Raw genomic sequence first — 114,747 nt, 5'->3', positions numbered from 1 at the left:
GCCGACCCGGCGACCCGCAGCCAGGTCATCGACACGATCCAGCTCTTCAAGGCGAAGGTCGTCGACGTGACGACCGACGCGATCGTCATCGAGGCGACCGGGACCTCCGACAAGCTCAGAGCCCTGCTCGACGTCCTCGAGCCGTTCGGCATCAAGGAGCTCGTCCAGTCCGGCATGGTCGCCGTCGGGCGCGGCTCGCGCTCGATCACCGACCGCAGCCTGCGCAGCGCCTGATCCGAGCTCGACCCGAGCTCGACCCGAGCTCGACCCGGCCGGGCTCCACCCACCGCACCACCAGACCCACCGCACACCGCAACCGAAGGAGAAGGCCACCATGGCCGAGATGTTCTACGACGACGACGCCGACCTGTCGATCATCCAGGGCAAGAAGGTCGCCGTCATCGGCTACGGCAGCCAGGGCCACGCCCACGCCCTCAACCTTCGCGACTCCGGCGTCGACGTGCGCGTCGGCCTCGCCGAGGGCAGCAAGAGCAAGGCCAAGGCCGAGGCCGAGGGGCTGACGGTCACGTCGGTCGCCGACGCGGTGAAGGAGGCCGACCTCGTCGTCATCCTCACGCCTGACCAGGTGCAGCGGACGGTCTACGCCAACGACATCCAGCCCAACCTCAAGGACGGCGCCGCGCTCCTCTTCGGCCACGGCTTCAACATCCGCTTCGGCTACATCAAGCCCGAGGCCGACGCCGACGTGCTCATGGTCGCCCCCAAGGGGCCCGGCCACATCGTCCGCCGCGAGTTCGCCGACGGCCGTGGGGTGCCCGTGCTCCTCGCCGTCGAGCAGGACGCGTCGGGCACGGCCTGGGACCTCGCCAAGGCCTACGGCAAGGCGATCGGTGGCCTGCGTGCCGGCGGTATCAAGACGACGTTCACCGAGGAGACCGAGACCGACCTCTTCGGCGAGCAGGCCGTCCTCTGCGGCGGTGCGAGCCAGCTCGTCATGTACGGCTTCGAGACCCTCGTCGAGGCGGGCTACCAGCCCGAGGTCGCCTACTTCGAGTGCCTCCACGAGCTCAAGCTCATCGTCGACCTCATGATCGAGGGCGGCATCGCGAAGCAGCGCTGGTCGGTGTCCGACACCGCCGAGTACGGCGACTACGTCTCGGGTCCGCGCGTCATCGACCCGCACGTCAAGGAGAACATGAAGGCTGTTCTCGGGGACATCCAGAACGGCACCTTCGCCAAGCGCTTCATCGACGACCAGGACGCCGGCGCCCCGGAGTTCAAGCAGCTGCGCGAGAAGGGTGCCCAGCACCCGATCGAGGGCACGGGCCGCGAGCTGCGCAAGCTCATGGCGTGGGTCAAGCAGACCGACTCCGACTACGTCGAGGGCAGTGCGGCTCGCTGACGCACCTGCACCGCTCGGCGGCCGGCGTCCCGTTCGTGGGGACGCCGGCCGTTCGCGTACCGCGACGTGTCACCGACCGCTGAGTCGCTGCGGCTGGGGCGCGAGCCAGTCGGCGAACGTGTGGCCGCCGGTCTGCGCGTCACCGGGGAAGGGGACGTTGCGTCGCTCGGCGAAGGCCTTGAGGACCCCGCCGACGGCCGGCAGGCGCACGACCTTCGGGGCCCGCCCGCCTCGGTGCGCGCGCAGCAGGCCGGCGAGCTCGCCGACCGTCAGCACGTCGGGACCCGCGACGTCCGTCGCCCTCGCGTATGCCGTGGGGCGCTCTCCCAGCGCGAGGTCGGCCAGGCGCCCGGCGACGAAGTCGGTGTCGACGGGTTGGAAGGCCATGTCGCCGATGGTCACGGTGATCGGGCCGATGCTCAGCTTCCGGGCGAAGAACGCTGCGAGGGAATGGAACTGGGTGGCGCGCATCACCGAGGCCGGCCCGCCTGCAGCCTCGATGCCCTGCTCGGCGCGCAGCTTGCGGCGGTAGTAGGCCAGGGGGTGCTCGTCGATGCCGACGATCGAGATGTGCACGAGGTGCACGTCGTGCGCGGCTGCCGCATCGGCCAGCCGGCGCGTCCCGTAGACCGTGACGGTGTCGCCCAGAGATGTGTCGTCGGCGCAGTGGACGACGGCGTCGGCGCCCGCCAGGACGGCCTCGAGACCCTCGCCGGTCGCCAGGTCCACGCCGGTCCTCCGGCTGGCCGGGACGGCCTGGTGTCCGCGGGACACGACCTCGCGGACGACCCGCGACCCGAGGTCCCCGGCGCCACCTGTCACGACGATGCGCATGACCCCACCCTGACGTGCCCGCACCTGCCGGCGCAATGCCTCGCATGTGGTCCACGGCGTCGACGCGTCCGGCATACGGAATCGGTGTTCCAGCAACTGAACCCCCGGGGCACCCCTCGGACCCGTGTTCACATCTTGGTTACGGCCCGTGATTCTGCGCGGACGACGGCCTAGACTCGCCGACGGCACACCGCGGTGCCGCCGACGGCCCGCGCCCCCTGTCGTGCGTCAGGGCCCCGCCCGTCCGGAAGGGTTCCTCTGTGACCAAGCCCGTTGTCCTCATCGCCGAAGAGCTGTCACCCGCCACGATCGAGGCACTGGGACCGGACTTCGAGGTGCGCTCGGTCGACGGGGCCGACCGTGAGGCGCTCCTGCCGGCGCTCGCCGACGTCGAGGCGATCCTCATCCGCTCGGCCACGAGGATGGACGCCGAGGCCATCGCTGCCGCCAAGCGGCTCAAGGTCATCGCCCGCGCCGGTGTCGGCCTCGACAACGTCGACGTCCAGTCGGCGACGCAGGCCGGGGTCATGGTCGTCAACGCGCCGACGTCCAACATCACCTCCGCCGCCGAGCTCGCCGTGGCCCTGCTGCTGGCGACGGCCCGCAACATCGCGCCGGCCAACCAGGCCCTCAAGGCCGGGGCGTGGAAGCGCAGCCAGTTCTCCGGCGTGGAGCTGCTCGACAAGACCGTCGGGGTCGTCGGCCTCGGCCGCATCGGCGCCCTCGTCGCCGAGCGCCTCAAGGGCTTCGGCATGAAGATCCTCGCCTACGACCCCTACGCGTCGCCGGCCAAGGCCGGACAGCTCGGGGCCCAGCTCGTGGGCCTCGACGAGCTGCTCGCCCAGTCCGACTTCATCACCATCCACCTGCCCAAGACACCCGAGACGCTCGGCCTCATCGGGGAGGAGGCCCTGGCCAAGGTCAAGCCCTCGGTCCGCATCGTCAACGCCGCCCGTGGCGGCATCGTCGACGAGGCCGCCCTGGCGCGCGCCATCGCCGAGGGCCGGGTCGCCGGCGCCGGCATCGACGTGTTCGCCACCGAGCCGACCACCGAGTCACCGCTCTTCGAGCACGACTCCGTCGTCGTGACACCACACCTCGGTGCCTCGACCGAGGAGGCTCAGGAGAAGGCCGGCATCGCCGTCGCCCGGTCGGTGCGTCTCGCGCTCGGTGGAGAGCTCGTCCCGGACGCCGTCAACGTCAGCAGTGGCTTCATCGCCGAGGAGGTCCGCCCGGGCATCCCGCTCGTCGAGAAGCTCGGTCGCATCTTCACCGCGGTGTCCGGCAGCGTGCCGGCCCAGCTCGACGTGGACGTCCGCGGCGAGATCACCGCCCACGACGTCAGCGTGTGGAAGCTCGTCGCGCTCAAGGGACTGTTCACCGACGTCGTGGAGGACGCCGTCACCTACGTCAACGCCCCCGTCCTCGCCGAGCAACGTGGCTGCGTCGTGCGGCTCGTCACCGATCCCGACTCCGGTGACTTCCGCAACGTCACGACCCTGCGCGGCACCCTCGCCGACGGGTCGGTCGTCTCCGTCTCGGGCACGCTGACCGGCCCGAAGATGGTCGAGAAGCTCGTCGGTGTCAACGGCTACGACCTCGAGGTCCCGCTCTCGGACCACATGCTCGTCTTCGAGTACTCCGACCGTCCGGGCGTCATCGGCGCGGTCGGCCGGATCCTCGGTGACGCAGGCATCAACATCGGCGGCATGCAGGTCTCACGCCAGGACGACCGGGCCATCGGCGTGCTCAACGTCGACAGCGCCGTGCCCGCTGCCATGGCCGCCGAGCTGTCCGAGGTCATCGAGGCCAAGACCTTCTCGGTCATCGGCCTGCAGGACTGAGTCGACGCGGGCCACGTCCGCCGGTCAGCTCCGTCGGCCGGCGTCCGTCTCGACGCGGTGCGGCCTCTCGCCGTCGCGCCCGTCCTCGCCGGCCTCGTGCTCGCCGGCCTCGTCCTCGTCGTCCTTCTCGTCGGCCGGCTCGAGGTCGGCGAGCTCGGGGACGAGCTCGTGCCGCTTGCTGAACGTGTCGACGATGGCGAGGGCGACCGCCGCGATGGGGATCCCGATGAGGGCACCGATCGGGCCGAAGAGCGCGGCGCCGGCGATGACCGACCCCAGGGCGACGGCCGGGTGCACGTCCATGGTGCGGCGGCTGATCCGCGGCGTGAAGACGTAGTTCTCGAGCTGCTGGTACACGGTCGCGAACACCGCGATCCACAGGGCGTTGATCGGCTTGTCGAGGAGGGCGAAGAGGGCCGGCAGGGCGACGCCGATGTACGTGCCGATCGTCGGGATGAACTGGCCGACGATGCCGGCGAAGATGCCGAGGGGCAGCCAGAACGGCACGTCGATGAACCAGAAGAAGGCGACGTGGAAGACGGCCGAGAGCGAGGCCAGGACGAGCTTGGACACGACGTAGCCGCCGGTCTTCTCGACCGAGATCGTCCACACCGTGATGAAGACGCGCTGGTAGCGCTGGGGGAGCCACGAGCCGATCGTCTGGCGCAGCCGCGGACTGTCGGCCGAGAAGTAGTAGGCGAAGACGAGGATCGTCAGGGCGTCGAAGAGAAAGGTGACGACGGAGCCGAAGACCCCGATGATCCCGCCGCCGTACTTGCCCGCGAGCTCACCGAGCTTGTCGGGCGTCAGGCTCAGGGCGGTCTGGATCTGCTCGATGTCGAACTGGGTGCCGAACGTGGAGTTGACCCAGTCGATCGCCGACGTGATCGCGCCGGGAAGCTGCGACCCGAGCTGCGAGAGCTGCGACACGAAGACCTGTCCGAAGAGCTCGGCGAGCCCGGCGAAGAGCAGGAGCATCCCGAGCATCGTCATCCCCGTGGCGAGGCCCCGCTTCATGCCGCGCTGGCTCAGCCACAGCACGACCGGTTCCATGGCGATCGACAGCAGCCAGGCGAGCAGCAGCAGGAAGAGGAAGCTGCCCATGGCGTGGAAGGCCCAGGTCGCCACGGAGAGCAGGACGACGGCGACGAACACCGTGACGATGATGCGCCGGGCGTTGCCGGGCGTGATGGCGATCCACCGCGCCTCGTCGTCGAACGGCACCCCCGGGACCGCGTGGCTGGTGTGCCGGACGCGAGGAGCAGTGGCCCGGTGGTCCGGGTGGTCGGCGTGGTGGCGAGCGGTGCCGGTGGAGGGGTCGGCAGGCGCGTCGGGGTGGTCGGCGCTCACGCGGCGAGCCTACGACTCCGAGCGGGGGGAGCGGGGGATGCGCGGCCCGTGCCGCGGCCCCGCCCCCGGACGAATGGCGGACACCGCGTCTCATCCAGTGGAAACCCCCTTTACCCGTGGGTAGCCGGGCGTACCGTGAAACGCATGACGCGGCAGGTCGTACTTATTCCCAGCCGCGGCGAGTCCAGGTAGTCAGCACCTCGCCGCGGAGATCCCGCGCACCCCTCTGCTGACCGGTTCGCCCACCCGGGCTGGAGCCACCTGAGACCACCACACCGCACGCAACTCGAAAGACGTGATCACCATGAGCGAAGACGCCAAGGCTGCCCGTCAGGCCCTGCAGGAGTCGATGGACCTGCGCGACCAGGGTCACACCGAAGACTGAGCCGGACCCGACGACGTCCGCGGTCGAGCCGCGACATCGTGACGACGGCCCCTGCCCTCACGGGCGGGGGCCGTCGTCGGTTCAATAATTGAGACGCAGATTCCACATCACAAGACGGGTTCTAGGCTGACGACATGGCACAGACGCAGGTCAAGGACGCCTACTCCATCGCCGTGATCGGCGGTGACGGCATCGGTCCCGAGGTGGTCGCGGAGGGCCTCAAGGTCCTCGACGCGGTCACCGGCGAGAGCGGTCCGAAGTTCGCGACGACCGAGTACGACCTCGGCGCCCGTCGCTGGCACGCCACCGGCGAGACGCTGCCCGACTCCGTCCTCGAGGAGCTGCGCGGGCACGACGCGATCCTCCTCGGCGCCATCGGTGACCCGAGCGTCCCGAGCGGCTTCCTGGAGCGGGGCGTGCTGCTGCCGCTGCGCTTCGCCCTCGACCACTACGTCAACCTGCGCCCCGCCAAGCTCTTTCCCGGGGTCGCGAGCCCGCTCGACGTCGCGCGCGTCGCCCCCGACGGCATCGACTTCGTCGTCGTCCGCGAGGGCACGGAGGGTCCCTACACCGGCAACGGCGGCGCCCTGCGCGTCGGGACCCCGGCCGAGATCGCGACCGAGGTCAGCGTCAACACCCGTTTCGGGGTCGAGCGCGTCGTCCGCGACGCCTTCTCACGCGCCCAGGCGCGCCCGCGTCGCCACCTCACCCTCGTGCACAAGCACAACGTCCTCACGTATGCCGGCCACCTCTGGCGCCGCACCGTCGAGGAGGTCGGAGCCGAGTTCCTCGACGTCGAGACCGCCTACCAGCACGTCGACGCCGCGACGATCTTCATGGCGACCGACCCCGGTCGCTTCGACGTCATCGTCACCGACAACCTCTTCGGCGACATCCTCACCGACATCGCCGCGGCGATCGCCGGCGGCATCGGGCTCGCCGCGTCGGGCAACATCAACCCGGCGCGCACGACCCCGAGCATGTTCGAGCCCGTCCACGGCTCGGCCCCCGACATCGCCGGTCAGTCCAAGGCCGACCCGACCGCCGCCATCCTCTCGGTCGGCATGCTCCTCGCGCACCTCGGCCTCGACGCCGAGGCGGGTCGGGTGGACGCGGCCGTCGCCGCCGACCTGGCTGAGCGTGGCGACGCCGTACGCAGCACGACGGCCGTCGGCGACGCCGTCGTCGCGCGCCTCTGACAGCGACGCCACACGGCATACGCCCGACGGGCGTCTCGCGGGGGGACGGAGCCGTACGCGTGGTGCGCCGCGGGGTCCGGACCGGGCCCGCGGGCGGTGCCCGACGTCGTCGTCTCACGATGTGGGCGATAGCCTGACAACCGGATCACCGTTGATTTTGCTCCTGGAGGTTTGTCATGTCCCAGCTGTCCTTCGCGGTCACACGCCGCGACGACGTCACGTCGCCCGAGCGCATCGCCGAGGTCCTCGAGAACCCCGGCTTCGGCAAGACCTTCACCGACCACATGGTCGTCGCGACGTGGACCGCCGACGGTGGCTGGGGCGACGCCCAGGTCAAGCCCTACGGGCCCTTCCAGCTCGACCCGGCGGCGGCGGTGCTGCACTACGCCCAGGAGATCTTCGAGGGCATGAAGGCCTACCGTCACGCCGACGGGTCGATCTGGACGTTCCGCCCCGAGGCCAACGCCGCCCGCTTCGCCCGCTCGGCCCGCCGCCTCGCGCTGCCGGAGCTGCCCGAGGCCGACTTCATCGAGTCGCTGCGCCAGCTCGTCGGCGTGGACCAGGCGTGGGTCCCCGCCGGGGACGCCGGCGAGAAGAGCCTCTACCTGCGGCCCTTCATGTTCGCCTCCGAGGCCTTCCTCGGCGTGCGGCCGGCCCAGCAGGTCACCTACTCCGTCATCGCCTCCCCGGCCGGCGCCTACTTCTCCGGCGGCCTCAAGCCCGTCACGCTGTGGATCTCCACCGACTACGCCCGCGCGGGCGAGGGCGGCACCGGCGCGGCCAAGTGCGGCGGCAACTACGCCAGCTCGCTCGCCGGACAGCTCGAGGGCATCGAGCACGGCTGTGACCAGGCCGTCTTCCTCGACTCCTCGACGCACACGTACATCGAGGAGCTGGGGGGCATGAACCTCTTCCTCGTGACCAAGGACGGCCGCATCGTCACCCCGGAGCTGACCGGCTCGATCCTCGAGGGCGTGACTCGGAGCTCGATCCTCGAGATCGCCAAGGAGCTCGACCTCGAGCCCGAGGAGCGGCGCATCCCGATCGAGGAGTGGAAGGAGGGCGCGGCCAGCGGCGACATCGTCGAGATCTTCGCGTGCGGCACCGCCGCCGTCGTCACCCCCGTCGGCGAGCTGCGTTGGGCCGGCGGCTCCGTCGACCACCGTCGTGAGGGCCACGAGGACCGCTACGCCGAGGCCATCCGCGCCAAGCTCCTCGACATCCAGTACGGCCGCGCCGAGGACTCGCACGGCTGGCTGACCCGGCTCGTCTGAGGCCGCGAGTGGCGCCTGCTGGCGACGCGCCGTTGCGTCGGCCGCGCCTCGTCGCCACCGACCTCGACGGGACGCTGCTGCGCTCCGACGGGGTGATCTCCCCGCGGACGCCCGCCGCTCTGCGCGCGGCCGAGTCCGCCGGCATCGGTGTCGTCTTCGTGACGGCGCGTCCACCGCGGTGGCTCGACGCGCTCGCCGACGCCGTCGGTGGCGACGGCACGGTCATCAGCGCCAACGGCGCCTTCGACTACGACGTGCGCACGCGGACGGTCGTCGCGTCCTGTCCCCTCGACCGTGGCCTGCTGCTCGAGATCGTCGCGGACCTGCGGGCCGCGGTGCCGGGCATCGGCTTCAGCGCCGAGCTGAGCAGCGGTGTGCACACCGAGCCGAACTACCCCGAGCTGCACCCCCGCTGGGTGCCGGACGACCTCGTGCCGGCCCCCATCGAGGATCTCCCTCCGGACGCAGTCGTTGGCAAGCTCCTCGCCCGCACCGAGCACCTGCCCGCGGACGAGGTCATCCCGCGCGTGGCCGAGGTGCTCGGCGACCGCGCCCTCGTGCAGCACTCGGGCGCCGGGGGTCTCGCGGAGATCTCGGCCCCGGGCGTGACGAAGGCGGCAGGCCTCGTGCGGTGGTGCGCCCGCGCCGGCATCGGCCCCGCCGACGTGTGGGCCTTCGGCGACATGCCCAACGACATCCCGATGCTCGAGTGGGCCGGAGTCGGGTGGGCCGTCGCCAACGCCCACCCGGACGCACGCGCCGCCGCGTCCCGCACGTGCGCGTCCAACGACGAGGACGGCGTCGCGCGCACCCTGGAGTGGGCGCTCGGACTCTGACTCCCGCGGCACGCCGCCCGCAAGCCTGGCGCGGTGTGTCCGAATGGTCTGTTGTGGCTCCATTGGCCCGATCACCCGGCCGAAACGCATCGGAAACCTGCCTGTCCCAGCACCGAAGAGGTCGCTCCGAGGTCTGTTCGGCTGCGGTGCGCGGCGCTAGCATCGGTCCAACTTCATACCGAAGATGGGAGTGCAGGGCATGGCTCAGGCAACTGGTCTCTCCGACGACGAACGCCGCCTGGCGGAACTCGGCTACAAGCAGGAGCTCGACCGCTCGTGGTCGGGTTTCTCGAACTTCGCGATCTCCTTCTCCATCATCTCGATCCTCGCCGGCTGCTTCACGACGTTCGGCCAGGGCTTCAACAACGGCGGCCCGATCGCGATCTCGTGGGGCTGGCCGATCGTGGCCGCCTTCATCCTCGTCATCGGTCTGACGATGTCCGAGCTCGTCTCGGCCTATCCGACCTCCGGTGGGATCTATTGGTGGGCCAACAAGATGGGCGGCGCGCGTGCCGGCTTCTTCACCGGCTGGCTCAACCTCATCGGCCTCGTCGCCGTCACCGCGTCCGTCGCGTACGGCTGCGCGACCTTCATCGACCTGGCCCTCAGCACGTGGTCCAAGGACTACGCCGACGGCTACTCGCTGACGCGCGTCTTCTGGATCTTCCTCGTCGTGCTCATCGCGGCCGCGGTGCTCAACATCTTCAGTGGCCACCTCATGGCCGTCATGAACAACGTCTCCGTGTGGTGGCACGTCGTCGGGGCCGCCGTCATCATCCTCATCCTCATCGTCGTGCCCGACAACCACCAGAGCTTCTCCTACGTCTTCACCGAGAGGTTCAACAACTCCGGCTACGCCGACGGCTCGACGAGCTCGCCCACCTACTGGCTCCTCATCGTCCCGTTCGGACTGCTCCTGACGCAGTACACGATCACCGGCTTCGACGCCTCCGCGCACCTGTCGGAGGAGACCTCGGCCGCGTCCAAGGCTGCGGCACAAGGGATCTGGCGCTCGATCTTCTACTCCGCCATCGGCGGCTGGATCCTCCTGCTCTGCTTCCTCTTCGCGATCCCCAACGGCGCCGACGGCAAGCCGGACAACGCCGGCGTCGGCGGCGGGGGCGTGGCCTACATCTTCACGCACGCCATGGACTCGAAGTGGGCGGCCGCGATCCTCACGATCTCGGCGGTCGGGCAGTTCTTCTGCACGACCTCGTGCATGACGAGCGCCTCGCGCATGACGTTCGCCTTCAGCCGAGACGGCGCCGTGCCCGGCTCGCGCCTCTGGTCGACACTGACCGGGGCGAAGGTCCCGGCCAACGCCGTCATGCTCGTCGGCGTCGTCAGCGCGATCATCACGCTGCCCGCGCTCGTCGAGGTCAACATCGGCACCGAGGAGGCGCCGCTCATCGTGCCGACCGCCTTCTACGCGGTCGTCTCGGTCGCCGTCATCGGCCTCTACCTGGCCTTCCTCATCCCGATCTGGCTCCGCTGGAAGATGGGCGACGCGTTCGTGCCCGGGTCGTGGACCAACGGGCCGAAGTACAAGTGGATGAACCTCGTGGCCGTCATCGAGATCGCGATCATCTCGATCTACTTCATCCTGCCGTTCGTGCCCGGCGGTGTGCCCTTCACCGACGGCTTCGAGTGGAAGTTCGTCAACTACGCACCGATCCTCACACTGGGGTCGCTGCTCGTGCTCGCCATCTGGTGGCGGGTCTCGGCACGGCACTGGTTCAAGGGTCCGAAGACCAACATCGACCCCGAGGTCGTCGACGCGTTCAGCGAGTGACCACGGAGCCGCGGGCCCGGCCGGACCCCGCTCCCGGTCCGGCCGACCAGCTCGCCACCGCCCTCGCTCGGCTGTCCCGCGCCGGACAGCCGAGCGAGGTGACGGAGCTCCCGGGCGGCCTGACGAACCACAACTACCGCGTGCGGACCGGCGACCTCGACGTCGTCGTGCGGGTGTCGTCGCCGACGAGCGCCCTGCTCGCCGTCGACCACGAGCACGAGTGGCTCAACTCGATCGCCGCGGCCGAGGCCGGGGTGGGTGCCCCGGTCGTCGACTACGTGCCCGGGGCAGGCATCCTCGTCGTCGAGTTCCTCCCGGGGCGCACGTATGCCGCCACGGACGTGGGTGCCAACCTGCCCCGCATCGCGGCGTCCCTGCGCCGGCTGCACGCCGGTCCGCCCTTCGCCTCGCGGTTCGACATGTTCGACATCCAGAGGTCGTATGCAGGCATCGTCCGGGACCGCGGCCTGCGGGTGCCCGAGGGCTACTGGCGGTTCGAGGCCGCGGCGGCCCGCGTCGAGCAGGCGCTGCGGGTCCACCCCGACCCGCTCGTGCCGTGCCACAACGACCTGCTCGCCGCGAACTTCCTCGACGACGGCGGGGACGTGCGGATCATCGACTACGAGTACTCCGGCACCAACGAAGCGTCGTTCGAGCTCGGCAACCTGGTCAACGAGTCGCGTCTGGGTCACGACCACCTCGTCGAGCTGGTCGACGCGTACCACGGCAGGGTCAGCGACCGAGTGCTCGCGCGGGCCGAGCTCTGGGGACTGGCCGGGCAGTACGCCTGGACCCTCTGGGGTGCGATCCAGCACGGCGTCTCCGACCTCGACGCCGACTTCTGGGGCTTCGCGACGGAGCGCTTCGAGCCGGCCGCGTCCCTGCTGACGAGTCGGCGTCTGGACTCGCTCGTCGGTGCGGCCGTCGGTGACGACCCCGAAGGACCCCGATGACCGAGCTTCCTTCTCGCGCCGAGATCGTCGTCATCGGTGGCGGTGTCATCGGCGCCAGCGTCGCCTACCACCTGGCCCATCTCGGCCGCACCGACGTGCTCCTCGTCGAGCAGGGCAGCCTCTCCTGCGGGACGACGTGGCACGCTGCCGGGCTCGTCGGCCAGCTGCGGGCGAGCGAGGCCGGGACCCGGCTCGTGCAGTACTCGACCGACCTCTACTCGCGCCTCGAGGCCGAGACGGGCCTCGGCACCGGGTACCGGGTCTGCGGCGGCCTGACCGTGGCCCGCACCCCCGAGCGCATGGTCGCGCTGCGGCGCACGGCGGCCAGCGCGGCGGCATACGACCTCGACTGCGAGCTGCTGACGCCCGATCAGGCGCGCGAGCGCTACCCGCTCATCCGGGTCGACGACGTCGTCGGCGCCATCTGGCTCCCCGGTGACGGCAAGGCCAACCCGACCGACCTCACCCAGGCCCTCGCCAAAGGGGCCCGGCAGCTCGGCGTGCGCATCACCGAGCGGGTCCGGGTCACGGACGTGCTGACGCGTGACGGACGGGCCGCGGGCGTGCGCACCGACCACGGAGACGTCGAGGCCGACGTCGTCGTCAACTGTGCCGGTCAGTGGGCGAGGGCGGTCGGTGCGATGGCCGGGGTCAACGTCCCGCTCCACTCGGCGGAGCACTTCTACGTCGTGACCGAGCCGATCGAGGGCGTGCACCGCGACCTGCCCGTGCTGCGCGACCCCGACGGCTGGACCTACGTCAAGGAGGAGGTCGGGGGTCTCCTCGTCGGCGGTTTCGAGCCCGAGGCCAAGCCGTGGGTCTCGCCCGACCGGATCCCGTACCCCTTCGAGTTCGCGCTCCTCGACGAGGACTGGGAGCACTTCGAGGTGCTCATGGAGAGCGCGATCCACCGCCTGCCGGTGCTGGCCGAGACGGGGATCCGCAAGTTCTACAACGGCCCCGAGAGCTTCACCCCCGACAACCAGTTCATCGTCGGCGAGGCGCCCGAGCTGCCGGGATTCTTCGTCGGGGCGGGCTTCAACTCGGTGGGGATCGCGAGCGCAGGGGGTGCCGGACGCGCCCTGGCCGAGTGGGTCGTCGAGGGCGGTCCGACGCTCGACCTCGTCAGCGCCGACATCCGTCGCTTCTCGCCGCTCGCCGGCAACCACGCCTGGCTGCACGAGCGCGTCGTCGAGGTGCTGGGCCTGCACTACGCCGTGCCGTGGCCCAACCGCGAGCCCGAGACGGGCCGCGCGCAGCGGCTCTCGCCGGTGCACGACCGGCTCGTCACCCAGGGGGCGGTGTTCGGCACCCGCAACCACTGGGAGCGTGCCAACGTCTTTGCGCCGCAAGGGCGGTCGCCGCGGCTCGACTACTCGTGGGATCGGCCGACCTGGGTGGACTGGTGTGTCGCGGAGCAGCGGGCCACGCGCGAGGCGGTTGCCGTCTTCGACCAGACGTCCTTCTCGAAGTACCTCATCGTCGGCGCGGACGCCGAGCGGGCGCTGCAGTGGATCTGCACGGCCGACGTCGCCGTCCCCGTGGGGCGCACCGTCTACACGGGCGTCCTCAACGGTGGGGGCACCTACGAGTCCGACGTCACCGTGACCCGGACCGCCGACCGCGAGTTCCTCGTCGTCAGCAGCGCGGCCACCACGGTGCGCGACCTCGACTGGCTGAGGCGGCACGTCCCCGTCGGCGCCGATGCGAGCGTCGTCGACGTCACGAGCGCGTATGCCGTCCTGGGCGTCATGGGACCCCGCTCGGCCGACCTGCTGTCGGGCCTGTCGGACGACTCGTTCGACGACGCGTCCTTCCCGTTCGGCACGAGCCGCGAGGTGCGTCTCGGGTCGGCTGTCGTGCGGGCGACCCGGATCACGTACGTCGGTGAGCTCGGGTGGGAGCTCTACGTGCCGACCGAGCTCGCCGTCAGGGTCTACGACGACCTCTTCCGTGCGGGCGCCCACCTCGGCGTGCTGCCGGCCGGCTACTACGCGATCGAGGCGATGCGGCTCGAGAAGGGCTACCGCGCGTTCGGGCGCGAGCTGACGACCGAGACCGGTCCCGTGGCGGCCGGGCTGGCCTTCGCCTGCAAGCTCGGCACGGACGTCGACTTCCTCGGACGGAAGGCGGTCGAGGCCGCGAAGGTCGTGACCCCGCCGCGACGGCTCGTGTCCTTCGTCGTGGGGGACCCGGAGGCATACCCGTGGGGCGGTGAGCTCGTCCTGAGGGACGGTCGACCCGTCGGCCAGGTGACGAGCGCGGCGTGGGGGGCGACCGTGGCGGCCGGCGTCGGGCTGGCGCTCGTCGGGGAGCGGGGGACGGGCGGGGCCGCGGCGGAGTGGGTACGCACGGGGGAGTGGGAGATCGACATCGCGGGCCACCGAAGTCCCCTGACGGTGGGGCTCCGGGCCCCGCTCGACCCGGAGGGCCTGCGACTCCGGCAGGCTGGGTCCGACAAGCCCTAATGGTGCTTTCTCAGACCATTGACGAGGTGGAGGTGACGGTATTGGATCGACACGTGAGTGCAGCCGAACGACAGCCGTCCCTGCCTGACGTCGTGCTGCGACCCGCCACCGGCAACGTCTTCGAGGGCACCGTCGAGCAGCTCGCGACGGCCATCCGGCTCGGCGTCTTCAGCCGGGGCGAGCAGCTCCCGCCGGAGCGCGAGCTCGCCGAACGGCTCGGCGTCAGCCGCAACACGCTGCGCGAGGCGATCGCGGCACTGAGGGACTCCAGCCTGGTGACGACCCGACGAGGTCGTGGCGGGGGCACGTGGGTCACCGAGTCCGCCGAGCTGCCCTCGAGCACCTCCGGCGCCTTCGTCCGCAGCGGCGCTGCCATGCGCGACGCGCTGACCTTCCGCCGCGTCGTCGAGCCCGGGGCCGCCTGGCTCGCGGCGACCCAGTCGCTCGCCGGCGACCAACGGGCGTGGCTCGCCGACAGCCTCGCCGAGGTCGACGACGCCCCCGACCCCTCCGCGCACCGCGTCGCCGACTCGCGCCTGCACCTGGCCGTCGCGACCCTTTCCGGGTCGCCGATGCTCATCGACGCCGTGACGCGGTCGCAGGCGGCCCTGCACGACATGCTCATGGCGATCCCCGTGCTCCGACGCAACATCGAGCACTCGAACGCCCAGCACCACCAGATCGTCGGGGCCATCCTCGGCGGGAACGCGGAACGCGCCCGGGCGGTCATGGAGGAGCACTGCGATGCCACCTCCGCGCTGCTCCGTGGCCTCATCGGCTGAGACGACAGGAAGGCACGACATGGCGCCCACACCCACGCTCACGCTCGACCGGCTCCGCGAGGAGATCGAGTCCGGCGACATCGACACCGTCGTCGTCGCCTTCACCGACATGCAGGGGCGGCTGCAGGGCAAGCGTCTGCACGGCCACTACTTCCTCGACCACGTGCTCGAGGACGGCACCGAGGGCTGCAACTACCTCCTCGCCGTCGACGTCGACATGAACACCGTCGACGGCTATGCCATCTCCTCGTGGGAGCGCGGCTACGGCGACATGTTCTTCGACCTCGACCTCGACACCCTGCGGCGCACGCCCGGCAGCCGTCACTCGGCCACCGTGCAGTGCGACCTGACCTGGCTCGACGGCAGCGGCGCCGTGGCGCAGTCGCCCCGGTCGGTGCTCAAGGCGCAGGTCGACCGGGCCGCCGGGCTCGGCATGGCCGCGCACTGCGGCACCGAGCTCGAGTTCATCGTCTTCCAGGAGTCCTACGAGCAGGCCTGGGACGCGAACTACACGGGCCTGACCCCGGCGAACCGCTACAACGTCGACTACTCGATCCTCGGGGGCGACCGCGTCGAGCCGCTGCTGCGCGAGATTCGCAACGAGATGTATGCCGCCGGTGCCGTCGTCGAGAGCGCCAAGGGCGAGTGCAACTACGGCCAGCACGAGATCGGCTTCCTCTTCGACGAGGCGGTGCGCACCTGCGACAACCACGTCGTCTACCGCAACGCGGCCAAGGAGATCGCGGCCCACCACGGCCAGTCCCTGACCTTCATGGCCAAGTTCGACCAGCGCGAGGGCAGCTCGTGCCACATCCACCTCTCGCTGCGCGGCCTCGACGGAGAGACCGTCTTCGTCGACGAGGAGCGCGAGCACGGGCACAGCGCGATGTTCGAGCACTTCCTCGCCGGCATCCTCGCGACGCAGCGTGAGCTGACCTACTTCTACGCGCCGAACATCAACTCGTACAAGCGATTCGCATCGGCGAGCTTCGCCCCGACGACGGTGGCGTGGGGCCGCGACAACCGCACGTGCGCGCTGCGCGTCGTCGGCCACGGAGCCGGCCTGCGCGTCGAGAACCGCATCGGTGGCGGTGACCTCAACCCCTACCTCGCCGTCGCGGCCATGCTCGCCGGGGGCCTCCACGGCATCGAGCACGAGCTCGAGCTCGAGCCGGCGCTCGAGGGGAACGCCTACACGTCGGACAAGCCACGCGTGCCCTCGACGCTCCAGGAGGCCCGTGACCTGCTCGCGGGGTCGGCCATCGCCCGGAAGGCCTTCGGGGACGAGGTCGTCGACCACTACGTCAACGCCGCCGACGTCGAGATCACGGCCTTCAACGCTGCCGTCACCGACTGGGAGCGCAGGAGAGGATTCGAGCGACTGTGACCACCACGCACGACGTCATCAACCCGGCCACCGAGGAGGTGGTCCGCACCGTCGAGCTCGCCTCGCTGGAGCAGACCGACGCCGCGATCGCCCGGGCCTCGGCCGCGAGCCCCGCGTGGCGCGCCGTGAGCCCCGCCGACCGGTCGCTGCTCCTGCGCCGCTTCTCCGACCTCGTCGGCGAGCACCAGGAGGAGCTCGCCCAGCTGGAGGTCGAGAACGCCGGCCACACGATCGGCAACGCACGCTGGGAGGCGGGCAACGTCCGCGACGTCCTCGCGTACTACTCCGGGGCGCCCGAGCGGCACTTCGGCCGGCAGATCCCCGTCGCAGGCGGGATCGACGTCACGTTCCGCGAGCCGCTCGGGGTCGTCGGCATCATCGTCCCGTGGAACTTCCCCATGCCGATCGCCGGCTGGGGATTCGCGCCGGCGCTCGCCGCCGGGAACACGGTCGTGCTCAAGCCTGCCGAGCTGACCCCGCTGACCGCGGTCCGCCTCGGTGAGCTGGCGCTCGAGGCCGGGATCCCCGAGGGGGTCTTCACCGTCGTCCCCGGCAAGGGCACGGTCGTCGGGGAGCGTTTCGTCACGCATCCCGACGTGCGCAAGGTCTGCTTCACCGGCTCCACGGCCGTCGGCCAGCGGATCATGCGCGGGGCCGCCGACCAGGTCAAGCGCGTCACCCTCGAGCTCGGCGGCAAGAGCGCCAACATCGTCTTCGCCGACTCCGACCTCGAGCTCGCCGCGGCGCGGGCCCCGTACGGGGTCTTCGACAACGCCGGCCAGGACTGCTGCGCGCGCAGCCGCATCCTCGTCGAGCGCAGCGCCTTCGACACCTTCATGGAGCACTTCGAGACGGCGGTGCGCGGCGTCGTCGTCACCGACCCTCGCGACGAGGCCGCCGAGATGGGGCCGCTCATCAGCTCCGGGCAGCGCGACACGGTGCGCTCCTACGTCGAGGACGCCACCGAGGACGTCGACGTCGCCTTCCGCGGGGATGCCCCCGAGGGAAGCGGCTACTGGTATCCCGCGACGGTCGTCCTGCCGCGCTCGACGACGGACCGGGTCTGGCAGGAGGAGGTCTTCGGCCCCGTCGTCGCGGTCATGCCGTTCGACGACGAGGCCGACGCGGTCGCCAAGGCCAACGACACGGCATACGGCCTGTCGGGGTCCATCTGGACCCGCGACATCGGTCGCGGCCTGCGGGTCGCGCGTGCTGTCGAGGCCGGCAACCTCTCCGTCAACTCGCACAGCAGCGTCCGCTACTCGACGCCGTTCGGCGGCTTCAAGCAGAGCGGGATCGGCCGCGAGCTCGGCCCCGACGCGCTCGACGCGTTCTCCGAGGTCAAGAACGTCTTCATCTCGACCGACTGACGGTCGACGCACACCAACACGTAGATCCACTGGGCTGGAAGGGAATCACATGGCAGGCAGGCTCGACGGCAAGGTCGCGGTCATCACGGGCGGGTGCTCGGGCATCGGTCTCGCGACCGTGCGGCGGTTCGCCGAGGAGGGCGCGAAGGTCGTCATCGGCGACCTCGACGAGGCGAACGGCACCCGCATCGCCGAGGAGGTCGGCGGCACGTTCGTGCGGGTCGACGTCGTGAGCAAGGAGGACGTCGACGCGCTCTTCCGCACGGCCAAGGAGACGTACGGCTCGGTCGACATCGCGTTCAACAACGCCGGCATCAGCCCGCCCGAGGACGACTCGATCCTCGACACCGACCTCGACGCCTGGCGCAGGGTGCAGGAGGTCAACCTCACGTCGGTCTACCTGTGCTGCAAGGCCGCCCTGCCCTACATGCTCGAGCAGGGCAAGGGCTCGATCATCAACACGGCCTCGTTCGTCGCCGTCATGGGCGCGGCGACGTCGCAGATCTCCTACAGCGCGAGCAAGGGCGGCGTGCTCTCGATGTCCCGCGAGCTCGGCGTGCAGTTCGCCCGGGAGGGGGTCCGCGTCAACGCCCTGTGCCCCGGTCCGGTCAACACCCCGCTCCTCCAGGAGCTCTTCGCCAAGGACGAGGAGCGCGCCGCGCGGCGCCTCGTCCACGTGCCGATGGGCCGGTTCGGCGAGCCGGAGGAGATGGCCAACGCCGTGCTCTTCCTCGCCTCCGACGAGTCCAGCTTCATCACGGCGTCGACCTTCCTCGTCGACGGCGGCATCTCGGGCGCGTACGTCACGCCGCTCTGAGGGCGAGTGGGACGCTGGAGGAGGAGGTCGTCATGGGTCGTCCGGTCATCGGGATCACCGCCTACGTCGAGCGTGCGTCGTGGGGTCGCTGGGTCGACGTGCCCGGGGCCCTCGTGCCGCACCGCTACGTCCGACAGGTCGAGGAGGCGGGCGGGATCGCGATCGTCATCCCGCCGCGCCCGGACTTCGACGACGGGACGGCGCTCGAGATCGTCGAGCGCCTCGACGGCGTCATCCTCGCCGGTGGGGTCGACGTGGCGCCCGAGCTCTACGCGGACGAACGGCACGCCTCCGTCCAGGCCTCGCGTCCCGACCGGGACTCCACGGAGCTCGCCATCGCCCGGGCGACGGCGGGAACCGACCTGCCGGTCCTCGGCATCTGCCGGGGGATGCAGGTCATGGCGGTCGCGGCCGGGGGGCTCCTCGAGCAGCACGTGCCCGACCGCGTCGGCCACGACGAGCACTCACCGGCGCCGGCGACGTACGGCAACCACGCGGTGCGCACCGTCGTGGGGACCCGGCTGGCCGAGATCCTCGGCGAGGAGGCCGACGTGCCGAGCTACCACCACCAGTCCGTCCTGACCCACCCGGGCTACGAGGCCTCGGCGTGGGCTGACGACGGCACGCTGGAGGCGATGGAGGACCCGGACGCCTTCTTCCGGCTCGCCGTCCAGTGGCACCCGGAGGTGGGCACGGACCCGCGCCTCTTCCGGGCCCTCGTGGAGGCCGCCGGCACGAGCCGATGACGTTGCCCGTCCCGCCGGGTCGAGGCGTGTCGGACGCCGGGCGGGTGGCGGGATCACCGTGGCCCGCGCAGTGGGACGACGGTCCCACGATCCGGACGTGCTGTTTCGCGGATGTTTCGCGAGCCCTACCGTGAGCGTGTGATGAAGCGACCCGTGCCTACCGGCACCCTCATTATCGAATAGCGCGACGAGCACCCCTCGTCGCGCAGACCTCCCAACCCTGGGGGGTCTTTTTGTTTCCCGAACCACCCCGAGGGAGACACCGCGAAGGCCACCACCCCGGCCGCCGCGACCACGAGAAGAGACCGGAACGCCTCCCACACCCGCGTCGCCCGCCCCTGAACCGGCGGTCGGCCGAACCCCCGAGATCGAGGACAATGAAGGCCATGGAAGCGCTGCACGTCTACGACACCACCCTGCGCGACGGCGCCCAGCAGGAGGGGCTCAACCTCTCGGTGTCGGACAAGCTCGCCATCGCCGGGCTGCTCGACGATCTCGGGGTCGACTTCATCGAGGGCGGCTGGCCCGGGGCCAACCCGAAGGACACCGAGTTCTTCGAGCGGGCCCGCACCGAGCTCGACCTGCGTCACGCGACCCTCGCCGCCTTCGGGGCCACCCGTCGCGCCGGCGGGGTCGCGGCGGAGGACCCCCTCGTGCGTGCCCTCGTCGACTCCGAGGCGTCGGTCGTGTGCCTCGTCGCGAAGTCCCACACCGGCCACGTCGAACGGGCCCTGCGCACGACGCTCGAGGAGAACCTCGAGATGGTCCGCGACACGGTCGGGCACCTCGTCGCCCAGGGTCGCCGCGTCTTCCTCGACTGCGAGCACTTCTTCGACGGCTGGCACCTCGACCGCGACTACGCCCTCTCGGTCGTGCGCACCGCGCACGACGCCGGCGCCGAGGTCGTCGTGCTGTGCGACACCAACGGGGGCATGCTCCCGCACCAGGTCGAGGAGGTCGTCGCTGACGTCATCGCCTCGACGGGTGCTCGCGTCGGCGCCCACTGCCACAACGACACCGGCTGCGCGGCCGCCAACTCCGTCGCGGCGGTCCGGGCCGGGGCGACCCACGTCCAGGGCACCGTCAACGGCTACGGCGAGCGCACCGGCAACGCCGACCTGCTCACGGTCGCCGCCAACCTCCAGTTCAAGCTGGGGCTCGACGCCATGGAGCCCGACTCGTTCCGCCGGGCCATGCACATCGCGCACGCCATCAGCGAGGTGACCAACGTCCCCGCCTACAGCCGCCAGCCCTACGTCGGCGCCAGCGCCTTCGCGCACAAGGCGGGTCTGCACGCGAGCGCGCTCAAGGTCGACCCCGACCTCTACCAGCACATGGACCCGTCGCTCGTCGGCAACGGCATGCGCACCCTCGTCTCCGACATGGCCGGGCGCGCGAGCATCGAGCTCAAGGCCCGTGAGGCCGGGCTCGACCTGTCCGACCGACCCGACGTCGTCGCCGCCGTGCTCGCCGAGGTCAAGGACCTCGAGCTGCGGGGCTGGACGTTCGACGCCGCAGACGCGACGGTCGAGCTGATGCTCCGCGAGGCGCTCGAGCCGGGGTGCACCGACTACTTCGAGGTCGAGTCCTGGCGGGTCATCACCGACTCCTCGGGCGAGGGTGACGCGACGTCCGAGGCGACCGTCAAGCTGCGTGCCGACGGCGCCCGCCTCATCGCGACGGGCGAGGGCAACGGTCCGGTCAACGCGCTCGACCACGCGCTGCGCGAGGCCCTGGCCCGCGCCTACCCCGAGATCGAGAAGATCGAGCTCATCGACTTCAAGGTGCGCATCCTCGACGCCTCGCACGGCACCGACGCCGTGACGCGCGTGCTCATCGAGACGTCCGACGGTGAGACGTCGTGGGACACCATCGGTGTCGCCGGCTCGATCCTCGCCGCGTCGTGGCGTGCTCTCACCGACGGCATCGTGCACGGTCTGCTGCGTCAGGGTGTCCCGAGGCGCTGAGCCAGTCCCGGCAGCCAGTCGGGAGCGTCGGCGGTGAAGATCGCCGCGTCGAGGCGCGGGGCACCGAGCGGCACGGCGCCGACCAGGCCCTCGGGAAGCGCGCCGAGGTAGTCGCGGTTCGTCGTCTCGATGACGTCGGGATGGTCCGGCCACGCGCCGATGACGATGCCGAGCGGCCGGACTCCTCGGTGGGACAGTGCTTCTCGCGTCAACATGGTGTGGTTGAGAGTGCCGAGCGCACTGCGGGCGACGACGAGCACCCCGCTGTCCGGCAGGACGGTCGCGAGGTCGGCCAGCGTCTCACCGGCGTCGGTGAGCTCGACGAGCAGACCGCCCGCGCCCTCGACGACGACGAGGTCGTGATCGCGGACCAGGTCCGCGACGCGGGCCACGTGGTCGGCCAGGGTGGGCAGGACCGCGCCCTCGAGGGCGGCTGCCGGCCTCGGCGCCATGGGCGCCCGAAGGCGCACGCCCTCGACGGTCGCCACGCCCGTCAGTCGCTCCACCTCGGCCATGTCTCCCGGCTCGCCGGGTGCCACCCCGGTCTGCGTGGGCTTGTATGCCGTGACGCTGCGTCCTGCGGCCCGTGCCGTGGCGACGACGGCCGCCGAGACGACGGTCTTGCCCACGTCGGTGTCGGTGCCCGTGACGAGGACGACGCGGGGCAGGTGCACCTCAGTCATCGTCGCCGTGCGGGGGGATGGACCCGAGGGGCGAGGACGGTGCCGGTGGCTGCACACCCTCGACGGCCGCGACCGACGGGAGGCCACGGACGGGGGAGGGAGCGTCCCCTGCCCGTGGCCCCTCGACGGTATCGGGGTCGTGGGCCCCGCCGTGAATCGCGGCTGCCCGGGACACGAGCCGGGCGGCCTCGTAGAGGTCGTCGCCCGACAGGTCCGCCCGAGCCGTGACGCGGAGCCGGGACACCCCGTCGGGCACGCTGGGCGGCCGGAAGCAGCCGACGAGGACACCCTGCGCGCGCAGCTCGAGGGCCGCGGCCACGGCGCTCGCGGGCGACGGCATCGGCAGCGACTGGACGGCTCCGGCCGCCTGGTCGATGCCGCAGATCGCCGCGATGGTGCCGGCGTTGGCGCGGACCGCGGCCGCCAGGCTCGGGTCGTCCGCGACGAGGCCCGCGGCGGCGCAGGCTGCGGCGGCCGACGCGGGCGCGAGCCCGGTGTCGAAGATGAAGCTGCGCGCGGTGTTGACGAGGTGGTGGCGCACCGCGGTCGGGCCCAGCACGGCACCCCCTTGGGATCCCAGCGCCTTCGACAGGGTCAGCGTCACGACGACGTCGCGGGCCTCGACGAGGCCGAGCTCGTGGACGAGGCCGCGGCCGTGACCGGCCACCCCGATGCCGTGTGCCTCGTCGACGACGAGCAGGGCGCCGTGACGGTGGCAGACGTCCGCCAGGGCGCGCAGGGGCGCGGCGTCGCCGAGGACGGAGTAGATCGACTCGACGGCGACGAGGACTCGCCGGTCGGGCCGCGCTGCGAGCTCACGGTCGAGGGCAGCGGCGTCGTTGTGGGCGAACGTGGCGTAGGGCACCCGCGACATGCGGGCCGCGTCGTGGAGGGAGGCGTGCGCGTGGGCGTCGAGGAGAATCTCGGCCCCACGCCCACTGAGCGCCGTCAGCACCCCGAGGTTGGCGGCATACCCCGTCGAGAAGGCGAGTGCGCTCGGCTGGCCCGTGAGCCGGCACAGGGCGGCCTCGAGGTCACGGTGGACGGGAAGGGTCCCGGTGACGAGCCGGCTGGCCGTCGCCGAGGCCCCGTAGCGCTCGAGGGCCTCGCGGGCTGCCGCCACGACGCGGTCGTCGCGCGACAGGCCGAGGTAGTCGTTGGAGGCGAGGTCGAGCGGGTCACGCGACCCGCGCCGCGGACCGCCCAGTCGCAGGACGGGGTCGAAGCGCTCGGTGCCGCGTTCGGCGCGGAGGTCGGAGCGCTCCGCCAGCCACGCGTCCCAGCTGCTCATGCGTGGACCTCCGCCACCGCGCCGACGACCCCTTCGGCGATGACGCGGACCTCGTCGTCCGTGCAGACGTAGGGCGGCATCGTGTAGACGAGGTCGCGGAAGGGGCGCACCCAGACACCACGGCGCAGCGCGGCGCGGGTGACGCGGGTGACGTCGACGGGAGACGTCAGCTGCACGACGCCGACGGCTCCGAGGGTCCGCACGTCGGCGACGTGGGGGAGCGCGGCCGCGGCAGACAGGTGCTCGGCGAGAAGGCGCCCGACGCGCGGCACGTGGTCCTTCCAGGTGGTCTCGACGAGCTCGACGGAGGCATTGGCCACGGCGCAGGCGAGCGGGTTGGCCATGAAGGTCGGGCCGTGCAGGAGGGCGCGGAACTCCGACCGGGTGATCGCATCGCCGACCTCGCGGGTCATGAGCACTGCTGCGAGAGAAAGGTATCCACCCGTCAGAGCCTTGCCGACGCAGATCACGTCGGGGGCGACGTCGGCCCACTCCGAGGCGAAGAGGCGACCGGTGCGACCGAAACCGGTCGCGATCTCGTCGACGACGAGGAGCAGGCCGTGCTCGTCGGCGACCTCGCGCAGCACCCGCAGGCAGTCGGGGTGGTACACGTGCATGCCGCCGGCGCCCTGGAGGACCGGTTCGACGACGACCGCGGCCAGCTCGTCGGTGTGTGTCTGCGCGAGGGGCCGCACCTCGGCCGCCCAGGCGTCGAGCGCGAGCCGGTCCGTCTCCCAGTGGTCCTCACCGGTGGGGGTCGTGACGAGCCGCGCGGCCGGAGGGCGTGGGGCGAAGACCTGGCGCGCCAGGGCGCCCGGGAAGGCCGAGTGCATGCCGTCGACGGGGTCGCACACGCTCATCGCCGCGAAGGTGTCACCGTGGTAGCCGCCGCGCACGGTGAGGAAGCGCTGGCGGTTCGGACGCCCGAGCGCGGCCTGGTACTGCAGGGCCAGCTTGAGCGCGACCTCGACCGAGACCGAGCCGGAGTCGGCGAAGAAGACGTGCGCCATCGGACCGGGAGCCATCTCCGTGAGTCGCTCGGCGAGCCGGACCGCGGGCTCGTGCGTCAGCCCGCCGAACATGACGTGGCTGAAGCGGTCGACCTGCTCGTGGGCGGCGGCGTCGAGGACCGGGTTGCGGTAGCCGTGGACGGCGCACCACCAGGAGGCCATCGCGTCGACCGCCTCGAACCGTTCCCCGTCGGGTGCCGTGAGGGTCAGACGGACGCCCGAGGCGCCCTCGACCGCATACGGCTCGGGTCCGTCGAGCGGAGCGTAGGGGTGCCAGACGAGCCCGCCGTCACGGACGGCGAGGGGCGATCCCGGGGCGTCAGGCATTGGCGGGAACGTCCGTGCCGGCCCCCCGACGCCGCTTTGCCGGGTCGTGCGTGGCTCCGGGGACGCGGCCCGGGGCGGAGGTGTCCTCGTCGGCGCCGAGGACGACGAAGCCGTGGTCGCGGATCAGCTCGAGGTCGGCCTCCGCGGCCTGGCCCTCGGACGTCAGGTAGTCGCCGAGGAAGATCGAGTTGGCGACGTGGAGGGCCAGCCCCTGGAGTGAGCGGAGATGCATCTCGCGACCTCCGGCGATGCGGATCTCTTTGTCCGGGTTCACGATCCGTGCCATCGCGAGGATGCGCAGGCAGCGTCCTGGCGTGAGCTCCCACGTGCCCTCGAGCGGCGTGCCGTCGAACGGCATGAGGAAGTTGACGGGGATCGAGTCGGACCCGAGGTCGCGGAGGGCGAAGAGGGCCTCGACGAGCTGCTCGTCGGTCTCGCCGAGTCCGGCGATGAGGCCCGAGCACGGTGACAGGCCGGCATCCTTGGCCTTGGTCACGGTGTCGACGCGGTCCGCGTACGTGTGGCTCGTGACGATGTCGTCGTGGTGGGACTCGGCCGTGTTGATGTTGTGGTTGTACGCGTCGACGCCGGCCTCACGCAGCCGCTCGGCCTGCCCGTCCTTGAGCAGTCCGAGGCAGGCGCAGACCTCGACGTCAGGGTGCTCCTGCTTGAGCGCGCCGACCATCCCGGCCACGCGTTCGACATCGCGGTCGGTGGGGCCGCGTCCGCTCGAGACCATGCAGATCCGGGTCGCGCCGCCGCGCAGTCCGGCTGCCGCCTGCTCGATCGCCTCGTCGGGCTTGAGCCAGGTGTACTTGAGGATGTCCGCCCGCGAGCCGAGCCGCTGCGAGCAGTAGTGGCAGTCCTCGGGGCAGAGGCCCGACTTGAGGTTGACGAGGTAGTTGACCTTGACGGTGTTGCCGAAGTGCCTGCGGCGCAGGCGTGCCGCGGCCGCCACCACGGCCAGCAGCTCCTCGTCCGTGGCGCGCAGGACGTCGAGGGCGTCGTCGGTGCTCGCGGGGGTGCCGGCGAGGACGGCATCGGCGAGATCGTCGAATCGGCGGGTCATGCGGGCTCCTTGCGCACGGCGTTGAACGGTGTTCAACTTGAACGGTGTTCAGTATGCCGAGTCGCTAGGCTCGGCTGTCAACGCGGGTCCGCCGGACCCGCATGCCGAGGGCAGGGGAGCGCGTGGCACTCAGTCGGGAGCAGGTCGTCGCGACCGCCGTCGACCTGCTGCGCCGCTACGGGCTCGGCGACCTCTCGATGCGTCGCCTGGCCCGCGAGCTCGGCGTCGCGCCCGGGGCCCTCTACTGGCACGTGGCGAACAAGCAGGAGCTGCTCGTCGAGGTGGCCGACGTGCTCCTCGCCGAGATCCCACCCCCGGCGGACGGCCGCCCGCCGGCCGAGGCGCTCGTCGGTCTGGCCGTCGCCGTGCGCGACGCGCTCGTGCACGTGCCGGACGCTGCCGACGTCGTCGGGCTCGCGTATGCCGTCGAGCCGAGTGCCGCGCGGGCGCTCCGCGACCTCGCGCGCCTCGTCCACGACGCCGGGGCACCGGCGTCCGAGCGGGACGAGGTCGCGGCACTCGTCGTGCATCACATCTTGGGATCCGTTGCGGGGCAGCAGGATCGGGCTCTCGCTGCGTCTGTCGATCCCGACCTGCCGACGCCCGACGCGACGACCGAGGCCAAGGCCTTCGAGGTCGGGCTCTCCGTCATCGTCCGCGGGCTCGGGGGCCCTCGACAGGCGTTCCGGACGACGTAAGTGCTGGGCGGTCCAGGCCCCGCCCAGCACCACCCCCTGAAGGGTGGAGATCGTCGACGCGCGTGCCTGGACCTTCGCCGACACCCTTCAGAGCACGTGCTGCCACGCCTGATACGCCGTGCCTGACTTTTTCTCCATGGCCCTCCACGGCACTCCGCCTTGGCATGCTGGTGCGATGCCGCTACGAACGACGAAGCACTGGTTCGGCGTCGTGCTCGACGCCCCCGACGCGTCTGCCCTGGCGCACTTCTACGAGCGTCTGCTCGGCTGGACGCTCTACAAGGACACCCCGGGCTGGGCGACGCTCGCGCCCTCGGAGACCCACGGCTACAACCTCTCGTTCCAGACCGAGCCGAACTACGTGCGACCGGTCTGGCCCAGCGAGCCGGGGCAGCCACTCATGATGCTCCACCTCGACCTCGAGGTGGACGACCTGGATGCTGCGGTCGCGTATGCCGTCGAGGTCGGCGCGGAGCTCGCCGAGTTCCAGCCCCAGCAGGACGTCCGGGTCCTGCTAGATCCCGCCGGCCATCCCTTCTGTCTCTATGTCGACGACTCCGACTGAGGCGAATTTCGCTCTCCGCGAACCGAATTGGGTGTGGGTAGGTCTGGCGATGTGCGTACGGTTCACGTATAATCGAACACATGTTCGATGACGCGGAGGCGGTGACGACCGAGGGCCTCGAGGCTCTCGTGTCGGCGCTGTCGAGGGTCGGGCATGAGGTCGGGTCGACGCCGGACCAGGTGCGGGTCGACCAGGTCGCGGTGCTCGAGCGGGTCAAGGCCGCCGTGGCGGCCGCTCAGGTGCGGCTCACGGCGGCCTTCGTCGACTCCCAGGAGCAGGTCGCGCAGGCCTGGCTGGAACGGGCGCGGGAGTGCTCCGACGCCGGCGACTTCGACGGATGGCGCGCCGCGCGGGAGCAGGCCCGGGCCGCGTCGTTCGACGACGGTGTCACGGGCGACGAGGCACGGACGGCGCGATCGGGGCGGCGGCGAGCGTCCGGGATGACCGGGGTCGCGGCACAGGTCGCGCTCGCCCGGCGCGAGTCCCCGGTCCGGGGCGCGCAGCACGTGCGGTTGGCGCTCGCGCTGACCAACGAGATGCCGCACACCCTGGCCGCGCTCGAGGTCGGCGAGCTCAGCGAGTGGCGCGCCCAGATCCTCGTCACCGAGACCGCGACGCTGACGACCGAGCAGCGATCCCTCGTGGACGCCGAGGTCGTCGGTCCCGTGGCTGACTCGGGCGAGACGACCTGTCGAGTCGGGGGCGTGGGCGACCGGGAGCTGGCCCGTCGGGTCCGGGCGGTCGCGTGCCGCCTCGACGCGGCGTCCGTCATGGCCCGAGCGGCGAAGGCCGAGGCGGAGCGGCGGGTGACGATCCGTCCCGCCCCCGACACCATGGCCTACGTCACGGCGCTGCTCCCCGTCGCGCAGGCCGTCGCCGCCCATGCGGCTCTCACCGCGGCCGCCGACACCGCACGAGCCGCAGGCGACGAGCGCGGCAAGGGCCAGGTCATGGCCGACATCTTCGTCACCCGGGTCACAGGGCAGACCACCGCGGACGCGGTGCCCGTCGAGGTGCAGCTCGTCATGACCGACCGGGCGCTCCTTGCCGGTGACGCCACGCCGGCGCAGGTGCCCGGCTACGGCACCGTCCCCGCGGCGTGGGCGCGCGACCTGCTGGGCTCGCCACTCGCCGACGAGCTCACCCAGGACCCGATCCGGGCGCGGGTGTGGCTCCGACGGCGGCTCTTCAGCCATCCGGCCACCGGCACTCTCGTGGCCATGGACTCCAACCGCCGGACCTTCGAGGCCGGACTGCGCCGCTACGTGCTCACCCGCGACGCCGGCTCGTGCCGCACCCCCTGGTGCGACGCTCCCGCCCGACACCTCGACCACGTCCACGACCACGCCGACGGCGGACCCACCACCGACACCAACGGCCAGAGCCTCTGCGTGCGGTGCAACCACACCAAGCAGCTCCCCGGCTTCACCGCCGAGACCCTTCGAGCTCGACAACCCGGCGCGGCTCACGCAGTGCGCACCACCACCCCGACCGGACACACGTACACCTCGCACGCCCCACCTCTGCTGCCCGGGCTCACCGCGCCGGACGCGGACCCCCAGCTCGGGACCCGCGAGCGACTGGCCGGTGACGTGCTCCGCCAGGTCGAGCGCTTCATCGCCCTCACCGACGCGGCCTGACCGGCTCCCGCTCACCGCTGCCGTCCGCTCACCAGCCCCGACCGCTCGTGGCAACGTCCGCTGAACGCGGCTCGTGTGCGACCACGCTCGGGGGACAAGGAGGTAGCGTGCACGCATGTCGCCCGACGGCCCTGCCGGCGTGAGGTCCGAGGGCTACGCCACCCACCTGGGCGCGGTGCCTTGGGCTCGACGGGGGACCCCGCTGACCCTGCTGGTGGTCGTGAGCCTTGTCGTCATGGCTGCCGCTCTGCTGACCGACGGCATGGGGGGACCGGTCCTGCTGCACCAGGTCCGCGAGCACGTCGTCGTCGTGGGCGTCGTCGTCGCCGGAGCCTCGTTCGCGACGATCCGCTCCGGCGTGCGCGCCGAGACGGTCCTGCTCGGGGCGTTGGGTGCGTCCCTCCTCACGATCGCGGGGGTGGTGAACCCGGTCAGCGTGGTGGGAGACGCGGCACGTCCCGCGTCGGATGGCCGTGCCCTCGTCGTGCACGCCGCTGACGGCCTCGACGGCGAGGACTGCGTCGTCGTCCAGTCCGGCTCCGCGCCGTGGTCGTCCCAGAAGCGGGTGCTCTGTCGGTCCGGCGACGTTCCGGAGTCAGCGATCGTGCAGGCGCGGTGGGACTCCTACGATCACCTACGGGTCACCTTCGGCGACAGGTCGTTCGTCGACCGCATCGTCCGCTGACCCTCACCGAATCGCGAGCGAGGCCTCCGGACCCGTCCTCTCCGTCCAGCGCCGGCCAATGCCTGGGTCCGCATGCGGTGCTCAGCGACCGTCAGGCGTGCGGCGCGGCCTCGACGACCGTCACGCCGTCGACGGCGTCGATGGCGTCGACGAGGCGGGCGCGCAGCGCCTGACCGCGCACCGAGAAGCCGCGCTGCGCGGCGGCATACTCCGCCTTGCCCTCGGCGGTCTCGATGCGCACCGGCTCGTAGCCGAGCTCGCGCAGGTCGTACGGTGCCGCGCGCATGTCGAGGGTGCGGATGTCGCGGGCCAGCTCGAAGCAGTCCATGACGAGGTCGCTCGACACGGCCGGCACGAGCTTGTGCGCCCACTTGTAGAGGTCCATCCCGGCGTGGAGGCACCCCTGCTGCTCGAGGGCCGTCTGGCTGTCCCGGGTCGGCGTCAACGCATTGAGGGGAGCGGCCTCCGGGGTGAAGAAGCGGTACGCGTCGAAGTGCGAGCAGGCGATCTGGTGGCTCTCGACCACGGCATCGGTCCCCGGGCCGCCGAGCCGCAGCGGCCACCCGGAGTGCCGCACGTCGGTCGGATCGAGCCGGTAGACCATGGCCCACTCGTGCAGCCCGAAGCAGCCGAACCGCGCCGGCCGTCCAGCCGTGCGCACGAGCAGCTCGCGGACGAAGCGCAGCGTGTCGCTCCGGGCGGACGTGAAGGCGTCGACGTCGACGCGGACGACGTCGTCGTCTACCTCGTAGAAGCGCCAGTCGACGTGCGGCGCGCGCGCTGCCCCCACGAGGGACGTGCCGGCCCCGGGGTGCCAGCGGCGCAGCTGCGCGGGCTTGAAGGAGTAGTAGGTGAAGAGGAAGTCCTCGACCGGGTGCTTGCGGTGGTCGCGTCGGCGAGCCAGGTGCGCCGAGGTGGCGGCGTCGACCCGCGCTTCGTGCGCCGCCGTCCGCTCGCGCCACTCCGGCTCGCTCATCACCTGCACCCCAGCAGGGTAGGCGAGTCGCGGCCTCGAACCCCACCGCGCACCGGCGGCGCGAGGGCAGGATGGCCTCATGGCACCGGACGCCGAGCGACCCACCCACCTGCTGCACCGCCTGACCTCCTACTCGACGGAGCGCGAGTGGACCGAGGTCCCCGACGACGACCGGCTCGTGCAGGACCTCGTGCCCAACGACCTGACGCGGCGTCCGCAGTCCTACAAGCGCTACGACGACGACCTGCGACGAGTCCTCCTGCCGCCCGACCTCCCCGCGTCGTCGGCTGCGGCCACGGCCGTGCTCGCCGGCACGGCGACCGTCGCGCCGAGTCGGCTCGACCTACCCGGTCTGGCCCGCCTGCTCTTCCTGTCGTCCGGCGTCACCCGGCGCACGACGCGCCCCGACGGCGGGGTCATGCTCTTCCGCGCCGCCGGCTCGGCCGGGGCCCGCTTCCCGCTCGAGCTCTACGTCGCCGTGCCGCGCGGGGCGGACGTCGAGGGGCTCGAGCCGGGCCTGTACTGGTACGACCCCGAGGCCCACGCCCTCGTCGTCCTCGGCCCCGCGCCGTCGGGCGACGCCGTGACCGTCGTCGTGACGGGGGTGCCGTGGCGCACCGGCTGGCGCTACCGCGAGCGCGGCTTCCGCCACATCTACTGGGATGCCGGCACGATGCTGGCCCAGACCCTCGCCCTCGCCGACGCGGCGGGCCTGACGGCACGGCTCTTCACGACCTTCCCCGATGCCGAGGTGTCCGCCCTCGTCGGCGCCGACCGCGTGCACGAGTTCCCGGTCGCCCTCGTGGCCCTCGGTCCGGGCGACCCGGCCGTGCACCTGACGGGCGACCCGATGTCGGGCCACCACGACGCCGACGGTCTCGAGTTCCCGCTCGTCACCGCTGCCCAACGTGCTGGAGAGCAGCGCACCCTGGGCGCCGAGCTCGAGCGCGGGGCGCCGGTCGCGCTCACCGCCGAGGGAGGACCCAGCACCGATGCCGTCGTCGTGAGCAAGGGGTCGATCCGTCGGCTCCACCCCGACCGGTCGCTCCCGCGCCACGTGCTCGTCGACGCGATGAGCGCTTCGCTGCGCGGCATCGACGTCCCGCACTGGGTCGGCGTCAGCGGCGTCGACGACGTGCCCACCGGCATCCACCGGTGGCCCGACATCTCGTCGCCCGTGCGCCGTCTCGACGAACAGTCCGTCCGCGACGAGCTCTTCGTGGCCGCCCTCGAGCAGGGACTCGCCCGCGACGCCGCCTTCGTCGCCATGAGCGGCACGCCCCTGGACGACCTCGACGACCACGCCTACCGCGAGGCCCAGCTGCTCGCCGGGCTCGCCGAGGGTCGCCTCCACCTCATGGCGTACGCGTTGGGCGCGGCCGCGTCGGGCATGACCTTCCGCGACTCCGACCTCGCGCACCTCCTCGGGACGGACGTGGCCGGGCTGCTGTGGACGTGCGTCGGCGTCCCGGAGTACCGCACCCGGCCCAGCGGGCAACCCGGGTCGCCGGCGGACGTCACCATCGTCTGGCCGCGCTGACCGCCCTCCGCGGGGAAGTCTCACCCGTCGTAGGGTGGGCGCGTGCGCATCGCGAGGTTCACGACCGGGGACGACCCGGCATACGGCATCGTCCAGGGCGACCCCGGCAGCGAGGTGATCACGCCGCTGGCCGGCGACCCGCTCTACATCGGCCTCCAGCCGAGCGGACAGCCGCCGGTCATGCTCGACGACGTGCGCCTCCTCGCCCCCGTCATCCCGCGCTCCAAGATCGTGGCGATCGGCAAGAACTACGCAGACCACGCCAAGGAGATGGGCGGCGAGGCCCCGGCCGAGCCGATGATGTTCTTCAAGCCCAACACCGCCGTCGTCGGTCCGTTCGACCCGGTCGTGCTCCCGGCCGGCAGCAGCGAGATCTCCTACGAGGGCGAGCTCGCGGTCGTCATCAAGACGATCACGAAGGGCGTCAAGGCCAAGGACGCGGCCGAGTGCATCTACGGCTACACCATCGCCAACGACGTCACGGCCCGGGACTGGCAGCGCAGCGACGGCCAGTGGGCCCGCGCCAAGGGCTTCGACACGAGCTGCCCGCTCGGCCCGTGGGTCGAGACCGAGCTCGACACCGCCGACCTCTCGATCGTCACGACGCTCGACGGCGACGTGAAGCAGGACGGCACGACCGCCGACATGATCCACGGCATCGCGACGATCATCGAGTACGCCTCGGCGGCGTTCACGCTGCTGCCCGGTGACGTCATCCTGACCGGCACCCCGGCCGGCGTCGGGCTCGTCGAGGCGGGTCAGCAGGTCACGGTCGAGATCGCCGGCATCGGGTCGCTGACCAACACCTTCGTGCGTCGCTGACCCTTTCGGGCTCCCACTAGGCTGGGTCGCACCATGAGCGACAACACGACCAGCACAGGTATGCCGTCTTCCCCCGCCAGCGACGCCGGCGAGCACGTCGAGATCCGCACCGAGGAGCACGTCCGCGTCTCGACCTCGGACGGCTCCGGCCCGGTGCGCACCCGTGTCGCCCCGAGCCCGACCGGCGACCCGCACGTGGGCACGGCCTACATGTCGCTCTTCAACCTCGCCTTCACCCGGCAGCAGGGCGGCCAGTTCGTCCTCCGCGTCGAGGACACCGACCGGGCGCGCTTCCGCGAGGACTCCGAGGCCCAGCTCTACGACACCCTCGCGTGGCTCGGGCTGCACTGGGACGAGGGGCCGGACATCGGTGGGCCCTTCGCGCCGTACCGCCAGTCCGAGCGTCTGGACACGTACCGCCCCTACGTCGAGCGCCTCCTCGAGGACGGCCACGCGTACCACTGCTGGTGCTCCAAGGAGCGCCTCGACCAGATGCGCGAGATCCAGCAGAAGACGAAGCAGCCGACCGGCTACGACCGTCTCTGCGTCGGCAAGACCCGTGAGGAGCGCGCCGCGCTGCCCGGCTTCAGCGAGACGCCGGTCGTGCGCATGCTCGTCCCCGACGACGTGCCGCTCGTCTTCGACGACGTCATCCGCGGCAAGGTCTCGGCGCCCCGCCCCGACGACCAGGTGATCCTCAAGGCCGACGGGTTCCCGACCTACCACCTCGCGGTCGTCGTCGACGACCACCTCATGGGCATCACCCACGTCGTGCGCGGCGAGGAGTGGATCAGCTCCACGCCGAAGCACGTCCTGCTCTACCGCTGGCTCGGGCTCGAGCCGCCGGCGTTCGCGCACATGCCGCTGCTGCGCAACACCGACAAGTCCAAGATCTCCAAGCGGAAGAACCCCGCCGCGCGTCTCACGTGGTTCCGCGAGCAGGGCTACCTACCCGAGGCTCTCGTGAACTTCCTTGCGCTGCTGGCCTACCCGCCGCAGCAGGACGCCGAGGGAGCAGACGTCGAGGTCTTCACCTTCGAGGAGTTCAGCCGCACCTTCGACTGGGCCAAGGTCAACCCGATCGGCCCGATCTTCGACCTCAAGAAGCTCGACTGGCTCAACGGCGTCTACATCCGCTCGCTCGAGGTGGGCGAGTTCGCGAGCCGGCTGCTGCCCTATCTCGTCGCCGACGGCGTGCTCGGCGAGACGCAGTCGCTCGGTGAGCTGGCGCGCCTCAAGTCCGTGGCGGAGCTCATCCAGACCCGCATGGCCCTGCTCACCGAGGCGCCGGCGCTCGTGCGTCCGTTCTTCGTCGCCGACGACCAGCTCGTCATCGACGACGACGCGCGTGCCCAGCTCAAGGACGACGCGCCGGCCGTGCTCGACGCGGCGCTCAAGGTGCTCGGCGACATCGACGACCACGGCACCGGTGTCCTCGGCACGGGCAGCCCCTGGCATGCCGCGGGCATCGAGGAGGCGCTGCGCGCCGCGATCGTCGACGGGCTCGGCATCAAGCCGCGCCTCGCCTTCGGCCCGCTGCGCACGGCCGTCTCGGGCGCGCGGATCTCGCCGCCGCTGTTCGAGTCGATGGAGATCCTCGGCAAGACCTCGACCCTGAGCCGCCTCCGGTCGCTGCGCGACTCGCTCTGAGGACACCGGCGTGGAGGGCGTGGGGGGCTGGTCCTGGCCGCTGCACGGCATCCGCCTGCGAACGGCCGACCTCGACCTGACGGTCATGACCGAGGCGGACCTGCCGACGGTGTGGGCCCTGCTGCCCGACGACCTCGAGCTCAACCCGCACGCGACGACGTATGCCGGCCTCGACGTCCCGGCGAACCGTCGGGCCGTCGTCGCGCAGGGCTACTGGCGCGCTCTCGGGATGTGGTCGCCCGACGACTGGGCGTTGCCCTTCGTCGTCCGTTCGGCCGGTGTCGTCGTGGGCGCCCAGTGGCTCGAGGGACCCGACTGGCGCTCCGACCGCACTGTCGACTCCTCGTCCTGGCTCGTCGCCCGGGCGCGGGGGAGGGGGCTCGGCAGGCAGATGCGCGCCGCGGTGCTCGCCCTCGCCTTCGGCCCGCTGGGGGCCGAGGCGGCGATCAGTTCGGCAGTGGTCGACAACGCGGCGTCCCTCGGCGTCTCGCGCTCCCTCGGCTACCGCGACACCCACCGTTCGGTGCTCGAGCACTCGGGGCAGACGCTGCAGCACGTGCGTCTCGACCGGGCGACGTGGGATGCCTCGGGCTGGTCGCGGCACGTCGTCGTCGAGGGTGTCGACGCGGCCCTGCCCCTCTTCGGCCTCGATCCGTGACAGGAGTCCACTCGTGAACCCGCCCACCCTCGCCGCCGTCCTCGACGGCGTGCACGCCGTGCTGCTCGACGTCGACGACACCATCGTGGACACGCAGGAGGCGATGGTCGCCGCCGGGACCGAGGCGGCGGCGGCGATCTGGCCGCACCGCTCGGGCGTGGACCACCGCGCCATGGCGCAGCGCTACTACGACGACCCGGAGCGCTGGTTCCCGCGCTACGCCTCCGGCGACGTCCCGTTCGACACGATGCGGTCGGGTCGTCTCGCCGAGGTGGCCGTGGCCTTCGGCCTCGAGGTCCCCGACGGCGCGCACCAGTCCTTCGAGGACGCGTACGCCCCCGCCTTCCGCAGCGCGCAGCGCCTCTTCCCGGACGTGCCGGGCCTGCTGTCCACCGCCGAGCAGGAGGGGCTTCCCGTCGCGCTGCTGACGAACTCGGCGCACGCGCCGACCCGCGTCAAGCTCGAGGCCCTGGACCTCGCCGAGCGCTTCGAGGTCGTCGTCACGACCGACACGCTCGGCTTCGGCAAGCCCGACCTGCGCGTCTACCTCGAGGCGTGCCGGCTCGTCGGTGCCCAGCCCCACCGGGTGGTCTGCATCGGAGACAGCATCGAGTGGGACGTGCTCGGGGCCCAGGCTGCCGGCCTGCGTGCCGTCTGGCTCGATCGACGGGGTCTCGGGACGAGCGAGCCGGTGGCCAGCGTGCGCGGTCTGGACGAGGTATCGGCTGCGCTCGACCGCCGATTTGGGCCACCGCTCACGGACCGGTAGTATTCCCATTCGGTTCACCCCGTACCGGCCGCGAGGCAGGCTCGGAGTGAAACCCCTTGGGGTATGGTGTAATTGGCAACACTACGGTTTCTGGTTCCGTCATTCTAGGTTCGAGTCCTGGTACCCCAGCTCTGGTTCACGGCAACGTGAGCCGATTCGGAGAAATCCAGCCTTCACGGTAAGGTTTCTTCTCGTGCCGAGTCCGCTCGGCACCGCTCACGGCCCCGTTGTGTAGCGGCCTAGCACGCCGCCCTCTCAAGGCGGTAGCGCGGGTTCGAATCCCGTCGGGGCTACGTGATGCTCGCGAGAGCACAGGAAGACCCCGGTCCACACGGACCGGGGTCTTCGTGCGTGTCAGGGCGCCCACGGTCGACGCACCCTATGCTGACGCTCGTCATAGGCACGCCGAGCAAGGAGCCGCCGCATGACTGCAACGACCGCCGTCGCCCCTCCGGAGGTCACCGCCCGTCGCCGCTCCTGGCGCCCCGCACTCGGCGCTCCCCGCCGAGTCTTCGACATGACGTTCTCCGGTGTGGGCCTGACCGTGGCGGCGTGGTTCTTCGCGCTGTCGCTGCTGCCCTCGCTGCTGCCTCGTGGCGCGGTGGTGCAGGGCATCGCCTCGGGTGTCACGGTGATGATCGGCTACGGCATCGGTGCGGGAGCCCAGGCGCTCTGGCGCTACCTCGGGATCCCGAGCGTGCCCGGCCGGGCGCGGCGCGTGCTCGTGGCGATCTTCGTGGGCCTCGGTCTCTGGGCGGCGGTCTTCACCGGGTGGCGCCAGGTCGGCTGGCAGAACGAGATCCGCACGCTCTACGGGATGGAGCCGGCGTCGCCGACCCAGTGGCCCGTCGTCATCGTGGTCACGGTGCTGCTGGCCGTCCTCATCCTCGTCGTCGCGCGGAGCCTGCGCCTGCTCTTCCGCACCGTGTTCGGCTGGCTCGGTCGCCGGCTGCCCCGCCGGGTCGCGGTCGTCGTCGGCTCGGCGGTCCTGCTCGCCCTGATCTGGTCGCTGCTGACCGGCGTCCTCGTCAACGGTTTCTTCGCCGTGGCCAACAACACCTTCGCGCCACGGGACACCCTCATCGCCGAGGACATGAACCGTCCGCAGGTCCCCGAGCGGTCCGGCAGCCCGCAGTCGCTGTCCAGCTGGGACCTGCTCGGCCGCCAGGGCCGCTACTTCGTCGGCGGGGGACCGACCGTCGCCGAGCTCGACGCCGTGAACGGCGGCGGCGCCAAGGAGCCGATCCGGGTCTATGCCGGTCTCCGCTCCGCCGACACGGTCCAGGGGCGGGCCGACGTCGTCCTGGCCGAGCTGAGACGCACCGGCGCGTTCGACCGGAAGGTCCTCGTCGTCGCCACGACGACCGGGACCGGCTTCCTCGACCAGAACGGCACCGACCCGCTCGAGTTCCTCTGGAACGGTGACACCGCCATCGCCGGCGTGCAGTACTCCTACCTGCCGTCGTGGATCTCGCTGCTGGCCGACCAGGACGCCGTCCGGGAGACCTCCCGGGTCGTCTTCGACACCATCCACCAGTACTGGTCGACGCTGCCCGAGGCGTCCCGGCCCAAGCTCTACCTCTACGGCCTGTCGCTCGGCTCGTTCGGGGTCGAGAGCATCCTGTCCTCGATCAACGTCATCAACGAGCCGATCGACGGCGCCCTCATGTCGGGACCGCCGTTCGTCAACGACCTGCACGCCCGGCTCACCGCGCAGCGTCAACCCGACAGCCCGGCATACCTGCCGGTCTACGAGCAGGGCCGCACGGTGCGCTTCACCGCGGAGGAGAACGGTCTCGACCGCGGGGGCGCGACCTGGGGCCCGACCCGGCTGGTCTACCTCCAGCACGCGAGCGACCCGATCGTCTTCTTCTCACCGAGCATGGCCTTCAGCCAGCCGGAGTGGCTCACGGACGGCGACCGGGGCCCGGACGTGTCGGCGCGGATGGGCTGGTTCCCGCTCGTGACGATGTGGCAGGTGCTGCTCGACCTGCCCGGCGCGGGCAGCATCCCGATGGGCTACGGCCACCTCTACTCCGCGACGTCCAACCTCGAGTCCTGGGTCGCCGTGACGAACCCACCCGGCTGGACCCCCGACAAGACCGCCACGCTGGCCTCCGTCCTCGAGAAGCGGCCCTACAAGGACACCTGAGCCTCGTCCCGGCGCGACTGGAGCCCCGCGCGGGCCAGGTCACGCAGGGAGGCGCCGGGGAGGTACGCCGACGTGAGAGCGAGTCCGATGCGCGGCAGGGCGGCCTCGTCGGCGAAGACGAGGTAGACCGGCTCGTGCCGGGGCCGGAACTTCTGCTTGAAGCTGTCGAGCGACCGGAAACCGTACAGGGGCTCCATCGCCTCACCGAGCTGGTCGAGCAGCCGCTCGAGCGCGGCCCGCTCGGCCGTCCCGTCGCCCGAGTGCGCCAGCGGAGCGCCCGAGAGCGAGACGAACGAGGCGCCCTGCTCGCGGAAGGACAGGCAGGCACTCGCGATGAGGAACTCGGTGACCGGCCGGAAGCCGTCCGGCAGCCGGCGCATGACGTCGAGCGTCCAGCCGCGGACCTCGCCGCCGGGGGAGTGGACGGGCAGCCAGGAGGTCACGCCGTGGACCGTCATGTCGGCATCGACGGCCAGCCCGACCCGCGTGTCAGGGTCGAGGGCCTCGTCGACGCCCCCGAGCGTGAAGCCCATCTCGGGCAGGCCCTTGTCCGAGACCCAGAGCTCGGAGATGGCGCGCACCTGGGTCAGCAGCCCGCGCGGCATCTCGGCGAGCTTCCCCTCGCGGTAGCTGATCCCGTCCTTCGTCGCGCGGTTGAGGGCCGTGCGGACGCTCTGCCAGGACTTGCCCTTGAACTCGAGGTCGGGCAGGTCGATGATCGCCTCCTCGGCCACGAGCACGTCGCGCCTGCCGTGGGCACGTCCCCAGTCCGCCACCTCCTGCGTCACGGAGAAGAAGCACACCATGAGGCCGTGCGTCTCCTGCTCGTCGACGAAGCCCTGCAGCACGTCAGCACGCGTCGCGGCGTCTGCGGCGACGGGATCGCCGAGGGCGATGGCCGTGCCCCGGTGGACCTGGAAGGCGACGTAGCCGACGGGCGCACCCGACGGGTCGCGGTGGACGTACCAGTGGTTGTCGGGCCAGGTGCCCATCCACGACATCGTCGACCCCCCGTGCTCCTTGAGCAGGGCGACCGCGGTGTCCCTGTCGCTCGCGCCGGTCGCGAGCTGTGCGCGCCGCTTGCGGCGTGACCGTGCCTGGAAGGCCGACCGACCGAGCACGAGGACGGTGAGCTGGAGCAGCGTGATGACCACCGTGACGACGAGCTCGGGGATGGACGTGGCGACCTGTCCGTCGCCGTTGAGCTGGTCCGGGGCCACGACCTCGACGACGATGAGCAGGGACTGGGCCAGCAGGGAGAGGGTCGCGAGGCCGCCGGCGAGGAACCACACCCGACGCGAGCCGCGCCGCAGGCCGTCGGCGAGCAGGAGCGAGATGGCCGCGCTGATGAGGACGCTGAAGGCGTCCGTGTCGTCGGAGGTCGCTCCGAGCGGCCCGTCCGACGGTGTGAAGTAGAGCAACGTCTGGACCAGTGCGCTGACGAGGTAGAAGGCCGATGAGACGACCCGCCACTCGTGCCGGCTGAAGCGGGGCATCGACAGCGACGGCCGGCGGCCGAGGAGAACCGGCCCGAGCGCGAGCCCGACCGAGATGCCGATGGCGTGCTCGAGGTCCCAGAGGCGTCCGACGTAGAGGAGCGCGACGACGGCGTAGAGCGACAGGCCGGCTCGCAGGCGCCCGCGCCACGGCGGGGTCAGGGTCGCGCTCGCCGCGGCGACCGCTCCGAGGGCACCGGCGCTGAACCCGGCGTCCAGCTCTGCCGCGAGTCGGGCAGCCCACTCCCAGCCGGTGCCGCCCACGACGAGCAGGAAGAGCGAGGCCAGCAGGACGCCCGCCAGATGCGTCGACGTCGCGGCGACGACGACCCGACGCGTGCCCAGACGCCACTCCGACCAGCCGACCATGATCAGGGCCCCGCCGGCCACGGGGAGGTATTGCCCCGGGGTGAGGGCGAAGAAGGCTCCGGTGACCGGGGTCCACCAGCGGCCGTCCTGGAGAGCCGGGAGACCGTATGCGACGTGGTCGACGAGGTCCCGGTCCTCGAGCGCGTTCCACAGCGTGCCTGTCGCCACCGCCAGGACGAGCATGGTGCCGACGACCGCGATCGTGAAGGGCAGGCGGCGGGCCAGGGCGGCCGCCCGGGTCGTCAGACCGGGGTCCCGTGCGGCGTCGGGGTCGTCCGAAGCTGTCGTCACGCGCGCGGCCCCTTCCCGGGTCTCCGGTCCGCGGTGGACCTGTTGCGATGCTAGTGCGCGGTGCTCGCGGAGGGGCCGGTCGTCGTCGGTGGACCGCCGAGCCTTCGGGCACTGACCGACTCCTGCCCCACACGTCTCAGGGCGAGCAGCACCGGGTCGGTCAGGACGGTGCCCACGATCGCGTAGCGCAGGGCCTCCTCGGGCGGGGCGGTGGCGAGCGCGGGGGCGACGTCGGTCTCGGCGACCGACAGCATGGCCCGGTGCCACGTGTCGAGTGTCGCGTCGTCGACGCTCCACCCTCCCGCGGCAACGGCCGTGAGTGCCTGGGCGAGCTGGAGACCGGCCGGGGAGTGCTCGCACCCCGGCGGTCCGAGGGCGCGCACCCGCTCGAGCGACTCGGGCGTGACGTCCCCCGGGACCCCCGGGGTGACGTGCGGACGCAGGGCCTCGTGCGCTGCCCCGAGGAGCTCGTGCCGGCTGGCGGGCGGCTCGTCGAGGGCGTGGACGACCTCACGCACCCGCTCGATCGAGAGCCGGCCCACGTCGACGAGGGTGCGCACGAGGCGGACCCGCTCGACGTGGGTCTCGTCGTAGGAGGCGCGGGTGGCGCCCTGCGCCACGCCGGCGTGGAGCAGTCCTTCCCGCAGGTAGTACTTGAGCGTGGGGATGCTGACGCCGGTGGTGTCGGCGAGCTCGGAGATGCGCATGAGGTCCTCCCTTGACTTTGGATAGTATGACTACCCAAACTTGGATAGCACCACTATCCGAGAGGCGTGTCATGAGCGGTTTCGTCCACACCAGCCACACCCACGACGGCGAGCTGGCCGTCTTCCTCATCGGCATGCGGGTCAACCACCCGTGGCGCCCCGACCTCTGGGGTCCGGTGTTCGCCGCGATGCCGGGCATGATCAGCGAGCTGTATGCCGCCAAGGCCGCCGCCGCACGCGGGGAGGGGCCGGACCTCGGCTTCCTCGAGGCCCGCACGCTCATCGGCGCAGGAGGGCCCACGCTCGTTCAGTACTGGCGGGACGTCGAGTCGGTGTACGCGTACGCCAACGACCCCGAGCGACGCCACCGGCCGGCCTGGACGGCCTTCTACCGTCGGAGCCGAAGGGCGACCGGCGCCGTCGGCATCTGGCACGAGACGTATGCCGTCCCGGCCGGTGCGCACGAGAGCCTCTACGTCGGGATGCCGCCGACGGGGCTCGGCAAGGCCTTCGGTCTGACCGAGGACCGCAGCCGTCGACGGCACGCCCGGATCGGCCGGAGCGAGGTCGCCGTCCCCGACGTGGCCCCGGAGGGCGCCGTCAGCTGAGCTCGCGCAGGCCGGGCAGGACGTCGGCCGAGAAGTGCTCGAGGAAGCGGCCCTGGTCGTGGCCGGGCGCGTGGAAGACGACGTGGTTGAATCCCCAGTCGACGTACTGGCGCACGGCGTCGACGGCCTCGGCGGGGTCGCTCGTGACGATCCAGCGCTTGGCGATCTCCTCATCGGACAGCTCGTCGGCCAGGCGTTCCATCTCCACCGGGTCGTCGACACCGTGCTTCTGCTCGGCACTGAGCGACAGGGGCGCCCAGAAGCGCACGTTGTGCAGCGCCTGGTCGGGGTCACGGTCGTAGGAGAGCTTGATCTCGATCATCCGGTCGATGTCGTCACGCGTGCGCCCGGACTTGGCCAGGCCCTCGTCGACGGCAGGCAGCAGCTTGTCCTCGTAGAGCTCGCGGCCCTTGCCGGACGTGCAGATGAAACCCTCACCCGACCGGCCGGCATACCTTGCGACGAGCGGACCGCCGGCCGCGACGTAGACGGGGATGGGCTGCTCCGGGCGGTCGTAGACCGTCGCCGCGTGCGTGCGGTAGTAGTCGCCCTCGAAGTCGACGCGCTCCTCGGTCCACAGCCTGCGCATGAGCGTCACGGCCTCGCGCAGGCGCGCGAAGCGCTCCTTGAACTCCGGCCACGGCGAGCCCGCGGCACCGACGGCCACCTCGTTGAGGGCTTCCCCGGTACCGATGCCGAGGACGATGCGTCCGGGGTTGAGGGCTCCGAGCGTCCCGAAGGCCTGCGCCACGACGGCCGGGTTGTAGCGGAACGTCGGGGTCATGACCGACGTCCCGAGCTGGATCCGCTCGGTGCGCTCGCCCGCAGCCGCGAGCCAGCTCATCGCGAAGGGCGCGTGACCCTGCTGGTGCCGCCAGGGCTGGAAGTGGTCGGAGATGAAGGCCGAGTCGAGCCCGACCTGCTCGGCCTGCGTGGCCAACGTGACGAGGTCGCGCGGACCGAACTGCTCCGCGGACGCCTTCCAACCAACCTTGAGCACACCGACTCCTTCGGGCCGTGGGGGAGTGACCGTGGCCAGCCTACGTCGGGGCGCTCGGGGTCCGTCACCAGTGGACGACGACCTTGTCGCCGATCCGCACCTCGCCGTAGAGCTGGACGAGCAGCGGCTTGTTGCGGACGTTGACGCAGCCGTGCGAGGCCCCGGCGTAGCCGAGGCGGGCGAAGTTCGAGGAGTAGTGCACGGCCTGGCCGCCGGAGAAGAACATCGAGTACGGCATGGGCGTGTGGTAGAGGTTCGAGATGACGTCGACCTTCTTCTTGTAGACGGAGAAGACGCCCTCGCGGGTGGGTAGCTCGTCGCTGCCGAACCGGACGTCGAAGCCGTACTGCGGCACGCCGTCGACGACCCAGGTGAGGCGCTTCGTCGACTTGCTGACGCACATGACCCGACCGGTCATGCAGCGCTCGTCGACGTCCCACGAGACGGTCGCGGGGGTGGGCTCGACGGGCTTCGGTCTGACGTTGGCGAGCTCGTCGGCCGTCGGGCGGTGCGTCATCGAGACGAGGCGGTCCCAGGTGCGCTCGTCGAGCATGCCGGTCGCGTCGAAGCCGCGCTTGGCCTGGAAGCCGCGGACGGCGGCCGTCGTCCGGGAGCCGTAGCGGTCGCTGACATCGCCGTCGAACCAGCTCAGTTGTCGCAGCCGGGCCTGCAGGGAGCGCACCTTCGGGCCGGTGTCGCCGGCGCGGAGCATGATGACCGGTGCCGGCTCGGGCTCGGCCGTCTCGGACGGAGTGGGCTTCGAGGGCTGCGTCGGTCGCGTGGGCGTCTGCTGCGCGGGCGTCGGCGGAGTGGTGGTCGGCGGCGTGACCGCTGACGGGGTGGACGGCGGCGTCTCGCTCGCGGTGCCGGTGGGGCTCTCGGTCGTGGCTGCCGGTGTGCCGGACGGTCCGGACGCTGCGGTTCGGCCGACGTGCGTGGCGGCCGCCCCGACTCCCTGGTCCGGGCTGCAGGCCGTCGTGGCCGCGACGAGGGCGACGAGGCCGCCGAGCGCGAGGGCGCGGCGCAGACCGCCGGTGGCCCGGAGCGGTGTGGTGGCTGTCTGCATCGTGACCCCTTGTCTGAACGCGACGGTGCCGTGCGTCGGTGCACTTGCACTGAGGGTGACGCGACGACGCCCGGAATGGTTGTCCGGGTCGGGGTGTCGATCCGGATCGTGACCGATCCGTTGTGCAGGGCGAGCCGTCCCCGACGCCCTTGTCGGGAGGCGGCTGCAGCCGTAGGTGGGTCAGGCGTTGTGCTGCTGCTGTTGCTGCTGCTGCATGGCGTGGTGGCGCCGCAGCACCTCGGTCAGCTTGTTGGCTCCGGCGACGACCGTCGCCGCGTGGAGCCGACCGGGCTGGCGGGAGAGCCGCTCGATGGGTCCCGAGATGGAGACCGCGGCGACGACGCGACCCGACGGGCCGCGGACCGGCGCCGACACCGACGCGACGCCGGCCTCGCGCTCGGCGACGCTCTGGGCCCACCCGCGACGCCGGACGCCGGACAGTGCGGTGGCCGTGAAGGCCGCGCCCTGCAGGCCGCGGTGCAGCCGGTCGGGCTCCTCCCACGCGAGCAGGACCTGGGCGGCGGAGCCGGCGAGCATCGAGAGCGTCGCGCCGACCGGGATCGAGTCGCGCAGACCGACGGGCCGCTCGGCCGCGGCGACGCAGATGCGCTGGTCGCCCTGACGGCGGAAGAGCTGCGCGCTCTCGTTCGTGTGGTCGCGCAGGGCGCCGAGCACCGGGCCGGCCGCGGCCAGCAGACGGTCCTCGCCCGCGGCCGAGGCGAGCTCGCCGAGGCGCGGACCGAGCACGAAGCGTCCCTGCATGTCCCGCGACACGAGACGGTGGTGCTCGAGCGCGACGGCCAGACGGTGGGCCGTCGGACGGGCGAGCCCGGTGGCTCCGACGAGCTGGGCGAGGGTGGCCGGACCGGCCTCGAGGGCGCCCAGCACCGTGGCCGCCTTGTCGAGAACACCGACCCCTGAAGAGTTGTCCATGCACTGATACTGACGTCTCAGGCACTGAGACGTCAATCCACCGCGCCCACAAAAGGTTCAGGCTTGCCGAAGAGCGATGTCGCGACCAGGTCCTCGATGGCGCACGCGCTCGAGCACCGGAACGCCGCCGCGGAGGGAAGTCAGAGGGAAGTCATGGCAGGGACACTGGCCGAGAAGGTCTGGGACGCACACGTCGTCCGTCGCGCCGAAGGGGAGCCCGATCTCCTCTACATCGACCTCCACCTCCTCCATGAGGTGACCAGCCCCCAGGCCTTCGACGGGCTGCGGCTCGCCGGCCGGGCCGTGCGCCGCCCGGACCTGACGCTCGCGACCGAGGACCACAACGTCCCCACGACGCCCGGACCGATCACCGACCCGGTGTCGAAGATCCAGGTCGAGACCCTCCGCCGCAACTGCGAGGAGTTCGGTGTCCGCCTCTATCCGATGGGTGACGCCGACCAGGGCATCGTCCACGTCGTCGGCCCGCAGCTCGGCCTGACCCAGCCGGGCATGACCGTCGTCTGCGGCGACAGCCACACCTCGACGCACGGCGCCTTCGGAGCGCTCGCCTTCGGCATCGGCACCTCCGAGGTCGAGCACGTGCTCGCCACGCAGACGCTGCCCCTCAAGCCCTTCCGCACCCTTGCCGTGAACGTGCGCGGCGAGCTGCCCGACGGCGTCACCGCCAAGGACATCGTCCTGGCCGTCATCGCCAAGATCGGCACCGGCGGTGGCCAGGGCTACGTCATCGAGTACCGCGGCGAGGCCATCGAGGCCCTGTCGATGGAGGCCCGGATGACGGTCTGCAACATGTCCATCGAGGCCGGCGCGCGCGCCGGCATGATCGCGCCCGACCAGACGACCTTCGACTACCTCCGGAATCGCCCGCACGCCCCGACCGGCGCTGACTGGGACGCGGCGGTCGCCGAGTGGACCTCGCTGCGCACGGACGACGACGCCGTCTTCGACGCCGAGGTCGACCTCGACGCCGCCGAGCTGACTCCCTTCGTCACGTGGGGCACCAACCCCGGCCAGGGTCTGCCGCTCTCGGCGTCGGTGCCCGACCCGGAGGAGTTCGCCGACGAGAGCGACCGCCTCGCCGCCGCCAACGCGCTCGCCTACATGGGCCTCGAGCCCGGCACGCCGCTGCGTGACATCAAGGTCGACACGGTCTTCGTCGGGTCGTGCACCAACGGCCGCATCGAGGACCTCAGGGCGGCCGCCGCCGTCGTCCAGGGCCACCGGGTCGCCGACGGCGTCCGCATGCTCGTCGTCCCCGGGTCGGCCAAGGTCCGACTCCAGGCCGAGTCCGAGGGGCTCGACAAGGTCTTCACCGAGGCCGGCGCGGAGTGGCGCCTGCCCGGCTGCTCGATGTGCCTCGGCATGAACCCCGACACCCTCGCCCCCGGCGAGCGCAGCGCGTCGACGTCCAACCGCAACTTCGAGGGCCGGCAGGGCAAGGGTGGCCGCACCCACCTCGTCAGCCCCCTCGTGGCGGCAGCGACCGCCGTCCGGGGCACGCTGTCGAGCCCCTCCGACCTCGACAGTGCCAGCCGTCCGCACGGTCAGCTGGCGTCCGCGACGACCGGGGAGGCCTGAGCCATGGACGCGTTCACGACCCACACGGGCATCGGTGTGCCGCTGCGCCGCAGCAACGTCGACACCGACCAGATCATCCCTGCCGAGTACCTCAAGCGCGTGACGCGCACCGGCTTCGAGGACGGCCTCTTCGCCGCCTGGCGCAAGGACGAGTCGTTCGTCCTCAACAACCCGGTGTATGCCGAGGGCTCGGTCCTCGTGGCCGGCCCCGACTTCGGCACCGGCTCGAGTCGCGAGCACGCCGTGTGGGCCCTGATGAACTGGGGCTTCCGGGTCGTCATCAGCTCGCGCTTCGCCGACATCTTCCGCGGGAACAGCGGCAAGCAGGGCCTGCTCACCGCGATCGTCTCGCAGGACGACGTCGAGCTGATCTGGAAGTACCTCGAGAACAACCCCGGCACCGAGATCTCGGTCGACCTCGTGGCTCGCACCGTCCACGCCGGGGAGATCGTCGCGCCCTTCGAGATCGACGACTACACGCGCTGGCGCCTGCTCGAGGGCCTCGACGACATCGGACTGACCCTGCGACACGAGGATCTCGTCGCCGATTTCGAGTCGCACCGGCCGAGCCACAAGCCGGTGACGACCCCCGCCTGACGCCACGCCCCTCAGGCGCCCGGTTGGCACCTGAGACCGAACGGATCCCCTTGTCAGACAAGGGGATCCGTTTTCCTTTCCCGGCGCGTCGGATGCGCCGGAGATGTCCTCGAGCCGTCCCCGAATCCGCTCAGAACCCGTCAAACTCCTTGCGACACAACGAAAAACCCACCGACCGGTGATGGACGTGCCTGCCGCGGCGGCCTAACGTCAGGAGGTAGCCGGACCGGTTCCGGACGCACATCGTCGGGTCGCCTGACGCCGACAGTCCTTCTGGAGGGGAAGACGTGAACAAGGCAGAACTGATCGACGCGCTCGAGGTCAAGCTCGGCAGCAAGAAGGTCGCATCCGACGCGCTGGAGGCGTTCCTCGACGTCGTCATCCGCGAGGTCGCCAAGGGTGGCAAGGTCGGCATCACCGGCTTCGGCACCTTCGAGCGGGCCGACCGGGCCGCACGCACCGGCCGCAACCCCAAGACGGGGGCGACCGTGAGGATCAAGAAGACCCGCGTCCCCAAGTTCCGTTCGGGCACGAACTTCAAGGAGGTCGTGTCGGGCGCCAAGAAGCTCTCCAAGACCGAGTCGGCCGCCTCACGCGCCTCCGCCGGCACCTCGGTGGCCGCGGCACCGGCCACGCGGGCGACGGCGAAGAAGACCGCCACGAAGGCCGCCCCGGCCAAGGCTGCGGCCAAGAAGACGACGACGAAGGCCGCTGCCACGAAGGCTGCTCCGGCCAAGCGCGCCACGGCGACCAAGGCCGCCCCGGCCAGGGCTGCCGCGAAGAAGACGACGACGAAGGCCGCTGCCACGAAGGCTGCCCCGGCCAAGCGCGCCACGGCGACCAAGGCCGCCCCGGCCAGGGCTGCCGCGAAGAAGACGACGACGAAGGCGGCCGCCACGAGGACCACGGCCGCCAAGAAGACGACGACGGCCCGCAAGACGACCGCGAAGAAGACCGCCTCGAGGTGAGGCCACGCGTCGGCGCCCGGCAGCGCCGCCGCCGGACGTGACGTGGGCCCGACCGGCGACGGTCGGGCCCACGCGTGCGTCAGCGGATGGGTTGGCCCGGCCCGACGCCCACGATGTGCAGCGCGATGACGAGGTCGTCGACGACCTCGACCGTGAGGCGCTGGCCGAGGCGCAACAGACGCAGGCCGCTCGCCTCGAACGCGGGTGCCTCGAAGCGCAGCTCGACGCCGTCGTCGCGTAGCACGCTCCCGGTGTGGGTCTCGGGGTCGAAGCGGTGGACGGTGGCCTGCATGCTCCTGATCCAACCAGACGCGCGGTGCTCGAGGACGGTGCGTGTCGCCGGGCCGAGCCCGAGCCGGCGTGCCCGAGCGAGGCTGCGGGCGTCGTCGACGTCGGTGCGCAAACGGGGGAGCGGCAGCTCCAGGCGCACCGCCCCGTCGGCCTCGTGGCGCGCGGCGCTGTCGGTGCCGAACCGCGGTGTGAAGCCGCGGCCGCAGCGCAGCACGGTCCCCGTGCCGTCCGCGTCGGGCACGAACGACTCCTCGACGGACGACGCGGCGTCGAGGGCGGACCGCAGTGAGGCGGCGTCGAGCGAGGGCACGTCACCGAGCAGGGCGGCCACGCGGGCACCGGGCCCGGCGTGCCGCACACCTGCGGAGACGGCGTCGTTGAGACCGGCGCCGGGGTCGGCCACGACGTGGACCCCACGCGTACTCCACCGGGCCGCCAGGCCCACGTCGCTCGTCACGAGCACGAGGTGGTCCGGCCCGACTGCCGCGGCGGCTGCCTCGAGCGTGTCGGTCGCGATCGCGGCACTGAGCTCGGCGCGGTCCGAGCCGACGGCGCGGGCGAGGCGCGACTTGCCGTGGCTCGTGTCCTTGACGGGGACGACGACGTGCCAGCCGGCGGACGGCTCTGCCGGGGGATGCGCGTGCGAGGAGGTCGTCATGCTGGCGATATCGTCCCACTCGCCGCCCTGCTGCTCGACACCGCGCCGTGAGGTGGACAAGATGAAGCCCAGCCACGTCGACCGGCGTGCGCACGACGAGGAGGACGTGACACCGTGACTGCCGGCGCACCCCAGAGTCGGCTGCCGTGGGCCTACCGGCTCGTGGCCCTCCTGCTCCGGCCGCTGCTGATGTGGGTCACCAAGCGCGACTGGCGCGGGCTCGAGAACATCCCGGCCGAGGGCGGGTTCGTCGTCTCGACGAACCACATCTCCTACGCCGACCCACTGGTCTTCGCGCACTTCATGTTCGACAGCGGACGCGAGGCCTACTTCCTCGGCAAGGACAGTCTCTTCGCGATCCCGGTCGTCGGTTGGCTGCTCAAGAAGTGCGGACAGATCCCCGTCTACCGCAACTCCGCCGCGGCGACCGACTCCTACCGGGCCGCGGTCGAGGGCGTGCGCGCCGGCAAGGCGCTCGGCATCTTCCCCGAGGGCACCATCACGCGCGACCCCGACCTCTGGCCGATGCGCGGCAAGACCGGCGCGGCCAGGGTCGCCCTCGAGACGCGCTGCCCGCTGATCCCCGTGGCGCAGTGGGGTGCTCAGGAGATCCTGTCCCCCTACGGCCACAGGCCCTCGCTCTTCCCGCGCAAGACGATGATGATGTACGCCGGTCCGCCCGTCGACCTGTCCGACCTCTACGACCGCCCGATCGACACCAAGGTGCTGCGCGAGGCGACCGACCGGCTCATGGACCGCATCACCGAGCTGCTCGAGGTGCTCCGGGACGAGAAGCGTCCGACCGAGCGCTTCGACCCGCGCCAGCACGGCGTCCCCGAGATCGGTGACCCCCTCAAGCACCACGAGATCGGGCGCCCCAAGCGTCGCGGCGGCCGGGACGGGAGCCCGTCGTGACGACTCGCGTCGCCGTCATGGGCAGTGGCAACTGGGGCACGGCCTTCGGGATGATCCTGGCCGACGCCGGGTGCGACGTGACGATGTGGGCGCGTCGACCGGAGGTCGCCGACGCCATCAACGCCGGCCGTAACGAGGCGTACCTGCCCGAGCTCGAGCTGCCGTCGGCCGTCCGGGCCACCGTCGACCCGGCCGAGGCCCTCCACCGGGCCGACGTCGTCGTGCTCGCCGTGCCGTCGCAGACGCTGCGCGACAACCTGACCCGCTGGGGTGCCTCGATCCCCGCCGACGCCCCGGTCGTGTCGCTCATGAAGGGCGTCGAGCTCGGCACGACGATGCGGATGAGCGAGGTCATCGCCGAGGCCGCCGACATCGCGACCGACCGCATCGTCGTCGTGTCGGGCCCCAACCTCGCCCCCGAGATCGCCCGTCGCCAGCCGGCCGCGGGCGTCGTCGCGTGCCGTGACATGGCGACCGCCGAGCGCGTCGCCAGCGCCTGCGCAACCCCGTGGTTCCGCCCGTACACCGACACCGACGTCATCGGGGCCGAGGTGTGCGGGGCCACGAAGAACGTCGTCGCGCTCGCGTCCGGCATGGCCGAGGGGATGGGCTTCGGCGACAACACCAAGGCCACGATCATCACCCGTGGTCTCGCCGAGACGACACGCCTGGGCCTGGCTCTCGGCGCGCACCCCCAGACGTTCATGGGCCTCGCGGGGGTCGGCGACCTCATCGCGACGTGCATGTCGCCGCTCTCGCGCAACCACAGCTTCGGCGTGCGGCTCGGGCGCGGCCGCACCGTCGAGGAGGCGACCGCCGAGCTGCGCACGACCACCGAGGGCGTCAAGTCGTGCGAGTCGATCCTCACGCTGGCCGGCCAGCACGACGTCGACATGCCGATCTGCGAGCAGGTCGTCGCCGTGATCCGTGACGGTCACTCGGCGAGCGAGGTCGGCCCGCGCCTCATGTCACGTGACCTCAAGGCCGAGAAGCACTGAGGGAGTATGCCGTCCGCCTGGTCCGGTGTGCCGTGAAGGGCGCGTCCGCCGGCTACTGACCCGCCGAGCCGCCGAGGGGACCGGGCGTCAGGCGTGGCCGAGCGTCAGGCGTGGTCGAGCGTCAGACGTGGTCGAGTGCCTGTGCGAGGTCGGCCCAGAGGTCGTCGACGTGCTCGATGCCGACCGACAGCCGGACGAGGTTGACCGGCACCTGCTCCGACTCCGACGGGTGCCGCCGACGGCGTTCGAGCTGTGACTCGACGCCGCCGAGGCTGGTCGCGTGCAGCCAGAGACGCGTCGAGGCGCAGACCCGCTCGGCGGCGTCGGCGTCACCGGCCACGTCGATCGAGACCATGGCGCCGGTGCCCGGGTAGCGCACGCGCTCCACAGCCGGATGGCCCTCGAGGCGACGGGCCAGCTCGGCCGCGCTGGCGCCGGCCCGCTCGAACCGCACGGACAGCGTCCGCAGTCCGCGCAGCGCGAGGAAGACCTCCATCGGCCCGGCGATCGCCCCGTGCAGGGTGCGGTGGCGACGCAGCCGCTCGCCGATCTCGCGCCCGCGCTCGGTGTCGGCGACGACGGTCGCGCCGAGCACGACGTCGCTGTGACCCGAGAGGTACTTCGTCACGGAGTGCACGACGACGTCGGCGCCGAGCGAGAGGGGTCGGCACAGCAGCGGTGTCGAGAGGGTGTTGTCGACGACGCTCGTCACGCCGAGCTCGCGTGACCGGGCGAGGACGACGTCGAGCTCGGTGACGTCCATGAGCGGGTTCGTCGGCGACTCGAGCCAGAGCAGGTCGGCCGACTCGAGGGCGGCGAGGAAGCCGGCCGTGTCGGTGGCGTGCACGCGGAGGACCGTGCCGCCGCCCTTCTCGTGAGCGACGAGCAGGTCGCCCGTGCCGTTGTACGTCGTGTCGGGGGCGACGACCGTGCCGCCCGCCGGGACCAGCGCGAGGGCCGCCGAGATGGCTCCCATGCCCGACGCGTGCACGAGCGCGTGACCACCCTCGAGGCCGCCGAGCGCCTCCTCGAACGCGTTCCACGTCGGGTTGCCCGACCGGGCGTAGTTGACGGGCCCGTCCGCGGCATACGTCGAGGTCAGCTCGACGGCGACGTTCGCGGGCGAGCCGGGGGAGCGCTCGGGGCGTCCCGCCGCCACGAGGAAGGTCTCGACGTGCAGGTGCTGTGAATCCGCTTCGGTGCCCACGCCCTCAGCGTACGAGCGGCCCCTGCGGTCTTCGATAGAGTCTCGTCTGATGACCACGGACCAGCCCCAGCCCGACCTGCCGAGCCGCCCCCGCGTCGCCATCGTCTTCGGAGGGCGCTCCTCGGAGCACGCAGTCTCCTGCGCCACCGCTGCCGGGGTGCTGCGCGCCATCGACCGCAGCAAGTACGACATCATCCCGATCGGCATCTCCCGCGACGGTCAGTGGGTCCTCGCCGCCGACGAGCCGAGCCGCTTCGAGCTGACGGCCGGGCGCACGCCCGAGGTCGAGTCGAGCGCCGCCCACGTCGTCCTGCCGCTCTCCACGCGCGAGAGCTCACTCACCTCGCTCGAGGCCGGCCGGCCGCCCCAGGAGCTCGGCCAGGTCGACGTCGTCTTCCCCCTGCTGCACGGGCCGTTCGGCGAGGACGGCACGCTCCAGGGCTTCCTCGAGCTCTCCGACGTCCGCTACGTCGGCTCCGGCGTGTTCGCCTCCGCAGCGGGCATGGACAAGCACTACATGAAGGTCGTCTTCGCCGGCCACGGGCTGCCCGTCGGGCCGTATGCCGTCATCACCGACCGCGCGTGGCGCACCGACCCGGCCGCCGCCATGGATGCCTGTGCCGGTCTGGCCTACCCGCTCTTCGTCAAGCCCGCCCGGGCCGGCTCGTCGATGGGGATCACCCGGGTCGACGACCCCGCCGAGCTCCAGGCCGCGATCGAGGTGGCGCGCGAGCACGACCCCAAGGTCCTCGTCGAGGCGGGGATCGCCGGCCGTGAGATCGAGTGCGCCGTGCTCGAGGGCCACGGCACGTCCGGGCCGCGCACGTCCGAGGTGGGCGAGGTCGCCGTCCACGACAACCACGGCTTCTACGACTTCGAGGCGAAGTACCTCGCCGAGGCCGACGTCGACCTCTCCTGTCCCGCCGACGTGCCCGAGGAGATCTCCAAGGAGGTCCGGCGGCTCGCCGCCGAGGCGTTCGAGGCGCTCGGCTGCGAGGGGCTCGCGCGCGTCGACTGCTTCTACACCGACGACGGCCGAGTGCTCATCAACGAGATCAACACGATGCCAGGGTTCACGCCGCACTCGATGTACCCGCGGATGTGGGCGGCGTCGGGCGTCGACTACCCCGACCTCATCGACGAGCTCATCTCCCTCGCCCTCGAGCGGCGCACCGGCCTGCGCTGAAGCGAGCCGACCCCGCCAGTGCGGGCACGGCCGGTCACGCCCGGGCCGGCCACACGGCATACGCCCTCAGGAGCAGTGCCGGCCGTTGGCCGGCAGGGACGTCGCGACGTCGGTGAAGGCCGGCAGCAGCAGCGGCACCGCGCCGTAGGCGCCGGGGGCCAGCACCTCGATGGCCGGGTCGCGGCCGTAGGTCGTCGCGACCGACCCGTCGCTCAGGGGCCGGACGACCCAGTCGACGCCGTCGACGGTCACGCAGTCGTCGGTGGTCGGGCCGAGGGGGTCGAGGCCGCAGCGGGCGATGATCGCCGGGTCGCCCCAGGCCGCCACCGACCCGTCGTCGGGCTGCGTCGTGACGCGCGCGTGGCCGCTGACGTCGGCGGGCCACCGTGCCGACGCGCAGACCGGGGCCGACGCCTGGGGCGCGAGCGCCACCTCGGGGGCGCGGCTGCACGCGGACAGCACGACGGCGGCGCCGATGAGCGCCGCCGTCGTGAGGTACGGTCGTCCGGTCAGGGGGCTGGCCTCAGACGTGGACGACCGTGCAGGTCAGGGTCCGGGTGATGCCGGGGACGTCCTGGAGCTTGGCGATGACGAGACGACCGAGGTCGTCGACGTTGGAGGCCTCGACGCGCGCGATGACGTCGTAGGGACCCGTGACGTCCTCGGCGAGAGTCACGCCCGAGATGCCCGCGATCGCCTCCGCCACGCTCGCGGCCTTGCCGACTTCGGTCTGGATCAGGATGTAGGCCTGGACCACGTGTCACCTCACTGTGTGTCGATCGTTGGACGGTCGTGCACGCGCGGTGCGCTGGCCCGACCGCTCGGAACGGCAGGTCCCAGTGTGACTGCGACCGTGCCCTGACGCTACCTTGCCATGGGGCCTCACGTCCCATGGAAACCGGGGGCCTGAGACGGCCGTCCACCGAAAGGGTGTGTGAACCGTGCCGAACGGGCAGCGGCTCCAGCGTGGGCCGATGATGACGGGCGGGACGCCCCTGCGCGACCTCGACGAGGACGAGCTGCTCGGGCGGATCCTCCCGGGCTTCCCGGGCACCGACGAGCTGCTCGTGGCCCCGGGTGACGACGCCGCGGTCCTGCGCACGTCCGAGCGCACGATCGCCACGACGGACACCGTCGTCCTCGGCCGCGACTGGCTCGACGCGTGGTCCTCCGGCGCGGACATCGGGCACAAGGTCGTGGCCCAGAACCTCGCCGACGTCGCTGCCATGGGCGGCCGGCCCACGGGGATCCTCGTCACGCTCGTCGCCGACCCCGAGCTGTCGCTGGAGTGGGTGCTCGACCACGTGGGTGGCCTGGCGCAGGCGTGTGCCGCCGCGGGCGTGGCCGTGCTCGGTGGAGACCTCTCGTCCGCGCCGCCGGGGGTCGTCATGGTCTCCGTCACGGCGCTCGGTCGCCTCGACGGCGAGCCGGTCCTCCGGTCCGGGGCGAGGCCCGGGGACGTCCTCGCCGTCCACGGGTCGCTCGGCCTCGCCGACGCGGGCCTGCGCCTGCTCCGGGCCGACGCCGCCGAGCGGCACCCGGTCGCGGTCGCCCGTCAGCGACGTCCAGAGCCCCCGCTCGCGGCGGGACCCGAGGCGGCGGCCGCCGGGGCCACGGCGATGCTCGACCTCAGCGACGGCCTGCTGCGCGACGGCGGGCGGATCGCCCGGGCCAGCCGCGTCGTCATCGACCTCGACCGGCGGGCGCTCGCCGCGGACGTCGACGCGCTGACCGAGGCCCTCGGGGCCGACGCCGCGCTCGACTGCGTGCTGGCCGGCGGAGAGGAGCACTCGCTGCTCGCGACCTTCCCCGCGGGGCAGCTGCCGAGCGGGTGGCGCCGCATCGGGTCGGTGCGAGCCCCCGGTGACGGTGAGGGCGCGGGCATCCTCGTCGATGGCCGCGTCGTCACCCACACGGGCTGGGACCACTTCCGCGGCGCCTGACCGGCGCGGTCGCGGGACCGCTGCGGGCGGGCGCGCGCTTGAGGTCGGGCGCGAGATGGCGCGGGCGGTGCGTCAGGACGACAGCAGGTGCGCGATCACGCGCGCGACGAGGGATGCCACCCGCGGGTACGACAAAGGCCGGCCCCCCGGGGGACCGGCCTTCAGCGTTTGGTGAGGGACGTTCAGCGAACGACCTTGCCCGCCTTGAGGCAGGAGGTGCAGACGTTGAGTCGCTTCGGCGTCACACCGTCCACCAGCGTCCGAACGCGCTGGATGTTGGGGTTCCAGCGGCGCTTGGTGCGGCGGTGCGAGTGCGAGATGTTGTGACCGAAGCTCGGTCCCTTGCCGCAGACGTCGCAGTTGGCAGCCACGGGTATCTCCTGAAATTCGATGTTGACGAAGTGCTGAGCTCCACCACCGGATCGGGGCAGACGCACGAGGGCGCGCGTCACCCCGCAGTCACGGGGGGAACCGGTAAAGCGTAGCCGACGAGATGCTCGGACGACAAAACGGCGAGAGCACGTCGCCGACCCCACCTCACGCGAACGTCCGGGCCGTCTCGACGAGCTGGGCGGCATACGCAGGTCCGTGCGACGCCGCGTGCACGGCGAGCGGGTGCAGCTGGTGCAGTCCCACGAGCTCGCGCCACCCGGGGCGGAGTCCGGCGGCCTCCTCGTAGGCGGCGACGACGCGGCCCAGGCCCGGGCACCCGAAGAGGGCCAGCATCGCGACGTCGGTGAGGCCGTGCCCGCCGTGCGCGGCCGGGTCGATGAGGACGGCGCCGTCGGAGGTGAACACGACGTTGCCTGACCACAGGTCGCCGTGGATGCGAGCCACGAGACGGTCGTCGTCGAAGTCGCCGGACGAGAGCCGGTCGCAGACGCGGTCGACGGTGCGGGCGCCGGCGGCGTCGAGGTGACCGCGCTCGAGCGCCCGACGCACGAAGGGCCGCACCCGCTGCTCGGCGTAGAACGGGCCCCACGTCGGCGTCGGGTCGTTGCTCTGCGTCTGGCGCCCGATCCAGGCGTCACCGGACCAGCCCGCGGGGGGAGACCCGAAGGCCGGCGCGCCCGCAGCGTGCGTCACGGCGAGACCTCGCCCGAGGGCCTCGGCCGCGTCCTCCGTGGGACGAGCGGGATGCAGCCGGGCGAGGTCGATGTGACCGGGACCGACGCCGCGGACCTCGACGACACGGGCGCCGCCGTGCGCCTGGGGCTCCCCGAGCCAGCGCAGGCCGGCCGCCTCGACCGTGAAGAAGCCCTCAGGGGCTGCGGGCCACGACTTCCGGTGGGAGGGGGCGTCGCTCGGCACCGCACCCACGCTAGTCGCTCGGTGTCGTCGACGGTCCGACCGTCGTGAGCGCCCACGACGCCGGTGCGGCACGGGACTGGTGCATGCGACCGTCCGGACGAGGCGCTAGCCTGCCGAGCATCGGCGAGGCGATCCCCACGGCCGATGGACACGCACGACGAGCAGGAGGTCCGATGCCCGGCGCAGCGCCGCCGCCCGACGGGCCGCTCAGCCTGCTCGACCTCGTCGCGGTCCGCCGTTGGGCCGTGCTGACGCGGTCGCTCTTCGCGGCCCGCCGCGCCGAGATCGACGCCCTCAACGTCTTCCCCGTCCCCGACGGCGACACGGGCACGAACCTCTACCTCACCTTCGACGGCGCGGTCGAGCGCACCCTCGCCACCGCGGACGTCACGACGCCCGACGCCCTGCTCGCCGTCTTCGCCCGCCACCTGCTGTGGACCGCCCGCGGCAACTCGGGCGTCATCCTCAGCCAGCTGGCCCGCGGACTCGCCGAGGGCTGCGCGGGGGCGGCGGAGATCGACGGCCGGGTGCTCGCCGAAGGCCTGCAGCACGCGGAGAAGCGCGCCCGTCAGGCCGTGACGGACCCCAAGGAGGGGACGATCCTCACGGTGGCCCGCGCCATGGCCGAGGCCGCCGCCCGGGCCGCCGGGTCCGCCACCCCGGGGTCGTATGCCGTCACCCACGTCGCCGACGACCCCCACCCAGGTGCCCCTGCGGCAGGCGATGGGCCCGTCGGCGTCCACGCCGTCGCCCTGGCGGCTCTCGACGCCTCCAGAGAGGCCCTCGAGCACACGCCCGAGCAGCTCGAGGTGCTGGCGCGCGCCGGCGTCGTCGACGCCGGGGGAGCCGGGCTCGTCGTGCTCCTCGAGTGTCTCGAGCGGGTGTGCGCCGGCCAACGCGCCCGCTCCGGGGGCGAGGCCTCCGACCGCCGGTCCCGGCGCCGGCCCGACCCCCGGAGCGCGGCGCTCAGCGCGGCTCGACCGGTCGACGGCGACGAGGCCCCCGGCATCCCGGAGTTCGAGGTGATGTACCTCCTGCGCGACTCCGACGACATCGCGGTGGACGCCCTGCGTGCCCGCCTCGTCGAGCTCGGCGACTCGGTGCTCGTCGTCGGTGGCGACGGCGAGTGGAACGTCCACGCCCACGTCGACGACGCCGGCGCGGCCGTCGAGGCGGGCATCGAGGCCGGGCGCCCGCACCGGGTGCGCATCACCCGCCTCGCCGACGAGCTCGGTCACGGTTCCCGCGTTCACCGGGGCGACGGTGCCGGCACGTCGGCCGTCCGTGGGGCCGCCATCGTCGCGTGCGCCGCCGGGGTCGGCCTCGAGGGGCTCTTCGAGGACGCCGGTGCGGTCGTGGTCCGCTCCGGTCCCGGTCGGCGCGCCTCGACCGGTGGGCTCATCGACGCCATCCGCCAGCAGCACGCGCGCGGCGCCTCGGGCGTCGTCGTCCTGCCCAACGACGGCGACACCCTCCTGGCCGCGGCCGCCGCCGTGCGTGCGGTGGCCGACGACGGCATCGAGGCCCACCTCGTCCACGTCCGCACGGCCGTGCAGGGCATCGCCGCCCTCGCCGTCTTCGAGCCGACGGCGCCGGCGTCCGCCAACGTGCTCGCCATGCAGGCGGCGGCGTCGGCGACCCGGCACGGCGCGGTCACCGTGGCCAACCGGGCGGCGCTCACGAGCGGCGGTCCGTGCGAGGCGGGTGACGTGCTCGGCGTCGTCGACGGTGACGTCGTCATCGTCGGCTCCGACCAGCTCGACGTCTCCCGCCAGGTCGTGCAGCGGCTGCTCGCGAGCGGCGGGGAGCTCCTGACGGTCGTGGCAGGTGTCGACGCGCCCGACGGGCTGCTCGAGGCCGTGACCGCCGAGGCCCGCGTCGCCCACCACGGCATCGAGGTCTCCCTCCTCGACGGCGGGCAGGCGGTCTACCCCGTCCTGCTGGGGGTGGAGTGAGGTGCCGGTGCTCACCGAGGACTCGCCGCTGACCAAGCTCGTCAAGAAGAACGAGGCCGAGCAGCTGGCCCGCACCAAGGGGCTGCTCAGCGTCGCCGACCTCTTCGAGTTCGTGCCCCGTCGCTACGTCCGCCCCGGGCAGCTGACCGACCTCTCCTCGCTCCGCGTCGGCGAGGACGTCCTCGTCGTCGCAGAGGTCAAGAAGGCCACGTCACGGCCCATGCGCAACCGGCGCGGCAAGATGCTCACCGTCGTCATCGGCGACGATCGCGGCAACGAGCTCGACGTCACCTTCTTCAGCGCCTACGGCCACGAGGGCAAGCTCACCGTGGGCGTGCGCGGCTTCTTCGTCGGTCAGATCGGCGCCTACGGCCAGCGCCTGCAGCTGACCCATCCGGAGTACGAGCTCTTCGACGACGACGCCGAGGGGGAGGCCGCCGTCGAGTGGTACCGGACGCACCGTGTCCCGGTCTACTCGACGACGGGCAAGCTCAACTCGCTGCGCCTGCGCAAGCTCGTGCACACCGCGCTCGACAGCGTCGACCGCATCCGCGAGCCCGTCCCCGACGACGTACGCGCCGCGCGCGGACTCGTCGACCGTGCCGTCGCGCTCGAGCTCGTCCACCGGCCCGCCGTCGACGACCAGCCGTCCCGCGGGCTCGACCGGCTCAAGTACGACGAGGCGTTCGTCCTCCAGACGATCCTCGCCCAGCGCCGCAAGGCCGCCGAGTCCGAGCTCGCGACCCCCCGGCCCCCGCGTCCCGGCGGTCTGCTCGCCGCCTTCGACGACCGGCTGCCCTTCGAGCTCACGGCCGGCCAGCGCGAGATCGGCGAGGTGCTCACGACCGAGCTCGCGTCCGACCGCCCGATGCACCGGCTCCTCCAGGGCGAGGTCGGCTCGGGCAAGACGGTGGTCGCACTGCGGGCCATGCTCGCCGCGATCGACGCGGGTGGCCAGGCGGCCCTGCTCGCCCCCACCGAGGTCCTGGCGGCCCAGCACCACCGCTCGATCACGGCCATGCTCGGCGACCTCGCGCAGGGCGGAATGCTCGGCGGCTCCGAGTTCGGGACCACCGTGGCGCTGCTCACCGGGAGCCAGAACACCGCGACCCGCCGCCGCTCCCTGCTCGACGCGGCCTCCGGCGAGGCCGGCATCGTCGTCGGCACCCACGCGCTCATCCAGAAGCACGTCCAGTTCGCCGACCTCGCCCTCGTCGTCGTCGACGAGCAGCACCGCTTCGGTGTCGAGCAGCGGGATGCCCTGCGAGAGAAGGGCATCCGGCCACCTCACGTGCTCGTCATGACCGCGACCCCGATCCCGCGCACCGTCGCGATGACGGTCTTCGGTGACATGGAGACCTCGACACTGCGTGAGCTGCCGCGCGGTCGCTCGCCCATCACGACGCACGTCGTCGACGCCGACCGGCCCGGCTGGGTCGACCGCACGTGGCAGCGCGTCGCCGAGGAGGTCGCCAAGGGCCACCAGGCCTACGTCGTCTGCCCGCGCATCGGTGACGTCGACGACGAGGCCGCTCTCGCGACGGGCAGCAGCGCCGCCTCCCGCGACACGTCCGACGAGGACGCCGGCTGGGAGGCCCACTGGGAGGGCGACGAGGGTGAGGCCGAGGGCGACGCACCCGAGCGGGAGCTGACGGGCGTCTACGCGATGCTCAGCACGCTGCGCGCCAACCCGGCCCTCGACGGCACCCGCATCGGGGTGCTCCACGGCCGGCTCGACCCCGACGCCAAGGACGCCACGATGCGTGCCTTCGGTGCGGGCGAGATCGACGTCCTCGTCGCCACGACGGTCATCGAGGTCGGCGTCGACGTGCCGAACGCCTCCGTCATGGTCGTCGTCGACGCCGACCGGTTCGGCATCTCGCAGCTGCACCAGCTGCGCGGACGCGTCGGCCGCGGTGCGGTGCCCGGACTCTGCCTGCTCATGACCCAGGGCGCGGGGGAGCGGGCCGCCGAGCGCCTCGACCAGGTCGCCGCGACGACCGACGGCTTCGAGCTCGCCCGCGCCGACCTGCTCCTGCGGCGCGAGGGCGACGTGCTCGGGGCGCGCCAGAGCGGCCGCGGCAACTCGGTGCGTCACCTGCGCCTCGGGAGACTCGAGGACGAACAGATCATCGCCGACGCCCGCGAGGACGCCTTCGCGCTCGTCGACGCCGACCCCGGGCTGCGCGAGCACCCGGCGCTCGCCGCCGCCGTCGCGATGCGGCTCGACGAGGAGCAGGCCGTATGGCTCGAGCGGGGCTGACATGACACGGATCATCAGCGGCACGGCGGGCGGTCGTCGCCTCCAGACCCCGCCCGGGACCTCGACCCGGCCCACGTCCGACCGGGTCCGCGAGGCGCTCTTCAGCCGACTCGAGCACCGCGGGCTGCTCGAGGGTGCGCGCGTCCTCGACCTCTACGCCGGGTCCGGTGCGCTCGGTCTCGAGGCCGCGAGCCGCGGTGCCGCGCAGGTCCTGCTCGTCGAGTCGCACAAGGCTGCCGCGAAGGTCATCCGCGCCAACGTCGCCGTCATCGGGCACCCGGCCGTCCGCGTCCTCGCCGACACCGTCGAGCGCGCCCTCGCCGCAGGCCCGCCCGCCGGCGTGCGGATGGACCTCGTGCTCATCGACCCGCCCTACGACGTGTCCGAGGATGCGCTGTCGGCCGTGCTCGCCGCGCTCGTCGGTCACCAGTGGCTCGCGCGGGACGCGTTCGTCGTCGTCGAGCGCTCGAGCCGCTCACCGCAACCGACGTGGCCCGAGGGGCTCGAGCTCTCCGGCGAGAAGCGCTACGGCGAGACCGCGATGTGGTTCGCCGAGCCGCCCCCGAGCGACGTCGTCGCGTGATCGCGTGGCGCGAGGTTCACGCGCCGTCCGGGACCCGGACGGTAGGTTGGGCCGCGTGACGAGCGAAGCGCGCCGCTGTGTCTGCCCCGGCTCCTACGACCCGATCACCAACGGTCACGTCGACGTGGTGACCCGGGCCAGCAGGTTGTTCGACGAGGTCGTCGTCGCGATCCTGCACAACCCGAGCAAGCACGGCACGTTCGACGTCGAGGAGCGCACCGCCCTCATCGAGCAGTCCGTCGGCCACCTGCCCAACGTCCGCATCGGCGCCTGGGCCGGCACCCTCGTCGTCGACGTGTGTCGCGAGGTCGGAGCGGCGACGATGGTCAAGGGACTGCGGGGCGGCACCGACTTCGCCTACGAGCTGCCGATGGCGCACATGAACCACCACCTCACCGGCGTCGAGACGCTCTTCATCGCTGCCGACCCCACGCTCCAGCACGTCTCGAGCTCGCTCATCAAGGAGGTCGTGCGCTACGGCGGCGACGTGAGCGGCCTCGTGCCGGACCCGGTCCTGGCGGCCCTGACCGAGCGGCTGGGGGAGCGTTCGGGCTGATTTGGGCGCACGGCGCGCCTCTAGTAGCCTTGGAGGTCGGTCCACGTCCGTCTTGGCGCGGGCCGAATCCTCAACTGTGCGCAGGAGTCATGAACCGTCCCGATCCCCGTTCTCCTCTGGTGCTCGACACCAGAGAGCTTGTTCGGCGACCGGGCACGATGCACGAGATCTCGCGCACGGTGACGTTGCCCGACGACCTCGGAACCGACGTCATCTCGATCCAGACCGGCCAGCCGGTCCAGGTCGAGGTGCGCCTCGAGTCCGTCGTCGAAGGTGTCCTCGTCACGGGTTCGGCCAGTGGCACGGCGACCGGCGCCTGCGTGCGGTGCCTGGATCCCCTCGAGCTCGATGTCGAGGGGACCTTCCAGGAGCTGTTCGCCTACGCCGACCGGGCGGCGCACCACCACGAGGTGGGTGCCGACTCGGACGAGGACGAGGTGCACGAGCTGGTCGGTGATCTCATCGACCTCGAGCCCGTGCTCCGGGACGCTGTCGTGCCGACGCTGCCGTTCCAACCGGTGTGTCGGCCTGACTGCCCGGGGTTGTGTTCCGAGTGTGGGATGCACCTCGCGGAGGACCCCGACCATCATCATGAAGTGATCGACCCGAGGTGGTCGTCCCTCAGCGGACTGCTGGGGAACGACCCGCAAGAGAAGAGGAACTGACGTGGCTGTCCCGAAGCGGAAGATGTCGCGCTCCAACACCCGTTCGCGTCGCGCGAACTGGAAGGCAACGCCGACGACGCTCACCACGTGCCCCCAATGCGGTGCGGCGACCCAGCCGCACATCGCGTGCCCCTCGTGCGGCACGTACAAGGGCCGTCACTACGCCGCTGCCGAGCGCACCGAGCACCAGGCCTGATCACCTCGTGAGCAGCCCCGTGAGCAGCCTTGGTGCTGGGGGTGTTCCGGCGGTGCCGCAGCGGCCCGTCGATGCTCTGATCGCCCACCTCCGCGAGGTGGTCGGCCGGGACATCGACGAGCCGCTGCTCCTGCGTGCCCTGACGCACCGGTCGTACGCCTACGAGAACGGCGGCCTGCCCAACAACGAGCGCCTCGAGTTCCTCGGCGACTCCGTGCTGGGCCTCGTCGTCACCGAGTCGCTCTATCGTGAGCACCCCGACCTCGCGGAGGGGCAGCTCGCCAAGCTGCGCGCCGCGGTCGTCAACATGCGGGCGCTCGCCGACGTCGCCCGGGTCTTCGACCTCGGGCAGTACGTCATGCTCGGCAAGGGCGAGGAGGCCACCGGGGGCCGCGACAAGGCCTCGATCCTGGCCGACACGCTCGAGGCCCTCATCGGCACCGTGTTCCTGTCGACCGACATCGACTTCGCCGCTCGCTTCGTGCACCACCACTTCGATCCGCTGATCGAGGAGGCGGCCACGCTCGGCGCGGGTCTCGACTGGAAGACGAGCCTGCAGGAGATGGCGGCCGGCTCGGCCCTCGGGTCGCCCGAGTACCGCGTCAGCGAGCAGGGACCCGACCACGAGAAGGAGTTCCACGCCCGCGTCGTCGTGGGCGAGGAGATCCTCGGCGAGGGTCGCGGCCGCTCGAAGAAGGAAGCCGAGCAGAAGGCCGCCAAGGAGGCCTGGCACACGCTCGACGGTCGTCGCAGCGCCGCCGTGTCGTCGGCGGCCACGGGCCAGACGCAGTCCTGAGCCGCGCGTGCCGGAGCTGCCCGAGGTCGAGGTCGTCCGTCGCGGTCTGGCCGACCACGTCGTGGGTCGCCATGTCACGCGCGCCCGGATCACGGGCGTCCGCGTCGCGCGTCGTCACGACGCCGGGCCGGAGGACCTCGCCGCGCGACTGCACGACGTGACCGTCACCGCCGCCTCGCGTCGGGGCAAGTACCTCTGGCTCGCCCTCGACGGCGAGGACGCGCTCATCGTGCACCTCGGCATGAGCGGCCAGATGCTCGTCGAGCCCGCTGACGCCCCGCTCGAGAAGCACTGTCATGCCCGCTTCGACTTCGCCGACGGCGGCCCGCAGCTGCGCTTCGTCGACCAGCGCACGTTCGGCGGGCTCGCGCTGTCGCCGCTGCGGCCCGATGGCATCCCCGATTCCGTGGCCCACATCGCGCCTGACCCCTTCGAGCCGGTCTACGACCAGGCGGCCGTCGTGCGGCGGATGAAGCAGCGCGACAGTGCGGTCAAGCGGGCCCTGCTCGACCAGTCGCTCGTGTCCGGCATCGGCAACATCTACGCCGACGAGGCGCTGTGGCGAGCCAAGGTGCACGGCGAGCGGCTGTGCTCGTCGCTGACCAAGCCGACGCTCTCCGCGATCCTCGACCGAGCGCGCGAGGTCATGGCGGAGGCGCTGGGTCAGGGCGGCACGAGCTTCGACTCTCTCTACGTCAACGTCAACGGGGCGAGCGGCTACTTCGACCGGTCGCTCCACGCATACGGCCGCGCGGGCACGCCCTGCGACCGCTGCGGCACGATCATGCGGCGCGAGCAGTTCATGAACCGCTCGTCCTTCTCGTGCCCCGTCTGTCAGCCTCGCCCGAGACGCCGAAGCCCGTCCTGACCGTCGGGGACGGTGGACGGGCCGGGCGTTCTCGTCGGTCCGTCGGTGGACCTCGCCGTTCGGTCAGCTCCCGGTGGGGCGACGCTTCGGCGCGGGACGCACCGGGTCGTCGTCGACGGGCTCGACGTGCTCTGGCACGACGATCGGCTTGATCCGCGCCCAGACGAAGAAGAACGCGCTCATGAGGAGCAGGACGATGCCGGCCCACAGGTTGGCGTTGACGCCGCCGGTCTTCTGCAGCGCCTGGTCCCCGAAGATCCCCATGACGAGGAGGATCAGGCCGTAGAGGCCCAGCAGGGCGCCGATGAAGTTGCGGATGTCGAAGGCCCCCGCGGTGTGCTTCTCGCCCCGCGTGCCGTCGGGGTCAGGGGCGTCGAGCCGGTGTTGGTCACTCATGTCGAGGCTCCTGTCAGAACAAGAAGTTGAGGACGATGACGAGGCCGAGGGAGATGCCGGCCAGCGGAAGGGTGCGACGGAACCACGGCATGTTGCGCTCCTCGGGGTCGACGAGCTCCTCCTTCGGCGTCTCGGAGTAGACGAGACCGCGCAGCTCGGCGGACGACTTGGGCTCGGTCACGAGCGACACCCCGACGCTGAGCACGATGTCGACGACGAACGCCGCGGACGCCGCGACGAACGCCGCGCCCTGGCCGCTCAGCGGGATGACCCCGAGGCTCGCCGACCCGAAGCCGTCCTCGCTGAGGAAGGCGACGAGCACGGCCGAGAGCGTGCCGGCCGTGAGGCCGACCCATCCGGCGGTCGCCGTCATCCGCTTCCAGAACATGCCGAGGATGAAGGTGGCGAACAGCGGTGCGTTGAAGAACCCGAACAGCGACTGGAGGTAGTCCATGACGTTGCTGAAGGAGCTGGCGATGGTGGCCGTGAAGATCGCGACGATCGTCGCTCCCACCGTGGCCAGACGGCCGATGCGCAGGTAGTAGTCGTCGCTGTGGTCCTTGCGGATGTAGCGCTGCCACAGGTCATAGCTGAAGACGGTGTTGAAGGCCGAGATGTTGGCGGCCATGCCGGCCATGAACGCCGCGAGCAGTCCGGCGATCGCGACGCCGAGCAGCCCGTTGGGCAGGATGTCGCGCATGAGCAGGAGCAGCGAGTCGTTGTACTTCACACCCTCGCCCGACGCTCCGCCGGGTGGGGTGCCGCCCGCCTTGAGCTCACCGATCTCCTTGACGAGCACGGCGGCGACCATGCCGGGGATGATGACGATGAAGGGCACGAACATCTTGGCGAACGACCCGATGATGGGGGTCTTGCGAGCAGCCGACATCGAGTTGGAGGCCATGGCCCGCTGCACCTCGACGAAGTTCGTCGTCCAGTAGCCGAAGGACAGGACGAAGCCCAGGCCGAAGACGATGCCGACGACCGACCAGAACGGCGAGTCGAAGCCCGAGAGCGCCTGGCCCGGCCACGAGTGGAGCTGCTGCTCGGCCGGCGGGACGCCCGCCGACGCCGGAGCCGACGTGGCGAACTCGGTGATCTTGTCCTTGAGGCCCTGGTAGCCGCCGACGCGGTGCAGGCCGATCAGGGTCAGCGGCAGCAGGGCGGCCACGATGACGAAGAACTGGAGCACCTCGTTGTAGATCGCGGCCGACAGTCCACCGAGCGTGATGTACGACAGGACGATCGCGGCGGCGACGAGGAGCGCCACCCAGAGCGGCCAGCCGAGCAGCGCGTGCACGATCGAGCCGAGCAGGTAGAGGTTGACGCCGGCGATGAGCAGCTGCGCGACGGCGAAGCTGATCGAGTTGACGAGGTGGGCCCCGGTGCCGAAGCGGCGGAACATGAACTCGGGGACGGAGCGCACCTTCGAGCCGTAGTAGAAGGGCATCATCACGACGCCGAGGAAGAGCATGGCGGGGATGGCGCCGACCCAGAAGTAGTGCACGGTCGAGATGCCGAGCTCGGCCCCGTTGGCCGACATGCCCATGATCTCGACGGCACCGAGGTTCGCCGAGATGAAGGCGAGGCCGGTGACCCAGGCCGGAAGCGACCGGCCGGAGAGGAAGAAGTCGATGGAGTCGGACACCGCGCGCCTCGCCATGACCCCGATGCCGAGGACGAAGACGAAGTAGAGGGCGATGATGACGTAGTCGACCGGTTTGGCGCTGATGAGGGCGTCCGCCGTGGGCAGACCCGCCAGTGCGTGCATGCGTTCAGTCCCTTCGTTGGGCGACGACTGACGCTAGCGCAGCCCCTGACCCCGGGCGAGTCAGGATGTGCGAGTGCCGCGTGCCCTCGTGATGAGCCGTTTGAGCGGGACGGAGGTGTCCGCCGCGGAGTCGGCCTCGATCGTCATACCCTTCTCGAGCGCCCGTTTCACGGCGAGGTAGTCGGTCGGGACGCCGACCGACTCGATGGCGATGAGCAGCCCGTCGCGGTAGCTGAGCAGCGAGAAGCGTTCGGCTTCGACGTCGCCTCGCACGACGGTCCGGTCGGCGCCGTGCGGGAGCCCCGCCATCTGGAGTCGCAGGTCGCCCTGGTCGCTCCAGAACCACGGCACGCGGTCGTATGCCGACCGGTGGCCCGTGAGGGTCGCCGCTGCCGTCCGCGCCTGGTCGGTCGCGTGCGGAACGCTCTCCAGCCGCATCGATCCGGCTGCGCCGCGGTCGAACGGGTTGGGTCCGACGGCGCAGTCACCGGCCGCGACGGTGACCCCGTCCGAGGTGAGGGCGTACTCGTCGACGACGATGCCTCGAGGTTCGACGAGCAGGCCGAGCTGCTCGGCGAGCGCCGTGCTGGGCACGGCCCCGATCCCGACGATCAGGAGGTCGGCAGGCAGCTCCGTGCCGTCGGCGAGCTCGACTCCCGTGGTGCGGCCGCCCTCGCCGGTCACGCGAACGACCTGCGAGCGCAGCAGGATCCGGGTGCCGCGGCGCTCGTGTGCCCGTAGCGCGGCCTCGGACAGCTCCGGGGTGACGGCGCGCCCGAGCAGGCGGTCGGTCACCTCGACGACGGTGACGCCGGCCCCGAGTGCCCGGGCACCGGCGGCGATCTCGAGCCCGATGAAGCCACCGCCGACGACGACGACCTCACGTGCGGCGCGGAGCCGGGGTGCCAGCCGGTCGGCGTCCGCGAGCGTGCGCACCGAGTGGACCCCGTCGAGGTCGGCGCCCTCGACGCCGAGGCCGCGGTTGACCGCGCCCGTGGTCAGGGCGAGGCGCTCGAAGGTGAGGGCCCGGCCCGACGCCGTCGTGGCGCTCCCTCCCGAGGCGTCCCGGCCGACCGACACGACGGGGTCACCGGTGACGAGCTCGATCCCGAGGTCGGCGAACCACGCGGCGTCGTGGAAGACGAGGGAGTCGCGGTCGTGCTCGCCGCGCAGGTAGCTCTTCGACAGGGGTGGGCGCTCGTAGGGCGGCCCGGGCTCGGCGCCGACGAGCACGACGGTCTGCGTGTCACCGAGCTCGCGCAGGGCCGTGACGAGCGAGATGCCGGCCTGCCCGGCGCCGACGACGAGGGTGCTGGTGGTCGCGGCGGTGGCCATGGGCCCACCCTAGGGTGGGCCCCATGACGTGGTCTCCTGCGAACCCCGAGTCCGTCTTCACCTACGGCGCCCCGCAGCTGAAGTTCGGGGCAGGCGCGGCGGACGAGATCGGTCACGACCTGCTGGGGCTCGGTGCGTCCCGCGTCCTCGTCGTCACCGACGCCGGGGTGCTCGCGACCGGCTGGCCGGAGCGCGTCGCCGAGGGCATCCGCGGCTTCGGGATCGAGGTCCTCGTCCACGACTCGGCGCACGTCGAGCCGACCGATGCGAGCCTCCTCGCTGCGGTCGAGCGGGCCCGCGCGGACGGACCGTTCGACGGCTACGTCGCCGTCGGCGGCGGCTCGGCCATCGACACCGCCAAGGCGGTGGACCTGCTCCTCAGCGACGGCGGGGAGCTCATGGACTACGTCAACGCGCCGGTCGGCGCCGGTCGTGCGCCGACGCGCCCGCTCGCGCCGCTCGTCGCGGTGCCGACGACGACGGGGACCGGCGCCGAGAGCACGACCATCTGCGTCCTCGACGTGCTCTCGCTCAAGGTCAAGACGGGCATCAGCCACGTGCGCCTCCGGCCGAGCCTCGCTGTCGTCGACCCGCGCCTCACGGCCACCCAGCCCGCGGGGGTGACGGCGAGCGCCGGCATGGACATCCTCTGTCACGCCCTCGAGAGCTGGACGGCCCGGCCGTTCACGAGCTACGAGCGCAAGCAGGCCGCCGAGCGCGTCCCCTACTGCGGCAGCAACCCGATCGCCGACATGTGGTCCGAGCGCTCGATGTCCTTGCTGGCCAGGGCGTTTCGGAAGGCCGTCCGTGACGGCTCCGACGAGTCCGCCCGCAGCGAGATGGCGCTCGCGGCGACGTTCGCCGGCCTCGGGTTCGGCAACGCGGGCGTCCACGTGCCCCACGCCAACGCGTACCCCATCGCCGGTCGGGTGCGCGACTTCCACCCGGACGGGTACCCGAGCGACGAGCCGATGGTGCCGCACGGCATGGCGGTCGCGCTCACGGCGCCCGAGGCGTTCCGGTGGACCTTCGGGTCCGACCCCGAACGGCACCTCGCCGCGGCCCGGCTCCTCGACCCGGCGCACGGCAGCCGGTGGGAGTCCGACCCCTGCGACGTGCTGCCGGGCGTCCTCGTCGACCTCATGCGCGACATCGGCATGCCGAACGGCCTCCGTGCCGTCGGCTACGACGAGCGCGACGTCGACGCCCTCGTCGAGGGCTCGCTCAAGCAGCAGCGGCTGCTCGCGACGAGCCCGCGCGAGGTCGGGCCGGACGACCTCGCCGACATCATGACCCGCTCGCTGGAGCTCTGGGAATAGCAATCGACGCGAGGGGAGGGGGGCGGCATACAGTGCCGTCTGTGACCACGGAGCCCACGCACCTGCCCCTGCCCCTCGACAGCGACTGGCTCGACTGGGTCGGCGCCCGCGGCGAGCAGCAGCTCGCGCTGGCGCGGTCCCTCGTCGAGGGCCTGCGCAGCGACCCGCCGAAGGAGCCGCTCGAGGCGCTCCGCGTCTGGAACGACGCACAGACGGCCCTGTCCAACGCCGCGTCCGTCGGGTCGCTCTTCTCCGAGGTGCACCCCGACCCGACCGTGCGCGAGCGCGCCGAGTCCGTGGCTCAGCAGGTGCAGAAGCTCGACACCGACCTCGGTCTCGACACCCAGCTGTATGCCGTCCTCGCCGGGCTCGACGCGAGCGGTCTCGACGCCGACGCGACGAGGGTGCTCGAGCGGACGCTGCGCGACTTCCGCCGCTCGGGCGTCGACCGTGACGAGGAGACCCGCGACCGCCTCCGTGCCCTGAGCGAGCGAGCGATCCTGCTCAGCCAGGAGTTCAGCAAGAACATCCGCGAGAACGTCCGCAGCATCCGCGTGACGCCCGACCGGCTCGCCGGGCTGCCGCAGGACTGGGTCGAGGCGCACCCGGTCGACGACGACGGACTCGTCACCGTGACGACCGACTACCCCGACGTCGTGCCGTTCCGGACCTTCGCCCACGACGCGCAGGCCCGGCGAGACCTCGTCACCGAGTTCCTCACCATCGCGTGGCCGGACAACGACCGCGTCCTGCAGGAGATCTTCTCGGTCCGGCGTGAGCACGCCTCTCTCCTCGGCTACGCCTCCTGGGCCGACTACGACGCCGAGGTCAAGATGATCGGCAGCGGCGACGCCATCGGCGAGTTCATCGACCGCATCACCGAGCTGTCGACCACGAGCGCCGAGCGCGACAAGGCCGTGCTGCTCGAGCGGCTGCGTCAGGACCGTCCCGACGCCACGGACATCGACGGGGCCGACGTCTCCTACTACGCGGAGCTCGTCCGCAAGGAGGACCTCGCCGTCGACGCCCAGCGCGTGCGCACGTACTTCCCGTTCGAGTCGGTGCGCCAGGGGCTGCTCGACGTGACCGGCCGGCTCTTCGGGCTCGAGTGGTCGCCGGTGCCGCGCGAGGACGCCCGCACGTGGCACGAGGAGGTGGCGACGTACGACGTCTCCTTCCACGGCGAGCGCATCGGCCGCATCCACCTCGACCTGCACCCCCGCGACGGGAAGTACAAGCACGCAGCCCAGTTCGACCTCGCGCGCGGTGTCGCCGGCACGCAGCTCGCCGAGGGCGTGCTCGTCTGCAACTTCAACCGCGGCCTCATGGAGCACGACGAGGTCGTCACCCTCTTCCACGAGTTCGGCCACCTCGTGCACCACGTGCTCGCCGGCCGCACCGAGTGGGTGCGCTTCTCGGGTGTCGCGACCGAGTGGGACTTCGTCGAGGCCCCGAGCCAGATGCTCGAGGAGTGGGCCTGGGATGCCGACGTGCTCGCGACCTTCGCCCGCAACGCCGACGGCGAGACCATCCCCGCCGAGCTCGTCGAGGCGATGCGCCGGGCTGACGACTTCGGCAAGGGCTACGACGCGCGGACGCAGATGTTCTACGCGGCGCTCTCCTACGACTTCCACGTCAACGAGACCGACGACCTCACGGCCCGTCTGCGGGAGCTCATGGAGCGCTACTCGGTGTTCCCGTACCTCGACGGCACGCACATGCAGTGCCACTTCGGTCACCTCGACGGCTACAGCTCGGCGTACTACACGTACATGTGGTCGCTCGTCATCGCCAAGGACATGTTCTCGGCCTTCGACAAGGGCGACCTCTTCGACCCCGAGGTCGCCGGCGCCTACCGCGACAAGGTCCTCGCGCAGGGCGGCCGACGCGACGCGGCCGACCTCGTCGAGGACTTCCTCGGGCGTCCCTACACGTTCGACGCGTATGCCGCGTGGCTCGCGGAGTGACCGCAGCGACGCCTGAGGGCCTGCACGTCACGGCGCTGACGGTCTACCCCGTCAAGTCGCTCGCCGGGATCCCGGTCGACGAGGCCTTGGTCGAGACCCGCGGGCTCCACGGCGACCGGCGCTGGGCGGTCGTCGATCCGGAGGGCACCAAGGTCACGGCGCGCGAGGAGCACGCGCTCCTCGGCCTGCGGGCCGAGCCGCTCGACGACGGGGGAGTGCGCCTCGTCGCACCCGGTGCCGACGCGCTCGAGCTCGCCGCGCCGCGGGGAGCGGCGCCCGTCCCCGTCGCGTTCTCCGGGCAGGAGCAGGCGCTCTCCGCTGGCGCTCACGCCGACGCGTGGCTCACCGCCCGGGTCGGCCGCCCGCTCCGACTCGTGTGGCAGGACGACGAGACGCACCGACCCATTCGCCCGGACATGGGTGGCGCCGACGGCGACAGCAACTCGCTGTCCGACGCCGCACCCCTCCACGTCACGTCGGAGTCGTCCCTCGCCAGGCTCAACGACTGGCTGCTCGAGACTGCGGCCGAGCGTGGCGAGCAGCCGCGAGATCCCTTGGGACACGACCGTTTTCGACCCAACGTCGTCGTCTCCGGGAGTGAGCCGTTCGCCGAGGACTCCTGGACGACGGTGCGTCTGGGGGACGTGCCGTTCCGCGCGACCATGGTGTGTGACCGCTGCGTCATGACGACGGTCGACCGGGTCGAGCTGCGCACCGGCAAGGAGCCGATCCGCACGCTCGCCCGACACCGGAAGTGGGACGGCGCCACGTGGTTCGGCATCCGGCTGACCCCGGTGCTGCCGCTTGTCGAGGGGGCGGTGCTGCGGGTCGGTGACCCCGTCGATCCGGCCTGAACGGTCATCGCGCCGTGCCGTGCCGAGCCGGTGCGGGCGGGGGGCGTCAGGTGAGACGGGACAGGACCTCGCGCAGGTCGGTGAGGCGGCGTGCCTCCTCGGGGCTGAGCGCCGCCAGCGGCGTGGTCGCGAGCCGACGGTAGACCGCGGCCATCCCCTCGAAGAGCTCGGGCGAGACGCCGGCCGAGCGCTGGGTGGCCGCGATGCTCTCCATCTCGTCGACGAAGCGCCCGCTCTTGGCCGCAGCCACGGCGACCCGTCGGGCGGCGCCCTCGACCTGGGCAGGGAGCTCCTCGGCGAGGTCGTCGAGGACCGGCGCGAGCACCCCGAGCGCCTCGGCCGCCTGGAGGGCCTGCGCCCAGACGGCCGTCGTGCCCTTGTAGACGGACGCCGTGCACATCTTCACGGCCGAGGCCTGGCCGACGCGGTCGCCGACGATGCGCCGTCTCAGCCCGAGGGCCGCGACCCTGGCTACCTCTGCCGCGCGGGCTCCGGAGAGGTAGAGCATCGTGTCACCGTCCGGCTCGGGCGGTCCGCCGCTGACGGACCCGTCGACGAGGTCGAGGCCCGCGGCCGCAGCCAGCTCGGCAAGGCCGGACACCCGGTCGGGCGAGACGGCGTTGGCGTCGAGGAGCAGCGGTGTCGAACCGGTCGCCCCCGCCGCGTCGATGACCGACCGGAGCACGGCGTCGGCAGCGGCGGGAGGGCAGATGCTGACGACGAGGTCTGCGGCGGCGACGACGGCCTCGAGGTCGGGCAGCAGCTCCAGACCGGTGGCCAGGGCGGCCGTGCGCTCGCTCCGTCCCTGCACGGTCGCGACGACGCGGCTGCCCCCCGCTGCCCAGGCGCGCCCCAGTGCCGCCCCCATGGCTCCCGGCGAGACGATCGCGATGGTCCGGACGGCGCGGGCTCCCGGCAGGAGCTCGCCCGACGGGGAGGGTCCGCGCGCAGGCCCGACGCTCACGGGATCGGGAGCTCCTTGAGCACGACCGCCTTGCCGGTGCTGCGCTGCGACAGGTCGGCCATCGCCTGGCGCACCGTCCTGGAGAAGAGGTGCGCACCCTTGATCGTCGGGTGGACGCGGTCGGACTGGACCTGCTCGGGGTGGGCCCGGATGGCGTCGGCCCAGTCGGCCACGATGACGTTGGGCCGCCCGCGGGCGATGAGGTCGAGCGTCGCGTTGTCGGTGTCGACGCGGGCGAACGGCCCCATGATGTTGACGAGCACGACCATGCGGTCGGGGCCGAGGACGTCGAGCACCTGCTTGACGCGGTCCTCGTCGACACCGGCGTTGGTGCCGAAGGCGAGGATGATCGCCCGGCGGTTGTCGTCACCGCGCGCCGAGACCTCGGCGAGGCCGTCGGACCAGCGTCGGTTGGACTTCGCGTCGATGCGGATGCCCGGGAAGTAGTAGCGCAGCGCCTGGAGGCTGCCGACCATGATCGAGTCGCCGTACGCGTCGATCTCGGGCCCGGAGGGCATGGTGAACGAGGCCAGGGTGGCCGGTGTGGCGCCCGACGCGGACGGCCCCGCCCCGACCGTTGCAGCAGGACGCGACGCCGTCGCACCCGGCGCCGTGGTCGCGGGGGAGTGGCTCGCCATCGCGTCGGCAGCGGCCTCATTGGCTGCGAGCATGCGAGCGGTCTCGCTCTGGTCGGGGGCGGTGAGGACGATGACGGCCGTCACGACGGCCAGGGCGGCGAGTCCGGCACCGACCACCTGCTTGGTGCGCCGGCTCAGGCCCGAGACCCGAGCGCCCAGCCTGGTCGCCACGCCCCGGAAGCCGAGGGTGCGGAACGGCGTCTCGACGAATCGGAACGAGAGGTCGGCGAGCGCGAACGTCACGAGCACGCACCACAGGCGGGTCAGCAGGTGCGACGTCGTGCCGGGGGCCGACGGGTTGTCGAGTGCGACGAGCAGGATGACCGGCCAGTGCCAGAGGTAGATGGAATAGGACCGGGCCCCGACCCAGCCCGCAACCGGGTGCCGCATGGCTCGCTGGACGGCGGTGACCCGGTCGGGGCGGCGCTCGATGACGCCCATGACGAGGACCGCCGTCGCGAGCGACGCGAGCACGATCCCGCCCCGGAAGGTCAGGGTGGACTGCTCGTCGAGCAGGGCCATCTCGGCGAGGAGGACGACGAGGGCCAGCGGGACGGCATACGACCCGAGGCGACCCCACCGGGAGGGTGCCACCCAGAGCGCCAGCTGCGGGCTGGCCCAGGCGAACGCGAGAGCGGCTCCGGCCATGAGTCCCATGACGTGGGTGTCGGTGCCGTAGTAGACGCGGGTCGCGTCGGTGCCGGGGGCGAAGAGCAGCGCCATGAGGAGGGACGAGCCCACCCCCACGGCGACCGCCACGCCGACGCGCACCCGGCTCGCGACGGCCAGCAGCGCGAGGGTGACGAGCGGCCAGAGCAGGTAGAACTGCTCCTCGACGGCCAGGGACCAGAAGTTCATGAACAGCTGCGGTGCCGTCTGGTCGAAGTAGCTCGTCCCGGCCGTGATCTCGGTCCAGTTCGTCGAGAAGGTCAGCGCGCCGACGATCTGGCGGCCGATGTCGACGAGGAGGTCCTGGCTCACGGCGCGGGCGATGAGGACGCTCGCGACGACGCAGAGCACGAGTGCCGGAACGAGGCGGCGCGCTCGTCGCACCCAGAACTGCGAGAGGGCGATGCGGCCGGTGCGGTGGTGCTCGCGGACGAGCAGCGTCGTGATGAGGAAGCCCGAGACGACGAAGAAGACGTCGACGCCGAGGAAGCCGCCGGGCAGCCACGAGGCGTTGAGGTGGTAGACGAGGACCCCGGCGATGGCGAGGGCCCGGAGGCCGTCGAGTCCCTCGATCCGGGCGGGGCCTCCCGGCCGCGCACGCCCCGATCGCGGGGTGGCCCCCGTGGCCGTGTCGGCGGTCTGACCCGTGCCAGCCGCCCGTGAAATCGCCGACGTCGTCAACGTCGCTCCTTCCGTGGGCCGCGGTGAGTGGAGTCACCGCCGTGCCTGTTGTGAGCATAGGTACGCGTGGGGCTCCCGTTGCGGCGCCACGCGGCATACCGTGTCGGGGTGGCTGTCGAGCAGGATGCCGAGGTGACCGGCGCGCCCGTGCGCGTGACGATGTTCGTGCGCGGGGAGGTGCAGGGCGTCGGGTTCCGCTGGTGGACGCGCGCCCGCGCGCTCGAGCTCGGTCTGGACGGGCACGCCCGCAACACCGCCGACGGCCGCGTCGAGGTCGTCGCCCAGGGCCGCCCCGAGGACGTCGACGCGCTCGAGGCGCTGCTGCGCGAGACCCCGTCGACGACCCGACGGCCGGGACACGTCGAGAGCGTCGTCGTGCAGCAGGGCGTTCCGAGGGACGGAATCTCCGGCTTCGTCGAGCGCTGACCCGCCTAGGCTGGCCCGGTGAGCGACGTGCCCGAGGTCCCCGCCGAGCTCGCTCGGCTGCGCAGCAGCATCGACAACATCGACGCCGCGCTCGTCCACCTGCTCGCGGAGCGCTTCAAGTGCACCCAGCAGGTCGGCCGGCTCAAGGCCGAGGAGCACCTGCCTGCCGCCGACCCGCAGCGCGAGGAGCGGCAGATCGCGAGGCTGCGCGCGCTCGCCGACAGTGCCGGCCTCGACCCGGTGTTCGCCGAGGCCTTCCTCAACTTCATCATCGCCGAGGTCATCCACCACCACGAGCGCATCGCCAACGGCGACTCGTAGGCCTTCGTCGGTGTCGCACCGGCGCCCTCAGTAGAGCGTCGCGTCCTGCCGCGCGTCGAGGGCCTCGTCGTACGCCGCCGCCTCGGCGTCGGAGGCGAACCCGCCGGTCTCACGCGTCATCTCCCCCGCGGTCGGCAAGGTCTTCGGGTCGACCCGGGACTCGCTGTCCCACAAGCGACTTCGCTTGATCGCCCGCGCGCACTGGAAGTAGACCCGCTCGACGGTGACGACGAGCACCGAGGCCGGCAGCACACCCTTGACCTCGTGGCGGGCCAGCTCGTCAGGGTCGGTCGAGACGACCGCGACGCCGCGCACGCGGAGCTCCTCGCCGAGGCCCGGCACGAGGAAGATCAGACCCACCCTCGGGTCGACGACGACGTTGCGCAGGGTGTCGAGGCGGTTGTTGCCGCGACGGTCGGGGATGACGAGCGTGCGCTCGTCGCGCACGACGACGAATCCGGGGCGGTCGCCCCGCGGCGACTGGTCGAGGCCGCCGTCACCGACCGTGGCCACGACGACGAACGGCGCCGCCTCGATGATCCGCGCCTGGCTCGGCGTGATGGTCGCCGACTCCTTGGCGAGGCTGTTGGCGGCCGGCGCCGTGGGGTAGACCTCGAGCAGCCGCTCGAGGGACGTCACCGTGTGTTCGTCGTGCGCTGCGCGCTCCTCGGCATCCACCCGACCACGGTATGCCGTCCGTCCCCGCACGCGCAGGCGCTCACCTCCCCGGAGCACGGCCCCGCGACTAGTACGCTGACCGGGATCGCTGGCTGGCTGGACAAAGGATTTCTCGGGTCGTGTACGTCAAGAGCCTCACTCTGAAGGGCTTCAAGTCCTTCGCCTCGGCGACCCACCTGCGTCTCGAGCCCGGCATCACCTGCATCGTCGGCCCCAACGGCTCCGGCAAGAGCAACGTCGTCGACGCGCTCGCCTGGGTCATGGGAGAGCAGGGCGCCAAGTCGCTGCGCGGCGGCAAGATGGAGGACGTCATCTTCGCCGGCACGTCCGGCCGAGCCCCGCTCGGCCGCGCCGAGGTGGCCCTGACCATCGACAACACCGACGGCGCGCTCCCGATCGACTACACCGAGGTGACGATCGCCCGCACGATGTTCCGCAACGGCGGCTCGGAGTACGCCATCAACGGCACCCCCTGCCGCCTGCTCGACGTGCAGGAGCTGCTCTCCGACAGCGGCATCGGCCGCGAGATGCACGTCATCGTCGGCCAGGGCCAGCTCGACACCGTGCTGCGCGCGACCCCCGAGGAGCGTCGCGGGTTCATCGAGGAGGCCGCGGGCGTCCTCAAGCACCGCAAGCGCAAGGAGCGCGCGCTCCGCAAGCTCGACACGATGGAGGCCAACCTCACCCGGGTCCAGGACCTCACCGGTGAGATCCGCCGCCAGCTCGGTCCGCTCGGACGCCAGGCCGAGACGGCGCGCAGGGCGGCCGTCATCCAGACCGACGCCCGCGACGCGCGCCTGCGCCTCGTCGCCGACGACCTCGTCCAGCTGACGTCGACGCTCGAGCAGGAGGTCGCCGACGAGTCCGCCCTCATCGAGCGCCGCTCCGAGGTCGAGGCGTCCATCGGCGACCTCGGCCACCGGCTCTCCACCCTCGAGGAGGCCGCCGAGGCCGCTCGTCCGGCCCTGTCCCGGGCCCAGGACGAGTACGTCTCGCTCGGCCGGCTCGTCGAGCGGATGGCCTCGACCCGGTCGCTCGCCGCCGAGCGCGTGCGCCTGCTCAGCGAGGACGACGAGCCCGAGGCCCCCGGCCAGAGCCGCGACCCCGAGCAGCTGCGCGCCCAGGCCGCCGACGTCCGCGAGCAGGAGGCGTTCCTCCTCGAGGAGATCGCCGAGGCCAAGGCCGCTCTCGAGAACGCCGTCCTGTCCCGCACCGAGGCCGAGCGCGGTCACGCCGAGGAGACGACCCGCCTCCAGCGCGAGGCCCGGGCCGCGGCCGACCGACGTGAGGGCCTGGCCAAGCTCGGCGGCCAGGTCGGTGCCAAGGCATCGCGCATCGAGGCCCGCGAGGCCGAGGTCGGACGGCTGCGCGGCACCATCGAGGCCGCCCAGGCCCGAGCCGCCGAGGCCGAGCACGAGTTCTCCCGCCTCGAGTCCAGCGTCGCCCAGGACGAGGAGGGCGAGGAGGGGCTCGACACCGCCTACGAGGAGGCAGCCGCGCGTCTCGACGCGGCCGAGGCCGAGCTCGCCCGCTGGAAGGAGGCCGAGGCGACCGCCGAGCGTGCCCGCACCACGGCCGCCGCCCGCGTCGAGGCCCTCGGGCTCAGCCTGAGCCGCAAGGACGGCGCGGCCGCCCTTCTCGCCGCTGCCGACGAGGGCCACCGCATCCTCGGTTCCGTCGCGTCGCTCGTGACCGTCGAGCCCGGCCTCGAGAACGCCGTGGCCGCCGCCCTCGGGACGGCTGCCGAGGCCCTCGCCGTCGGTTCGCTCGACGCCGCCGCAGCGGCCCTCGACGCGCTGCGTGACGGCGACAACGGCCGCGCCAGCCTCCTCGTCGCGGAGTCCGCGACCCGCGTCGACCCCGCGTCGTGGCCGGCTCTCACGGGCGACGCCCGCTGGGTCCGCGACGTCGTGGAGTGCCCCGACTCGGTGCGCCCGGCCGTCGAGCAGGTGCTCGAGCGCGTCGCCCTGGTGCCCGACGGCGCGGCCGCCCGCACCCTCGTCCGCACCCACGCCGGGGTCACCGCCGTGACCCGCGGTGGCGACGTCTACGCCCCCGGAGCGGTCCGCGGCGGCAGCACGACGGCGCCCAGCCTGCTCGAGCTGCAGGCCGCGTTCGACGACGCCCAGGACGCGATGGCCCGAGCCACCCGCGAGGGCGAGGAGGCCCGCTTCCGCCTCTCGGGTGCCGACGCGACGCGCGCCGAGCTCGCCGACGCCGTCGAGGCCGCGCTCGAGCGCCTCAACGAGAGCGACGCCCGGATGGCCGCGATCGCCGAGAAGCTCGGCTCGCTCGGACAGACCCTGCGCGCGGCACGCTCCGAGGTGGAGCGCACCGAGAAGGCCATCGCCGACGCCACTGCGGCCCTCGAGGCCGACCAGACCGAGCACGCTGCCCTGCTCGAGCGGCTCGAGGCGGCGAGCGGTGAGGGCGACTTCGCCGACGAGCCGTCGACCGAGGAGCGCGACCGGCTCGAGGCCGTGGCCCGCGAGGCCCGTGCGGCCGAGACCGAGCTGCGTCTGGCGCTGCGCACCCGAGAGGAGCGGGCGCGCGCCCTCAAGGACCGCGCCGACGCGCTCGAGCGCGGCGCCCGCCACGAGGAGGAGGCACGCCAGCGCCTCGCCGAGAAGCGGGCCCGTCGCCGGCGCGAGGCCGCCGTCGCCGGGGCCGTCCGCACGGCGGCTGCCTGGGCGCACGAGCTGCTCGTCGAGTCGGCCGAGCAGGCGGGCCGCGCCCGCGCCGCCGGGGAGGCCGAGCGCACCGAGCGGGACGCCGAGCTCGCCGTCGTGCGCCGTGACATCGCGACGCTCCAGGCCGAGCTGCGCGAGCTCACCGACACCGTCCACCGCGACGAGGTCGCCCGCACCCAGCAGCGTCTGCGCATCGAGCAGCTCGAGACGAAGGCCGTCGAGGAGCTCGGCATCTCGCCGTCCGACCTCGTCGAGGAGTACGGCCCCCACCAGCTCGTCCCGGCCGTGCCCGACCCCGACGCCGACCCCGATGCACCGCAGCCCGAACCGGTGCCCTTCGTCCGCGAGGCGCAGGAGAAGCGGCTGCGCCAGGCCGAGCGCAAGCTGAACGCCCTCGGTCGCATCAACCCGCTCGCGCTCGAGGAGTTCACGGCGCTCGAGGAGCGGCACAAGTTCCTCACCGAGCAGCTCGAGGACCTCAAGAACTCCAAGCGTGACCTGCTCGACATCGTCAAGGAGGTCGACGAGCGCGTCGAGCGCGTCTTCGCCGAGGCCTTCGAGGACACCGCCGTCCAGTTCGAGCGCGTCTTCCAGCGGCTCTTCCCGGGTGGCGAGGGACGTCTCGTCCTCACCGACCCGTCCAACATGCTGACGACCGGTCTCGAGGTGGAGGCGCGCCCACCGGGCAAGAAGATCAAGCGGCTCTCGCTGCTCTCCGGTGGCGAACGCTCGCTCGTGGCCGTGGCGCTGCTCGTCGCCATCTTCAAGGCCCGGCCGTCGCCCTTCTACATCATGGACGAGGTCGAGGCCGCCCTCGACGACGCCAACCTCGGCCGCCTCATCACCCTCTTCGAGGAGCTGCGGGACAGCTCGCAGCTCATCGTCATCACGCACCAGAAGAAGACGATGGAGATCGCCGACGCCCTCTACGGCGTCAGCATGCGCGGCGACGGCGTCACGACCGTCGTGTCCCAGCGACTGCGCGACGTCGCCGAGCGCACCGCCTGACGGCACGGCATACGCCGTCCGTGCGCGGGCCCTCGGGCCGCGGCGGTGGTTGCGTGTGCGTCGCGCACGTCGAGGTGCGGAATCGTCACTCTGTGGTATTTGCGTCACACGGGTCACATGCGTCACTCTTGTCACATGGTTTACCTGGTCATCTCGATGCTCGTCGTCACCGTGCTCGCTGTGGCGGTCGTCGGCGTCGTCGCGGTGCCTGCGCACCGTGGCGGCCGGGACCTGCTCACCGCCAAGGGGGAAGGGGTCGCACGCTCGGCACGTCGCCGCGCGGGCACCCTCGGTCGTCCGCGCGCCCGCACGCACTAGCCGCGCTCGACCGCCTGCCCAGCCCTCCTCGGCCACCGGCACCCCCGGTGGCCGAGCCGTGTCCGGCCCCTCCGACGCAGTGCTCGAGCCCCTGGTCGCGACGTCCGGGACCGCGTCGCCAGCGTGGTTGGATGGCTGACGTGGACACTGTCTGGACATACGTCATCATCGGCGTCGCCATCCTCGTCGGCGCGGTCGCCTACGGCGTCAGCCTCGTTCGCGGTCGCGGCCGCACCATCGAGCGCGAGGCCCCACCGGCCCGCCCGGGGCTGCCGGGTGAGGACCTCGACCGCCGGCCGCCCACCGACTCGACCGACACCGTCGCTCCGCCCGCAGGCCCGCCCGCGACCACGACGCTCCAGCCCGAGGCCCCCACGGCGCCGGTTCCGACTCCCGCCCCCGAGCCGACCCTCGAGCGACCGGAGTCCGCACGGGGTCGCCTGCAGCGCCTGCGGGCGCGTCTGGCCCGGTCCAACTCCTCCATCGGTCAGGGACTGCTCGCCCTGCTCTCCCGCGGCAAGCTCGACGAGGAGGCCTGGGAAGAGGTCGAGGACACCCTCATCTCCTCCGACCTCGGCGTCGAGGCCACGACCGAGCTCGTCGACTCGCTGCGCACCCGCGTCAAGATCGACGGCACCACCGACGAGGCCACGGTGCGTGGCTGGCTCCGTGACGACCTCCTCGCCCTCGTCCAGCCCGACATGGACCGCCGCATCGCGAGCAGCCGCATCGGCGACCGACCCGCCGTCATCCTCGTCGTGGGCGTCAACGGCACCGGCAAGACGACGACCGTGGGCAAGCTGGCCCGCGTCCTCGTCGCCGAGGACCGTGAGGTCCTGCTCGGCGCGGCCGACACCTTCCGCGCCGCGGCCGCCGACCAGCTCGAGACGTGGGGGGCCCGCGTCGGCGTCGCCACCGTGCGCTCCGACAAGGACGGTGCCGACCCCGCCGCTGTCGCCTTCGACGCCGTCAAGGCCGGCATCGAGGAGGAGGTCGACGTCGTCATCATCGACACCGCCGGACGCCTCCACAACAAGGTCGGCCTCATGGACGAGCTCGGCAAGGTCAAGCGCGTCATCGAGAAGCAGAGCCCCATCGACGAGGTGCTCCTCGTCCTCGACGCGACGACCGGGCAGAACGGACTCCAGCAGGCCAAGGTCTTCTCCGAGGCGGTCGACGTGACGGGCATCGTGCTGACCAAGCTCGACGGCACCGCCAAAGGCGGCATCGTCGTCGCGGTCCAGCGCCAGCTCGGTGTCCCGGTCAAGCTCGTCGGCCTCGGCGAGGGCCCCGACGACCTCGCCCCCTTCGACCCCGAGGCCTTCGTCGACGCCATCGTCATGTGACGACGCGCGCTCCCGGGCGACGACTCACGAGCACGTGTGCCGGACGGCATACGTGCTCGTGGCGTCCGGTGGACGAACGGGGGAGTCCACGATCCGGACGGCCACGGTGGGGGAAACCATCCGCTAACACCCTCCGCCGGTTGTTGACACGGCTGTAACAAACGACGCGGTCGCCCGACATCCGGCCCGTCCATCGTTCTCGCCATGAGCGCACTTACCTTCGTGACGGCAGACGCGCCGTTCACCGACAGCGGGAACACCGCGTGGGTCCTCGCAGCGGCCGCCCTGGTCCTGTTCATGACCCCCGGTCTCGCCCTCTTCTACGGCGGCATGGTTCGCACCAAGAGCGTCCTCAACATGATGATGATGTCGTTCATCACGATGGGCACGGTCGGCACGGTGTGGATCCTCTGGGGCTACAGCCAGACGTTCGGCCCCGACATCGGCGGCGGCCTCATGGGCAACCCCTTCACGCACTTCGGCCTGAGTGGCGTCATCGACCAGATCTACGGCTACGTCCCGGCTGACGCCGCGGCGGGCACGGCAGCGGCCGGCGGCATCCCCGCGACCGCCTTCGTCGCCTTCCAGGTCGTCTTCGCGATCATCGCCGTGGCCCTCGTCTCGGGCGCCATCGCCGACCGTGCGAAGTTCAGCACGTGGACGATCTTCACGGTCGTCTGGGCCACCCTCGTCTACTTCCCGGCCGCCCACTGGGTGTTCGCCTTCAGCGGCTACGCGGCGGAGACGGGCGGCTGGATCGCCAACAAGGCCGACGGCCTCTTCCTCGGCGGCGCCGGCGCCTACGACTTCGCGGGTGGCACGGCCATCCACATCAACGCCGGAGCGGCGGGCCTCGCCCTCGCGCTCGTCCTCGGCAAGCGCATCGGTTTCAAGCGTGACCCGATGCGTCCCCACAACCTGACCCTCGTCATGATCGGCGCGGGCATCCTCTGGTTCGGCTGGTTCGGCTTCAACGCCGGTTCGGCGCTCGGCGCCGGTGTCCAGGCTGCCGGCGTCTGGGTCAACACCCTCGCCGCCACCGCGACCGCCATGCTCGGCTGGCTCCTCACGGAGAAGCTGCGCGACGGTCACGCGACCTCGCTCGGTGCGGCCTCCGGTGTCGTCGCCGGCCTCGTCGCCATCACCCCGGCCTGTGCCACGGTCTCGCCCATCGGTGCCCTCGTCGTGGGTCTCGTCGCCGGTGTCGGCTGTGCGCTGGCGGTCGGCCTGAAGTTCAAGCTCGGCTTCGACGACAGCCTCGACGTCGTCGGCGTCCACCTCGTCGGTGGTCTCATCGGCACCCTGCTCATCGGCTTCCTCGCCACCAAGGGCAGCCCGACCGGTGCTGCCGGGCTCGACGTCAACGAGGGACTCTTCTACGGCGGTGGCGGCTCGCAGCTCGTCGCCCAGCTCGAGGGAGCGCTCGTCGTCATGGTGTTCTCCTTCGTGGTCACCTACCTCATCGGTCTCGCCCTCCACAAGACGATCGGCTTCCGCGTGACGCCGGAGGAGGAGACCAGCGGTATCGACCTCGCCCAGCACGCTGAGACCGGGTACGACTTCGGTTCCTTCGGTGGGTCCCGCACCGGTGTCGTCGCCGGCCAAACCGCCACCGCCACCGCACCCGCCCCGTCCGCCGAGAAGGCGCCCAAGGAAGAGGCCTCCGCATGAAGCTCATCACCGCCATCATCAAGCCCCACCAGCTCGACGAGGTGAAGGAGGCCCTGGAGGCCTTCGGGGTGGCCGGCATGACCATCAGCGAGGCCAGCGGCTACGGCCGCCAGCGCGGCCACAGCGAGGTCTACCGCGGCGCCGAGTACACCGTCGACTTCGTGCCGAAGGTGCGCCTGGAGGTCCTCGTCGACGACGTCGACTCCGCGGACGTCCTCGAGGTCATCCTCAAGGCGGCCCAGACCGGTCGCATCGGTGACGGCAAGATCTGGTCCGTCCCGGTCGAGGAGGTCGTGCGGGTCCGCACCGGCGAGCGGGGCGTCGACGCTCTCTGAGCGTCGGCGGTCCGCCCGCAGCACCGAAGAAACACCACACGCAACTCAAGGGGACGGCGAGACCTGACATGACGGATGTGACCTCACGACGTCTCGACCTCGCCGGCACCCGAACCTTCGCGACGCCCGGCGCGGGCCAGACCCGCCGCCGGGCGCTCGCGGAGTTCGGGTTCGGGTGGCTCCAGGAGCTCTGGCGCGAGGCGTGCGCGGGGCGTCGGCACGAAGGAGTCGCCCTCGCAGCGGTCGGCTCGCTCGCCCGCGGCGACGGCGGACCGCTCAGCGACTACGACCTGGTCCTCGTCCACCACCCACGAGGCCTGTCGGGCAAGGAGGTCGGCGCCTTCGCCGACAAGCTCTGGTACCCGATCTGGGACGCCGGGGTCCGGCTCGACCACAGTGTCCGCACCGTGGCCGAGTGCCGGGCCGTCGCGTCCGACGACCTCTCCGCGGCGGTCGGGCTGCTCGACCTCACGCACGTGGCCGGTGATGCCGACGTCGTCAACGCGGCCCGGTCCACCGTGGCGCACGACTGGAGGGCCAACGCCCGCACCCGGCTCGGTGAGATGCACGAGTCGGTGATCCAGCGCCACGCCCGCCAGGGCGACCTCGCCCACCTCATCGAGCCGGACCTCAAGGAGGCCCACGGCGGCCTCCGTGACATGTCGGTGCTGCGGGCGCTCACCGCGGCCTGGCTGACCGACCGGCCGCACGGCGAGGTCGACGAGGCCTACGAGCGCATCCTCGACGTGCGTGACGCCATCCACGTCGTCACCGGGCGGGGGAGGGACCGGCTCACCCGTGACGACCAGGACGCGTGCGCCGCGCTGCTCGGCTACACCGACGCCGACGACCTCCTCACCGACCTCTCGACGTCGGCACGCACCATCGCGTATGCCGTCGACGGCACCCTGCGCCGGGCCATGCAGTCCCAGCGCGCCCGCACCCTGCGCGTCGGCCCCCGTCGTCCGCAGCTGGCACCGCTCGGCTACGGCCTCTACCGGCACGACGGCGAGGCCGTCCTCGGACCGTCCGCCGACCTCTCGTCCGACCCGATCATCCCGCTGCGCGCCGCCGTCGTGGCCGCGCGGGGCGGCATACCCCTCTCGCCCACGACGCTGAAGAACCTCGCCGCCACCGCTCCGGTCCTGCCGGAGCCCTGGCCGGAGGTCGCCCGCAACCTCTTCGCCGACCTGCTCGCGTCGGGCCCCGGGCTCGTCACCGTGTGGGAGGGCCTCGATCTCGCGGGCGTCATCGAGCGGTGGATCCCGGAGTGGAAGGCGGTGCGCAGCCGTCCGCAGCGCAACGCCGTGCACCGGCACACGGTCGACCGCCACCTCATCGAGACCGTCGTGGCGGCGAGCGGCATGGTCCGCGACGTCGCGCGGCCCGACCTGCTCATGCTCGCCGCGGTGCTCCACGACATCGGCAAGGTGCCGGGGTCGCAGGACCACAGCGTCACCGGGGCCGAGCTCGCCGACACGGTGCTGCAGCGGATGGGCGTCACCGACGCCGACCGCCGGACCGTCGTGCGGCTCGTGCGCGAGCACCTCACGCTCGTCGACCTCGCGACCCGCCGCGACCCCGAGGACCCGGCCACCATCGCCGCGCTCTCCGAGGCCGTCGACGGGTCCGCCATGACCCTCGACCTGCTGCGCGCCCTCACCGAGGCGGACGCGTCCGCCGCCGGCCCCAAGGCCTGGAGCGACTGGCGCGCCGGTCTCGTCCAGCGCCTCTACCAGGCCTGCCGCACCGCCCTGACCACCCAGACCCCAGGAGAGGGGCCTCTCGTCGTGGAACCGATCGAGACCCTGCCGCTCTCCGACGACGCGCTCGACCGCATCGCGTCCGGAGAGCCCTACGTCACCGTGTCATCCCTCGGTGGCGCCCACCGCATCGACATCATCGACCGCGACCGTGCCGGCCTCTTCGCCGACACGGCCGGGCTGCTCGCAGCGCACGGCTTCGTCGTGCGCTCGGCCATCGTCCGCACCATCGACGGCCTCGCCGTCAACGAGTGGTGGGTCGACTCACCGGGCAGCGAGACACCGCTTCCCGAGGTCATCTCGCGCGACCTCGTCCGCGTCGCCAAGGGGGACCGCTCGCCCCTCGGCAAGCTCCAGCGGCGCAAGTCGAGCGGGGTGCGCAGCCCCGGCTCGGGCTCCGTCGACTCGACGCGCGCGATGGTCATCAGCAGCGCGTCCGACAGCGCGACCGTGGTCGAGGTCCGCGCGACCGACCGTCCCGGACTGCTCCAGGACATCGGCATCACGCTCGCCCGGGCGTCGTTGTCGGTGCGCTCCGCGCACATCGCGACGTATGCCGGCCAGACGCTCGACACGTTCTACGTCACCGAGTTCGGCGGAGGCCAGCTCGCCCCCGCCCGGGCCGCCCAGGCCGTCGCGATGATCATCGACACCTGCGACGCCGACTGACCCGACGGGTCAACCAACCGGACGGACGGCGTCTCCGGCGACCGACCGAGCACGGCCGCGCGCGAACGTCCTGTCGGTCGACCCGTCAGTCGAGCAGGCCCGCGTCGTGGAGGTGGTCGAGGACGAGCCGGTCGACGGCCGACACCCGGTCGCCGTCGCCCGCCGTCAGCCAGGCGATCTCGTCGATCTCCCGAGACGGCACGAGCTCGCCCGTGTGCGTCGCCGTGTAGCAGGTGAGGCGCACGACGAGCCCGTCCGTGCGGGCATCGGCGAGCGCCTCGAACGTTCCGACGTGCGCCGCGGTCGCCGGGTCGACGGCCACCGCGAGCTCCTCGTCGAGCTCGCGGACCAGCGTCTCGAGGTCGCTCTCGCCCGGCTCGCGCTTGCCACCCGGCAGGTAGAAGCGGTCCCGCCCGGCGTTGCGGGCCGTGAGGAGCCGGCGTTCCTCGAGGTGGATCCACGCGATCTTGTCGATGAACGGGGGCTGGGCGCTGGGGTCACTCACGTGCGCGACCCTACGCGGCGGCATACGCCCTCGGGCCCGCGGGAGCCGGCCGAGTCGGAAGTGGTCGGCGGAGCGGATAACCTTGCCGGGTGTTTGCATCCCTGTCTGACCGCCTGACCGCGACGTTCAAGAACCTCCGCGGCAAGGGCCGGCTCACGGAGTCCGACGTCAACGCGACGATCCGCGACATCCGCCTCGCCCTGCTCGACGCCGACGTCGCCCTGCCTGTCGTCAAGCGGTTCACCCACTCGGTGCGCGAGCGCGCCCTCGGCGCCGAGGTCAGCCAGGCGCTCAACCCCGCCCAGCAGGTCGTCAAGATCGTGCAGGAGGAGCTCGTCGCCATCCTCGGCGGGCAGACGCGGACCATCCGCTTCGCCAAGCAGCCGCCGACGGTCATCATGCTCGCCGGCCTCCAGGGCTCCGGCAAGACGACGTTCGCCGGCAAGCTCGGCAAGTGGCTCAAGGACCAGGGCCACACGCCCCTCCTCGTCGCCGCCGACCTCCAGCGCCCCAACGCCGTCACCCAGCTCGAGGTCGTCGGCGAGCGCGCCGGTGTCCCCGTCTTCGCTCCCGAGCGCGGCAACATGGGCGGCCACGACGCGGTCCTCGACTCCGGCGAGGGCACCCGGTCGTTCGGCGACCCCGTCACCGTGTCGCGGATGGGCATCGAGCAGGCCCGCGCCAAGCAGTACGACGTCGTCATCGTCGACACCGCCGGCCGTCTCGCCGTCGACGCCAACCTCATGCAGCAGGCGTCCGACATCCGGGAGGCCATCTCGCCCGACGAGGTCCTCTTCGTCATCGACGCGATGATCGGCCAGGCGGCCGTCGAGACCGCCCAGGCCTTCCACGAGGGCGTCGCCTTCACCGGTGTCGTCCTGTCCAAGCTCGACGGCGACGCCCGCGGTGGTGCGGCCCTGTCGGTCGCCGAGATCACCGGCGAGCCCATCATGTTCGCCTCGACCGGTGAGAAGGTCACCGACGTCGAGGTCTTCCACCCCGACCGCATGGCGAGCCGCATCCTCGACATGGGTGACGTCCTGACGCTCATCGAGCAGGCCGAGCGCGCGTTCGACAGGCGCGAGGCCGACGAGATGGCCCGCAAGTTCCTCGCGGAGGAGGACTTCACCTTCGAGGACTTCCTCTCGCAGATGAACGCCATCAAGAAGATGGGCTCGCTCAAGTCGATGCTCAAGATGATGCCGGGCATGCAGGGGATGCGTGACCAGCTCGACGCCTTCGACGACCGTGAGTTCGACCGCGTCGAGGCCATGGTCCGCTCGATGACGCCCTTCGAGCGCACCCACCCCAAGCAGATCAACGGCTCGCGCCGCGCCCGCATCGCCAAGGGCTCCGGCGTCACCGTCACCGAGGTCAACCAGCTCCTCGAGCGCTTCGGCCAGGCCCAGAAGATGATGAAGTCGATGGCGCGCGGCGGCGGGGGTGGCCTGCCGGGCATGCCCGGCATCCCCGGCACGGGCAAGCGCGGCAAGCAGCAGCAGCCGCAGCGCAAGAAGAGCAAGAGCGGCAACCCGGCCAAGCGCGCCGCCGAGGAGCGGGCCGCCGCGGAGAAGGCCGCCTCCGGGCGTGCCGCGTCTGCGGCCAGCGCCTTCGGTGCGCCGGGTGCGACCGGCGCCAACGGCGCCGGTGCAGCCGAGGAGGACCCGCTGGCCGGCTTCGACCCGTCGAACCTGCCCAAGGGCTTCGAGAAGTTCCTCGGCGGTCGCTGACCGGTCACGACCCGCGACCGACGGACGAGCACGCGCGAGCGCAGCGTCCACGCCGGCTCGGCAGGTTCGTCAATCCCGGAAGATTCTGCGCCGGCCGAGGGATCCGACGACGTCCGTGAGGCGTCGGAGGCGCGTCCTGGCGAGTCGTCTGGACGACCCCGGAGCCTGAGGAGACGCGTACCCGCATGCCCATGACCCGCAAGTCCGCCGCCGTCACCGTCGGTGCGGTCGCGCTCGCCTCGCTCGGCATCTATGCCGCGGCGCAGGACGACGACCACGACTACGCCGGGGTCTGCGTCGACGAGGCCACCCAGACGCGCATCGCCGACGAGCGGTGCGACGACCACCACACCGCCGGCTTCCATGGTGGTCACGGCTGGTACTTCGTGCCTCGTGGCGTCGCAGCGCCGGCCATCGGCGCGCACGTGGCCGGCGGCTCGTACACCGCCCCGCCGTCGTCGAAGTCGTGGGGGACGGGGTTCAGGGCCGAGGGTGGGGTCGTGACCCGTGGCGGCTTCTCCGGGCACGGTTTCTCCGTGGGCGGCTGAGCGTGGACCGCGTCCCGAGCACCCCGCGTGACGGCTGGCTGGACACCGTCGAGCAGCAGGGGCTGTCGTATGCCGTCGACCGCGCGGCCGACGGCGCCGCCGTCCCGTACTGGGACGAGACCGCCTGCTACGAGCTGACCGAGGCCGATGTGGAGGTGCTCGAGCGGGCCACCGGTGATCTTCACCGGATGACCGTCGCGGCGGTGCACCGGATGGCCCACGACCCGGAGGTCATCGCCCGGCACGGCCTGCCCGACGGAGCCGGTGCCTGGCTCGCGGCGTCCCTGTCCGACCCCGACGCGACCTCGGTCTACGGCCGGTTCGACCTCGCCTGGGACGGCGACGGACCGCCGAGGCTGCTCGAGTACAACGCCGACACCCCGGCCGGGCTCGTCGAGGCCGCTGTGACCCAGTGGTTCTGGCTCGAGGACCTGCACCCGGGCCACGACCAGTGGAACCTGCTCCACGAGCGCCTCGTCGAGGGCTGGCACCGGATGAAGGCGCGCAGCGGGGTCGAGGTCGTCCACTTCGCCGTCGGGCAGGACGAGCCGACCGAGGACTGGGCGACGGTCGCCTACCTGCGCGACACGGCGCAGGAGGCCGGCCTCGTCGCGCTCGGCATCACGATGGAGGACATCGGCTGGCACCACGGGCAGCGCCGTTTCGTCGACGTGCACGGCCAGCCGATCACGCACTGTTTCAAGATGTACCCGACCGAGTGGATGCTCGGCTCGCCGTTCGGTGGCTACCTGCTCGGCGGCTCGTCGACGACGCAGTGGATCGAGCCGCCGTGGAAGCTCCTCGCCGGCTCCAAGGCCCTGCTGCCGGTGCTGTGGGAGATGTTCCCCGGCCACCCCAACCTGCTGCCGGCGTACTTCGACCATGCCCACGGCATGTCCGCCTACGTGTCGAAGCCGCTCTTCGGCTGGGAGGGGGACGGCGTCGACGTCGTCGGACCCGACGGCGTCGAGCGCTCGCCGCGGCTGCGGACCCAGGGCCAGCAGCGCGTCTACCAGCAGTACGTGCCGCTGCCCGACTTCGAGGGCAACCGGCCGGTGCTCGGCACGTGGGTCGTCGACGGCAAGCCCGCGGGACTCGGCATCCGCGAGTCGACCAACCTCGTGACCAACACCGGCGCCCGGTTCGTGCCGCACCGGATGCTCACCCCGCGCTCGACCCCGGAGCAGGTGGCCTCCTGGGTCGCCGAGCCCTGACCGCCGCCGACCCCGCCGCGACACCCGCCACCCCACTCACACCTGGAGCCTGCATGGACCTGCTCGTCCACACCGGATACGCCCTCGTCTACGCCGCCGTCGGCATCGCCGTCCTCGGGCTCGGCTACGCCGCGCTCGACCTCGTGACGCCGGGCCACCTGGGCTCGCACATCTGGACCGAGCGGTCCGTCAACGCCGCGATCGTCCTGGCGGCCGGCCTCCTCGGTCTCGGGCTCGTCGTCTTCGCGGCCATCTGGACCAACGGCACCGGCTCGCTGGGTGTGGCGCTCGGCTGGTCGGTCGTCTTCGGCCTGCTCGGCGTCGTGCTCCAGGCGCTCGCCTTCCGGCTCCTCGACCTCGTGACCCCCGGCGACATGGCCGAGCTCGTGACGCAGCGCGACTTCCACCCCGCCTCCATCGTGGCCGCTGCCGTGCAGCTCGCCGTGTCGCTCATCGTCGTGGCCTCGATCGCCTGAGCCGTCCAAGCCGCAAGCCGGCTGGAGCGGGACCCGACGCCCGTGACGGTGCCCGCCGGGCGGCATACGCTCGATGCGTGGTCACCACCGACGGACGCTCGCGGGTGCGGCTGCCCGACGGGCGGCGTCTCGACGTGTGGCACGGCGGTGACCCGCAGGGCGCCCCGCTCGTCTTCTTCCACGGCACCCCGGGCGGGCGGCTGCAGGCCGCGCTCGGCGACGGCGCAGCCTCTCGCGCGGGCGTCCGGCTGGTCGCGTTCTCCCGTCCGGGCTACGGCGGTTCGACGGACGGGCCCACGACGCTGACCTCCGTCGGGTCGGACGCCGGCTCGGTCGCGGACGCGCTCGGGATCGACGCCTTCGCGGTGCTCGGCGTCTCCGGGGGAGGGCCGTATGCCGTCGCGGCCGCAGCCGTCCTGCCCGACCGCGTGCGCGTGGTCGGGGTCGTCGCCGGGGTCGGGCCACTGCTCGAGCTCGACCCGTCCGCGGCCGACGACCCCGCGGTCCGCGCGGCGCTCGCCGGGGACCTCGACGCGGCGGTCGCCCTCCAGGACGATGCGATGACCGGCGGCGGACGGGGGAGCGGACCGGGTGATCGCGCGAAGGTCCGCGTGGGCGGCTTCGTGTCGCCCGAGATCCTCGAGCCGTGGACCGGCAGCGGCCGCCCCGGGGTGCCGTCCTACCGCGGGGTGTCGCGGGACGCGCTCGCCTTCACGGCCGGCTGGGACGTCGACCTCGGGGACGTCCGCGCCCCGGTCCACCTCTGGTACGGCGACCGTGACCGGACGGTCGGCCTCGAGCACGGGCAGTGGCTCCACGCCCACCTGCCGACGTCGCGGCTCGTCGTCCGGGAGGGCGCCGGACACCTCGCGACGCTCCTGGCGCACTGGGCGGACGTCCTCACGGATCTGGCGCGCGACGGAGGTTAGGGTCGGTGCCATGAGTGCACCGGTGCTCCACGTCCGCGGTCGGGTGCTCGTCGGTCCCGACGACGTCGTCGACGAGCTGTGGGTCATCGGGGGACGGGTGTCGTTCACGCCACCGAGCGACGGAACCGACGTGCAGACGCTCGAGGGCTGGGTGCTGCCGGGCCTCGTCGACGCGCACTGCCACGTCGGTCTGGGGCCGCACGGTGGCGTGCCGCGCGAGGAGGCCGAGCAGCAGGCGCTCACCGACCGTGACCGCGGCACGCTGCTCATCCGCGACGCGGGGCAGCCCGGAGACACGCACTGGGTCGACGATCGCGACGACCTGCCCAAGATCATCCGCGCCGGCCGCCACATCGCCCGCACCCGGCGCTACATCCGCAACTACGCCCACGAGGTCGAGGAGGACGAGCTCGTCCGCCACGTCCGGCTCGAGGCGCACCGCGGCGACGGGTGGGTCAAGCTCGTCGGCGACTGGATCGACCGCGACGTCGGCGACCTCGCGCCGAGCTGGTCGCGACAGGCCGTCGCCGACGCGGTCGCGGCCGCGCACCAGGAGGGGGTCCGCGTCACGGCGCACTGCTTCGGCGAGGAGTCCCTGCGCGACCTCGCCGCCGCCGGGATCGACTGCATCGAGCACGCGACCGGCCTGCGCGAGGACTCCATCGACACCTTCGCCGCCCAGGGCATCGCCATCGTGCCGACCCTCGTCAACATCGCGCAGTTCCCCGACCTCGCGGAGCCGGCCAAGGAGAAGTTCCCCGACTACCACCGCCACATGCTCGACCTGCACGAGCGTCGCCACGCCACGGTCGGCGCGGCCCACGAAGCCGGGGTGCCGATCTACGTCGGCACCGACGCCGGTGGCAGCCTCCCGCACGGCCTCGTCGCGCAGGAGATGGTCGAGCTGACGAAGGCGGGCCTCACGAACGCCGAGGTCGTCGCGGCCGCGACGTGGGGTGCGCGCGAGTGGCTGGGACGCCCCGGCATCGTCGAGGGGGAGGACGCCGACCTCGTCGTCTACGCCGCCGACCCGATCGCCGACGTCACCGTCGTCGGCGACCCACGGGGTGTCGTGCTGCGAGGTCGCGTTGTCGTCTGAGCACCTGCCCGAGCCCGCCGCCGACGAGCCGCCGCTCAGCGCCGTGGGCGAGCGCGTCGAGGTGCGTCCCCCGTCGACGGCCGACATCGAGCCGTATGCCGCGGCCGTGACCCTCTCGGAGCGACGCCTCGCGGACTTCGCGATGCCGAACCCGCACAACCTCCCGGTCGTCATCGACAGCCAGTCGCCGACCTACCGCACCTTCATGGTGCACGCGCTCGACCCCGAGGGCTCGCACGGCCTCGTCGGGCGGATCAACGTCGCGAACGTCGTCGAGGGGGCCTTCCGCAGCGCGACCGTGGGCTACGACGCCTACGACCCGTATGCCGGCCGCGGGCTCTTCGTCGAGGGGCTGCGCCTCACGCTCGACCTCGTCTTCGCCGACCAGCCGCACGGGATGGGCCTGCACCGCGTCGAGGCGAACATCCAGCCGGCCAACCACCGGTCCGCCGGGCTCGTGCGGTCGCTCGGCTTCGTCCACGAGGGCTTCGCGCGCGACTTCCTGCACCTTCCCGGCATCGACGGGCGCCGGGACTGGCGCGACCACGACCGGTTCACCCTGCTGTCGACCGACTGGCCGGCCGTGCCCTACCGCCCGCACGGCCACCGCCGCATCGCCTGCGTGGTGAGCGGTTCGGGGTCCACGGCCTTCGGCGCCTACGGCGGCACGAGCCTCGCCTCGGCCCTGGCAGCCGAGCTCGGCATCCCGCTCTTCTCCTCGTCCATGGTCGAGAGCGCGGCGACCCTCTTCGAGCTGCTCCGCGTCTCGCCCGTCGGCGGGGTCGTCGAGTGCCGGCTCGGCGGGCCGGAGCTGCGGATGGGCCTGGCCCGCGCGGGCTTCGAGCCCTCCCGGGTGCCGGTCCTCGAGGGCGCCACCGACGTGTCCCGTCGCGAGGTCGTGCGTCACGCCCTCGCGGTCCGCGCGGCCCACGCCTGAGGGCGCGGACGGCATACGCCCTGGGGTGGACGGCTCGCTCGCTCGCTCACCGCGGGGGTGCGTGTCCGGAGCACCCCTCGGGGTCTGGCAGAATGGAGGGCTGTACCCGTCCGGCCGCTCCTGGCTGGACCGGACGCCTACACACCGAGCGTCGGCACCCCGGCTGAACCCAGCCGGTCTCGCCGCGCTCACTACTGGTTGAGGAGACCGCCACCATGGCAGTCAAGATCCGTCTGAAGCGCATGGGCAAGATCCGTGCTCCGTTCTACCGCGTCGTCGTCATGGACTCGCGCACCAAGCGCGACGGCCGTGCCATCGAGGAGATCGGCAAGTACCACCCCACCGAGCAGCCGTCGCTCATCGACATCGACATCGAGCGCGCGCACTACTGGCTCGGCCAGGGCGCGCAGCCGACCGAGGCCGTCGCGGCGCTCATCAAGATCGTCGACGAGGGCAAGCTCCAGACCAAGCAGCCGAAGACCCCGAAGAAGGACCTCTACGAGGCCGCGATCGCCGCTGCCGGCGGCAAGAACGACGCCGGCACCGACGGCCCGACGCCGCGCAAGAAGGCCGCCAAGAAGACCGAGCCCAAGGCTGAGGCCAAGGCCGACGAGCCCAAGGCCGAGGAGCCCAAGGCCGACGAGGCGACCGAGGCTCCGGCCGAGGCTGCCGGCGACGACGCCGCGAAGGCCGAGGCCTGAGCATGCTCGAGGAGGCGCTCGAGCACCTCGTCAAGGGCATCGTCGACCACGACGAGGACGTCGTCGTGGTCCGCAAGGAGCTGCGCCGCGGTGAGCTGCTCGAGGTCCGGGTCCACCCCGACGACCTCGGCCGCGTCATCGGCCGCTCCGGCCGCACGGCGAGCGCGCTGCGCACCGTCGTCGGCGCCCTCGCGGGCAACAACAACGTGCGCGTCGACATCGTCGACACCGACCGCGTGCGCTGAGCGCCGACTCTGACAGAGTCACCGAGAGGGGCGTCCCGGACCACCGGGGCGCCCCTCTCGCGTCCCCGCGCCCGACCTTCGCGCACCGGTCTCCGACCGCCCCCAAACCTGAGAGGATTCGGCCCATGAACGTCGTCCTCGCCCGCATCGGCAAGCCCCACGGTCTGCGTGGAGAGGTGACCGTCCAGCTGCACACGGACGACCCCGAGACCCGCTTCGCGGTCGGCACCGTCATCGAGACCGAGGCCGAACCGGGATCCGGTGTGCCCACCGCGCTGACCATCGCGTCGACGCGCGTGCACCGCGGCATCTGGCTCATCACCTTCGAGGAGATCCCCGACCGCAGCGGCGCCGAGAGCCTGCGCGGCGCGCGGCTCGTGCTGCCCGAGTCGAACCCCCAGGTCGAGGACGAGGCCTTCTACGAGGAGGACCTCGTCGGGCTCGAGGCCCGCGACCTGAGCGGCGAGAAGGTCGGAACCGTGAGCGGCCTCGAGATCGGTCCCGCGCAGGACCGGCTCGTGCTCACCCTCACCGACGGCGTCACGGCCTACGTCCCGTTCGTCAAGCGCATCGTGCCCGTCGTCGCCGAGGACCACGTCGTCGTCGACCCGCCGCCGGGTCTCTTCGACCTCTACCGCGAGGGCACCGAGTGACCGTGCCCGACCCGCGTCCGGCCCTGCGCGTCGACGTCGTCTCGATCTTCCCCGACTACCTCGCCCCGCTCGACCTGTCGCTCATCGGCAAGGCGCGTGAGGACGGCCTCCTCGACGTCCGCGTCCACGACCTGCGCGACTTCACGCACGACCGGCACCGCAGCGTCGACGACACCCCGTACGGCGGGGGAGCCGGCATGGTCATGAAGGCCCAACCCTGGTCCGAGGCGCTCGACCACGTTCTCGCACAGGACAACCCGTCGCAGGCGAAGCCCCGGCTGATCGTCCCCGGGCCCGGCGGCCAGCCGTTCACGCAGGCGCTCGCCCGCGAGCTCGCCGACGAGCCGTGGCTCGCGTTCGCGTGTGGACGCTACGAGGGCATCGACGAGCGCGTCTACGACCACGCCCGCGAGGACCTCGGGCTCGAGGTGTCGGTCGTGAGCCTCGGCGACTACGTCCTCAACGGCGGCGAGGTGGCCGTCCTCGCCATGGTCGAGGCCGTCGGTCGCCTCGTCCCCGGCGTCATCGGCAACGCCGAGTCGCTCGTCGAGGAGTCGCACGAGGACGGGCTGCTCGAGTACCCCATCTACACCAAGCCCGCCTCGTGGAACGGCCGCGACGTCCCGCCGGTCCTCCTCTCGGGCAACCACGGCGCCATCGCCGCCTGGCGCCACGAGCAGCGGCTCGCCCGCACCGCGGCGCGTCGGCCCGACCTGCTCCACGCCTCGCACGCCGCCCCCGACGGCGGTGACGTCGTCATCAGTGCCGCGACGCCGGGCGACGTGCCGGAGCTCGCCGTGCTCATGCGCGCCTGCTGGGTCCAGGAGGCCGTCGCCAACGACACGCTCGACATCCCGGCCCTGCACGAGAGCCTCGACGACGTCCGGGCGAGCCTCGACACGACGCAGACGTGGGTCGCACGCGGCGGCGGCCGCCTCGTCGGAGCCGTCCGCACGAGCGCGGGCGCGTCCGAGGACGACTGGTTCGTCGGGCGCCTCTGCGTCGTTCCCGACCTGCAGGGTCGTGGACTCGGCCGACGCCTCCTCGAGCACGCCGAGTCGACGGCGCCGGACGGCATACGCACGTTGACGCTGCACACGGGCGCGCGGAGCACCGACAACCTACGGATGTACAAGAAGGCCGGCTACCGCCTCGTCGACACGGCCGCGCCGATCCCGGGCGCGGTCACCCTCGTCAAGCGCCGCCGCTGACGGCGGGGCCGCGTCAGGAGACGAGGGCCACGCCGAGGTCGGCGGGCAGCAGGAGGCGCCGGCGGATCAGCGCCGCCTGCACCCCGGCCGTGATCGACTGCGTCGCCATGATGGCGAAGAGGACGAGCACCTGGGCCGTGGCGGCCTGGACGGCGCTGCCGCCACCGAGCATGACGCCGATGAAGGCGCCGGGCAGCGTGACGATGCCCGACGTGCGCACCTGGTCGAGGCTCGGGACGATGCCCTCGGGCACCCGTCGGGCGATGATCTCGTCGATCGCCTGGCTCGAGGTGAGCCCGAGCGACAGCGACGCCTCGTACTGCCCGTGCTCCTCGCGCAGGGCGGCGAAGGTCCGCCGCCCGACGAGCGTGTGGACCGTCATCGTGTTGCCGATGACGATGCCCGCGACCGGGATCACGGCGATCCCCGTCAGCGGGACCGCGCCGGTGGCGAGCACGATGGCGACGACGGGCACGACGCCACAGGCCATCGCCGCCGCGGCCCACGGCCACGTGCGTGGCGCACCGACCCGCTTGGACGTCGTCGCCACCGCCGTCGCGAACATGGCGCCCACGGCGAGGAACGACAGCCACAGCGACCCGACCACGGCGGTGATGACGAGGGCCACGAGGGAGAGCTGGACGACCGCCCGGGCGCCGGCGATCGCCGACTGGCGTCCGAGACCCACGCCGCTCAGCCGGTTGGCGAGCAGCGTCACGACGAGCAGGACGACGAGACAGAGGTACACGGGCCAGCCGGGGGAGACGTCCACGGGGCCACGCTAGGGCACCGACGGGCGGGGCCGACCTCTGCCGATTTCTGGTATGCCGTGTGCTCTGGCAGACTTGCTCCTTGCGTCCGGCACACGACGGCCCCTGCCACAGGGGGAGTCGGGTCACCACCTGTTCGACCAGATCCACCGGTGACTCGACGCGGCCCGACGGACGCGACCCACACCTTTGTGACGAGGTGGCCTGTGGCACCCAGGAAAGCGAAGCATCATGCACACGTTTGACGACATCAACGCGGCATCGCTGCGCTCGGACGTTCCCGACTTCCGCGCCGGCGACACCCTCAAGGTCCACGTCAAGGTCATCGAGGGCACGCGCTCGCGTGTCCAGGTGTTCCAGGGCATCGTCATCCGTCGCCACGGCGGCGGCATCGGCGAGACCTTCACGGTCCGCAAGATCTCCTTCGGTGTCGGCGTCGAGCGCACCTTCCCGGTGCACACCCCCGTCATCGACAAGATCGAGGTCGTGACCCGCGGTGACGTCCGCCGCGCGAAGCTCTACTACCTGCGCGGTCTGCGCGGCAAGGCTGCCAAGATCCGCGAGAAGCGCGACAGCATCCCGGCCAAGACCGGCGCCAAGAGCTGACGACCTGCTGACGCAGACGTCCGTCGAGTAACGCGAGGCGCGGTGGACCCCGAGCGGGCCGTTCCGGAACGATCCGGTACGTCCCCAGAGACGGGGTCCGCCGCGCCTTCGTCGCGTCCGGGCAGCCTCGCGACGTCGGCGCCGACGTCAGGGAGCGGCGATCGCCGGCCCCCCCACGCGGCGTATGCCGCCGCGCGACGTCACCGGTGGCTGCTCGGCCCCGCTCTGCTCCTGCTCGCGATCGTCGTCGTCCGGGCCTTCCTCGTGACGCCCTTCGGCATCCCGAGCGAGTCGATGCAGGACACGTTGCTCATCGGCGACCGGATCCTCGTCAGCCGGACCACGGCGCCGGCTGACCTCCAGCGTGGCGACATCATCGTCTTCGACGCCTCCCAGGCGTTCAACCTGCGGGTGCCCGAGCGCGGCATCGTGCAGACCCTCGTCGAGGCCGTCGAGAGCCTCGCCGGCAAGGGCCAGCCGACCGACTACGTCAAGCGGATCATCGGCCTGCCGGGCGACCGGGTCCGGTGCTGTGCGACCGACGGACGGCTCGAGGTCAACGGCGTCGCCGTCAGCGAGCCCTACGTCGCACCGGGCCAGAAACCGAGTGCCCTGACCTTCGACGTGACGGTGCCCGCGGACCGGTTCTGGGTCATGGGCGACAACCGTGGCTCGTCCTCCGACTCGCGTGCGCACCTCGGCGATCCGGGTGGCGGCATGGTGCCGGGGGACGACATCATCGGCAAGGTTTGGGTGCGATACTGGCCGCTCGGTCGGCTCGGATCGGTCGACCAAGGACAAATTGCCTCCGTCCCACGAAATGGTGAGTGATGTCGCAGTACACCGGACGCCCCGAGGACCCGACGCGCGGGCGCAGTGCTGACGACACCGACGGCGACCTCGACGACGACACCCTCGACGACGACTACGACGACGAGCCCCGCGGTTTCGGCGCGACTCTCTTCGCCGGCATCAAGGAGCTCGTCATCGTCGTCGTCCTCGCGATGGCGCTCAGCTTCGTCGTCAAGACGTGGCTCTTCCAGGCCTTCTACATCCCGTCCGGGTCGATGGAGAACACCCTCGTCAAGGACGACCGCGTCATCGTCAGCAAGCTGACACCCGGGCCGCTCGACCTCAAGCGCGGCGACGTCGTCGTCTTCGAGGACCCGGGCGTGCCCAGCCCGTGGCTCGGCGACCTCGGTGAGCAGCACAGCACCGTCGGTGGCCCCTTCCACGACGCCCTCGTCTTCGTCGGCCTGCTGCCCGAGGACTCCGAGAACCACCTCATCAAGCGCGTCATCGGCCTCCCGGGCGACCACGTCCAGGCCGACGGCGACACCGGCAAGCTCAAGGTCAACGGGGTCGAGATCACCGAGCCCTACGTCAAGCCCGGCGACTACCCCAGCGAGGGCAAGAAGTTCGACATCACGGTCCCCGCCGGGCGCGTGTGGGTCATGGGCGACCACCGGAGCGACTCCTCCGACAGCCGCTGGCACGACGACGGCACCGGGGCCACGGGCTCCGTGCCGATGGACAAGATCGTGGGTCGCGCCCTCTTCGTCGTCTGGCCGATCGACCACGTGACGTGGCTCGGGGTCCCCGAGCGCACCTTCTCGCAGGTCCCGACGCCCACGACGCCGTCGACGACCCCGACGAAGAAGGCCACGGTCAACCCCAGCCAGAGCGGCAAGCCGAGCGCCACGACGACGAAGGCCGCGGCGGGCTGAGCCGCTCGAGCAGCACGATGGCACGCCCCGCCCCCTCCAAGAAGCCCTCGCTGCGCGTCGAGCGCGCGCTGCAGCGATCCGGTCACCGACTCCTCGCCGGCATGGACGAGGTGGGCCGTGGCGCGCTCGCCGGGCCGGTCAGCGTCGGCATCGTCGTCATCGACGAGACGGTGCGCTCGGCGCCCATCGGCGTCAAGGACTCCAAGCTGCTGACCGAGCGCGCGCGCACGGTCCTCGTGCCGCGCATCCAGCGCTGGGCCGTGGCCCACGCCGTCGGGCACGCGAGTCCTGACGAGATCGACGAGATCGGCATCATGGGTGCCCTGCGCCTGGCCGGGACGCGAGCCCTCGCGGGACTCGGCGTCGTGCCGGACCTCGTCATCCTCGACGGCAACCACGACTGGCTGACGGCCCCGACCGAGGTGGGACTCTTCGCCTTCGCCGACGACTCCGCACCGACGACGCCGCCGGTGACGACGATGATCAAGGCTGACATGAAGTGTTCGTCGGTCGCGGCCGCGAGCGTGCTGGCCAAGGTCGAGCGCGACGACATGATGGTGGCCCTCTCGGCCGACCACCCGGCATACGGCTGGTCGCTCAACAAGGGCTACTCCGCACCCGAGCACATGGACGCGCTGGCCCGTCTGGGCCCGTGCGAGCTGCACCGCCGCTCGTGGCGCCTGCCCGGCGTGTACTCCGACGGGCCGGTCGAGGTGTTGAATGAGGGGACGGAGTCGTTCGCTCCGGCGCCCATCACGGCAGAGCAGACAGGGACGGCAATCAGGTGAGTTCGGAAGATCTCGAGAAGTACGAGACCGAGATGGAGCTCCAGCTCTACAAGGAGTACCGCGACGTCGTCGGCCTCTTCACCCACGTCGTCGAGACCGAGCGCCGCTTCTACCTCGCCAACTCGGTCGACGTGAAGGTGCGCAGCGACGGTGGTGAGGTCTTCTTCGACGTCACCATGGCCGACGCGTGGGTCTGGGACATCTACCGGCCGGCACGGTTCGTCAAGAACGTGCGGGTCGTGACGTTCAAGGACGTCAACGTCGAGGAGCTGCCCAAGCCCGACATCAAGCTCCCGGAGAACGGCGACTTCAGCTGAGCCGCCGGGCTCCGTCCACACCCCCTCGCCGATCGCGTATGCCGTCCACAGCCTCACGCTGACCGGTGTCCTCGCCGGGTCGGCGCCGGGAGGGTGGTCGTCATGGACCTCTCCACCCGCGACCTCGGCGACTACGGCGAACGGCTCGCCTGCCGCTACCTGCTCGCTCAGGGCCTGACGATCATCGACCGCAACTGGCGCTGCGCGCGCGGCGAGATCGACGTCGTCGCCGTCGACGGCCTCGAGCTCGTCGTCTGCGAGGTCAAGACCCGGACGAGCGAGGCCTTCGGGGCGCCGTTCGAGGCCGTGACGTGGCGCAAGCAGCGCCGGCTGCGGCGACTGGCCGGGCTCTGGCGCGACGAGCACGACGAGCTCGCGCGCGGGCTCGCGCTACGCATCGACGTCATCTCGATCCTGCGTCCGCGCACGGGACGGGCCAGCCTCGAGCACCTGCGCGGGGTGTGCTGATGGGCACCGGCCTCGGTCGCACGCGGTCGGTCGGGCTGCGTGGGGTGCACGGGTTCGTCGTCGACGTCGAGGCGCACGTGACGCCCGGCCTGCCCGGCTTCGCGATCAGCGGGCTCGGGGACTCGGCGGTCAAGCAGTCGTCCGACCGAATCAAGGCCGCTGCCGCCCTCATCGACGACATGCCCGTCAGCCAGCGTCGCGTCACCGTCAACCTCTCGCCCGCTGGTGAGCGCAAGATCGGCACCGGCTTCGACCTGGCCATCTTCGTCGCGGTCGCCGCCGCGATGCGACTGGTGCCACCCGCGGTCGTGCGCGACCTCGTGCACATCGGCGAGGTGGGTCTCGACGGCACGGTGCGGCCCGTCCCCGGCGTGCTGCCCCTGGTCCGGGCGGCCGCGATGACCGGGGTGCGTCACGTCGTCGTCCCCGTCGCCAACGCCGGCGAGGCCCGTCTCGTCTCGGACGTCCGAGTCCACCCCGTGGCCGACGTGACCGAGCTCGTCCGGCGCTACGACGCGCTGGGGAGGGGCCGGGCCGTCGAGGAGGTCCCGGTGCCGCTCGTCGTGCCGCCGGCTCCCGAGCCGGTGCGGGACCTCAGCGAGGTCGTCGGCCAGGCCGACGCCAAGCTCGCCCTCGAGATCGCGGCGGCCGGCGGTCACCACCTGCTGCTCGCCGGTCCACCCGGTGCGGGCAAGACGATGCTCGCCGAACGGCTGCCGGGTCTGCTGCCGGCCCTCGACGAGGCCGAGTCGATGGAGGTCACGGCGATCCACTCCGTCCTGGGTGCGCTCGGCGCCGGTGAGGACGTGCGCCTCATCACGAGACCGCCGTTCGTCGCGCCGCACCACGGTGCGTCACAGGCCGCCGTCATCGGTGGTGGCAGCGGGCACATCCGGCCCGGAGCCATCACCCAGGCCCACCGGGGCGTGCTGTTCCTCGACGAGACCCCCGAGTTCGACAAGGGGGTCCTGCAGTCGCTGCGCACGCCGCTCGAGCGCGGGTCCGTCTCCATCGCCCGCGCCCAGGAGACTGTGACGTTCCCGTCCCGCTTCCAGCTCGTCCTCGCCGCGAACCCGTGCCCGTGCGGCAACGGGTGGGGCAAGGGTCTCGACTGCACGTGCACGCCCCTCATGCGCCGCTCCTACTTCGGCAAGCTGAGCGGTCCGCTCCTCGACCGGGTCGACCTGCAGGTCCACGTCCAGCCGCCGGGACTGTCGATGGCGGGTGCACCCGCGGGCGAGTCCACGACGTCGGTCGCCGCGCGCGTGGCCGGGGCCCGCGATGCCCAGGGCGAGCGCTGGCGCGAGGTGCTCGAGCGCCGTCGCGGGGTCAACGCCGACGTCCCGGGCTCGGTCCTGCGCGGTCGGCCGTGGCGGCTCCCGAGCTCGGCGACGACCACTCTCGACCGCGCCCTCGAGAGCGGGTCGCTCAGCCTGCGCGGCTATGACCGCACCCTGCGCTGTGCGTGGACCATCGCCGACGTCATGGGGCTCCAACGCCCCGGGCGTGAGGAGGTCGACCTCGCTCTGTCGCTGCGCCACCGGGCGGGGGTGGCCGCGTGAACGCGCGAGGACGGCATCGTCGGCATGCTCACGGTCGGATGGGCTCGATGGCGGGGGTCCGTCGTGGACGCTGACCGGTTCGCCCGAGCCGCGCTGTCGCGTCTCGCGGAGCCGTGCGACAAGGAGGTGCCCGGCCTCATCGACGAGCTCGGCGCCGTCGAGACGTTCGAGCGCATCCGGGCTGGTCGGGGCACGTTGACCCGGTTCCGGGCCCGGCTCGCCAGCCTCGACACCGAGCGCGACCTCGACATCGCGGCGAAAGTCGGCGCGCGGGTCGTCGTGCCCGGCGACGACGAGTGGCCGGAACGGCTCGGGCAGATCCCCGTACCGCCCTACTGCCTCTGGGTCCGCGGACCGCTCGATCTCGCCGAGACGGTGGAGCGGTCCGTCGCGATCGTCGGCTCACGGGCCGCCACCGGCTACGGCGAGCAGGTCGCCGCCGACCTCGCGGCCGGCGTCGCACGGAGGGGATGGACCGTCGTGTCCGGCGCCGCGTTCGGCATCGACGGCAGCGCCCACCGCGGTGCGCTCGCCGTCGACGGTGCCACGGTCGCCGTCCTCGCCGGAGGGGTGGAGCGGCCCTACCCCTCGGCGCATGCCACCCTCATCTCGCGGATCGCCCGCGACGGACTCGTCGTGTCGGAGGTGGCCCCCGGGTCGGCGCCGATGAAGTCACGGTTCCTCGCCCGCAACCGGCTCATCGCCGGGATGACGCGCGGCACGGTCGTGGTCGAGGCCGACCTGCGCTCCGGCTCGCGCAACACCGTCAAGCACGCGATCGAGGCCGGCCGCCACGTCGGCGCCGTGCCCGGTCCGACGACGTCGATGACGTCGGCCGGCTGTCACCAGGAGATCCGCGACGGCCGGGCGGTCCTCGTCACGAGTGCCGACGAGGTCATCGACCTCGTGGGCGACCTCGGCGACGACGCGTGCGGGCCGGCCCGTGGGCCCGTCCGGCCCGAAGACGACCTGCCGCCCCTCGATGCGTCCGTCCTCGAGGTCGTGCCCTTCCGATCCGGACTGACCCTCGACGCCATCGTCCGCCAGGTCGCCCTCGCGCCGCTCATGGTGCGGGCGGCGCTCGGACGACTCGAGCGGATGGGCCTCGTGACCGAGTCCGCCGGCACCTGGCGCAAACGCCCCCAGCCCCGCCGAGCCAAGCCCGAGCAAGCGCTCCGCCCACTCGAGTGAGCGCTCCGCCCACTCGAGTGAGCGCCCCGCCCCACTCGAGTGAGCGCCCCGCCCCACTCGAGTGAGCGCCCCGTCCCACTCGAACGAGCGCGCGGTCCCACTCGAGTGAGCGCGCGGTCCCACTCGAGTGAACGCCCCGCCCCACTCGAGTGAGCGCGCGGTCCCACTCGAGTGAGCGCTCGGTCCCAGTCGAACAAGCGCTCCGTCCTACTCGAGTGGCCTCGCCGTCACTCGCGTCCCACTTGAGTCGGAGACGGGCGAGCCCCCGCGGCCACCCGAGCTGGGAGCCGTCTTCGTCGTGTCGGCGTCATGGCTGGTGTCGGAGCAGTACTTGCCTAACCCTCCGCGCTTTGCGATGGTGCGGGAGTGACGGATGTGGTCAAGGCGGTACCAGACGTGCTCGAGCGGCACTCGGAGCTGCTCCACGCGTACTCCCGTCACCTCGGCGCCGAGCGAGGGCGTTCGGTCCACACCCGACGGGCCTACCTCGGGGACGTCCGACACCTGCTGACCTTCGCCGCTGCCCGCGGGATCGACGAGATCGGCGACCTGCGCATCGGTGACCTCCGGGCGTGGCTCGGGGTCCAGGCCGACGCGGGCGCCGCCCGGGCGACGATCGCGCGCCGCGCCGCCTCCGCACGCACCTTCCTCCGGTGGGCCGAGCACACCGGTCGCATCCCCACCGATCCGTCCCTACGCCTCGTCGCACCCAAGCGGCATGCCACGCTTCCGGGCGTCCTTCGTCAGGACGAGGCCAGCGAGATGCTCGACCTCGCCGCCACCCGAGCCGACGACGAGGACCCGATCCACGTGCGCGACCGCGCCATGCTCGAGCTGTTGTACGCGAGCGGCATCCGGGTGGGGGAGCTCGCCGCGCTCGACATCGACGACCTCGATCTGGCGCAAGGTGTCGTGCGCGTCATGGGCAAGGGTGCCAAGGAGCGGATCGTGCCGTTCGGCGCGCCGGCGGGCCGCGCCATCGAGGCGTGGCTGGCGGTCCGGTCCCGGCTCGTCGGTGAGCACTCCGGACCTGCGCTCTTCCTGGGGCGACGCGGTCGCCGGGTGGATGCCCGGCAGGTCCGGTCTGCCGTGCACGAGCTGCTCTCGCATCTGCCTGACGCGCCGGACCTGGGTCCGCACGGGCTGCGACACAGCGCCGCCACGCACCTGCTGGAGGGTGGCGCGGACCTCCGCATGGTGCAGGAGATCCTCGGCCACGCGAGTCTCGCAACGACGCAGATCTACACGCACGTCTCCGTCGACCGGCTGCGGCGCAGCTACGAGCAGGCCCACCCGCGGGCGTGACCGGCGGGTCGGCGGCGCTACGAGAGCGGGAGCAGGACGACCGGCGCTCGACCCACGAACGACAGCGGATCGAGGTAGGACTCACCCCTCAGCACGCCCCAGTGCAGGCAAGTGCGCGGCGCACAGTGTCCCGGGGTCGACGTCACGATGCCGACCCTGTCTCCGCGAGCGACCGTCGTGCCGGCTGGTGCGGCCGCGGCCGCCGGCTCGAAGGTGCTCCGCAGTCCTCCGTCGTGCGCCACGACGACGACCGCACGCCCGGCGATGACGCCGGTCCAGGCGATCCGACCCGCTGTCGGGGCCCTGACGGACTGGCCCACAGTGGCGGCCAGGTCGACACCGCGATGGCCGGGTAGCCACGGCTGGTCCGGAGGGTCGAACCGCCGCACCACCTCCGGGCGTGGGTCGAGCGGCCATGCCCAGTGGGCCGACGTCGCCGGTGAGGAGAAGGGTCCGCGAGCGGAGCCCGGTGTCCCGGACGTGACGGACACCGAGCTCGCACTCGTCAGGGATGCCGCCGCGAGGACGGCGCTGAGCAGGGCTGAACCGATCGACATGGCCTCATCGTCGTCCGGGTTCGGCCGGGACAGCACGTGTGTCAGCGCACCTGTGGATGAAGGGGCGCGTCTCCCGAAGACATGTGGACGGCGAACGGGCCGTGTGGATGTGGGACCGAGCGCTCACTCGAGTGGGACGGAGCGCTCACTCGAGTGTGATTGCGCGCTCACTCGATGGGTCAGGGGGTGGTGGAGGGTGCGGTCGGGGAGGTCGGGGAGGTCGGGGAGGTCGGGGAGGTCGGGATGCCGGCGGCGGCGAGGCGGCGGCTGGCCTCGAGCAGGACCTCGTCCTTCTTGCAGAAGGCGAACCGCACCAACGTGCGCGCCGCCTCCTGGTCGTCGTGGAAGACGGACACCGGCACCCCGACCACCCCGGCCAGGTCCGGCAGCCGCCGGGCGAACTCCAGCCCGTCGACGGCGCCGAGCGGTGCCGCGTCCGCGATGACGAAGTACGTGCCGGACGGGCGGGCGACCCGGAGCCCGGACGCCTCGAGCGCCGAGCACAGCAGGTCTCGCTTGGCCTGGAGCGAGTCCCGCAGGCCGGCGTACACCTCGTCGCCGAGCCCGAGGGCGAGAGCGACGGCCGGCTGGAACGGCCCGGACGCGACGTAGGTGAGGAACTGCTTGACGGTGCGCGCCGCCGCGACCGCCTCGGCGGGACCCGAGAGCCAGCCGACCTTCCAGCCCGTGGCCGAGAACGTCTTGCCGCCGGAGCTGATCGTGAGGGTGCGGTCGGCCATGCCCGGCAGGGTCGCCATCGGCACGTGCTCGGCGTCGTCGAAGACGAGGTGCTCGTAGACCTCGTCGGTGACGACCCAGGCGTCGTGCTCGCGCGCGAGCGACGCGATGAGGTCGAGCTCGGGCCGCGTGAAGACCTTCCCCGTCGGGTTGTGCGGCGTGTTGAGCAGCACGAGACGGGTCCGCGACGAGAAGGCCGCCCGCAGCGACGCCTCGTCGACCGCGAAGTCGGGGAAGCGGAGCACGGACGTGCGGCGGGTCGCTCCCGCGAGGGCGATCGTGGCGGCATACGAGTCGTAGTAGGGCTCGAAGGTGACGACCTCGTCGCCCGGGTCGCAGAGCGCGAGGACGACCGACGCGATCGCCTCGGTCGCACCGGCGGTGACGAGCACCTGCGACGCGGGGTCGAGCGAGATCCCGTAGAAGCGCTCCTGGTGCGCGGCGACCGCCTCGAGCAGCTCCGGGACCCCGGGCCCCGGCGGGTACTGGTTGCGACCGCCGTCGATCGCGGCCTTCGCCGCCTCGAGCATCTCCCGGGGTCCGTCCGTGTCGGGGAAGCCCTGTCCGAGGTTGATCGCACCGGTCCGGGTCGCGAGCGCCGACATCTCGGCGAAGATCGTCGTCCCGAAGGGCTGCATGCGCGAGATCAGCGGCGAGCTCATGGACCGAGCGTAGCCACGACGGACGTGCCGACACGGGAGAGCCCCCGCCGGGGCACGTGGCGGGGGCTCTGCGCCCTGCGGCGGCTGTGGAGGGGTCCGTGCCGCGGACGTGAGTGGAGATCCCACCCGGTCAGGGGGTCCTGGTGGGATCTCCACCCCCACCATCGCGCGCGGGCCGAGAGCGTTACGCGCCGTCCACGAGTCGGATCGGCAGACCCGAGGGCGTATGCCGTCCGGCCGGTTCAGGAGGCCGCCGCGGCACCCAGCCCGCACCCGGTGACGCGGTAGAGCGTGTAGTCCCCGTCGGTCCGGACGGGCTCGACGCCGTCGACGTCGGCGAGGTCCTTGAGTCCGGACGAGCGCTCCGGGCGGTCGAGCCAGTAGACGTGCGTCGAGTCGATGGCCCAGCGGATGTCGTGGCGCGCCATGGCCGCGCAGACGTCCGGCCGGTTCGCCATGTCGTCGAAGCCGGTGCCGATGACGATCTCGTCGCCGGTCGTCGGGATGGGGATGGAGCGATAGAGCGTGTTGGTGCCGAAGAGCGGCCACATGAGCGGTGAGCCGTTCTCGGGGCGGCCGACGACACCCTGGCCGGGCGGGATGAGGGCGTCGAGCCGGCGCAGGGAGTCCTGGGCCTCGAACGACAGGATGACCTTCTTCGGCTCGTCGGGCTGGAAGAAGCCGGTGAGCATCCGCTCGCGGGTGGCCCCGTTGAGCCCGAGGGTGAGGAGCGGGATGACGAGCACCGCGGTGAGACCGACGACGGCGGGACGCGACCCGAGGCCGGGCACCTTGCGCAGCAGCTCACGCAGGGCGGGGGCGGCCGCGGCGACGAGGACGACGCCGGGGACGGCGGCGAGCGAGGCGAGCCGGACCTTGTCGTTGTACCAGTAGCCCGTGACGAGGGAGGTCCACGACGTCGTCGACGACGCCGCCATGACGTAGAGGACGACGACGGCGCCCCACATGGCCACGACCGGCAGGGCTGCCCTGGCGCGCAGCGCGATCCAGCCGATCCCGAGCGCGATGAGCACGACGACGCCCCAGAGCAGGTCGGGGATCTGCAGCCGGCCGCCGACGACCTCGACGAGGGCGGTCCAGACCGAGACGCGGTCCTTCCACTCGTAGGACTGGGTCGAGGCCAGCTGGGCCGACACGACGGGGGCGGCCACGAGCCCGGCCACACCGACGACGGCGACGATCGCGAGGTCGCGCGCGACGACCCACCACGAGACGTGGTGCAGCAGCCCCGCCCGCACCCTCGCGGTGACGAACCAGACGAGCGCGAAGAGCACGAGGGCCACGAGCGCGTTGGGCTGGATCATGGCGAGGCCCGGCATCGCGGCGACGAAGGCGAGCCACTGCCCGATGCGCCCGGACCGCGCCGCCTGGAGCATGAGGGCGAGCGCGCCGGGGGTCAGCGCCGTCGCCATGAGGTTGGGCCACAGGACGCCCCAGCCGAGGAGGATCGTCGGGAAGGCGATGAAGGCGGCGGAGGCGAACCCGGCGGCATACGTCACGAGGCGGGAGGTGCCGAGCGCGTGGCGCACGAGGGCCACGCAGCCGATCGGCCAGACGAGAGCCGCGAGCACGATCGTCGCGACGTTGGTGCCGGGCAGCACGTCGGCGACACCGGGCAGGAGGCTGGTCGCGATCCACGAGTGGAAGCCGTTGGGGTAGAAGGTCGGGTTGGCGATCGAGAAGTTGCCGGTCTCGAGGAAGGTCTTGATGCGCCCGAGGTGGTAGACGGCGTCGGGGGAGTCGACGAGCTCGTCGGGTCGACCGATCGCCGGGAGGATCGTGGCGAGCGCGAGGACGGCACCGATGGCGATGGCGACGACCGCGTCGGGCCGGGGCCGGCCGAGGAGACGGCGGGTCGCGCCGAGCTCCGGGTCGTGGCGGCCGAAGAGCCGCATCCCGAGCCAGGCGACGGCCACGGCGAGCGCCGTGACGACGACGAGCGGCAGCAGCCCCCAGCGCACCCCGACCCGCTGCGCGAGCGTGGCGCAGACGGCGATGATGCCGACGGAGACCGCGGGGGAGACGGCCAGCGCCTCGAGCCCGCGTGCGCCCAGAGCGCGCACGACGAGCCAGCCGGGCAGGAAGAGCACCACCGTGAGGACGACGAAGGCCGGGATCGTCTCCACCCAGTGCGCCATGCGGGCCATTCTGTCGGGTCGCCACGATTTCTCCACCACCCGGGTCAGGACGTACGATGGTCGGCGGTCCCGTGTGCTCGTCGCACGGACCGCAATTCGCGCGTCTTCTGCCGGTCCGCCGGACCGGGTCACACCACGGCAGTCCCCACCGTTCGCGGCGGGGCGGGGTGTGTCAGGCGCCAGGAGTGAGGTCGTATGCCGCAGGTCGGGCCACGTGCTCCACGTGACCGTCCGGCGTCCGCGCCCACGCACAACTGACAACAACGACACTAGGGAGAACACGGCATGGCCGTCGTCACCATGCGCCAGCTCCTCGAGAGCGGCGTCCACTTCGGGCACCAGACCCGTCGCTGGAACCCCAAGATGAAGCGCTTCATCATGACCGAGCGCAATGGCATCTACATCATCGACCTGCAGCAGTCGCTGACGTACATCAACAACGCGTACGACTTCGTCAAGGAGACGGTCGCCCACGGTGGCACCATCCTCTTCGTCGGCACGAAGAAGCAGGCCCAGGAGCCCATCGCCGAGCAGGCGACGCGCGTCGGCATGCCGTACGTCAACCACCGCTGGCTCGGTGGCATGCTCACCAACTTCCAGACGATCTCCAAGCGCCTCACGCGCCTCAAGGAGCTCGAGGAGCTGAACTTCGACGACGTGGCCGGCTCGGGCTACACGAAGAAGGAGCTGCTCATCCTCAAGCGCGAGATGATCAAGCTCGAGCGCACCCTGGGCGGCATCCGCACCATGGCCAAGGTCCCCTCGGCCGTGTGGATCGTCGACACCAAGAAGGAGCACCTCGCCGTCGACGAGGCGCGCAAGCTCGGCCTCCCGGTCATCGCGATCCTCGACACGAACTGCGACCCCGACGAGGTCGACTACAAGATCCCCGGCAACGACGACGCGATCCGCTCCGTCACGCTGCTGACCCGGGTCATCGCCGACGCCGTCGCCGACGGCCTCGTCCAGCGCTCGTCGGGCAAGTCCGGTGGCGACGCGCAGGCCGAGGAGCCGCTGGCCGAGTGGGAGCGCGAGCTCTACGCCGACGCTGCTGCCACGACGGAGACCACCGAGGCCCCCGCCGCCGAGGCGACCGAGGCTCCGGCCGCTGACGCCACGGAGGCGCCGGCCGCTGAGGCTCCGGCTGCTCTGGCTCCGGCCACCGATGCCACCGAGGCTCCGGCCACCGAGGCCACCGAGGCTCCCGCCGAGGCGACGGCCGGTGCCGAGAAGGCCTGAAGGCCTTCCGCACCAGCCGCATCACACGAGTCAATCTCCACTGACGAAAAGAGCGATACAGAGCATGGCGAACTACACCGCCGCTGACATCAAGGCGCTGCGCGAGCAGACGGGCGCCGGCATGATGGACGTCAAGAAGGCGCTCGACGAGGCCGAGGGCGACCGCGCCAAGGCCATCGAGATCCTGCGCGTCAAGGGCCTCAAGGGCGTCACGAAGCGTGAGGGCCGCTCGGCCTCCAACGGCCTCGTGGCGGCCTCGGCCACCGACGGCGTCGGCACCCTGGTCGAGGTCAACTGCGAGACCGACTTCGTCGCGAAGGGCGAGAAGTTCATCGCCCTGGCCGACCAGGTCCTCACCCAGGCCGTCGCCGCCGGTGCCACCGACGCCGACTCGCTCCTCGCGAGCACGCTCGAGGACGGCAAGACCGTCAAGGAGCTGCTCGACGAGGCCAACGCCACCATCGGCGAGAAGATCGAGGTCCGCCGCGTGGCGCGTCTCGAGGGCGACAAGGTCGTCTCCTACCTCCACAAGACGAGCCCCGACCTGCCCGCGCAGATCGGTGTCCTCGTCGCGCTCGAGGGCGGCGACGAGACCGTCGGTCGCGACGTCGCGATGCACATCGCCGCGTTCAGCCCCACGGTGCTGACGCGCGAGGAGGTCCCGGCCGAGACGGTCGAGAACGAGCGTCGCGTCGCCGAGGCCACGGCCAAGGAGGAGGGCAAGCCCGAGGCTGCTCTTCCCCGCATCATCGAGGGTCGCGTCAACGGCTTCTTCAAGGAGAACGTCCTGCTCGAGCAGGCGTTCGCCAAGGACGCCAAGAAGACCGTCGGCAAGGTGCTCGAGGAGGGCGGCGCCACGGCGAAGTCCTTCGCGCGCTTCCGCGTCGGCCAGTGAGGTCCTGACCTCCCTCGTGCCGTCGCACCACGCGTAGCGCAGAACCCGCGCATCACGACGACGTATGCCGGTCGCCCCCTCCGGGGCGGCCGGCATCGTCGCGTTCCGGGGCCGACACCGGCCGATCGGACCCAGCCCCAGGAGGACAGCCCATGAGCACCACCACCGACTCGCCGGCCGGCGCCGCGGTCGACGGTCCGCTGACCGTCTCGATCACCCGTCGCGTGGCCCCCGAGGACGAGATGCTCATGCAGGCCTGGGTCCACGCCGGAACGTCGATGGCCGAGCGCTTCGAGGGCTTCCTCGGCGCCGGGTGGGTGCGGTCCGGCACCGAGGACTGGCACATGCTCTACCGCTTCGACTCGCGCGCCCACCTCGACACGTGGGAGCGGTCGCCCGAGCGGCTGCGGTGGCTGCGCTCGGCGGCGGACCTCGTCGAGCACCGCCGCACGGAGTACCGCACCGGCATCGAGGGCTGGTTCGACGAGCCGGCGTCGTCCTCGGTGCACGAGGCCGGGGCCGACGGACCGACCGGACCGCCGCCGCGCTGGAAGCAGGCGAGCGTCATCTGGATCGCCTTCTTCCCGACCAGCCTCGCGCTGTCCTACCTTCTGTCGCCGTTCAGTGGCGACTGGCCGGTCGTCCTGCGCGTCCTCGTGACGACCCTGCTCGCGACGCCCTGGATGACCTACGTCCTCCTCCCGTTCGTGACCCGGCTCTTCGGTCGGTGGCTCACGGCCGACTGACGTCCGCCCCGTGGCAACGTCGGCGAAATCGCTTGTGAGGCAAGCCTTTGTCTCACACCTCACAGCCGCGTTGTCTCGTGGCTCACAGCGCTCCTGATACCCACGGGGGTACTTTCGGAGCATGACCACCACCATGAGAACGCTCGTGGTCCTGGGAGCGGGCACGGCCGGCACCATGGTCGTGAACAAGCTGAGGCACCGCCTCCCCACCAGCGAGTGGCGCATCGTCGTCGTCGACAGGGACGACGTCCACGACTACCAGCCGGGCTACCTCTTCCTTCCCTTCGGGCTCATCGAGCCGGAGCAGGTCAGGCGCAGCCGGCACGGCCTCATCACCGACGGGGTCGAGCTCGTGCTCGGCGACGTCGACCGCGTCGACCCGCAGGGCCGGGAGGTCTCACTCGTCGACGGACGCACGCTCACCTACGACGAGCTCGTCGTCGCCTCCGGCACGAGCCCGCGACCCGACCAGACGCCCGGGATGCTCGGGGCCGAGTGGCACCGCAGCGTCGGCGAGTTCTACACCTATGAGGGCGCCCTGTCCCTGCGCGAGTCGCTCGCCGCCTTCTCGGGCGGCCGGCTCGTCGTGCACGTCACCGAGATGCCCATCAAGTGCCCGGTGGCACCCCTCGAGTTCGCCTTCCTCGCCGACGACTTCCTGCGGCGCCGGGGCCTGCGCGACCACTCCGAGATCGTCTACGTGACACCGCTCGACGGTGCCTTCACCAAGCCGGTCGCGAGCCGCGAGCTCGGCCACCTGCTCACCGACAAGGGGATCACCCTCGAGGCGGACTTCATGGTCGAGCACGTGGACCAGGAGCGGCGCGTCCTCGTGTCCTACGACGAGCGCGAGATCGCCTACGACCAGCTCGTGACGGTCCCGGTCAACATGGGCGCCGACTTCGTCGCCCGGTCGGGACTCGGCGACGAGCTGAACTACGTCCCGGTCGACAGGCACACGATGCGCTCCACCGCGCACCCGGAGATCTGGGTCCTCGGCGACGCGAGCACGATCCCGACGTCGAAGGCCGGCTCCGTCGCGCACTTCTCCGTCGAGGTCTTCGTCGACAACTTCGTCGAGCACGCTCGCGGGCAGGCCATGACGCACTCCTTCGACGGCCACGCCAACTGCTTCGTCGAGTCCGGTGGCGGCAAGGCCATGCTCCTCGACTTCAACTACGACACCGAGCCGCTGACCGGCACCTTCCCGCTACCCCTCCTCGGTCCGATGACCCTGCTCAAGCAGTCGCGCGCCAACCACCTCGGCAAGCTCGCGTTCCGCCACCTCTACTGGAACCTCCTGCTCCCCGGACGACCTCTCGGCCTGCCCGCACAGATGTCGATGGCGGGGAAGGTCCCCGCCGCCTGAGCTCGACCAGACACAGACAAGGAGCGTCAACCATGCCCACCACGACGATCGCCGGCCACGCCGTCGAGGTCAACGACGAGGGCTTCCTCACCCGTCCCGACCAGTGGTCCGACGACCTCGGCACCGAGCTCGCCCGGCTCATCGGGATCGAGCTGACGGCCGACCACTGGAAGCTCGTCCACTTCCTCCGCGACGACTTCGCCCACCAGGGCGAGACCGCGACCCTCCGCCGCGTCAGCACGCAGACCGGCACCCCGATCAAGTCCCTCTTCGACCTCTTCCCCGGCAAGCCGGCCAAGAAGATGGCCTACGTCGCGGGGCTGCCCAAGCCGAAGGGATGTGTGTGATGACCACGCACGCCGACCAGACCACGCCGTTCGTGCCGAGGTTCGACGCGCCCGAGTCGCAGGGCCGCAAGCTGGCGATCATCTGCAGCAAGGGCAACCTCGACATGGCCTACCCGGGCCTCATCCTCGCCAACGCGGCGCTCGGTGAGGGCGTCGAGACCCACCTGTTCTTCACCTTCTGGGGCTTCGACATGATCAACAAGAAGACCTCGGGTGACCTGAAGTTCACGATGCTCGGCAACACCGCGACCCACCTGCCGCAGGGCCTCGGCGGCATCCCCGGCATGACGCACCTCGCCACGTCGCAGATGAAGAAGGCCATCGCCGAGCTCGACGTGCCCGAGGTCCCGGAGTTCCTCGACCAGATCGTCGGCTCGGGTGGGCACCTCTGGGCCTGCCGGATGTCGGCCGACATGCAGCACCTGACCGAGGGCGACCTCCGCGACGACGTCGAGGGGATCATCTCGGCCTCGGACTTCATCGAGCTGACGGAGGGCGCGCAGCTGCTCTTCATCTGAGCCACCGTGGTGAGTGGTGCGGCCGGTCGGGCCGGTGTGGGCCCGGCCGGCCTTCACACGATCTCCACACGTCGCACCCTCGCCACCCGCGCGCCCGCTCCTAGGCTCAGGGGCATGAACCAGGGGTATGCCGCACCGTCCTCGAGCGCCAGCGCTCCCGTGCTGCTCGTCGTCGAGGACGACCCGACGATCAACCAGGCCGTCACGGATCGACTTGTGGCAGAGGGTTTCCGGGTGGTCCAGGCCTTCGACGGGCCCGGCGCGGTCACTGCCCACGGGGAGCACGCCCCCGACCTCGTCGTCCTCGACCTCATGTTGCCCGGCTTCGACGGGCTCGAGGTGTGCCGACGCATCCAGGGCGAGCGCCCGGTGCCGGTCCTCATGCTGACGGCGCGCGCGGACGAGACCGACCTGCTCGTCGGTCTCGGCGTCGGCGCCGACGACTACGTGACCAAGCCGTTCCGGATGCGTGAGGTCGTCGCCCGCATCCGTGCCCTGCTGCGTCGCGTCGAGCGGGCGCGCGAGCTGGCCGCCGAGCAGCCCCCCGTGCTCACGGTCGGCGACCTGACCGTCGACCGGGGGTCGCGACGGGTGTCGGCCCGGGGCAGTGAGGTGCACCTGACGCCGCTCGAGTTCGACCTGCTGCTGGCCCTCGCCGCCGAGCCGGGCGCGGTGCGCGAGCGCGACGAGCTGATGCGCGAGGTCTGGGGCTGGGCGGACGCCGGCGGCACCCGGACCCTCGACAGCCACGTCAAGTCGCTCCGCGCCAAGATCGGGGCCGACCGCGTC

The 114,747-nt window shown here is 71.9% G+C and carries 108 protein-coding genes and 2 tRNA genes (2 of these 110 only partly in view); 81 read left to right on the top strand and 29 right to left on the bottom strand.

Annotation, left to right across the window (positions count from 1 at the left end; genetic code table 11):
- Both ilvN and ilvC read left to right on the top strand, forming a co-directional pair.
- Window positions 1–234: the 3' end of an acetolactate synthase small subunit gene (gene ilvN, locus H283_RS0107240; RefSeq protein WP_020142851.1), read on the top strand. The gene continues 279 nt to the left of window position 1, outside the view; the window shows 234 of its 513 coding nt (coding positions 280–513); its start codon lies off the left edge, out of view; the stop codon is at window positions 232–234.
- A 100-nt stretch (window positions 235–334) separates the two neighbouring features.
- Window positions 335–1,363 (top strand): ketol-acid reductoisomerase, encoded by a 1,029-nt coding sequence (gene ilvC / locus H283_RS0107235; protein WP_020142850.1) that lies wholly within the window; start codon window positions 335–337, stop codon window positions 1,361–1,363.
- Window positions 1,364–1,432: 69 nt separating this feature from the next.
- Here the strand turns inward: ilvC and H283_RS0107230 are convergent, their stop codons facing one another.
- On the bottom strand, window positions 1,433–2,197 hold the full coding sequence (locus H283_RS0107230) for an SDR family oxidoreductase (protein ID WP_020142849.1): 765 nt from the start codon (window positions 2,195–2,197) through the stop codon (window positions 1,433–1,435).
- Between the two features lie 260 nt (window positions 2,198–2,457).
- Here H283_RS0107230 and serA point away from each other — a divergent pair, with 260 nt between their 5' ends.
- On the top strand, window positions 2,458–4,041 hold the full coding sequence (gene serA / locus H283_RS0107225; protein WP_020142848.1) for a phosphoglycerate dehydrogenase: 1,584 nt from the start codon (window positions 2,458–2,460) through the stop codon (window positions 4,039–4,041).
- A 24-nt stretch (window positions 4,042–4,065) separates the two neighbouring features.
- On the opposite strand, the gene H283_RS24320 is transcribed toward serA, so the two are convergent.
- Complete coding sequence (locus H283_RS24320) at window positions 4,066–5,391, bottom strand: AI-2E family transporter (RefSeq protein ID WP_051103558.1); 1,326 nt, start codon at window positions 5,389–5,391, stop codon at window positions 4,066–4,068.
- A gap of 519 nt (window positions 5,392–5,910) precedes the next feature.
- On the opposite strand from H283_RS24320, the gene H283_RS0107210 reads away from it, so the two are divergent.
- From H283_RS0107210 to cimA, 12 genes are all read left to right on the top strand, one after another.
- Window positions 5,911–6,975 (top strand): 3-isopropylmalate dehydrogenase, encoded by a 1,065-nt coding sequence (locus H283_RS0107210; RefSeq protein ID WP_020142846.1) that lies wholly within the window; start codon window positions 5,911–5,913, stop codon window positions 6,973–6,975.
- 176 nt (window positions 6,976–7,151) lie between these two features.
- Window positions 7,152–8,249: a branched-chain amino acid aminotransferase gene (locus H283_RS0107205; RefSeq protein WP_020142845.1), complete on the top strand. Its 1,098-nt coding sequence runs from the start codon at window positions 7,152–7,154 to the stop codon at window positions 8,247–8,249.
- A gap of 8 nt (window positions 8,250–8,257) precedes the next feature.
- A complete protein-coding gene (locus tag H283_RS0107200; protein ID WP_231372239.1) occupies window positions 8,258–9,085 on the top strand; it encodes a Cof-type HAD-IIB family hydrolase in 828 nt (275 codons plus the stop codon).
- 199 nt (window positions 9,086–9,284) lie between these two features.
- On the top strand, window positions 9,285–10,877 hold the full coding sequence (locus H283_RS0107195; RefSeq protein ID WP_043648775.1) for an amino acid permease: 1,593 nt from the start codon (window positions 9,285–9,287) through the stop codon (window positions 10,875–10,877).
- On the top strand, window positions 10,874–11,830 hold the full coding sequence (locus H283_RS0107190) for a choline/ethanolamine kinase family protein (RefSeq protein WP_020142842.1): 957 nt from the start codon (window positions 10,874–10,876) through the stop codon (window positions 11,828–11,830). The genes H283_RS0107195 and H283_RS0107190 overlap by 4 nt, the downstream gene beginning before the upstream one ends.
- Window positions 11,827–14,298, top strand: coding sequence for an FAD-dependent oxidoreductase (locus H283_RS0107185; RefSeq protein WP_020142841.1), 2,472 nt, complete (start codon window positions 11,827–11,829; stop codon window positions 14,296–14,298). Before H283_RS0107190 ends, H283_RS0107185 begins: the two co-directional genes overlap by 4 nt.
- Before the next feature lie 53 nt (window positions 14,299–14,351).
- Window positions 14,352–15,080, top strand: coding sequence for a FadR/GntR family transcriptional regulator (locus tag H283_RS0107180; RefSeq protein WP_028785398.1), 729 nt, complete (start codon window positions 14,352–14,354; stop codon window positions 15,078–15,080).
- Window positions 15,081–15,099: 19 nt separating this feature from the next.
- Window positions 15,100–16,467 carry a glutamine synthetase family protein gene (locus tag H283_RS0107175; protein ID WP_020142839.1) on the top strand — a complete coding sequence of 456 codons (1,368 nt, stop codon included), beginning with the start codon at window positions 15,100–15,102 and terminating at the stop codon, window positions 16,465–16,467.
- Window positions 16,464–17,837: an aldehyde dehydrogenase gene (locus tag H283_RS0107170; RefSeq protein ID WP_020142838.1), complete on the top strand. Its 1,374-nt coding sequence runs from the start codon at window positions 16,464–16,466 to the stop codon at window positions 17,835–17,837. The genes H283_RS0107175 and H283_RS0107170 overlap by 4 nt, the downstream gene beginning before the upstream one ends.
- A 49-nt stretch (window positions 17,838–17,886) precedes the next feature.
- Window positions 17,887–18,654, top strand: coding sequence for a 3-oxoacyl-ACP reductase (locus H283_RS0107165; protein WP_020142837.1), 768 nt, complete (start codon window positions 17,887–17,889; stop codon window positions 18,652–18,654).
- Between the two features lie 32 nt (window positions 18,655–18,686).
- Window positions 18,687–19,400, top strand: a complete 714-nt coding sequence (locus H283_RS0107160; RefSeq protein ID WP_020142836.1) for a gamma-glutamyl-gamma-aminobutyrate hydrolase family protein — start codon at window positions 18,687–18,689, stop codon at window positions 19,398–19,400.
- A 386-nt stretch (window positions 19,401–19,786) separates the two neighbouring features.
- Window positions 19,787–21,367, top strand: coding sequence for a citramalate synthase (gene cimA, locus H283_RS0107155; protein ID WP_156023037.1), 1,581 nt, complete (start codon window positions 19,787–19,789; stop codon window positions 21,365–21,367).
- On the opposite strand, the gene bioD is transcribed toward cimA, so the two are convergent.
- Genes bioD through bioB form a run of 4 tightly spaced genes read right to left on the bottom strand, consistent with a single transcriptional unit; the run spans window position 21,346 to window position 25,747 of the window.
- Complete coding sequence (bioD, locus tag H283_RS0107150) at window positions 21,346–22,041, bottom strand: dethiobiotin synthase (RefSeq protein ID WP_020142834.1); 696 nt, start codon at window positions 22,039–22,041, stop codon at window positions 21,346–21,348. The genes cimA and bioD overlap by 22 nt on opposite strands.
- A 1-nt stretch (window position 22,042) precedes the next feature.
- Window positions 22,043–23,341, bottom strand: a complete 1,299-nt coding sequence (locus H283_RS0107145) for an 8-amino-7-oxononanoate synthase (RefSeq protein ID WP_020142833.1) — start codon at window positions 23,339–23,341, stop codon at window positions 22,043–22,045.
- Complete coding sequence (gene bioA, locus H283_RS0107140; RefSeq protein ID WP_020142832.1) at window positions 23,338–24,678, bottom strand: adenosylmethionine--8-amino-7-oxononanoate transaminase; 1,341 nt, start codon at window positions 24,676–24,678, stop codon at window positions 23,338–23,340. Before bioA ends, H283_RS0107145 begins: the two co-directional genes overlap by 4 nt.
- Entirely contained in the window at window positions 24,671–25,747 is a 1,077-nt protein-coding gene (gene bioB, locus H283_RS0107135; RefSeq protein WP_020142831.1) for a biotin synthase BioB, read from the bottom strand. Before bioB ends, bioA begins: the two co-directional genes overlap by 8 nt.
- A 122-nt stretch (window positions 25,748–25,869) precedes the next feature.
- Between bioB and H283_RS0107130 the strand changes: the two genes are divergently transcribed.
- The 4 genes from H283_RS0107130 to H283_RS0107115 all read left to right on the top strand — a co-directional run bounded on the left by H283_RS0107130 (window position 25,870) and on the right by H283_RS0107115 (window position 29,335).
- Window positions 25,870–26,445, top strand: coding sequence for a TetR family transcriptional regulator (locus H283_RS0107130; RefSeq protein ID WP_020142830.1), 576 nt, complete (start codon window positions 25,870–25,872; stop codon window positions 26,443–26,445).
- A 175-nt stretch (window positions 26,446–26,620) separates the two neighbouring features.
- A complete protein-coding gene (locus H283_RS0107125) occupies window positions 26,621–27,010 on the top strand; it encodes a VOC family protein (protein ID WP_020142829.1) in 390 nt (129 codons plus the stop codon).
- A gap of 80 nt (window positions 27,011–27,090) precedes the next feature.
- Window positions 27,091–28,650, top strand: coding sequence for an HNH endonuclease signature motif containing protein (locus H283_RS24310; RefSeq protein WP_020142828.1), 1,560 nt, complete (start codon window positions 27,091–27,093; stop codon window positions 28,648–28,650).
- A gap of 235 nt (window positions 28,651–28,885) precedes the next feature.
- Window positions 28,886–29,335 carry a hypothetical protein gene (locus H283_RS0107115; protein WP_156023036.1) on the top strand — a complete coding sequence of 150 codons (450 nt, stop codon included), beginning with the start codon at window positions 28,886–28,888 and terminating at the stop codon, window positions 29,333–29,335.
- 91 nt (window positions 29,336–29,426) lie between these two features.
- Here H283_RS0107115 and H283_RS24305 read toward each other — a convergent pair whose 3' ends face one another.
- Window positions 29,427–30,311 (bottom strand): hypothetical protein, encoded by an 885-nt coding sequence (locus H283_RS24305; RefSeq protein ID WP_043648765.1) that lies wholly within the window; start codon window positions 30,309–30,311, stop codon window positions 29,427–29,429.
- 79 nt (window positions 30,312–30,390) lie between these two features.
- On the opposite strand from H283_RS24305, the gene H283_RS0107105 reads away from it, so the two are divergent.
- The 8 genes from H283_RS0107105 to H283_RS0107070 all read left to right on the top strand — a co-directional run bounded on the left by H283_RS0107105 (window position 30,391) and on the right by H283_RS0107070 (window position 37,902).
- Window positions 30,391–31,851, top strand: a complete 1,461-nt coding sequence (locus H283_RS0107105) for a hypothetical protein (protein ID WP_020142825.1) — start codon at window positions 30,391–30,393, stop codon at window positions 31,849–31,851.
- 42 nt (window positions 31,852–31,893) lie between these two features.
- On the top strand, window positions 31,894–32,673 hold the full coding sequence (locus tag H283_RS0107100) for a fumarylacetoacetate hydrolase family protein (protein ID WP_020142824.1): 780 nt from the start codon (window positions 31,894–31,896) through the stop codon (window positions 32,671–32,673).
- 210 nt (window positions 32,674–32,883) lie between these two features.
- A complete protein-coding gene (gltX, locus tag H283_RS0107095; RefSeq protein WP_028785397.1) occupies window positions 32,884–34,323 on the top strand; it encodes a glutamate--tRNA ligase in 1,440 nt (479 codons plus the stop codon).
- A gap of 10 nt (window positions 34,324–34,333) precedes the next feature.
- Entirely contained in the window at window positions 34,334–34,981 is a 648-nt protein-coding gene (locus H283_RS24300; RefSeq protein ID WP_020142822.1) for a GNAT family N-acetyltransferase, read from the top strand.
- 13 nt (window positions 34,982–34,994) lie between these two features.
- The gene (locus tag H283_RS0107085; RefSeq protein ID WP_020142821.1) at window positions 34,995–35,750 is read left to right on the top strand and encodes an HAD family hydrolase; all 756 of its coding nucleotides are present in this window, start codon (window positions 34,995–34,997) and stop codon (window positions 35,748–35,750) included.
- 57 nt (window positions 35,751–35,807) lie between these two features.
- Window positions 35,808–35,879, top strand: a tRNA-Gln gene (locus H283_RS0107080).
- Between the two features lie 91 nt (window positions 35,880–35,970).
- Window positions 35,971–36,043: transfer RNA gene (locus H283_RS0107075), tRNA-Glu, on the top strand.
- 131 nt (window positions 36,044–36,174) lie between these two features.
- Window positions 36,175–37,902, top strand: a complete 1,728-nt coding sequence (locus tag H283_RS0107070; protein WP_020142820.1) for an alpha/beta-hydrolase family protein — start codon at window positions 36,175–36,177, stop codon at window positions 37,900–37,902.
- Here H283_RS0107070 and H283_RS24295 read toward each other — a convergent pair.
- Window positions 37,887–40,058 (bottom strand): bifunctional lysylphosphatidylglycerol flippase/synthetase MprF, encoded by a 2,172-nt coding sequence (locus H283_RS24295; RefSeq protein WP_020142819.1) that lies wholly within the window; start codon window positions 40,056–40,058, stop codon window positions 37,887–37,889. The genes H283_RS0107070 and H283_RS24295 overlap by 16 nt on opposite strands.
- Before the next feature lie 50 nt (window positions 40,059–40,108).
- Entirely contained in the window at window positions 40,109–40,765 is a 657-nt protein-coding gene (locus H283_RS0107060) for a MerR family transcriptional regulator (protein ID WP_020142818.1), read from the bottom strand.
- Between the two features lie 71 nt (window positions 40,766–40,836).
- Here H283_RS0107060 and H283_RS0107055 point away from each other — a divergent pair, with 71 nt between their 5' ends.
- Window positions 40,837–41,373, top strand: coding sequence for a DUF4188 domain-containing protein (locus H283_RS0107055; RefSeq protein ID WP_020142817.1), 537 nt, complete (start codon window positions 40,837–40,839; stop codon window positions 41,371–41,373).
- On the opposite strand, the gene fgd is transcribed toward H283_RS0107055, so the two are convergent.
- The 3 genes from fgd to H283_RS0107040 form a co-directional block, all read right to left on the bottom strand.
- Window positions 41,366–42,373, bottom strand: a complete 1,008-nt coding sequence (fgd, locus tag H283_RS0107050) for a glucose-6-phosphate dehydrogenase (coenzyme-F420) (protein WP_020142816.1) — start codon at window positions 42,371–42,373, stop codon at window positions 41,366–41,368. The two genes, H283_RS0107055 and fgd, sit on opposite strands and share 8 nt — an antisense overlap.
- A 64-nt stretch (window positions 42,374–42,437) precedes the next feature.
- The gene (locus H283_RS28365; protein ID WP_020142815.1) at window positions 42,438–43,439 is read right to left on the bottom strand and encodes a L,D-transpeptidase family protein; all 1,002 of its coding nucleotides are present in this window, start codon (window positions 43,437–43,439) and stop codon (window positions 42,438–42,440) included.
- Between the two features lie 180 nt (window positions 43,440–43,619).
- Window positions 43,620–44,372, bottom strand: coding sequence for an IclR family transcriptional regulator (locus H283_RS0107040; RefSeq protein ID WP_020142814.1), 753 nt, complete (start codon window positions 44,370–44,372; stop codon window positions 43,620–43,622).
- A gap of 153 nt (window positions 44,373–44,525) precedes the next feature.
- Here H283_RS0107040 and leuC point away from each other — a divergent pair, with 153 nt between their 5' ends.
- The 3 genes from leuC (at window position 44,526) to H283_RS0107025 (ending at window position 47,536) form a co-directional block, all read left to right on the top strand.
- The gene (leuC, locus tag H283_RS0107035; protein WP_020142813.1) at window positions 44,526–45,971 is read left to right on the top strand and encodes a 3-isopropylmalate dehydratase large subunit; all 1,446 of its coding nucleotides are present in this window, start codon (window positions 44,526–44,528) and stop codon (window positions 45,969–45,971) included.
- A gap of 3 nt (window positions 45,972–45,974) precedes the next feature.
- On the top strand, window positions 45,975–46,568 hold the full coding sequence (gene leuD / locus H283_RS0107030; protein ID WP_020142812.1) for a 3-isopropylmalate dehydratase small subunit: 594 nt from the start codon (window positions 45,975–45,977) through the stop codon (window positions 46,566–46,568).
- Window positions 46,569–46,855: 287 nt separating this feature from the next.
- Window positions 46,856–47,536, top strand: a complete 681-nt coding sequence (locus tag H283_RS0107025) for an HU family DNA-binding protein (RefSeq protein WP_020142811.1) — start codon at window positions 46,856–46,858, stop codon at window positions 47,534–47,536.
- A 79-nt stretch (window positions 47,537–47,615) separates the two neighbouring features.
- On the opposite strand, the gene cofC is transcribed toward H283_RS0107025, so the two are convergent.
- A complete protein-coding gene (gene cofC / locus H283_RS24290) occupies window positions 47,616–48,485 on the bottom strand; it encodes a 2-phospho-L-lactate guanylyltransferase (protein ID WP_020142810.1) in 870 nt (289 codons plus the stop codon).
- Window positions 48,486–48,599: 114 nt separating this feature from the next.
- On the opposite strand from cofC, the gene H283_RS0107010 reads away from it, so the two are divergent.
- Both H283_RS0107010 and H283_RS0107005 read left to right on the top strand, forming a co-directional pair.
- On the top strand, window positions 48,600–49,400 hold the full coding sequence (locus H283_RS0107010; RefSeq protein ID WP_020142808.1) for a 1-acyl-sn-glycerol-3-phosphate acyltransferase: 801 nt from the start codon (window positions 48,600–48,602) through the stop codon (window positions 49,398–49,400).
- Window positions 49,397–50,398, top strand: coding sequence for an NAD(P)H-dependent glycerol-3-phosphate dehydrogenase (locus H283_RS0107005; protein ID WP_020142807.1), 1,002 nt, complete (start codon window positions 49,397–49,399; stop codon window positions 50,396–50,398). The genes H283_RS0107010 and H283_RS0107005 overlap by 4 nt, the downstream gene beginning before the upstream one ends.
- A 121-nt stretch (window positions 50,399–50,519) precedes the next feature.
- On the opposite strand, the gene H283_RS0107000 is transcribed toward H283_RS0107005, so the two are convergent.
- Entirely contained in the window at window positions 50,520–51,605 is a 1,086-nt protein-coding gene (locus H283_RS0107000; protein WP_020142806.1) for a PLP-dependent aspartate aminotransferase family protein, read from the bottom strand.
- Window positions 51,606–51,654: 49 nt separating this feature from the next.
- On the opposite strand from H283_RS0107000, the gene H283_RS0106995 reads away from it, so the two are divergent.
- The gene (locus H283_RS0106995) at window positions 51,655–52,791 is read left to right on the top strand and encodes a D-alanine--D-alanine ligase family protein (protein WP_020142805.1); all 1,137 of its coding nucleotides are present in this window, start codon (window positions 51,655–51,657) and stop codon (window positions 52,789–52,791) included.
- 66 nt (window positions 52,792–52,857) lie between these two features.
- On the opposite strand, the gene H283_RS0106990 is transcribed toward H283_RS0106995, so the two are convergent.
- Both H283_RS0106990 and H283_RS0106985 read right to left on the bottom strand, forming a co-directional pair.
- Window positions 52,858–53,253, bottom strand: coding sequence for a hypothetical protein (locus H283_RS0106990; RefSeq protein WP_020142804.1), 396 nt, complete (start codon window positions 53,251–53,253; stop codon window positions 52,858–52,860).
- A 61-nt stretch (window positions 53,254–53,314) separates the two neighbouring features.
- Window positions 53,315–53,548 (bottom strand): Lrp/AsnC family transcriptional regulator, encoded by a 234-nt coding sequence (locus H283_RS0106985; protein ID WP_020142803.1) that lies wholly within the window; start codon window positions 53,546–53,548, stop codon window positions 53,315–53,317.
- A 217-nt stretch (window positions 53,549–53,765) separates the two neighbouring features.
- On the opposite strand from H283_RS0106985, the gene thiL reads away from it, so the two are divergent.
- Entirely contained in the window at window positions 53,766–54,734 is a 969-nt protein-coding gene (gene thiL, locus H283_RS0106980; RefSeq protein ID WP_020142802.1) for a thiamine-phosphate kinase, read from the top strand.
- Between the two features lie 182 nt (window positions 54,735–54,916).
- Here the strand turns inward: thiL and rpmB are convergent, their stop codons facing one another.
- Both rpmB and H283_RS0106970 read right to left on the bottom strand, forming a co-directional pair.
- The gene (rpmB, locus tag H283_RS0106975) at window positions 54,917–55,105 is read right to left on the bottom strand and encodes a 50S ribosomal protein L28 (protein WP_020142801.1); all 189 of its coding nucleotides are present in this window, start codon (window positions 55,103–55,105) and stop codon (window positions 54,917–54,919) included.
- Between the two features lie 166 nt (window positions 55,106–55,271).
- Complete coding sequence (locus H283_RS0106970; RefSeq protein ID WP_020142800.1) at window positions 55,272–56,054, bottom strand: fructosamine kinase family protein; 783 nt, start codon at window positions 56,052–56,054, stop codon at window positions 55,272–55,274.
- Window positions 56,055–56,218: 164 nt separating this feature from the next.
- Between H283_RS0106970 and H283_RS0106960 the strand changes: the two genes are divergently transcribed.
- From H283_RS0106960 to mutM, 8 genes are all read left to right on the top strand, one after another.
- Window positions 56,219–58,000: a DAK2 domain-containing protein gene (locus tag H283_RS0106960; RefSeq protein ID WP_020142798.1), complete on the top strand. Its 1,782-nt coding sequence runs from the start codon at window positions 56,219–56,221 to the stop codon at window positions 57,998–58,000.
- 1 nt (window position 58,001) lies between these two features.
- Entirely contained in the window at window positions 58,002–60,263 is a 2,262-nt protein-coding gene (locus tag H283_RS0106955; RefSeq protein WP_020142797.1) for an ATP-dependent DNA helicase RecG, read from the top strand.
- A gap of 1 nt (window position 60,264) precedes the next feature.
- Window positions 60,265–60,846 (top strand): 16S rRNA (guanine(966)-N(2))-methyltransferase RsmD, encoded by a 582-nt coding sequence (gene rsmD, locus H283_RS0106950; RefSeq protein ID WP_020142796.1) that lies wholly within the window; start codon window positions 60,265–60,267, stop codon window positions 60,844–60,846.
- A 55-nt stretch (window positions 60,847–60,901) separates the two neighbouring features.
- Complete coding sequence (gene coaD / locus H283_RS0106945; RefSeq protein ID WP_020142795.1) at window positions 60,902–61,402, top strand: pantetheine-phosphate adenylyltransferase; 501 nt, start codon at window positions 60,902–60,904, stop codon at window positions 61,400–61,402.
- An 89-nt stretch (window positions 61,403–61,491) separates the two neighbouring features.
- Window positions 61,492–62,067 carry a DUF177 domain-containing protein gene (locus H283_RS0106940; protein ID WP_028785392.1) on the top strand — a complete coding sequence of 192 codons (576 nt, stop codon included), beginning with the start codon at window positions 61,492–61,494 and terminating at the stop codon, window positions 62,065–62,067.
- Between the two features lies 1 nt (window position 62,068).
- Window positions 62,069–62,263, top strand: coding sequence for a 50S ribosomal protein L32 (gene rpmF, locus H283_RS0106935; RefSeq protein ID WP_020142793.1), 195 nt, complete (start codon window positions 62,069–62,071; stop codon window positions 62,261–62,263).
- 52 nt (window positions 62,264–62,315) lie between these two features.
- Window positions 62,316–63,059, top strand: coding sequence for a ribonuclease III (gene rnc / locus H283_RS0106930; RefSeq protein WP_020142792.1), 744 nt, complete (start codon window positions 62,316–62,318; stop codon window positions 63,057–63,059).
- Window positions 63,060–63,066: 7 nt separating this feature from the next.
- A complete protein-coding gene (gene mutM / locus H283_RS0106925; RefSeq protein ID WP_020142791.1) occupies window positions 63,067–63,927 on the top strand; it encodes a bifunctional DNA-formamidopyrimidine glycosylase/DNA-(apurinic or apyrimidinic site) lyase in 861 nt (286 codons plus the stop codon).
- Window positions 63,928–63,990: 63 nt separating this feature from the next.
- On the opposite strand, the gene H283_RS0106920 is transcribed toward mutM, so the two are convergent.
- Genes H283_RS0106920 through H283_RS0106910 form a run of 3 tightly spaced genes read right to left on the bottom strand, consistent with a single transcriptional unit; the run spans window position 63,991 to window position 67,429 of the window.
- Window positions 63,991–64,323 (bottom strand): hypothetical protein, encoded by a 333-nt coding sequence (locus H283_RS0106920; protein ID WP_020142790.1) that lies wholly within the window; start codon window positions 64,321–64,323, stop codon window positions 63,991–63,993.
- Window positions 64,324–64,336: 13 nt separating this feature from the next.
- Complete coding sequence (locus H283_RS0106915) at window positions 64,337–66,094, bottom strand: sodium:solute symporter family protein (protein ID WP_020142789.1); 1,758 nt, start codon at window positions 66,092–66,094, stop codon at window positions 64,337–64,339.
- Window positions 66,095–66,154: 60 nt separating this feature from the next.
- On the bottom strand, window positions 66,155–67,429 hold the full coding sequence (locus H283_RS0106910; RefSeq protein WP_020142788.1) for an NAD(P)/FAD-dependent oxidoreductase: 1,275 nt from the start codon (window positions 67,427–67,429) through the stop codon (window positions 66,155–66,157).
- Between the two features lie 23 nt (window positions 67,430–67,452).
- Between H283_RS0106910 and H283_RS0106905 the strand changes: the two genes are divergently transcribed.
- Genes H283_RS0106905 through H283_RS0106895 form a run of 3 tightly spaced genes read left to right on the top strand, consistent with a single transcriptional unit; the run spans window position 67,453 to window position 71,569 of the window.
- Window positions 67,453–68,748, top strand: coding sequence for a hydroxyacid-oxoacid transhydrogenase (locus H283_RS0106905; RefSeq protein ID WP_020142787.1), 1,296 nt, complete (start codon window positions 67,453–67,455; stop codon window positions 68,746–68,748).
- A gap of 41 nt (window positions 68,749–68,789) precedes the next feature.
- Complete coding sequence (locus H283_RS0106900; RefSeq protein WP_020142786.1) at window positions 68,790–70,715, top strand: M3 family metallopeptidase; 1,926 nt, start codon at window positions 68,790–68,792, stop codon at window positions 70,713–70,715.
- Window positions 70,712–71,569 (top strand): MOSC domain-containing protein, encoded by an 858-nt coding sequence (locus H283_RS0106895; RefSeq protein ID WP_020142785.1) that lies wholly within the window; start codon window positions 70,712–70,714, stop codon window positions 71,567–71,569. Before H283_RS0106900 ends, H283_RS0106895 begins: the two co-directional genes overlap by 4 nt.
- A gap of 46 nt (window positions 71,570–71,615) precedes the next feature.
- On the opposite strand, the gene H283_RS0106890 is transcribed toward H283_RS0106895, so the two are convergent.
- Window positions 71,616–72,533 carry a DUF1932 domain-containing protein gene (locus H283_RS0106890; protein ID WP_020142784.1) on the bottom strand — a complete coding sequence of 306 codons (918 nt, stop codon included), beginning with the start codon at window positions 72,531–72,533 and terminating at the stop codon, window positions 71,616–71,618.
- Window positions 72,530–74,521: an acyltransferase family protein gene (locus tag H283_RS0106885; RefSeq protein WP_020142783.1), complete on the bottom strand. Its 1,992-nt coding sequence runs from the start codon at window positions 74,519–74,521 to the stop codon at window positions 72,530–72,532. The genes H283_RS0106890 and H283_RS0106885 overlap by 4 nt, the downstream gene beginning before the upstream one ends.
- A 108-nt stretch (window positions 74,522–74,629) precedes the next feature.
- On the opposite strand from H283_RS0106885, the gene H283_RS0106880 reads away from it, so the two are divergent.
- Together H283_RS0106880 and H283_RS0106875 are read left to right on the top strand one after the other, a co-directional pair.
- Window positions 74,630–74,947: an acylphosphatase gene (locus H283_RS0106880; protein ID WP_020142782.1), complete on the top strand. Its 318-nt coding sequence runs from the start codon at window positions 74,630–74,632 to the stop codon at window positions 74,945–74,947.
- An 18-nt stretch (window positions 74,948–74,965) separates the two neighbouring features.
- Window positions 74,966–75,268 (top strand): chorismate mutase, encoded by a 303-nt coding sequence (locus H283_RS0106875; protein WP_020142781.1) that lies wholly within the window; start codon window positions 74,966–74,968, stop codon window positions 75,266–75,268.
- A 27-nt stretch (window positions 75,269–75,295) separates the two neighbouring features.
- Here H283_RS0106875 and H283_RS0106870 read toward each other — a convergent pair whose 3' ends face one another.
- Complete coding sequence (locus tag H283_RS0106870) at window positions 75,296–75,946, bottom strand: MSMEG_1061 family FMN-dependent PPOX-type flavoprotein (protein WP_020142780.1); 651 nt, start codon at window positions 75,944–75,946, stop codon at window positions 75,296–75,298.
- Between the two features lie 119 nt (window positions 75,947–76,065).
- On the opposite strand from H283_RS0106870, the gene smc reads away from it, so the two are divergent.
- The 6 genes from smc (at window position 76,066) to H283_RS0106840 (ending at window position 85,746) form a co-directional block, all read left to right on the top strand.
- The gene (smc, locus tag H283_RS0106865) at window positions 76,066–79,644 is read left to right on the top strand and encodes a chromosome segregation protein SMC (RefSeq protein WP_020142779.1); all 3,579 of its coding nucleotides are present in this window, start codon (window positions 76,066–76,068) and stop codon (window positions 79,642–79,644) included.
- A 135-nt stretch (window positions 79,645–79,779) separates the two neighbouring features.
- A complete protein-coding gene (locus H283_RS24285; protein WP_020142778.1) occupies window positions 79,780–79,962 on the top strand; it encodes a hypothetical protein in 183 nt (60 codons plus the stop codon).
- A gap of 131 nt (window positions 79,963–80,093) precedes the next feature.
- Entirely contained in the window at window positions 80,094–81,308 is a 1,215-nt protein-coding gene (ftsY, locus tag H283_RS0106855; protein ID WP_020142777.1) for a signal recognition particle-docking protein FtsY, read from the top strand.
- A 204-nt stretch (window positions 81,309–81,512) separates the two neighbouring features.
- Window positions 81,513–82,979, top strand: a complete 1,467-nt coding sequence (locus tag H283_RS24280) for an ammonium transporter (protein WP_051103556.1) — start codon at window positions 81,513–81,515, stop codon at window positions 82,977–82,979.
- Window positions 82,976–83,314 carry a P-II family nitrogen regulator gene (locus H283_RS0106845; RefSeq protein WP_020142775.1) on the top strand — a complete coding sequence of 113 codons (339 nt, stop codon included), beginning with the start codon at window positions 82,976–82,978 and terminating at the stop codon, window positions 83,312–83,314. Before H283_RS24280 ends, H283_RS0106845 begins: the two co-directional genes overlap by 4 nt.
- A gap of 68 nt (window positions 83,315–83,382) precedes the next feature.
- Window positions 83,383–85,746 carry a [protein-PII] uridylyltransferase gene (locus tag H283_RS0106840; RefSeq protein ID WP_043648558.1) on the top strand — a complete coding sequence of 788 codons (2,364 nt, stop codon included), beginning with the start codon at window positions 83,383–83,385 and terminating at the stop codon, window positions 85,744–85,746.
- 85 nt (window positions 85,747–85,831) lie between these two features.
- Here H283_RS0106840 and H283_RS0106835 read toward each other — a convergent pair whose 3' ends face one another.
- On the bottom strand, window positions 85,832–86,251 hold the full coding sequence (locus H283_RS0106835) for an NUDIX domain-containing protein (protein ID WP_020142773.1): 420 nt from the start codon (window positions 86,249–86,251) through the stop codon (window positions 85,832–85,834).
- Window positions 86,252–86,340: 89 nt separating this feature from the next.
- On the opposite strand from H283_RS0106835, the gene ffh reads away from it, so the two are divergent.
- The 11 genes from ffh to trmD all read left to right on the top strand — a co-directional run bounded on the left by ffh (window position 86,341) and on the right by trmD (window position 95,994).
- Window positions 86,341–87,981, top strand: coding sequence for a signal recognition particle protein (gene ffh / locus H283_RS0106830; protein WP_020142772.1), 1,641 nt, complete (start codon window positions 86,341–86,343; stop codon window positions 87,979–87,981).
- Window positions 87,982–88,172: 191 nt separating this feature from the next.
- Window positions 88,173–88,529 (top strand): hypothetical protein, encoded by a 357-nt coding sequence (locus tag H283_RS24275; protein ID WP_156023033.1) that lies wholly within the window; start codon window positions 88,173–88,175, stop codon window positions 88,527–88,529.
- Window positions 88,530–88,531: 2 nt separating this feature from the next.
- Entirely contained in the window at window positions 88,532–89,743 is a 1,212-nt protein-coding gene (locus H283_RS24270) for a glutathionylspermidine synthase family protein (RefSeq protein WP_020142770.1), read from the top strand.
- 53 nt (window positions 89,744–89,796) lie between these two features.
- Window positions 89,797–90,219 carry a DUF350 domain-containing protein gene (locus tag H283_RS0106815; RefSeq protein WP_020142769.1) on the top strand — a complete coding sequence of 141 codons (423 nt, stop codon included), beginning with the start codon at window positions 89,797–89,799 and terminating at the stop codon, window positions 90,217–90,219.
- Between the two features lie 77 nt (window positions 90,220–90,296).
- Window positions 90,297–91,148 (top strand): alpha/beta fold hydrolase, encoded by an 852-nt coding sequence (locus H283_RS0106810; RefSeq protein ID WP_020142768.1) that lies wholly within the window; start codon window positions 90,297–90,299, stop codon window positions 91,146–91,148.
- 10 nt (window positions 91,149–91,158) lie between these two features.
- The gene (locus H283_RS0106805; protein ID WP_043648555.1) at window positions 91,159–92,247 is read left to right on the top strand and encodes an amidohydrolase family protein; all 1,089 of its coding nucleotides are present in this window, start codon (window positions 91,159–91,161) and stop codon (window positions 92,245–92,247) included.
- A complete protein-coding gene (locus H283_RS0106800; protein ID WP_231372236.1) occupies window positions 92,237–93,184 on the top strand; it encodes a GNAT family N-acetyltransferase in 948 nt (315 codons plus the stop codon). Before H283_RS0106805 ends, H283_RS0106800 begins: the two co-directional genes overlap by 11 nt.
- 215 nt (window positions 93,185–93,399) lie before the next feature.
- A complete protein-coding gene (gene rpsP, locus H283_RS0106795) occupies window positions 93,400–93,885 on the top strand; it encodes a 30S ribosomal protein S16 (protein WP_020142765.1) in 486 nt (161 codons plus the stop codon).
- A gap of 2 nt (window positions 93,886–93,887) precedes the next feature.
- A complete protein-coding gene (locus H283_RS0106790) occupies window positions 93,888–94,130 on the top strand; it encodes an RNA-binding protein (protein WP_020142764.1) in 243 nt (80 codons plus the stop codon).
- A gap of 125 nt (window positions 94,131–94,255) precedes the next feature.
- Window positions 94,256–94,783 carry a ribosome maturation factor RimM gene (gene rimM, locus H283_RS0106785; protein WP_020142763.1) on the top strand — a complete coding sequence of 176 codons (528 nt, stop codon included), beginning with the start codon at window positions 94,256–94,258 and terminating at the stop codon, window positions 94,781–94,783.
- Window positions 94,780–95,994 (top strand): tRNA (guanosine(37)-N1)-methyltransferase TrmD, encoded by a 1,215-nt coding sequence (trmD, locus tag H283_RS0106780; RefSeq protein ID WP_020142762.1) that lies wholly within the window; start codon window positions 94,780–94,782, stop codon window positions 95,992–95,994. Before rimM ends, trmD begins: the two co-directional genes overlap by 4 nt.
- Before the next feature lie 13 nt (window positions 95,995–96,007).
- On the opposite strand, the gene H283_RS0106775 is transcribed toward trmD, so the two are convergent.
- The gene (locus tag H283_RS0106775) at window positions 96,008–96,766 is read right to left on the bottom strand and encodes an ABC transporter permease (RefSeq protein WP_020142761.1); all 759 of its coding nucleotides are present in this window, start codon (window positions 96,764–96,766) and stop codon (window positions 96,008–96,010) included.
- 229 nt (window positions 96,767–96,995) lie between these two features.
- On the opposite strand from H283_RS0106775, the gene rplS reads away from it, so the two are divergent.
- The 9 genes from rplS (at window position 96,996) to H283_RS0106730 (ending at window position 104,728) form a co-directional block, all read left to right on the top strand.
- Window positions 96,996–97,370 (top strand): 50S ribosomal protein L19, encoded by a 375-nt coding sequence (gene rplS, locus H283_RS0106770; protein WP_020142760.1) that lies wholly within the window; start codon window positions 96,996–96,998, stop codon window positions 97,368–97,370.
- Window positions 97,371–97,412: 42 nt separating this feature from the next.
- A complete protein-coding gene (gene lepB, locus H283_RS0106765) occupies window positions 97,413–98,201 on the top strand; it encodes a signal peptidase I (RefSeq protein WP_020142759.1) in 789 nt (262 codons plus the stop codon).
- Window positions 98,201–99,097 carry a signal peptidase I gene (lepB, locus tag H283_RS0106760; RefSeq protein WP_020142758.1) on the top strand — a complete coding sequence of 299 codons (897 nt, stop codon included), beginning with the start codon at window positions 98,201–98,203 and terminating at the stop codon, window positions 99,095–99,097. The genes lepB (H283_RS0106765) and lepB (H283_RS0106760) overlap by 1 nt, the downstream gene beginning before the upstream one ends.
- A gap of 17 nt (window positions 99,098–99,114) precedes the next feature.
- Window positions 99,115–99,885 carry a ribonuclease HII gene (locus H283_RS0106755; protein WP_020142757.1) on the top strand — a complete coding sequence of 257 codons (771 nt, stop codon included), beginning with the start codon at window positions 99,115–99,117 and terminating at the stop codon, window positions 99,883–99,885.
- Window positions 99,882–100,202 carry a DUF2469 domain-containing protein gene (locus tag H283_RS0106750; RefSeq protein WP_028785386.1) on the top strand — a complete coding sequence of 107 codons (321 nt, stop codon included), beginning with the start codon at window positions 99,882–99,884 and terminating at the stop codon, window positions 100,200–100,202. The genes H283_RS0106755 and H283_RS0106750 overlap by 4 nt, the downstream gene beginning before the upstream one ends.
- 102 nt (window positions 100,203–100,304) lie before the next feature.
- The gene (locus H283_RS0106745; protein ID WP_028785385.1) at window positions 100,305–100,670 is read left to right on the top strand and encodes a YraN family protein; all 366 of its coding nucleotides are present in this window, start codon (window positions 100,305–100,307) and stop codon (window positions 100,668–100,670) included.
- Complete coding sequence (locus tag H283_RS0106740) at window positions 100,670–102,232, top strand: YifB family Mg chelatase-like AAA ATPase (protein ID WP_020142754.1); 1,563 nt, start codon at window positions 100,670–100,672, stop codon at window positions 102,230–102,232. The genes H283_RS0106745 and H283_RS0106740 overlap by 1 nt, the downstream gene beginning before the upstream one ends.
- Window positions 102,233–102,295: 63 nt before the next feature.
- Window positions 102,296–103,423: a DNA-processing protein DprA gene (gene dprA, locus H283_RS0106735; protein ID WP_156023032.1), complete on the top strand. Its 1,128-nt coding sequence runs from the start codon at window positions 102,296–102,298 to the stop codon at window positions 103,421–103,423.
- 375 nt (window positions 103,424–103,798) lie between these two features.
- Window positions 103,799–104,728, top strand: a complete 930-nt coding sequence (locus H283_RS0106730) for a tyrosine recombinase XerC (protein WP_020142752.1) — start codon at window positions 103,799–103,801, stop codon at window positions 104,726–104,728.
- Between the two features lie 17 nt (window positions 104,729–104,745).
- On the opposite strand, the gene H283_RS0106725 is transcribed toward H283_RS0106730, so the two are convergent.
- From H283_RS0106725 to H283_RS0106715, 3 genes are all read right to left on the bottom strand, one after another.
- A complete protein-coding gene (locus H283_RS0106725; RefSeq protein ID WP_028785383.1) occupies window positions 104,746–105,285 on the bottom strand; it encodes a M23 family metallopeptidase in 540 nt (179 codons plus the stop codon).
- A gap of 179 nt (window positions 105,286–105,464) precedes the next feature.
- On the bottom strand, window positions 105,465–106,685 hold the full coding sequence (locus tag H283_RS24265; protein ID WP_020142750.1) for a pyridoxal phosphate-dependent aminotransferase: 1,221 nt from the start codon (window positions 106,683–106,685) through the stop codon (window positions 105,465–105,467).
- Window positions 106,686–106,927: 242 nt separating this feature from the next.
- Window positions 106,928–108,844 (bottom strand): DUF6541 family protein, encoded by a 1,917-nt coding sequence (locus tag H283_RS0106715; protein WP_020142749.1) that lies wholly within the window; start codon window positions 108,842–108,844, stop codon window positions 106,928–106,930.
- 285 nt (window positions 108,845–109,129) lie between these two features.
- On the opposite strand from H283_RS0106715, the gene rpsB reads away from it, so the two are divergent.
- The 7 genes from rpsB to H283_RS0106680 form a co-directional block, all read left to right on the top strand.
- On the top strand, window positions 109,130–110,083 hold the full coding sequence (rpsB, locus tag H283_RS24260) for a 30S ribosomal protein S2 (protein WP_020142748.1): 954 nt from the start codon (window positions 109,130–109,132) through the stop codon (window positions 110,081–110,083).
- Between the two features lie 64 nt (window positions 110,084–110,147).
- Window positions 110,148–110,978, top strand: coding sequence for a translation elongation factor Ts (tsf, locus tag H283_RS0106705; protein ID WP_020142747.1), 831 nt, complete (start codon window positions 110,148–110,150; stop codon window positions 110,976–110,978).
- A 152-nt stretch (window positions 110,979–111,130) separates the two neighbouring features.
- Complete coding sequence (locus tag H283_RS0106700) at window positions 111,131–111,724, top strand: antibiotic biosynthesis monooxygenase (protein ID WP_020142746.1); 594 nt, start codon at window positions 111,131–111,133, stop codon at window positions 111,722–111,724.
- 121 nt (window positions 111,725–111,845) lie between these two features.
- Window positions 111,846–113,093, top strand: a complete 1,248-nt coding sequence (locus H283_RS0106695) for an NAD(P)/FAD-dependent oxidoreductase (protein ID WP_196805933.1) — start codon at window positions 111,846–111,848, stop codon at window positions 113,091–113,093.
- A 32-nt stretch (window positions 113,094–113,125) separates the two neighbouring features.
- Window positions 113,126–113,440, top strand: a complete 315-nt coding sequence (locus tag H283_RS0106690; protein ID WP_020142744.1) for a TusE/DsrC/DsvC family sulfur relay protein — start codon at window positions 113,126–113,128, stop codon at window positions 113,438–113,440.
- Entirely contained in the window at window positions 113,440–113,958 is a 519-nt protein-coding gene (locus tag H283_RS0106685) for a DsrE/DsrF/DrsH-like family protein (RefSeq protein ID WP_020142743.1), read from the top strand. Before H283_RS0106690 ends, H283_RS0106685 begins: the two co-directional genes overlap by 1 nt.
- 114 nt (window positions 113,959–114,072) lie before the next feature.
- A protein-coding gene (locus H283_RS0106680; RefSeq protein WP_051103554.1) for a response regulator transcription factor crosses the window boundary here: on the top strand, window positions 114,073–114,747 show its 5' portion. It continues 93 nt past the right edge of the window; the window shows 675 of its 768 coding nt (coding positions 1–675); its start codon is at window positions 114,073–114,075; the stop codon falls past the right edge of the window.

This window comes from Terracoccus sp. 273MFTsu3.1, assembly GCF_000383675.1.
GTDB lineage: Bacteria > Actinomycetota > Actinomycetes > Actinomycetales > Dermatophilaceae > Terrabacter.
The sequence above is the reverse complement of the archived record's forward strand: the minus strand, read 5'-3'. Positions and strand labels throughout refer to the sequence as shown.

Excerpts from the sequence above, each read along its gene's own strand:
- ilvC (WP_020142850.1), top strand. The coding sequence starts at position 335 with ATGGCCGAGATGTTCTACGACGACGACGCCGACCTGTCGATCATCCAG.
- H283_RS0107230 (WP_020142849.1), bottom strand. The coding sequence starts at position 2,197 with ATGCGCATCGTCGTGACAGGTGGCGCCGGGGACCTCGGGTCGCGGGTC.
- H283_RS0107210 (WP_020142846.1), top strand. The coding sequence starts at position 5,911 with ATGGCACAGACGCAGGTCAAGGACGCCTACTCCATCGCCGTGATCGGC.
- H283_RS0107205 (WP_020142845.1), top strand. The coding sequence starts at position 7,152 with ATGTCCCAGCTGTCCTTCGCGGTCACACGCCGCGACGACGTCACGTCG.
- H283_RS0107195 (WP_043648775.1), top strand. The coding sequence starts at position 9,285 with ATGGCTCAGGCAACTGGTCTCTCCGACGACGAACGCCGCCTGGCGGAA.
- H283_RS0107185 (WP_020142841.1), top strand. The coding sequence starts at position 11,827 with ATGACCGAGCTTCCTTCTCGCGCCGAGATCGTCGTCATCGGTGGCGGT.
- H283_RS0107175 (WP_020142839.1), top strand. The coding sequence starts at position 15,100 with ATGGCGCCCACACCCACGCTCACGCTCGACCGGCTCCGCGAGGAGATC.
- H283_RS0107165 (WP_020142837.1), top strand. The coding sequence starts at position 17,887 with ATGGCAGGCAGGCTCGACGGCAAGGTCGCGGTCATCACGGGCGGGTGC.
- H283_RS0107160 (WP_020142836.1), top strand. The coding sequence starts at position 18,687 with ATGGGTCGTCCGGTCATCGGGATCACCGCCTACGTCGAGCGTGCGTCG.
- cimA (WP_156023037.1), top strand. The coding sequence starts at position 19,787 with ATGGAAGCGCTGCACGTCTACGACACCACCCTGCGCGACGGCGCCCAG.
- H283_RS0107145 (WP_020142833.1), bottom strand. The coding sequence starts at position 23,341 with ATGAGCAGCTGGGACGCGTGGCTGGCGGAGCGCTCCGACCTCCGCGCC.
- bioA (WP_020142832.1), bottom strand. The coding sequence starts at position 24,678 with ATGCCTGACGCCCCGGGATCGCCCCTCGCCGTCCGTGACGGCGGGCTC.
- bioB (WP_020142831.1), bottom strand. The coding sequence starts at position 25,747 with ATGACCCGCCGATTCGACGATCTCGCCGATGCCGTCCTCGCCGGCACC.
- H283_RS0107125 (WP_020142829.1), top strand. The coding sequence starts at position 26,621 with ATGCCGCTACGAACGACGAAGCACTGGTTCGGCGTCGTGCTCGACGCC.
- H283_RS24310 (WP_020142828.1), top strand. The coding sequence starts at position 27,091 with ATGTTCGATGACGCGGAGGCGGTGACGACCGAGGGCCTCGAGGCTCTC.
- H283_RS0107115 (WP_156023036.1), top strand. The coding sequence starts at position 28,886 with ATGGCTGCCGCTCTGCTGACCGACGGCATGGGGGGACCGGTCCTGCTG.
- H283_RS24305 (WP_043648765.1), bottom strand. The coding sequence starts at position 30,311 with ATGAGCGAGCCGGAGTGGCGCGAGCGGACGGCGGCGCACGAAGCGCGG.
- H283_RS0107105 (WP_020142825.1), top strand. The coding sequence starts at position 30,391 with ATGGCACCGGACGCCGAGCGACCCACCCACCTGCTGCACCGCCTGACC.
- gltX (WP_028785397.1), top strand. The coding sequence starts at position 32,884 with ATGTCGCTCTTCAACCTCGCCTTCACCCGGCAGCAGGGCGGCCAGTTC.
- H283_RS0107070 (WP_020142820.1), top strand. The coding sequence starts at position 36,175 with ATGACTGCAACGACCGCCGTCGCCCCTCCGGAGGTCACCGCCCGTCGC.
- H283_RS0107060 (WP_020142818.1), bottom strand. The coding sequence starts at position 40,765 with ATGCGCATCTCCGAGCTCGCCGACACCACCGGCGTCAGCATCCCCACG.
- H283_RS0107055 (WP_020142817.1), top strand. The coding sequence starts at position 40,837 with ATGAGCGGTTTCGTCCACACCAGCCACACCCACGACGGCGAGCTGGCC.
- H283_RS28365 (WP_020142815.1), bottom strand. The coding sequence starts at position 43,439 with ATGCAGACAGCCACCACACCGCTCCGGGCCACCGGCGGTCTGCGCCGC.
- H283_RS0107040 (WP_020142814.1), bottom strand. The coding sequence starts at position 44,372 with ATGGACAACTCTTCAGGGGTCGGTGTTCTCGACAAGGCGGCCACGGTG.
- leuC (WP_020142813.1), top strand. The coding sequence starts at position 44,526 with ATGGCAGGGACACTGGCCGAGAAGGTCTGGGACGCACACGTCGTCCGT.
- leuD (WP_020142812.1), top strand. The coding sequence starts at position 45,975 with ATGGACGCGTTCACGACCCACACGGGCATCGGTGTGCCGCTGCGCCGC.
- cofC (WP_020142810.1), bottom strand. The coding sequence starts at position 48,485 with ATGACGACCTCCTCGCACGCGCATCCCCCGGCAGAGCCGTCCGCCGGC.
- H283_RS0106995 (WP_020142805.1), top strand. The coding sequence starts at position 51,655 with ATGACCACGGACCAGCCCCAGCCCGACCTGCCGAGCCGCCCCCGCGTC.
- thiL (WP_020142802.1), top strand. The coding sequence starts at position 53,766 with ATGATGACGGGCGGGACGCCCCTGCGCGACCTCGACGAGGACGAGCTG.
- H283_RS0106960 (WP_020142798.1), top strand. The coding sequence starts at position 56,219 with ATGCCCGGCGCAGCGCCGCCGCCCGACGGGCCGCTCAGCCTGCTCGAC.
- rsmD (WP_020142796.1), top strand. The coding sequence starts at position 60,265 with ATGACACGGATCATCAGCGGCACGGCGGGCGGTCGTCGCCTCCAGACC.
- H283_RS0106940 (WP_028785392.1), top strand. The coding sequence starts at position 61,492 with ATGAACCGTCCCGATCCCCGTTCTCCTCTGGTGCTCGACACCAGAGAG.
- H283_RS0106920 (WP_020142790.1), bottom strand. The coding sequence starts at position 64,323 with ATGAGTGACCAACACCGGCTCGACGCCCCTGACCCCGACGGCACGCGG.
- H283_RS0106915 (WP_020142789.1), bottom strand. The coding sequence starts at position 66,094 with ATGCACGCACTGGCGGGTCTGCCCACGGCGGACGCCCTCATCAGCGCC.
- H283_RS0106910 (WP_020142788.1), bottom strand. The coding sequence starts at position 67,429 with ATGGCCACCGCCGCGACCACCAGCACCCTCGTCGTCGGCGCCGGGCAG.
- H283_RS0106905 (WP_020142787.1), top strand. The coding sequence starts at position 67,453 with ATGACGTGGTCTCCTGCGAACCCCGAGTCCGTCTTCACCTACGGCGCC.
- H283_RS24285 (WP_020142778.1), top strand. The coding sequence starts at position 79,780 with ATGGTTTACCTGGTCATCTCGATGCTCGTCGTCACCGTGCTCGCTGTG.
- ftsY (WP_020142777.1), top strand. The coding sequence starts at position 80,094 with ATGGCTGACGTGGACACTGTCTGGACATACGTCATCATCGGCGTCGCC.
- H283_RS24280 (WP_051103556.1), top strand. The coding sequence starts at position 81,513 with ATGAGCGCACTTACCTTCGTGACGGCAGACGCGCCGTTCACCGACAGC.
- H283_RS0106845 (WP_020142775.1), top strand. The coding sequence starts at position 82,976 with ATGAAGCTCATCACCGCCATCATCAAGCCCCACCAGCTCGACGAGGTG.
- H283_RS0106840 (WP_043648558.1), top strand. The coding sequence starts at position 83,383 with ATGACGGATGTGACCTCACGACGTCTCGACCTCGCCGGCACCCGAACC.
- H283_RS24275 (WP_156023033.1), top strand. The coding sequence starts at position 88,173 with ATGACCCGCAAGTCCGCCGCCGTCACCGTCGGTGCGGTCGCGCTCGCC.
- H283_RS0106815 (WP_020142769.1), top strand. The coding sequence starts at position 89,797 with ATGGACCTGCTCGTCCACACCGGATACGCCCTCGTCTACGCCGCCGTC.
- H283_RS0106805 (WP_043648555.1), top strand. The coding sequence starts at position 91,159 with ATGAGTGCACCGGTGCTCCACGTCCGCGGTCGGGTGCTCGTCGGTCCC.
- rpsP (WP_020142765.1), top strand. The coding sequence starts at position 93,400 with ATGGCAGTCAAGATCCGTCTGAAGCGCATGGGCAAGATCCGTGCTCCG.
- H283_RS0106790 (WP_020142764.1), top strand. The coding sequence starts at position 93,888 with ATGCTCGAGGAGGCGCTCGAGCACCTCGTCAAGGGCATCGTCGACCAC.
- rimM (WP_020142763.1), top strand. The coding sequence starts at position 94,256 with ATGAACGTCGTCCTCGCCCGCATCGGCAAGCCCCACGGTCTGCGTGGA.
- rplS (WP_020142760.1), top strand. The coding sequence starts at position 96,996 with ATGCACACGTTTGACGACATCAACGCGGCATCGCTGCGCTCGGACGTT.
- lepB (WP_020142758.1), top strand. The coding sequence starts at position 98,201 with ATGTCGCAGTACACCGGACGCCCCGAGGACCCGACGCGCGGGCGCAGT.
- H283_RS0106755 (WP_020142757.1), top strand. The coding sequence starts at position 99,115 with ATGGCACGCCCCGCCCCCTCCAAGAAGCCCTCGCTGCGCGTCGAGCGC.
- H283_RS0106745 (WP_028785385.1), top strand. The coding sequence starts at position 100,305 with ATGGACCTCTCCACCCGCGACCTCGGCGACTACGGCGAACGGCTCGCC.
- H283_RS0106740 (WP_020142754.1), top strand. The coding sequence starts at position 100,670 with ATGGGCACCGGCCTCGGTCGCACGCGGTCGGTCGGGCTGCGTGGGGTG.
- H283_RS0106725 (WP_028785383.1), bottom strand. The coding sequence starts at position 105,285 with ATGTCGATCGGTTCAGCCCTGCTCAGCGCCGTCCTCGCGGCGGCATCC.
- H283_RS24265 (WP_020142750.1), bottom strand. The coding sequence starts at position 106,685 with ATGAGCTCGCCGCTGATCTCGCGCATGCAGCCCTTCGGGACGACGATC.
- H283_RS0106715 (WP_020142749.1), bottom strand. The coding sequence starts at position 108,844 with ATGGCGCACTGGGTGGAGACGATCCCGGCCTTCGTCGTCCTCACGGTG.
- rpsB (WP_020142748.1), top strand. The coding sequence starts at position 109,130 with ATGGCCGTCGTCACCATGCGCCAGCTCCTCGAGAGCGGCGTCCACTTC.
- tsf (WP_020142747.1), top strand. The coding sequence starts at position 110,148 with ATGGCGAACTACACCGCCGCTGACATCAAGGCGCTGCGCGAGCAGACG.
- H283_RS0106700 (WP_020142746.1), top strand. The coding sequence starts at position 111,131 with ATGAGCACCACCACCGACTCGCCGGCCGGCGCCGCGGTCGACGGTCCG.
- H283_RS0106695 (WP_196805933.1), top strand. The coding sequence starts at position 111,846 with ATGACCACCACCATGAGAACGCTCGTGGTCCTGGGAGCGGGCACGGCC.
- H283_RS0106690 (WP_020142744.1), top strand. The coding sequence starts at position 113,126 with ATGCCCACCACGACGATCGCCGGCCACGCCGTCGAGGTCAACGACGAG.
- H283_RS0106685 (WP_020142743.1), top strand. The coding sequence starts at position 113,440 with ATGACCACGCACGCCGACCAGACCACGCCGTTCGTGCCGAGGTTCGAC.